General features: G+C 40.8%; 108 protein-coding genes, 2 riboswitches and 1 other annotated feature (1 of these 111 cut by a window edge). Of the genes, 29 read left to right on the top strand and 79 right to left on the bottom strand.

The genetic code is table 11. From position 1 onward, the window contains the following. Window positions 1-622: 622 nt before the first annotated feature. On the bottom strand, window positions 623-763 hold the full coding sequence (locus MKY15_RS07995; RefSeq protein ID WP_342539363.1) for a hypothetical protein: 141 nt from the start codon (window positions 761-763) through the stop codon (window positions 623-625). A gap of 811 nt (window positions 764-1,574) precedes the next feature. Between MKY15_RS07995 and MKY15_RS07990 the strand changes: the two genes are divergently transcribed. Together MKY15_RS07990 and MKY15_RS07985 are read left to right on the top strand one after the other, a co-directional pair. After that, entirely contained in the window at window positions 1,575-1,688 is a 114-nt protein-coding gene (locus MKY15_RS07990) for a hypothetical protein (RefSeq protein WP_342539362.1), read from the top strand. A 47-nt stretch (window positions 1,689-1,735) separates the two neighbouring features. Then, window positions 1,736-2,155 carry a transposase gene (locus MKY15_RS07985; protein ID WP_342539725.1) on the top strand — a complete coding sequence of 140 codons (420 nt, stop codon included), beginning with the start codon at window positions 1,736-1,738 and terminating at the stop codon, window positions 2,153-2,155. Between the two features lie 102 nt (window positions 2,156-2,257). Here MKY15_RS07985 and MKY15_RS07980 read toward each other — a convergent pair whose 3' ends face one another. Further along, the gene (locus MKY15_RS07980; protein WP_067204320.1) at window positions 2,258-2,734 is read right to left on the bottom strand and encodes an acyl-CoA thioesterase; all 477 of its coding nucleotides are present in this window, start codon (window positions 2,732-2,734) and stop codon (window positions 2,258-2,260) included. Between the two features lie 103 nt (window positions 2,735-2,837). Here MKY15_RS07980 and MKY15_RS07975 point away from each other — a divergent pair, with 103 nt between their 5' ends. Then, window positions 2,838-3,230: a hypothetical protein gene (locus MKY15_RS07975; RefSeq protein WP_342539360.1), complete on the top strand. Its 393-nt coding sequence runs from the start codon at window positions 2,838-2,840 to the stop codon at window positions 3,228-3,230. A gap of 47 nt (window positions 3,231-3,277) precedes the next feature. Here the strand turns inward: MKY15_RS07975 and MKY15_RS07970 are convergent, their stop codons facing one another. The 14 genes from MKY15_RS07970 to MKY15_RS07905 all read right to left on the bottom strand — a co-directional run bounded on the left by MKY15_RS07970 (window position 3,278) and on the right by MKY15_RS07905 (window position 17,124). After that, entirely contained in the window at window positions 3,278-4,042 is a 765-nt protein-coding gene (locus tag MKY15_RS07970) for an urease accessory protein UreD (RefSeq protein ID WP_342539358.1), read from the bottom strand. Window positions 4,043-4,076: 34 nt separating this feature from the next. Beyond that, on the bottom strand, window positions 4,077-4,706 hold the full coding sequence (gene ureG / locus MKY15_RS07965) for an urease accessory protein UreG (RefSeq protein WP_067204312.1): 630 nt from the start codon (window positions 4,704-4,706) through the stop codon (window positions 4,077-4,079). Window positions 4,707-4,729: 23 nt separating this feature from the next. Then, a complete protein-coding gene (locus MKY15_RS07960; protein WP_231885750.1) occupies window positions 4,730-5,470 on the bottom strand; it encodes an urease accessory protein UreF in 741 nt (246 codons plus the stop codon). After that, a complete protein-coding gene (locus MKY15_RS07955) occupies window positions 5,412-5,918 on the bottom strand; it encodes an urease accessory protein UreE (RefSeq protein ID WP_338654292.1) in 507 nt (168 codons plus the stop codon). The genes MKY15_RS07960 and MKY15_RS07955 overlap by 59 nt, the downstream gene beginning before the upstream one ends. 101 nt (window positions 5,919-6,019) lie before the next feature. Then, complete coding sequence (ureC, locus tag MKY15_RS07950; protein ID WP_187046337.1) at window positions 6,020-7,735, bottom strand: urease subunit alpha; 1,716 nt, start codon at window positions 7,733-7,735, stop codon at window positions 6,020-6,022. Continuing rightward, window positions 7,732-8,100 (bottom strand): urease subunit beta, encoded by a 369-nt coding sequence (locus MKY15_RS07945; RefSeq protein WP_187046336.1) that lies wholly within the window; start codon window positions 8,098-8,100, stop codon window positions 7,732-7,734. The genes ureC and MKY15_RS07945 overlap by 4 nt, the downstream gene beginning before the upstream one ends. A 15-nt stretch (window positions 8,101-8,115) precedes the next feature. Next, a complete protein-coding gene (ureA, locus tag MKY15_RS07940) occupies window positions 8,116-8,418 on the bottom strand; it encodes an urease subunit gamma (RefSeq protein WP_067204300.1) in 303 nt (100 codons plus the stop codon). 453 nt (window positions 8,419-8,871) lie between these two features. Beyond that, entirely contained in the window at window positions 8,872-9,795 is a 924-nt protein-coding gene (locus MKY15_RS07935) for an LD-carboxypeptidase (protein WP_342539357.1), read from the bottom strand. Window positions 9,796-9,997: 202 nt separating this feature from the next. Next, complete coding sequence (opp4A, locus tag MKY15_RS07930) at window positions 9,998-11,824, bottom strand: oligopeptide ABC transporter substrate-binding protein (RefSeq protein ID WP_342539724.1); 1,827 nt, start codon at window positions 11,822-11,824, stop codon at window positions 9,998-10,000. A gap of 23 nt (window positions 11,825-11,847) precedes the next feature. Continuing rightward, window positions 11,848-12,726, bottom strand: coding sequence for an ABC transporter permease (locus tag MKY15_RS07925; protein ID WP_342539723.1), 879 nt, complete (start codon window positions 12,724-12,726; stop codon window positions 11,848-11,850). A gap of 56 nt (window positions 12,727-12,782) precedes the next feature. Then, window positions 12,783-13,751 carry an oligopeptide ABC transporter permease gene (gene opp4B, locus MKY15_RS07920; RefSeq protein WP_342539356.1) on the bottom strand — a complete coding sequence of 323 codons (969 nt, stop codon included), beginning with the start codon at window positions 13,749-13,751 and terminating at the stop codon, window positions 12,783-12,785. Between the two features lie 16 nt (window positions 13,752-13,767). Then, entirely contained in the window at window positions 13,768-14,694 is a 927-nt protein-coding gene (locus MKY15_RS07915; protein WP_342539355.1) for an ATP-binding cassette domain-containing protein, read from the bottom strand. Continuing rightward, window positions 14,681-15,700, bottom strand: a complete 1,020-nt coding sequence (locus MKY15_RS07910) for an ABC transporter ATP-binding protein (protein WP_342539354.1) — start codon at window positions 15,698-15,700, stop codon at window positions 14,681-14,683. The genes MKY15_RS07915 and MKY15_RS07910 overlap by 14 nt, the downstream gene beginning before the upstream one ends. Window positions 15,701-16,149: 449 nt before the next feature. Then, window positions 16,150-17,124, bottom strand: a complete 975-nt coding sequence (locus MKY15_RS07905) for a DUF4003 family protein (RefSeq protein ID WP_187046330.1) — start codon at window positions 17,122-17,124, stop codon at window positions 16,150-16,152. A gap of 118 nt (window positions 17,125-17,242) precedes the next feature. Here MKY15_RS07905 and MKY15_RS07900 point away from each other — a divergent pair, with 118 nt between their 5' ends. Further along, entirely contained in the window at window positions 17,243-18,073 is an 831-nt protein-coding gene (locus MKY15_RS07900) for an AAC(3) family N-acetyltransferase (RefSeq protein ID WP_067204281.1), read from the top strand. Window positions 18,074-18,180: 107 nt separating this feature from the next. On the opposite strand, the gene trpA is transcribed toward MKY15_RS07900, so the two are convergent. Genes trpA through MKY15_RS07870 form a run of 6 tightly spaced genes read right to left on the bottom strand, consistent with a single transcriptional unit; the run spans window position 18,181 to window position 24,031 of the window. After that, window positions 18,181-18,969 (bottom strand): tryptophan synthase subunit alpha, encoded by a 789-nt coding sequence (gene trpA, locus MKY15_RS07895; RefSeq protein WP_342539353.1) that lies wholly within the window; start codon window positions 18,967-18,969, stop codon window positions 18,181-18,183. Then, window positions 18,962-20,176 (bottom strand): tryptophan synthase subunit beta, encoded by a 1,215-nt coding sequence (gene trpB, locus MKY15_RS07890; RefSeq protein ID WP_067204275.1) that lies wholly within the window; start codon window positions 20,174-20,176, stop codon window positions 18,962-18,964. Before trpB ends, trpA begins: the two co-directional genes overlap by 8 nt. Before the next feature lie 3 nt (window positions 20,177-20,179). Beyond that, window positions 20,180-20,794, bottom strand: a complete 615-nt coding sequence (locus MKY15_RS07885; RefSeq protein WP_342539352.1) for a phosphoribosylanthranilate isomerase — start codon at window positions 20,792-20,794, stop codon at window positions 20,180-20,182. Beyond that, window positions 20,791-21,579, bottom strand: coding sequence for an indole-3-glycerol phosphate synthase TrpC (gene trpC / locus MKY15_RS07880; RefSeq protein WP_187046325.1), 789 nt, complete (start codon window positions 21,577-21,579; stop codon window positions 20,791-20,793). Before trpC ends, MKY15_RS07885 begins: the two co-directional genes overlap by 4 nt. After that, window positions 21,576-22,607, bottom strand: coding sequence for an anthranilate phosphoribosyltransferase (gene trpD, locus MKY15_RS07875; protein WP_342539351.1), 1,032 nt, complete (start codon window positions 22,605-22,607; stop codon window positions 21,576-21,578). The genes trpC and trpD overlap by 4 nt, the downstream gene beginning before the upstream one ends. Window positions 22,608-22,657: 50 nt before the next feature. Further along, window positions 22,658-24,031 carry a chorismate-binding protein gene (locus MKY15_RS07870; RefSeq protein ID WP_342539350.1) on the bottom strand — a complete coding sequence of 458 codons (1,374 nt, stop codon included), beginning with the start codon at window positions 24,029-24,031 and terminating at the stop codon, window positions 22,658-22,660. Window positions 24,032-24,098: 67 nt separating this feature from the next. Continuing rightward, window positions 24,099-24,325 (bottom strand) — a binding site (T-box leader). 346 nt (window positions 24,326-24,671) lie between these two features. Between MKY15_RS07870 and rluF the strand changes: the two genes are divergently transcribed. Continuing rightward, window positions 24,672-25,376: a 23S rRNA pseudouridine(2604) synthase RluF gene (gene rluF, locus MKY15_RS07865; RefSeq protein ID WP_067204263.1), complete on the top strand. Its 705-nt coding sequence runs from the start codon at window positions 24,672-24,674 to the stop codon at window positions 25,374-25,376. A gap of 61 nt (window positions 25,377-25,437) precedes the next feature. Here the strand turns inward: rluF and MKY15_RS07860 are convergent, their stop codons facing one another. From MKY15_RS07860 to dacB, 4 genes are all read right to left on the bottom strand, one after another. Next, window positions 25,438-26,163 carry an amino acid ABC transporter ATP-binding protein gene (locus tag MKY15_RS07860; protein WP_340741164.1) on the bottom strand — a complete coding sequence of 242 codons (726 nt, stop codon included), beginning with the start codon at window positions 26,161-26,163 and terminating at the stop codon, window positions 25,438-25,440. A gap of 12 nt (window positions 26,164-26,175) precedes the next feature. After that, window positions 26,176-26,844 (bottom strand): amino acid ABC transporter permease, encoded by a 669-nt coding sequence (locus tag MKY15_RS07855; RefSeq protein WP_067204259.1) that lies wholly within the window; start codon window positions 26,842-26,844, stop codon window positions 26,176-26,178. A gap of 40 nt (window positions 26,845-26,884) precedes the next feature. Next, window positions 26,885-27,712, bottom strand: a complete 828-nt coding sequence (locus tag MKY15_RS07850; protein ID WP_187046322.1) for a transporter substrate-binding domain-containing protein — start codon at window positions 27,710-27,712, stop codon at window positions 26,885-26,887. Between the two features lie 133 nt (window positions 27,713-27,845). Beyond that, complete coding sequence (dacB, locus tag MKY15_RS07845; RefSeq protein ID WP_342539349.1) at window positions 27,846-29,396, bottom strand: D-alanyl-D-alanine carboxypeptidase/D-alanyl-D-alanine-endopeptidase; 1,551 nt, start codon at window positions 29,394-29,396, stop codon at window positions 27,846-27,848. Between the two features lie 154 nt (window positions 29,397-29,550). Here dacB and mgtE point away from each other — a divergent pair, with 154 nt between their 5' ends. Continuing rightward, window positions 29,551-30,909 (top strand): magnesium transporter, encoded by a 1,359-nt coding sequence (gene mgtE, locus MKY15_RS07840; RefSeq protein WP_156475934.1) that lies wholly within the window; start codon window positions 29,551-29,553, stop codon window positions 30,907-30,909. A gap of 71 nt (window positions 30,910-30,980) precedes the next feature. On the opposite strand, the gene MKY15_RS07835 is transcribed toward mgtE, so the two are convergent. Beyond that, on the bottom strand, window positions 30,981-31,664 hold the full coding sequence (locus tag MKY15_RS07835) for a GNAT family N-acetyltransferase (RefSeq protein ID WP_342539348.1): 684 nt from the start codon (window positions 31,662-31,664) through the stop codon (window positions 30,981-30,983). Window positions 31,665-31,744: 80 nt separating this feature from the next. Between MKY15_RS07835 and MKY15_RS07830 the strand changes: the two genes are divergently transcribed. Continuing rightward, window positions 31,745-32,116 (top strand): VOC family protein, encoded by a 372-nt coding sequence (locus MKY15_RS07830; RefSeq protein ID WP_342539347.1) that lies wholly within the window; start codon window positions 31,745-31,747, stop codon window positions 32,114-32,116. A gap of 168 nt (window positions 32,117-32,284) precedes the next feature. On the opposite strand, the gene MKY15_RS07825 is transcribed toward MKY15_RS07830, so the two are convergent. The 5 genes from MKY15_RS07825 to MKY15_RS07805 form a co-directional block, all read right to left on the bottom strand. Next, window positions 32,285-33,418, bottom strand: a complete 1,134-nt coding sequence (locus MKY15_RS07825; RefSeq protein WP_342539346.1) for a DHHW family protein — start codon at window positions 33,416-33,418, stop codon at window positions 32,285-32,287. Window positions 33,419-33,429: 11 nt separating this feature from the next. Further along, window positions 33,430-34,839, bottom strand: coding sequence for an MBOAT family O-acyltransferase (locus MKY15_RS07820; RefSeq protein ID WP_342539345.1), 1,410 nt, complete (start codon window positions 34,837-34,839; stop codon window positions 33,430-33,432). A 218-nt stretch (window positions 34,840-35,057) separates the two neighbouring features. After that, window positions 35,058-35,618, bottom strand: coding sequence for a DUF4358 domain-containing protein (locus tag MKY15_RS07815; protein ID WP_187046317.1), 561 nt, complete (start codon window positions 35,616-35,618; stop codon window positions 35,058-35,060). Window positions 35,619-35,918: 300 nt separating this feature from the next. Continuing rightward, window positions 35,919-36,536 carry an NAD(P)H-binding protein gene (locus MKY15_RS07810; protein ID WP_187046316.1) on the bottom strand — a complete coding sequence of 206 codons (618 nt, stop codon included), beginning with the start codon at window positions 36,534-36,536 and terminating at the stop codon, window positions 35,919-35,921. Between the two features lie 31 nt (window positions 36,537-36,567). Continuing rightward, window positions 36,568-37,275: a sulfite exporter TauE/SafE family protein gene (locus tag MKY15_RS07805; protein ID WP_187046315.1), complete on the bottom strand. Its 708-nt coding sequence runs from the start codon at window positions 37,273-37,275 to the stop codon at window positions 36,568-36,570. Between the two features lie 165 nt (window positions 37,276-37,440). After that, window positions 37,441-37,552, top strand: a riboswitch (SAM riboswitch). A gap of 178 nt (window positions 37,553-37,730) precedes the next feature. On the opposite strand from MKY15_RS07805, the gene MKY15_RS07800 reads away from it, so the two are divergent. The 4 genes from MKY15_RS07800 to MKY15_RS07785 all read left to right on the top strand — a co-directional run bounded on the left by MKY15_RS07800 (window position 37,731) and on the right by MKY15_RS07785 (window position 41,599). Then, entirely contained in the window at window positions 37,731-38,756 is a 1,026-nt protein-coding gene (locus MKY15_RS07800) for an ATP-binding cassette domain-containing protein (protein ID WP_187046314.1), read from the top strand. Then, complete coding sequence (locus MKY15_RS07795) at window positions 38,746-39,408, top strand: methionine ABC transporter permease (RefSeq protein ID WP_067204226.1); 663 nt, start codon at window positions 38,746-38,748, stop codon at window positions 39,406-39,408. Before MKY15_RS07800 ends, MKY15_RS07795 begins: the two co-directional genes overlap by 11 nt. A 110-nt stretch (window positions 39,409-39,518) precedes the next feature. Next, window positions 39,519-40,379: a MetQ/NlpA family ABC transporter substrate-binding protein gene (locus tag MKY15_RS07790; RefSeq protein ID WP_067204224.1), complete on the top strand. Its 861-nt coding sequence runs from the start codon at window positions 39,519-39,521 to the stop codon at window positions 40,377-40,379. A gap of 20 nt (window positions 40,380-40,399) precedes the next feature. Continuing rightward, window positions 40,400-41,599 (top strand): M20 family metallopeptidase, encoded by a 1,200-nt coding sequence (locus MKY15_RS07785; protein WP_342539343.1) that lies wholly within the window; start codon window positions 40,400-40,402, stop codon window positions 41,597-41,599. A gap of 898 nt (window positions 41,600-42,497) precedes the next feature. Here the strand turns inward: MKY15_RS07785 and MKY15_RS07780 are convergent. Both MKY15_RS07780 and MKY15_RS07775 read right to left on the bottom strand, forming a co-directional pair. After that, on the bottom strand, window positions 42,498-44,012 hold the full coding sequence (locus MKY15_RS07780; RefSeq protein WP_342539342.1) for an acetyl-CoA hydrolase/transferase family protein: 1,515 nt from the start codon (window positions 44,010-44,012) through the stop codon (window positions 42,498-42,500). Between the two features lie 131 nt (window positions 44,013-44,143). Beyond that, window positions 44,144-44,788, bottom strand: a complete 645-nt coding sequence (locus tag MKY15_RS07775; protein ID WP_067204215.1) for a LytTR family DNA-binding domain-containing protein — start codon at window positions 44,786-44,788, stop codon at window positions 44,144-44,146. 502 nt (window positions 44,789-45,290) lie between these two features. On the opposite strand from MKY15_RS07775, the gene MKY15_RS07770 reads away from it, so the two are divergent. Continuing rightward, complete coding sequence (locus MKY15_RS07770; RefSeq protein WP_342539341.1) at window positions 45,291-45,923, top strand: CBS domain-containing protein; 633 nt, start codon at window positions 45,291-45,293, stop codon at window positions 45,921-45,923. A 56-nt stretch (window positions 45,924-45,979) separates the two neighbouring features. Here the strand turns inward: MKY15_RS07770 and MKY15_RS07765 are convergent, their stop codons facing one another. The 3 genes from MKY15_RS07765 to MKY15_RS07755 all read right to left on the bottom strand — a co-directional run bounded on the left by MKY15_RS07765 (window position 45,980) and on the right by MKY15_RS07755 (window position 48,733). Further along, on the bottom strand, window positions 45,980-47,245 hold the full coding sequence (locus MKY15_RS07765) for an MFS transporter (protein WP_187046309.1): 1,266 nt from the start codon (window positions 47,243-47,245) through the stop codon (window positions 45,980-45,982). Between the two features lie 94 nt (window positions 47,246-47,339). Continuing rightward, window positions 47,340-48,176 (bottom strand): class I SAM-dependent methyltransferase, encoded by an 837-nt coding sequence (locus tag MKY15_RS07760; protein WP_342539339.1) that lies wholly within the window; start codon window positions 48,174-48,176, stop codon window positions 47,340-47,342. 122 nt (window positions 48,177-48,298) lie between these two features. After that, the gene (locus tag MKY15_RS07755; RefSeq protein ID WP_231885748.1) at window positions 48,299-48,733 is read right to left on the bottom strand and encodes a hypothetical protein; all 435 of its coding nucleotides are present in this window, start codon (window positions 48,731-48,733) and stop codon (window positions 48,299-48,301) included. A 490-nt stretch (window positions 48,734-49,223) separates the two neighbouring features. Here MKY15_RS07755 and MKY15_RS07750 point away from each other — a divergent pair, with 490 nt between their 5' ends. Continuing rightward, a complete protein-coding gene (locus MKY15_RS07750; RefSeq protein ID WP_342539338.1) occupies window positions 49,224-50,114 on the top strand; it encodes an AraC family transcriptional regulator in 891 nt (296 codons plus the stop codon). Window positions 50,115-50,119: 5 nt separating this feature from the next. Here MKY15_RS07750 and MKY15_RS07745 read toward each other — a convergent pair whose 3' ends face one another. Beyond that, window positions 50,120-51,352 carry an MFS transporter gene (locus MKY15_RS07745; protein WP_342539337.1) on the bottom strand — a complete coding sequence of 411 codons (1,233 nt, stop codon included), beginning with the start codon at window positions 51,350-51,352 and terminating at the stop codon, window positions 50,120-50,122. Window positions 51,353-51,493: 141 nt separating this feature from the next. Next, a riboswitch (cobalamin riboswitch) is annotated at window positions 51,494-51,686 on the top strand. A gap of 264 nt (window positions 51,687-51,950) precedes the next feature. On the opposite strand from MKY15_RS07745, the gene MKY15_RS07740 reads away from it, so the two are divergent. Further along, window positions 51,951-52,178: a hypothetical protein gene (locus tag MKY15_RS07740; protein WP_187046305.1), complete on the top strand. Its 228-nt coding sequence runs from the start codon at window positions 51,951-51,953 to the stop codon at window positions 52,176-52,178. 1,022 nt (window positions 52,179-53,200) lie between these two features. On the opposite strand, the gene MKY15_RS07735 is transcribed toward MKY15_RS07740, so the two are convergent. Then, window positions 53,201-53,377, bottom strand: coding sequence for a hypothetical protein (locus MKY15_RS07735; RefSeq protein WP_187046304.1), 177 nt, complete (start codon window positions 53,375-53,377; stop codon window positions 53,201-53,203). Window positions 53,378-53,497: 120 nt separating this feature from the next. On the opposite strand from MKY15_RS07735, the gene MKY15_RS07730 reads away from it, so the two are divergent. Then, on the top strand, window positions 53,498-55,438 hold the full coding sequence (locus MKY15_RS07730; RefSeq protein WP_187046303.1) for a TetM/TetW/TetO/TetS family tetracycline resistance ribosomal protection protein: 1,941 nt from the start codon (window positions 53,498-53,500) through the stop codon (window positions 55,436-55,438). A 574-nt stretch (window positions 55,439-56,012) separates the two neighbouring features. Beyond that, on the top strand, window positions 56,013-57,170 hold the full coding sequence (locus MKY15_RS07725; protein WP_342539335.1) for an alpha-hydroxy-acid oxidizing protein: 1,158 nt from the start codon (window positions 56,013-56,015) through the stop codon (window positions 57,168-57,170). Window positions 57,171-57,247: 77 nt separating this feature from the next. Here the strand turns inward: MKY15_RS07725 and MKY15_RS07720 are convergent, their stop codons facing one another. The 4 genes from MKY15_RS07720 to MKY15_RS07705 all read right to left on the bottom strand — a co-directional run bounded on the left by MKY15_RS07720 (window position 57,248) and on the right by MKY15_RS07705 (window position 61,873). Next, window positions 57,248-57,856, bottom strand: coding sequence for a class I SAM-dependent methyltransferase (locus tag MKY15_RS07720; RefSeq protein WP_187046301.1), 609 nt, complete (start codon window positions 57,854-57,856; stop codon window positions 57,248-57,250). Window positions 57,857-58,163: 307 nt separating this feature from the next. After that, a complete protein-coding gene (gene dctP / locus MKY15_RS07715) occupies window positions 58,164-59,459 on the bottom strand; it encodes a C4-dicarboxylate transporter DctP (protein WP_067204191.1) in 1,296 nt (431 codons plus the stop codon). Between the two features lie 115 nt (window positions 59,460-59,574). Continuing rightward, window positions 59,575-60,276, bottom strand: a complete 702-nt coding sequence (locus tag MKY15_RS07710) for a response regulator (RefSeq protein ID WP_187046300.1) — start codon at window positions 60,274-60,276, stop codon at window positions 59,575-59,577. Then, entirely contained in the window at window positions 60,266-61,873 is a 1,608-nt protein-coding gene (locus MKY15_RS07705) for a sensor histidine kinase (protein ID WP_340742562.1), read from the bottom strand. The genes MKY15_RS07710 and MKY15_RS07705 overlap by 11 nt, the downstream gene beginning before the upstream one ends. A gap of 80 nt (window positions 61,874-61,953) precedes the next feature. Between MKY15_RS07705 and MKY15_RS07700 the strand changes: the two genes are divergently transcribed. Together MKY15_RS07700 and MKY15_RS07695 are read left to right on the top strand one after the other, a co-directional pair. Next, the gene (locus MKY15_RS07700; protein WP_342539334.1) at window positions 61,954-63,012 is read left to right on the top strand and encodes a DctP family TRAP transporter solute-binding subunit; all 1,059 of its coding nucleotides are present in this window, start codon (window positions 61,954-61,956) and stop codon (window positions 63,010-63,012) included. Continuing rightward, window positions 63,013-64,314 carry a uracil/xanthine transporter gene (locus tag MKY15_RS07695; protein ID WP_340741146.1) on the top strand — a complete coding sequence of 434 codons (1,302 nt, stop codon included), beginning with the start codon at window positions 63,013-63,015 and terminating at the stop codon, window positions 64,312-64,314. Window positions 64,315-64,393: 79 nt separating this feature from the next. Here MKY15_RS07695 and MKY15_RS07690 read toward each other — a convergent pair whose 3' ends face one another. After that, window positions 64,394-65,284: a LysR family transcriptional regulator gene (locus MKY15_RS07690; protein ID WP_067204177.1), complete on the bottom strand. Its 891-nt coding sequence runs from the start codon at window positions 65,282-65,284 to the stop codon at window positions 64,394-64,396. Between the two features lie 123 nt (window positions 65,285-65,407). Here MKY15_RS07690 and MKY15_RS07685 point away from each other — a divergent pair, with 123 nt between their 5' ends. After that, complete coding sequence (locus MKY15_RS07685) at window positions 65,408-66,598, top strand: coenzyme F420-0:L-glutamate ligase (RefSeq protein ID WP_187046297.1); 1,191 nt, start codon at window positions 65,408-65,410, stop codon at window positions 66,596-66,598. A gap of 308 nt (window positions 66,599-66,906) precedes the next feature. Here the strand turns inward: MKY15_RS07685 and MKY15_RS07680 are convergent, their stop codons facing one another. Together MKY15_RS07680 and MKY15_RS07675 are read right to left on the bottom strand one after the other, a co-directional pair. After that, window positions 66,907-67,248 (bottom strand): zinc ribbon domain-containing protein YjdM, encoded by a 342-nt coding sequence (locus MKY15_RS07680; protein ID WP_067204173.1) that lies wholly within the window; start codon window positions 67,246-67,248, stop codon window positions 66,907-66,909. Window positions 67,249-67,406: 158 nt separating this feature from the next. Then, window positions 67,407-68,771 (bottom strand): PLP-dependent aminotransferase family protein, encoded by a 1,365-nt coding sequence (locus MKY15_RS07675; protein ID WP_342539333.1) that lies wholly within the window; start codon window positions 68,769-68,771, stop codon window positions 67,407-67,409. Window positions 68,772-68,865: 94 nt separating this feature from the next. On the opposite strand from MKY15_RS07675, the gene MKY15_RS07670 reads away from it, so the two are divergent. Next, window positions 68,866-69,453: a GNAT family N-acetyltransferase gene (locus tag MKY15_RS07670; protein WP_340741144.1), complete on the top strand. Its 588-nt coding sequence runs from the start codon at window positions 68,866-68,868 to the stop codon at window positions 69,451-69,453. A gap of 140 nt (window positions 69,454-69,593) precedes the next feature. On the opposite strand, the gene MKY15_RS07665 is transcribed toward MKY15_RS07670, so the two are convergent. The 19 genes from MKY15_RS07665 to rpsF form a co-directional block, all read right to left on the bottom strand. Then, window positions 69,594-69,974 carry a VOC family protein gene (locus tag MKY15_RS07665; RefSeq protein WP_338654362.1) on the bottom strand — a complete coding sequence of 127 codons (381 nt, stop codon included), beginning with the start codon at window positions 69,972-69,974 and terminating at the stop codon, window positions 69,594-69,596. A 156-nt stretch (window positions 69,975-70,130) separates the two neighbouring features. Next, window positions 70,131-71,633, bottom strand: a complete 1,503-nt coding sequence (locus MKY15_RS07660; protein ID WP_342539332.1) for a malate:quinone oxidoreductase — start codon at window positions 71,631-71,633, stop codon at window positions 70,131-70,133. Window positions 71,634-72,029: 396 nt separating this feature from the next. Further along, window positions 72,030-74,093 (bottom strand): ATP-binding protein, encoded by a 2,064-nt coding sequence (locus tag MKY15_RS07655; RefSeq protein ID WP_342539331.1) that lies wholly within the window; start codon window positions 74,091-74,093, stop codon window positions 72,030-72,032. Between the two features lie 100 nt (window positions 74,094-74,193). Continuing rightward, window positions 74,194-74,673: a 23S rRNA (pseudouridine(1915)-N(3))-methyltransferase RlmH gene (rlmH, locus tag MKY15_RS07650; protein WP_067204158.1), complete on the bottom strand. Its 480-nt coding sequence runs from the start codon at window positions 74,671-74,673 to the stop codon at window positions 74,194-74,196. 79 nt (window positions 74,674-74,752) lie between these two features. Beyond that, a complete protein-coding gene (locus tag MKY15_RS07645; protein ID WP_082786443.1) occupies window positions 74,753-74,917 on the bottom strand; it encodes a CxxH/CxxC protein in 165 nt (54 codons plus the stop codon). Window positions 74,918-75,085: 168 nt separating this feature from the next. After that, window positions 75,086-76,333, bottom strand: a complete 1,248-nt coding sequence (locus MKY15_RS07640; RefSeq protein ID WP_231885746.1) for a trypsin-like peptidase domain-containing protein — start codon at window positions 76,331-76,333, stop codon at window positions 75,086-75,088. A 130-nt stretch (window positions 76,334-76,463) separates the two neighbouring features. Beyond that, a complete protein-coding gene (locus MKY15_RS07635) occupies window positions 76,464-77,252 on the bottom strand; it encodes an MBL fold metallo-hydrolase (protein WP_067204153.1) in 789 nt (262 codons plus the stop codon). 12 nt (window positions 77,253-77,264) lie between these two features. Continuing rightward, window positions 77,265-78,077, bottom strand: a complete 813-nt coding sequence (gene yycI, locus MKY15_RS07630; RefSeq protein ID WP_067204150.1) for a two-component system regulatory protein YycI — start codon at window positions 78,075-78,077, stop codon at window positions 77,265-77,267. After that, on the bottom strand, window positions 78,064-79,386 hold the full coding sequence (yycH, locus tag MKY15_RS07625) for a two-component system activity regulator YycH (RefSeq protein WP_342539330.1): 1,323 nt from the start codon (window positions 79,384-79,386) through the stop codon (window positions 78,064-78,066). The genes yycI and yycH overlap by 14 nt, the downstream gene beginning before the upstream one ends. Continuing rightward, window positions 79,377-81,203, bottom strand: a complete 1,827-nt coding sequence (walK, locus tag MKY15_RS07620) for a cell wall metabolism sensor histidine kinase WalK (protein WP_338654372.1) — start codon at window positions 81,201-81,203, stop codon at window positions 79,377-79,379. Before walK ends, yycH begins: the two co-directional genes overlap by 10 nt. A gap of 5 nt (window positions 81,204-81,208) precedes the next feature. Continuing rightward, window positions 81,209-81,919 (bottom strand): response regulator YycF, encoded by a 711-nt coding sequence (yycF, locus tag MKY15_RS07615; protein WP_067204140.1) that lies wholly within the window; start codon window positions 81,917-81,919, stop codon window positions 81,209-81,211. 293 nt (window positions 81,920-82,212) lie between these two features. Further along, window positions 82,213-83,685, bottom strand: coding sequence for a M23 family metallopeptidase (locus tag MKY15_RS07610; protein WP_342539329.1), 1,473 nt, complete (start codon window positions 83,683-83,685; stop codon window positions 82,213-82,215). Window positions 83,686-84,096: 411 nt separating this feature from the next. Beyond that, complete coding sequence (dnaB, locus tag MKY15_RS07605) at window positions 84,097-85,452, bottom strand: replicative DNA helicase (RefSeq protein WP_067204134.1); 1,356 nt, start codon at window positions 85,450-85,452, stop codon at window positions 84,097-84,099. A 15-nt stretch (window positions 85,453-85,467) separates the two neighbouring features. Then, on the bottom strand, window positions 85,468-85,917 hold the full coding sequence (gene rplI / locus MKY15_RS07600; protein ID WP_187046287.1) for a 50S ribosomal protein L9: 450 nt from the start codon (window positions 85,915-85,917) through the stop codon (window positions 85,468-85,470). Further along, window positions 85,917-87,893, bottom strand: coding sequence for a DHH family phosphoesterase (locus MKY15_RS07595; RefSeq protein WP_067204127.1), 1,977 nt, complete (start codon window positions 87,891-87,893; stop codon window positions 85,917-85,919). Before MKY15_RS07595 ends, rplI begins: the two co-directional genes overlap by 1 nt. 12 nt (window positions 87,894-87,905) lie before the next feature. Next, on the bottom strand, window positions 87,906-88,961 hold the full coding sequence (locus tag MKY15_RS07590; RefSeq protein WP_340741139.1) for a DUF2232 domain-containing protein: 1,056 nt from the start codon (window positions 88,959-88,961) through the stop codon (window positions 87,906-87,908). A gap of 86 nt (window positions 88,962-89,047) precedes the next feature. Then, window positions 89,048-89,284: a 30S ribosomal protein S18 gene (gene rpsR, locus MKY15_RS07585; protein WP_067204122.1), complete on the bottom strand. Its 237-nt coding sequence runs from the start codon at window positions 89,282-89,284 to the stop codon at window positions 89,048-89,050. A gap of 43 nt (window positions 89,285-89,327) precedes the next feature. Beyond that, entirely contained in the window at window positions 89,328-89,873 is a 546-nt protein-coding gene (gene ssb / locus MKY15_RS07580) for a single-stranded DNA-binding protein (RefSeq protein ID WP_067204120.1), read from the bottom strand. A gap of 59 nt (window positions 89,874-89,932) precedes the next feature. Then, window positions 89,933-90,220 (bottom strand): 30S ribosomal protein S6, encoded by a 288-nt coding sequence (gene rpsF, locus MKY15_RS07575; RefSeq protein ID WP_067204117.1) that lies wholly within the window; start codon window positions 90,218-90,220, stop codon window positions 89,933-89,935. 148 nt (window positions 90,221-90,368) lie between these two features. Here rpsF and MKY15_RS07570 point away from each other — a divergent pair, with 148 nt between their 5' ends. After that, a complete protein-coding gene (locus MKY15_RS07570; RefSeq protein WP_342539326.1) occupies window positions 90,369-90,950 on the top strand; it encodes a DUF3267 domain-containing protein in 582 nt (193 codons plus the stop codon). 719 nt (window positions 90,951-91,669) lie between these two features. Here MKY15_RS07570 and ychF read toward each other — a convergent pair. The 3 genes from ychF to MKY15_RS07555 form a co-directional block, all read right to left on the bottom strand. After that, window positions 91,670-92,770 (bottom strand): redox-regulated ATPase YchF, encoded by a 1,101-nt coding sequence (gene ychF / locus MKY15_RS07565; RefSeq protein ID WP_067204112.1) that lies wholly within the window; start codon window positions 92,768-92,770, stop codon window positions 91,670-91,672. 166 nt (window positions 92,771-92,936) lie between these two features. Beyond that, window positions 92,937-93,134 carry a DUF951 domain-containing protein gene (locus MKY15_RS07560; protein WP_067204109.1) on the bottom strand — a complete coding sequence of 66 codons (198 nt, stop codon included), beginning with the start codon at window positions 93,132-93,134 and terminating at the stop codon, window positions 92,937-92,939. 4 nt (window positions 93,135-93,138) lie between these two features. Further along, window positions 93,139-94,029: a mechanosensitive ion channel family protein gene (locus MKY15_RS07555; protein WP_231885745.1), complete on the bottom strand. Its 891-nt coding sequence runs from the start codon at window positions 94,027-94,029 to the stop codon at window positions 93,139-93,141. Between the two features lie 75 nt (window positions 94,030-94,104). Here MKY15_RS07555 and yyaC point away from each other — a divergent pair, with 75 nt between their 5' ends. Next, window positions 94,105-94,746, top strand: a complete 642-nt coding sequence (yyaC, locus tag MKY15_RS07550) for a spore protease YyaC (RefSeq protein ID WP_187046284.1) — start codon at window positions 94,105-94,107, stop codon at window positions 94,744-94,746. Here the strand turns inward: yyaC and MKY15_RS07545 are convergent. The 11 genes from MKY15_RS07545 to rpmH form a co-directional block, all read right to left on the bottom strand. Continuing rightward, entirely contained in the window at window positions 94,657-95,361 is a 705-nt protein-coding gene (locus tag MKY15_RS07545; RefSeq protein ID WP_187046283.1) for a DUF554 domain-containing protein, read from the bottom strand. The genes yyaC and MKY15_RS07545 overlap by 90 nt on opposite strands. Window positions 95,362-95,555: 194 nt before the next feature. Beyond that, complete coding sequence (locus MKY15_RS07540) at window positions 95,556-96,395, bottom strand: ParB/RepB/Spo0J family partition protein (RefSeq protein WP_338654397.1); 840 nt, start codon at window positions 96,393-96,395, stop codon at window positions 95,556-95,558. After that, window positions 96,388-97,149: an AAA family ATPase gene (locus MKY15_RS07535; RefSeq protein WP_067204101.1), complete on the bottom strand. Its 762-nt coding sequence runs from the start codon at window positions 97,147-97,149 to the stop codon at window positions 96,388-96,390. The genes MKY15_RS07540 and MKY15_RS07535 overlap by 8 nt, the downstream gene beginning before the upstream one ends. A 195-nt stretch (window positions 97,150-97,344) precedes the next feature. Then, window positions 97,345-98,208 carry a nucleoid occlusion protein gene (noc, locus tag MKY15_RS07530; RefSeq protein WP_067204099.1) on the bottom strand — a complete coding sequence of 288 codons (864 nt, stop codon included), beginning with the start codon at window positions 98,206-98,208 and terminating at the stop codon, window positions 97,345-97,347. Between the two features lie 94 nt (window positions 98,209-98,302). Further along, window positions 98,303-99,019, bottom strand: coding sequence for a 16S rRNA (guanine(527)-N(7))-methyltransferase RsmG (gene rsmG, locus MKY15_RS07525; RefSeq protein WP_067204096.1), 717 nt, complete (start codon window positions 99,017-99,019; stop codon window positions 98,303-98,305). A 320-nt stretch (window positions 99,020-99,339) separates the two neighbouring features. Next, window positions 99,340-101,229, bottom strand: coding sequence for a tRNA uridine-5-carboxymethylaminomethyl(34) synthesis enzyme MnmG (gene mnmG / locus MKY15_RS07520; protein ID WP_067204093.1), 1,890 nt, complete (start codon window positions 101,227-101,229; stop codon window positions 99,340-99,342). Between the two features lie 117 nt (window positions 101,230-101,346). After that, window positions 101,347-102,732 (bottom strand): tRNA uridine-5-carboxymethylaminomethyl(34) synthesis GTPase MnmE, encoded by a 1,386-nt coding sequence (gene mnmE, locus MKY15_RS07515; protein WP_067204090.1) that lies wholly within the window; start codon window positions 102,730-102,732, stop codon window positions 101,347-101,349. Window positions 102,733-102,929: 197 nt separating this feature from the next. Beyond that, window positions 102,930-103,685 (bottom strand): RNA-binding cell elongation regulator Jag/EloR, encoded by a 756-nt coding sequence (gene jag, locus MKY15_RS07510; RefSeq protein WP_067204087.1) that lies wholly within the window; start codon window positions 103,683-103,685, stop codon window positions 102,930-102,932. After that, window positions 103,682-104,446, bottom strand: a complete 765-nt coding sequence (gene yidC / locus MKY15_RS07505) for a membrane protein insertase YidC (RefSeq protein WP_067204084.1) — start codon at window positions 104,444-104,446, stop codon at window positions 103,682-103,684. Before yidC ends, jag begins: the two co-directional genes overlap by 4 nt. A gap of 227 nt (window positions 104,447-104,673) precedes the next feature. Further along, window positions 104,674-105,015: a ribonuclease P protein component gene (gene rnpA / locus MKY15_RS07500; protein ID WP_187046280.1), complete on the bottom strand. Its 342-nt coding sequence runs from the start codon at window positions 105,013-105,015 to the stop codon at window positions 104,674-104,676. An 80-nt stretch (window positions 105,016-105,095) separates the two neighbouring features. Next, on the bottom strand, window positions 105,096-105,230 hold the full coding sequence (rpmH, locus tag MKY15_RS07495) for a 50S ribosomal protein L34 (protein ID WP_067204080.1): 135 nt from the start codon (window positions 105,228-105,230) through the stop codon (window positions 105,096-105,098). A gap of 505 nt (window positions 105,231-105,735) precedes the next feature. Between rpmH and dnaA the strand changes: the two genes are divergently transcribed. The 7 genes from dnaA to MKY15_RS07460 all read left to right on the top strand — a co-directional run. After that, window positions 105,736-107,085, top strand: a complete 1,350-nt coding sequence (gene dnaA, locus MKY15_RS07490; protein WP_067204077.1) for a chromosomal replication initiator protein DnaA — start codon at window positions 105,736-105,738, stop codon at window positions 107,083-107,085. A 170-nt stretch (window positions 107,086-107,255) separates the two neighbouring features. Beyond that, window positions 107,256-108,392, top strand: a complete 1,137-nt coding sequence (gene dnaN, locus MKY15_RS07485) for a DNA polymerase III subunit beta (RefSeq protein WP_067204074.1) — start codon at window positions 107,256-107,258, stop codon at window positions 108,390-108,392. Between the two features lie 99 nt (window positions 108,393-108,491). Continuing rightward, the gene (gene yaaA / locus MKY15_RS07480) at window positions 108,492-108,731 is read left to right on the top strand and encodes a S4 domain-containing protein YaaA (protein WP_067204071.1); all 240 of its coding nucleotides are present in this window, start codon (window positions 108,492-108,494) and stop codon (window positions 108,729-108,731) included. Then, entirely contained in the window at window positions 108,721-109,842 is a 1,122-nt protein-coding gene (recF, locus tag MKY15_RS07475) for a DNA replication/repair protein RecF (RefSeq protein WP_067204068.1), read from the top strand. Before yaaA ends, recF begins: the two co-directional genes overlap by 11 nt. A 79-nt stretch (window positions 109,843-109,921) precedes the next feature. Next, on the top strand, window positions 109,922-111,844 hold the full coding sequence (gyrB, locus tag MKY15_RS07470; RefSeq protein WP_067213784.1) for a DNA topoisomerase (ATP-hydrolyzing) subunit B: 1,923 nt from the start codon (window positions 109,922-109,924) through the stop codon (window positions 111,842-111,844). Window positions 111,845-112,063: 219 nt separating this feature from the next. After that, window positions 112,064-114,607 carry a DNA gyrase subunit A gene (gyrA, locus tag MKY15_RS07465; RefSeq protein WP_067204065.1) on the top strand — a complete coding sequence of 848 codons (2,544 nt, stop codon included), beginning with the start codon at window positions 112,064-112,066 and terminating at the stop codon, window positions 114,605-114,607. Window positions 114,608-114,743: 136 nt separating this feature from the next. Next, a protein-coding gene (locus MKY15_RS07460; protein ID WP_338654418.1) for an HD-GYP domain-containing protein crosses the window boundary here: on the top strand, window positions 114,744-115,343 show its 5' portion. Its footprint extends 504 nt past the window's final position; 600 of the gene's 1,104 nt are visible here — the first part of the coding sequence; the start codon lies at window positions 114,744-114,746; its stop codon lies off the right edge, out of view.

Below are 115,343 nucleotides of genomic sequence, written 5' to 3'. Positions count from 1 at the left end.
TTGAATTAAAGAATCCCATTGAATCTGCTGTGGCGCTAATAATGAGAGAGTTTTAATTCGGGGTGTGGATTTTAGATCGCTTGGCTCTTTGGGGATGCCTTTCGCCGTGCCTGCGCTAAGGTGTTCATTATCGAGAGAAATATAATTTTGAGATGTATATGCCAAGATTATTATGTGATTACTAATTATATTCAAGAAAAGCGCAAGGCGCCCTTTAAGACGCGACAGAGATGAGTCGATTCAGCGACGTGGCGATCTTTGACACATAGCTGTATGGTAAATAAAAAGGAGGGAGTGAGTGTACACAAACGATTAATGAATTCTGTAGGGTATAACGATTCCTTGGTTAGACGGGGATTAATAAAAACATTTACCTATACGATACTAAACGACATAAATATCACAAAGGATAAAAATGGCGGATTATTTACAAAATATGTACTCTTCCACGGTGGTTATGAGGGCCTCGTCGCAAATATTTAAACGTTCGTTTGCGCATTTGGTTAGATGAACTGCTTGGTATTTATTTTTTGATGGTAGATATTAATTATAGAAGATTATTAAATTAAGGAACAAAAAAAGAAGAGACTATAAAGCCGCTTCTACTTTGATTTAACGTGAATTAAGCCCAACAAACAATAATTTGAGCACTTTTACTGCTACAACTTGATGCCTCCGCATTAGAGGCTGAACCGAATGTTGCCCCAACTAGTCCAAAAGTTATAACTGATGCAAATATTACTTTTTTAATTTTAATTTTCATTTTATTGAATTAACCTCCTTAAATAGAATTTTTATACAACTAGTATATTACTAGGTTATTTTTTAATTGTCAATCTATTGGCTCAAATGTGATTATTCGTATTTTATTCTAGGTTGATAAAATCTGTAACGAAAAAACTTAAAGATCTCCTATTGAATATCTTTTTATCACGCGTGTTGATTAACCAAGTTATTCCAATAATATATATACAAAAAGAGAGTGCCTCTTGTAAAATGTAAGTTACCACACCAACATTTACGAAAAGAGGCTTCTCTCATGAATAAGAATATCACTCTTCAAACATTAATTTAAAACTTTCTTTCAGAAGATGAACTACAAGCGATTTTAAAAGAATTTGATTACGTGGAAACAGCCCGTAAATGCACGGTTTCCGTGCTCATCTCCTATCTCGTCACTACGGCAGCAAAAGAGTGGAAAAGCTTAAGGTACTCGGCGGATTTGGGTGCCAGTGTCGGCCTAGTGTCCGTCGATCATTCGTCTCTTTCAAAGCATTTGAAGAAGCTTGATTAGCAATCATTAAGCGTGTCTTCGAAGTCATCGTGGGTAAGTTGAACCGCGCTGCGCGTCGTAAGCTAAAGATGTCAAAAACGCTTCTATCCATTGACTCAACGACAGTTACTGTAGGGAAAACATGCTTACCCTGGGCGGTTTTTCACGGTGAACGTGCAGGAATTAAACTACACGTGGGCTTTACGAATGAAACCGTGATGCCTCTTAAAGTCGTTGAAACGATAGGCTAAAAAATGATGGACCAATTGGAAAAGAGCTCGAAGACAAGCGTTTTATTCTCGTGGGTGACCGTGCGTATTTTTCGATTGAAAAGGTCGATTTCTACGTAGGGAATGGCCAAGATTTTGTTTTTCGTTTGAAAGACAATATCCAATTAAATCGAAAAAATCGTTGAAAGGCAGTCGTATCAAGGAGCCCAATGTAATAGCTGATTTTACTTGAATATTAGGGACGCCGCAAAAACAAACAAAAAAACGCCATTTTGTCGTTCAGTTTACAGATTATGAAAATAAAATATTAAGCTTTGTCACAAGCCTTCGGAACGTGACAGCTGAAGAAATTTCCAACATGTACAATTCACGTTGGGCAATCGAAACTTTCTTTCGTTGGATAAAGCAAAACTTGAACGTTCCAGGACTGTTTGGCACGGCAGAAAATGCGGTATTTAATCAGCTGTTTGCAGCACTAATTACATATGTTTTACTCAAATTTCTTCATGTGCACGGAAGTAAAGAAGAGAACTGTAAACGCATGTCATTCGCAGGTTTCCATCGCCTGCTTCTTTGTGATGACTTACCAATCGAATGGCGCATCGGCGTCAAAGGCAGATTTATCAAGTTAGAGCTGTATAATTATGGTTAATCGACACGCCTGGTTCAACATATATAGTATAGGTTTTGAAATGATAAACGACACAATGTAAAAAAACCCACAACTTGCGTGGGCTTTTCCATAACAAATTATTTAATGTTTCATCTCACTCCGCAATTTCCGATGTTCACGGCGTGCGGGGCCTGTTTCAAATAGACTCTTTTCAGCTTCTGTTTCCGGATAAATGCCCGGCACTGGAGTAGGCTTGTTATTTTCATCCATGGCAACCATCGTTAGGAAGGATTCGGTTGTTAGTTTTGTTTCGCCCGTAAGCAGGTTCATTGAATGGACCGATACAAATACTTCCATCGATGTACGGCCAGTTGACGTGACAATTGCCTCAAGTTCAAGTACATCTCCAACACGCGCCGACGATACAAAATCGACTGAATCGATTGAAGCAGTTACAACCGCTGTTTTTGAATGTTTCATTGCCGTGATATCAGCGATTTCATCTATATACGCGAGAACTTTTCCACCGAAAATTGTCTGCAGATGATTGGTATCGGGCGGCAGTACTAGCTTCGTCTGGATTGTTCGTGATTGGCCCATTGGTCTTTTTTCTTGCATACGACAAACTCCTTTGTAGTAGAACATATTCAATTTGTGATAAAAGGAAACTTTTCCATCAATCATTCCGTATATATAGTATACACATACTGGGGGAAGATTAATGCTGAAATTTATTGATAAATACTATGAAAAAATCACCTGGTCGATTATATTACTTGGACTTATTTTATTGTTTGTAGCAAATGACTATCTATCACTCGTTTTGTTTTTATATCTACTTATAAGAGCTTTAAAATCTAGGGATTCCATCCGTAAGACACTTCGGACAACGCCTCTGAGTACTATGGTTATTTATGTGCTCGGTATGATTATACTCATTATAGCACTGGTTTTCATCATGCTTTATTCAGGGGATTTCATAAAGAAGTATAACATTCCAGTTTTCTTGCAATACATTTACATCGCTGTTGTCCTAGTCGGTTCGATGTTTCTCTATACCTGGTTGATGGATTTTTTAATAAAAAAATGGAATAAAAAAAGGGTATCGAAGTGATGTAAAACATCAAACCCAAAGAGGACACCCCTCATTGGAGTGTCCTCTTAAACTATTTCTGCCAACAACGCGTATACACGCTTCATCTCTTCCTGCATCGTCCACTGATCAACGGCAAGCCATCTGCAATGGATTGCATTTCCTTCAAGCCTTGTCATACCAGCTTTTAAACCTTCTTCAACCCGCAATGTTTCTTGTATTGCGCGGACGTCGACATCTGCGGCTTTCGGCGATACGAGCCAGATTGAACCGATATACATTGCAGTTTCCAGTACTCCGATATCACCAAGTGCCGTTTCTTTTGGTGAGAAATGCAGAGAGTCGAAAGCAATTAATTCATCCTCGACAAAAATTTTGAAATTCGTATTGAACGATTGGTAGTCAAATATCTCACCGCGCTTTTCACGTCCTGGGGCAACGATTTCACCCCATAATATGGTTGCATCGCGTGCGATTCGAAGTGTCGTGTCACCTCGGAATTTTGCATCTACAAACGGAATAATTACTTCTGGCATCCATTCAAGGCGTGCCCCTTCTCCGAGTTCGATGTTAATGGTCTGTACACAAGTGTCTCCGGTATGCGATGGATAGATCTTTAAAGCGGACTGCTGAACCAACCTTACGCTACTATCTGGAGCAAGCTTAACTGTAATGTCATTTCGATCCCCGGCGACCATGCCTCCAGAGGACTCCATTATGTAGACAGTCGCTGTCGGGTTTTTCCCTTCGTACAGTTCACGACTCGCCTTCAATGGAGGCTGCTGGAAAACATGGGGCATCCGTGTGTAGCCTCTTCTTGGCTCAAATTCCAAGTCAAGTTTTCCGTGGTGGATGGCGCGAGACGGCTTAAGCATTTGAACCAGCGGATCCCGCACCTTCTAATAGCATATTGTGCTTGATCCAAGCGACAACTTGGTCAACATTTTTCTGTGTTCTTACATCTGTAAAAATGTATGGACGTCCGTTACGCATTTTTTTTGCGTCGCTATCCATTAGTTCAAGATCAACGCCAACGTATGGAGCAAGATCTGTTTTATTGATCAATAAAAGATCAGAACGCGTCAAAGCAGGTCCGCCTTTTCTCGGAATATCCTGACCTTCTGCAACGTCGATAACATAAATATAGCCGTCGACAAGCTCTGGGCTAAATGTAGCGGACAAGTTGTCTCCGCCGCTTTCCACGAAAATAATATCGAGGTCTTCAAAACGACTTTTCAGTTCATCAATTGCTGCGAAGTTCATAGAAGCATCTTCGCGGATAGCCGTATGTGGGCAACCTCCCGTTTCAACACCTAAAATGCGATCCGCTTCAAGTACACCGCTATTTATTAAAAATTGAGCGTCTTCACGCGTGTAAATATCGTTCGTAATGACCGCTACATTATATTCTTTGTGCATCGCACGTGTAAGTTGGTCGACGAGCGATGTTTTGCCCGATCCAACTGGTCCACCTATGCCAATACGTACTGGTTTCATTTATAAAAACTCCTTTCAATCCATCATGAAATAAATAATCTTGAGAACAAATACTCATGCTTCATAGAAGCAAGTTCAATACCTAACGCGTTATTACTAATATCGGCTTCTGTCAACGTAGCAACTAATTTAGCCGCTTCCGTCACATGTCCAATCAATTCATATGTTACTTGGACGCCAGTTGTTTGACCGAATGGCACAGCACGGACCGCATTTTGGACGAGTCCGTTAAGCGATGCAAACAAATACGTCATGACCGCATGATGCGCACTGACGCCTGTCGTAGCACTGTAAATACCATAAAGAATGGCGTAATGACCTTTAATCTCTTTTGCATCAATACGGGCTTTCCAGTCCGCAAGGAAATCATCTGTTCCGAGTGGAGATACCGTTTTAATAAACTGTCTTCCAAGTTTCACACTTGCCTCACGTGATTCCTTCGCAAGTTTGATTGCCCCGCATAATTGCTCCAAATAGAGAAGTCGCTCGATATCCTGTTCCTGAGCCGCAGCATACGCTTCTTGAATTAAAATTGCATCCCCACGCACCAGGTTTTGAAAAAGAAACGACGTACAATAAGCGACCAAATCCTCTTTCGTCCGGATCACATCTTCCTGAATATACGTCTCCATGCCATACGTCTGCGTAAAGGACCCAATCGGAAACGCGGAATCATGAATTTGAATTAATCGTAAAAGGGCAAGATCAGTGAGAGTGTCCTCGGTATTTGAATGGTTGTTTGAATCGTCTTTCAGTTGTTTCATATGCGACACCCACTTCATCTAGCAATTTATTCAACGTATGATCTGCACGCACGATGACTTCGTTTTCCTCGATTAATGCCGGTGTGTGGCGGTTTCCAAGTTCGAAAGCCGTTTTACCCATTTCCGTCATGTTTTTCGGGCTAATCACGATAACCGGCTCCATTTTTGTGCGAACGGCAATACGACGTGAGTCATCCTCGAATAAGATATCGCCATATTGTAATGGCTGGTGTTCATGATGATGATGATGATCGTCGTGGTCATGATGTTCGTGGTCCTCATGGTGCTCTTGTTGTTCAAGTGACAACGCGACATCTGTACCTTGATCTGTTTCTTTGCGTAGAATGCGTTTACTCAATTCTTCCCAGTCAAGTTCAATCCACTCTGTCTGTTTACCAGCAATTTCTTCTTCCGTTCCAATGTTACCAATGACTTTAGTTATAAGCATTTGGCATCCTCCTTTATCGGCATGTTCAATAGGATGAGGTCGAAGTGGCTGTAAAATATCTTTTCAACCATTTCGAGCTTTCCCTTAATAATAATTAGTAATTAAAACAGGAAGTAACGTTGTGCCATCGGGAGAACGCTTACTGGTTCACACGTAGCAAGTACGCCGTCAATTTTCACTTCATATGTTTCTGGATTGACGTCAATTTCTGGTGTTTCACTGTTATGTTTCATGTCTGCTTTACCAATATTACGGCAGTTTTTAACAGTACCAATCATTTTCTTAAGACCCAGTTTTTCAGGTAGGCCTTCTTCTACTGCAATTTTAGGAAGGAACGTCATTGCCGCGTGTTGTGGTGCTTGACCGTGGAAACCAAACATACGGCGTCCCATCATCGGTTGCGGAGTTGGAATAGACGCGTTTGGATCACCAGTCATTGCGTAAACAGCAATTCCGCCTTTAATAACGACTTCTGCTTTCACGCCGAAAAATGCAGGCTCCCAAAGGACAATATCCGCCAGTTTCCCTTCTTCGAGTGAACCGACTTCATGGCTGATTCCGTGTGCAATCGCTGGGTTAATATTTAGTTTTGAAATATAACGTTTTACACGGAAGTTATCATTGTCTTTTCCTTCGTCTTGCGGAAGTGGACCGCGTTGCATTTTCATTTTGTTTGCTGTTTGGAACGTACGCATTGTAACTTCACCTACACGTCCCATCGCTTGTGAATCGGATGACATAATACTAAGAATACCTAGATCTTGCATAATGTCTTCTGCAGCGATTGTTTCAGGACGAATACGTGAATCTGCGAATGCTACATCTTCAGGTACATCGTGTTTCAAATGGTGACATACCATAAGCATATCTAAATGTTCATCGATTGTATTTGTCGTAAATGGTTTTGTCGGATTCGTCGATGCCGGCAAAATATTTGGGTATGCAGCCAATTTCAGTTGGTCTGGCGCGTGTCCGCCGCCTGCTCCTTCTGTATGGAAAATATGGATGACACGCCCGTCAATTGCCTCAATCGTATTTTCAACAAATCCAGCTTCATTGAGCGTATCGGAGTGTAGCGCGACTTGGATATCGAATTCATCTGCAACTATAAGACTCTGATTAAGAGCATCTGGAGTCGCACCCCAGTCTTCATGAATTTTCATACCGATTGCACCTGCACGGACTTGTTCAATAATTGGTTCCGTTGTAGATGCGCTCCCTTTTCCAAGTAACCCAACGTTGATTGGTAAATCTTCAACTGCTTGTAACATTCTATGAAGATGCCACTCGCCCGCCGTCAAACTCGTCGCTTTCGAACCTGCGGCCGGGCCTGTCCCACCACCGATGAATGTAGTCGTACCTGCGTTAAGTGCAGTTTCGACTTGCTGAGGACTAATGAAGTGAATATGCGTGTCGACAGCACCCGCTGTTGCAATCAATCCTTCACCCGCATACACTTCTGTTCCCACGCCGATGATCATATCCTGATCTACACCATCCATCGAAAGCGGATTTCCTGCTTTTCCGACTCCGATGATACGGCCATCTTTAATACCAATATCTGCTTTCACAATACCTGTATGGTCAATAATCATAACGTTGGTAATGACTGTGTCGAGAACACCTTCAGCGCGAACATTTTTACCATTTTGGCCCATCGATACGCGAAGTGATTTTCCTCCACCGAAAACACCTTCATCACCGTATGATGTATAATCTTTTTCAATTTCAATCCAAAGATCCGTGTCAGCAAGACGCACTTTATCGCCTACTGTCGGTCCGAACATTTTCGCATATTGTTCGTGTGTTACTTTCATTTATCCTCGGCTCCTTTAAATCCTGCTTCTGCTGCTCTATCTAAAATTTCGTCCTTATTATGCGTCGAACCTTCCGTCAAATTATTCAGTCCGAACACGTGACGTTTTCCGCCGAACTCAACTAATTCAACTTCCTTCTCTTCGCCGGGTTCAAAACGCACAGCGGTACCAGATGGGATATTTAAATGCATTCCAACTGCCTGTTCACGGTCAAATTCAAGAAATTTATTTACCTCAATGAAATGGAAATGAGATCCGACTTGTATCGGACGATCGCCAGTGTTTGCAACGCGTACCGCTTTCACGGGGCGTCCGGCATTTATTTCAATCAAGCCTTCAGCTGTTCTAATTTCTCCTGGAATCATTGTTAAAGCCTCCTATTATTGAATTGGACGGTGGACCGTCACGAGTTTTGTACCGTCTGGGAATGTACATTCAATCTGCACATCACTAATCATATCGCCGACGCCTTCCATTACATCCTCAACCGTAAGCACTTGTTTCCCTTCGCTCATCAGTTGAGCAACAGTCTTTCCGTCACGCGCGCCTTCCATAATGTAGTGACAAATTAGTGCGATAGCTTCCGGATAATTCAACTTAACTCCGCGTTCCTTACGCTTAATTGCCAGTTCTCCTGCAACATGCAACAGCAATTTTTCCTGTTCGACCGGTGATAATTTCAATTCAAAGCACCTCTTTTTTTAATTAATAAAAAAACCAAATCTTGTACGATTCAGAAAATTAATTGAATTAATGTTCTCTGTTACTTTTTTAAACTTAATTTGCATGAATATGCCATTTTGGACAACCGTCCAGTGGATTGGGGCCCTTCTAAATCGGGTTTTGCGGAATGTGTCGAAGAATGTCGATGACTAAACTATTATAATGGTTTATGGCTTTTTTTTCAACTTAATGACTTAAAAAGGCATAGGAAAATGGAATTGTTTTTTTACAATTCTACTGGAAACTTTACTTTTAACTATCACAAATAAATACTTGTGTTTTCAGCTTCATTACTTGGTTGCGCTCTCCTATATGATACCCAAAAGCATTATTGTCCAAACACAAAGAGCCGCCTCAATTTAGCGGCAAATCTCCATGTGATTGAATTGCGTAAACCGCTTTCCTATCTAGTTTCACTCGACGCCAGGTAATATCGTCAGCGTCTTGTTATCAGCATCGAGCTTTGCACCGACACCAAGTGGTATGGCAAAGTTCGGCTGACAATGGCCAATTTTGAATCCTTTGACAACCGGTATTCCAAGATTAGCCGTGTAATCTGCGAATACTTCATCAAGAGTTAGTGTTTCTTTTCGTTTTTTGGGTTCCGCATCCGAGAAGTCGCCTATGACAATTCCCACTGCATCTTTAAGCTTTCCAGCCATACGCAATTGATTGAGAAGACCATCGACTTTGTATGGCTCTTCTCCGACATCTTCTATAAAGAGAAGCTTACCTTTCGTGTCCACTTCAAACTTAGTGCCGATTCCACTGGCGAGCAACGACAGATTCCCACCAACAAGTTCACCTTGTGCGACGCCCGCTGTAATGGTTTCAAGGGGTGAAATCGCTTCCGTGTAATGAAGTTCCATTGGCTCAAATAACTGCTGGAACATTTTCGCAGACAATTCGTGGAACGTATCTTTCCCAACACATGATGCAAGCATCGGGCCATGGAATGTAACGAGGTTGGAATACAGACCCATCGCTGTATGAAGGAATGTGATATCACTGAATCCCCAAAGGACTTTCGGATTCTCTTTCATAAGCTGCAGATCGATTTTATCCGTATAGCGAGCTGAGCCGTATCCTCCGCCCGCACAGATGATTCCTTTAATAGTAGGATCGGCAAACATGTCGTGCAAATCTTGAAGTCGTTCTTCGTCCGTCCCTGCCAGATATCCGTGGACATTCAAGACATGTTCCCCAAACTTCCATTTCAATCCCAGCTGTTCAAGAAACGCGAGTGAGCGCTCTAAGTTTTCCTGATTAGGCGGACTCGACGGTGCAATAATGCCAATTGTGTCCCCTTTTTGGAGACGCTGTGGTCGTATTTTCATATTGCTAACTTCCTTTCATTCATTCATATAATTATTAGTAATATTGGGATTACGAGCCCAATGTTACTACCACTACTTGTACTAACTTTAACATACTATGATACTAGGCTATACCGGTCTCTTCTTATATTGAAATGAAGTGTCCGTAATATGAAAAAGCCGTCACCCAGAGTCATCCAGGTAACAGCTTTTCAATACTTACTTATTCAGATACTCCCCACATCCATGGGTTATAGTTTGGAGTACCTGCTTCAATCGAGTAGTTAACCATACGCTTGTTAGTAGCTGTTAGAGCATAACGGTATACAGTTGGTGCAACCGGTACATCTTCAACCATAAGCTCTTGCCATTGATTATAGATGTCTTTACGGTAATCAAGATCAAATGCTTTTTCAGACGTTCCAGCTTCTAGGAGCTCGTCGTTCTTTTCGCTTGTGTAATGATTGTAGTTGAACGCAGCTGTTCTTCCATATAGGCCTGATGGGTCCGGATCTGATCCAGTTCCCCATGCGCCTTGGAAGATATCAACTTTCGGATCGCTAGCTTTCAACATGTCGTAAAATGCGTTGAACTCATGTAGACGACCGTCTAAAAGTCGAACTTTGATACCTACGTCAGCCCAGTTTTGTATATAGAACTGCGCAATCGGTTCGGCCGTTTCTCCGCCTGACATAGAAGCAAAGTCAAGTATAAATTCTTCACCTTTGTCATTTTCACGGATGCCATCACCATCTACGTCTAGATATCCAGCTTCATCAAGAAGCGCTTTCGCTTTTTCAGGATCATACGCACGGCCTGGATTGCTTGCATCATGGAAGCTTGCGAATACAGGGATGACCAAAGTTGTAGCCGGGAAACGAAGACCATGGTAAAGTTCTTTACCGATTGTGTCGTTATCCATTGCATGCCACATAGCTTGGCGAACAAGTTTGTTGCTCATTTTTTTACTTGGATCCGTTACGTTTTCTTTCTTAACTGTATCCCATTGACCAAGGTTGAAGCCGATATATGTGTATGCAAGGTCTACTTTTGCAAGAAGCTCTACGTTTTCAACCTTTTCCGCAATTTCGTACTGATCGACTGGAACACTTGCAAAGTCGATTTCACCTTTTTTAAGTGCTTCAAGAGCAGTTGCTGAACTTACTACTTTCAATACAACTGTCTTATTAGCAGGTTTCCCTCTCCAATAATCTTCGCTTCTTTCAAAAAGGACAGACTCGCCTGGTACAATTTTAGCAACTTTATAAGGTCCGAAACCGATTGGATTTACACGAATCTTATCAGATGCAACGATTTCTTCCATTGTCAATTCACCTGCTATTACGTCACCCACATGGTGTCTTGGAGTAGGGTATGTCACAATACCTGATAGAAGAGACGGTGTAGCTTCAGTATATGTGATTGAAATTTCTTTATCGCTAATTACATTGATACCGGAAATTTTATCCGTTTCTCCTTTGTTATATGCAGGCATACCTACTACGTTTTCAATCATAAAGTCATAACGTTCACCGACATAATCCGGATGCCCAAGAAGCTCATACGTGTAAAGGAGATCCGATGCTTTTACAGGCTCCCCGTCATGCCAATTCACATTGTCTTTGATTTTTAGTGTGATTGTTTTATTGTCGTCAGAAATTTCATATGTTGCAGCTCCATCATTTGTGATCAAATAATCACCATCAGTAGCTAGAAGATCTTCAACGAAGAACTGCATGACGTCTGCGTCATATGCTCCAGAATAGAACACAGGGCTCAATGTACCTTCGAATGGAGAATCACTAACAAGTCCAAACGTTAGTTCACCGTCTTCTTTTGCTGTTCCCGTGTTTGTAACTTCAAGCGGGAAATCAAGCGCAGCATCCGGATCCACTGGCTCCTCTTTTACTTCTTCCGCTGCTGGTTTACTATCATCTTCTTTTACCGGATCTTTCGTACCCTCGTCTGCCTTGTCTTTGCCTGTACATGCAGCTAGAAATACGCTGAGAACGAGCATTAGACCAACCAGTAACATAAGTTGCTTCTTCATCAATTGTATTACCTCCCCTTTTTTTATGCTAATCTCTGTCTTGCGTCAGACGCACGTTTAACCGCTTGCCCAACATAATTTATACACAGCATCATTACTAGAATCAGTAATGCTGCGGGTAACCATACCCACCACTTATTCTGTACAATATCTGGGTTTCTCGCATAGCTGATCAGCGTCCCGAGAGAAGATGTTCCCGCCGGCAGACCAAATCCAAGGAATGTAAGACCTGTCTCTAGCCCAATATTTCCTGCAAGCGTAAGTGTCATATTTACTATGACGAGAGAACTTAAGTTTGGAAATAATTCAAAGGACATAATTTTCCAACTCGGCGTTCCTAACGTCTTAGAAGCATTGATGTAGTCAAGCTCCCGTTCTGCAAGTGCCCTTGACCGGATTAGTCTTGCTTTACCAAACCAAGCAAATGCACTCACGATTAAGATGAAGCCAAAGATCGTATATTTTGGAACACTAACCACGAAAATAATGATGATCATCAATGACGGAAGAACCATTAAGAAGTCGATGATACGCATAATGATATTATCGACAATTCCACCATAGAATCCGGCAATCAGACCAACTGTTAAACCAAAAACACCAGCAATTAATGTGACGCTTAACCCGATTGTGAAAGAGTTCCGCGTCCCAAGCAACAACTGACCCAATACGTCACGACCGCCGTCATCTGTCCCCAACCAATTGTCTGCGGAGGGCGGTTTCCAGTTATTAAAGAAGTTCACGCGCGTAAGTGCTGTCTGGTCGACGAATAGTGGAGATAAATAGGCGGCCAACAAAATAAGCATAAGTAAGATAAGTGAAGCCAATGCCATTTTGTCGTTTCTTATTTCACGCCAAATCGTTTTCACAAACGATGGATTATTCTTTTTTTCTTTTGCCATCAGTTCTTTCTCATTGAACACGACCACTGTTTTCCCCTCCTCGCTTTTCATTTTTATCAATCAATACGGATACGTGGATCTACAATGCTGAGGATTATATCCGAAAGCATTGTCCCGACAATTGCAGCTGTGCCTGAAATCATGACAAGAGCTGTAACGACCGTAAAGTCACGTCCCATGATTGACTGGATGAAAAGCTGTCCGAGTCCGGGATAACTGAAAATCATTTCAAGGAAAATTGAACCTGCAATAAGACCTGTAATTTCATAACCGAGAAATGCTGCAATCGGCAATAGAGAGTTACGTAAAATATGACGCGTATACACCTTACTTTCCGGAACCCCTTTGGCACGGGCAGTCTTAACAAAGTCTTTTAGCTTGGTATCTATAATGTCATTACGTAAATATTGAATGGTTCCGAACGTCGCAAGTAATGCGCCCGACATAACAGGTAGAATTAAGTGTTTCACTTTACTTACTATATAATCAAAGGATCCTGTCTCAATCCTTATGTCGACACTTCCGCCAATTGGGGTCCAACCAAGGATGAAGCTGAAGAGAAACAACATTAATAGCGAAAAGACGAATAGCGGCGTTGCAAAAGCAAAATAGTTATAGGTGACGATCATCTTATCCGCCCACGAATCCGTCCACCTACCAGCAATGATTCCAAGCGGTATAGCGATTATATAGGTCACTATCAATACCCCGAATGATAACAGTACCGTGTTCCCAACTCTTCCTGCAAGCAGCGCTGTAACTGGTTGCTTATGTGTAAATGACTGACCAAAATCCCCTTGAACTGCATTCCCAATCCAATGTCCATACTGAACATACCAAGAATCATTTAGGCCTAATTTTTCACGCATTTTCTCCATCTGCTCAGGCGTCACATTAGGGTTACTCATGAATGAACTTGTCACCGCATCGCCAGGCATGGCTTTGGCGAGCAAGAAGATTATTAAGCTGAGAAGTATTAGTTGTGGAATCATGATCAATGTTCTTCTTACTATAAATGTCAGCATTTTTCACAATTCCCCTTTACTGCAATGCAACGGAATGTGTATCAGAAACCTTTTTCAGGTCAAACATCCGTCCATCTTTATCGAAATAACTATCATAGTCTGTCCGGTATGCTTCATTGATGGACTGACGGAGATGCGTTTTCTCAAATCGCTTTTCCGGATTCATTTCTGGAATAGCTGCAATAAGCCTCTTCGTGTATAAGTGTTGTGGATTATTATAGACTTCCGCAGCTGTTCCCTCTTCAACAAATCGACCTTTATACATGATGCCGATACGGTCACACATATGCTGGATAATCCCTAAGTCATGAGAAATGAATAAGTATGTCAGATTAAACTCCTTTTGAATCTCCTGCATGAAATTCAAAACTTGTGCTTGAACAGACACGTCTAGTGCTGAAACAGGCTCATCTGCAATAATCAATTTGGGATTCAATGTGAGCGCACGTGCAATTCCAATACGTTGGCGCTGACCACCGGAAAATTGGTGAGGATATTTATAAACTGATTCGGGATTCAAACCCACTCGATCAATAAGTGTCTGTACCCTTTTCAACTCTTCACCAGGCGACATCCGTTCGAAGTTTCGTAGCGGTTCGGAAATAATATTCAATACATTCTTCCGAACATTCAATGATGAATAAGGATCTTGGAAAATCATTTGAATATCTTTTGTATGTTGTCTTCTGTCTGAACCTCTCAGTTTCGCGAGGTCATTGCCTTCAAAAAGAATTTCTCCCTCTGTCGCCTTATTGAGGCCAATAATTGCACGTCCAGTTGTCGTTTTTCCACAACCTGATTCACCAACAAGACCGTATGTCTCGCCGGGCTCCAGTTCGAAGCTAACGCCGTCAACTGCCCTTACTTGGTCGACCACTCGGCGGAGAAAACCTCCCCGAATCGGGTAATGTACTTTTAACTTATTTACTTTAAGTAACGACATAAGTCTCTGCTCCTACTCTCTCCTCAGGGAAGTGGAAGTTTTTGTAACAATTACAACGGACGAAATGGCCTGGTTCTACTTCATGTAATTGCGGATTCACTTCATGGTCCTCGACTGGAATCCATTTAATCCGCGGCGCAAACCTACAACCTGTCCGATCTAGATTTTGGATGGAGGGAACAATTCCTTCAATAACATGAAGTTTTTCCTTCGCTTCCATATTCGCAGGGATTGAATTTAATAACGAACGGGTATAAGGATGTAAAGGGTTTGCAAAAAGTTCACGAACTTCAGCAATTTCCACTATTTCCCCTGCATACATAACTGCTACGCGATCAGCCATTTCTGCTACGACACCAAGATCATGTGTAATCAAAATAATGCCTGATTTAATTTGATTTTGTAGCTCTTTCATAAGATCCATGATTTGTGCTTGAATTGTTACGTCCAAAGCTGTCGTCGGCTCATCCGCTATTAGAAGAACTGGGTCACATGCAAGTGCGATTGCGATAACAACACGTTGCCTCATGCCACCGGACAGTTCATGTGGGTATTGTCTAAAGACGCGTTGTTCGTTTTTGATACCTACACGTCGAAGTAAATTGAGTACACGTTCTTTCTTATCTGCCCTCGAAAGTTTCATGTGGTAATCCATCGGTTCCTCAATCTGTCTACCGACTGTCGCTAGCGGATTGAGTGCAGTCATAGGATCCTGAAAGATCATCCCGATATCTCTACCGCGAACTTTGTTCAATTTAGATACCGGTAGGTTCAATAGATTCTGTTCTTTAAAATTAACTTGTCCTTCAAGTTTCGTAGATTTCAGATTATGAAGTCCCATTATGGAAAGGGCTAGTGCGCTTTTCCCACAACCCGACTCCCCTACGATTGCGACAACCTCATTCTCATGGATTGTTAAGGAAACGTCATCTACCGCAGCGTAGTAGTTGCCCTTGATACTAAAAGATGTGCGGAGATTTTTAATTTCCAATACCGGGTTTCCCAAGAAAACTTCCTCCCTACATTACTTAAACTCCCAAACTATTAATAGTAAATTTTCTGATATTGAATCACTTGCACCAATATACTATACAAATTTATGGATGACAACACTATTTTTTCAGAATACAAAATACATAAAATACTTCATGTGTGACAATTAGGTTACAAATAGGTTACAAACGTTGACCTGAAAGCATTTCCTGACCCGAAATACTTTTAGCTTTTTAAAAATAAAAATTTGTCATTTTATTTATAAAACGCAAAAAAGATTCCATTTCCGATTTGGAATGAAATCTTTTTTTGTATTCAACAGGACGTGTTCATCATTAAAAACTTTTTAGGTGTTACCAGTTCATCGACGAGGTACACGGAGTTGAAATCGAGTTTTGGAGGTCTACTTTTCCCACGATGGAAAAGCCAATCGAAACTGAATGGGAATTAAGCGAATCACAATCAATTATTTGCTGAATTTGCTGACGTAGACGCAACCATCGCTGCAATCGTCGCAGCCATCACCGCTTGCTGTGCTTGTATAATCAATTCCACAGACGTCGCAAGACTAACACTTTCTGCTTCTGCACTCTCAGTCAATTTATGCATAATGTACCCAATTGCGATAGACAACGCCATTTCCCGATTCCATTTAAAAGGTTTAGATTCCTCCAATGAATGCGTAAGTTCGACAATATTCTGCAGTTCTATATCATCTATTCCAAATACGGTAAGAAATCCAATCATCGGATAATGCACAGGTCTTACTTTCGTATTGCGCTTGAAATGATTTAGTACTTCCACAGCCCTGGTTATGAGACTTGGATCAAACTTGATCTGTATGTAAGTCATCACTTGTGACAGCCATTGTAGTTCATTTCCCGAACGGAATCCCTCGGTTCGCAATGAGTCATAATACGCACGCATCGACTTCGCATGCTCCATTGGATCAGCGCCCCTTTTCCCTAACAATACTGCATATGCGTAATCATCGTCTGACGTCAGGAAAAAATGCCGTTTCTTAATCGCATCATATAGTTTTTTAGCTTGACGCGCCTCGTTTTCATAGAGCTCTGTATCGTTGGTCAACAGGAGCGCAGCCAAATATGAATGGATTGTATTGCGGAAGCCTATACCTTTTAAGACTTGTTGCTTCGCGAATAAACGATTCACCTCTTTGTCGATATCTGTCCCAGGCTTATCTAGAAATGCAGCCATCATCGGAAGTAGATTGCCGCGTAGCGGAGAAAGCCAGCTGGATTTACTTTTTAGTGCATCCATTACTCGACTCAAACTTTCCGCGTCAAACTCCCTTTCAGATGTGACATAGTACGATGTAATTGTCAGCACGACGTTTTTATCCACCGTCCAACCTGCCAACGACTTCACTTTTTCATATGTCGTTTCAACTTCCTGTCTAATCACATTCGCATCCATTGAACACATCTCCTTTTATATATGTACGCTCGTCCGCAAGAAAGGTTTCATAAAACTTGGCAAAACCTTTCTTGCTTGCTATGCTTTTCGAAAATATCTATAGAATTGAGTGATCCACATGACCGAATTTGAAACGATTCTCGATACCCATTCATTCCAATCGAAAGAGACACTAAAAGAGCAGCTTAACTTACTTGGTGTTAAATCGGGTGATCATATTATTGTCCATTCATCCCTTAAATTGATGGGGTGGATTGCAGGTGGTGCACAAGCCGTCGTCGAAGCGCTGATGGAAACAGTGACGTTAAACGGGACAATCATCATGCCCGCGCAGTCTGCCGACAATTCGGAACCATCTTACTGGATGCTTCCCCCTGTCCCAGAAGCGTGGCATGAACCTATACGTCAATCTATTCCCGCTTACGACCCGAACTTAACCCATCTACGTGGAATGGGGAAAATCGCTGACTGCTTCCATCGCCATCCAAAAACAATTCGAAGTTCTCACCCCGCCCATTCGTTCATGGCGTGGGGCCGCCACGCAGATGACTGGATGAGTGAACATCCGCTCGATGATTCATTCGGAACGAGTTCTCCACTCGGAAAAATGTTGAATGTGGATGTGAAGGTCATTATGATTGGAGTCAGTTATGAATCATGCACCGCACTTCATTTAGCTGAATACCTAGCTCCTGAATATACAGTCTCTCCTCAAGGTGCAGCCATCATGCAAGACGGTGAACGAATTTGGGCCACTTTTGATATGGTCGATGTCGATTCGGATATTTTCCCCGAATTGGGTACCGCGTTCGAGGAAATGAACCCCGGCATTGCTATCGACGGCAAGTTAGGACAAGCCCTTTGCAAAGTCGTTCCGATGAAACCGCTTGTTGAGTTTGGGACTGTATGGATAACTGAAAAAAGAATGTCAGAAGTGGTCGTTGACTAAAAATAGAAACTGTACAACCCTATTCTAGCACTATACGACAAAGCAGCATCACTGTATAAGAAACGCCCCTCCTCGTGTGATTTCTCACGCAAGGAAGGGCGTTTTTCTTAACTATATATTTCTTTTTTCGACATTTTTACTAATGCCTCGACTGCTGTTAAGTCATTTCTATGAAAAGCAGCAACAATCGCACTTCCAACAATGACTCCGTCTGCAAGCGCACCAATTGACCGGACTTGTTCAGGTGTTGAAATCCCGAACCCTGCTAGTACAGGGACAGGACTCACCGCTTTCAGCTGCTCCAAATGGGCAGCAAGATCATCGCCAAATCCATCCCGCACCCCTGTAATACCGTTTACCGTCACTGCGTACACAAAGCCTTCAGCTGCCGCTGTTATTTTCTTAATCCGTTCTGGTGGGCTCGTTAGCGAGACTAGTGGAATGAGTGCAATCTCGGATTTTGTAAGAGAATTCTGCAATAGTCCACTTTCTTCGTGTGGCAAGTCAGGCACAATAAGTCCACTGATACCGCTGTTCTGACAATCCTTCGCAAATTGATCAATGCCATAGCTCAAAATCGGATTCAAATAAGTCATGATTACAAGCGGAACAGTGACTTCATCCTTGAATAAAGTGAGTTCTTTCAATACCTTACGAAGTGTTACCCCTTTAGCAAGTGCTCGTTCTCCCGCTTGTTCAATCACTGGGCCATCTGCGACCGGATCCGAAAAAGGAATACCCAGTTCGATTACAGTCACACCTGTTTGTTGGAGAAATAATATGTTTTTCTTAATCGTTTCAAGACCGCCGTCGCCCGCCATTATGTAGGGCACAAATGCTTTATCGCCTCGGGTTACACAATCAGTAATCGCGTTAGTTAAGTCTTGCTTAGTCATTCAAGCCACCTCCTAAAGCATCGCGTACCGTTTGGACATCTTTATCGCCACGTCCTGAAAGGCAAATAACGAGTATTTCTTCCTCCCCCATCGTACCTGCCAATTCGACTGCATAGTGAACCGCATGTGCACTTTCAAGGGCAGGGATGATTCCTTCCACTTTCGCCAATAACTGCAATCCTTCCAATGCACCCGCATCCGTGACAGACGAGTATGTAACGCGCCCGATATCATGTAAATGGCTATGTTCCGGACCAACTGCGGGGTAATCGAGACCCGCTGAAATGGAATGCGCCTCCTGGATAAATCCATCGGCGTCTTGCAATACATACATATATGCTCCGTGTAGAACGCCTTCTTTGCCATCCGCAATTGCAGCTGCGTGAAGTCCTGTTTCAATACCACTTCCCGCCGCCTCAACACCATACAAAGCAACGTCTTCATCATCAATAAAAGGATGGAACATGCCGATTGCATTACTCCCACCGCCGATGCACGCCACAATTGCATCCGGCAAACGCCCTTCTTTCTCCATAATTTGTCCTCTCGTTTCCACACCGATTACACGTTGGAAATCACGAACAATTCTCGGGAATGGATGCGGACCAAGCGCAGATCCTAATATATAATGCGTGTCTTCCACATTTGCCACCCAGTAACGCAGCGCCTCATTGACTGCATCTTTCAGTGTGCCTGATCCTTTATCGACTGAAACGACTTTCGCTCCAAGTAACTCCATACGGAACACATTCAATTCCTGCCTGCGAATATCTTCTTTCCCCATGTAAATAACGCATTCGAGATTAAACAAAGCACATACTGTTGCTGTCGCTACTCCGTGCTGACCCGCCCCGGTTTCCGCAACGATTTTCTTTTTGCCCATGCGCATCGCAAGGAGTGCCTGCCCAACCGTATTATTAATTTTATGTGCGCCGGTATGGTTTAAATCTTCCCGTTTGAGATAAATCTTCGCACCGCCCGCTTCTTTAGTAAGTCTTTCTGCAAAGTACAGCGGCGTCTCCCGTCCGACAAAATCCTTTAAGTAATAATTTACTTTGTCCGTGAAAGCTGGATCGGCAATCGCATCATCATAAGCAGCTTCCAGTTCGATAAGTGCTGTCATTAATGTTTCAGGAACAAACTGCCCACCAAATCGTCCATATCGTCCTGCCTGTGTAGTTTGAGTTGCACCCAATTCTTGTACCATTGCTTATCTCTCCTCATCTTTGACTGCTTTAATGAATGCGCGAATCAACTTGTCATCTTTTCTTCTCATAACTTCTACTCCGCTTGAAACGTCCACCATATATGGTTGTACCGTCCTGATTGCTTGTGCAACATTGTCCGCGTTCAGTCCACCCGCCAGAATAACTTTGTCCGATTGTACACCAGCATCTTTCATTAGTTGCCAATCAAAAGTTTTTCCGCTTCCACCTTTAAAGTCCGTTCCAGGTGTATCAAACAAAAAGTAGTCTGTTTCATAGTGTGCGAATCGCTTTGCATCTTCATCACTGTAAACTGATAACACTTTAATGGAAGGAAGTCCGACTTTTTCGATGAAATCTGAACTTTCATCACCATGAAATTGAACAAAATCTAGCGGTACTTCTCGGAAAGTTTGCTCAATATCATCTTGTGATGCATCAACAAATACCCCTATCTTCAGCACTCCAGGTGGAATATTCTTTGCCATCTCTTGCGCTTTGGCAATTGTCACTTGTCGTCGGCTTGGAGCAAAGACAAAGCCGATTGCATCTACTCCAGCATCGACTGCCGTTTTCACGTGTTGTGATTCCATTAGTCCACAAATTTTCACCTTCGTCATCGGACTACCCTCGGTAATGCGACTTGCAGTGATTGGATAGCTGTAGCGACTTCACCACTTCGCATCAACGATTCGCCGACGAGCACTGCACTTGCACCAGCATCTGCTACAAATAACGCATCTTCTGATTCCCAGATACCACTTTCGCTGATGAGGACACGTTCTTCATCGAACGGAAAAATGGCTGCAATCTCTTCTGTTCTCTTTAAATCCACTTTAAATGTGCGGAGATCGCGATTATTTACACCAATCAATTTTGCGTTGATGGCGATTGCGCGTTTCAGTTCCGCCTCATCATGTACTTCTACCAATACTTCCAAGCCAGATTGCAGCGCGTAGGTATGAAATTCAGCGAGCTCATCTTCAGTAAGTGCAGCAACAATCAACAGGATGACAGAGGCTCCGGCCCTTTTTGCTCGGTCAATCTGTACAGGATGGATGATAAAATCCTTGCATAGCAACGGAATAGGAACATTGTCTGCGACAGCTGCTAGGTCTTCGAATGACCCCTTGAAAAAGTGACTATCCGTCAATACAGAGATGCACGCTGCACCTGCGCGATGGTAAGAAATTGCCTGTGCAACGGGATCAGCGCCTTCCGCGATAAGCCCCTTCGAAGGAGATGCGCGCTTCATTTCCGCGATGACTTGCAAATGCTCTGTTTTATATAGCTTGTTGAATAAAGACGGACGCGCTGGACGTGCTTCTTGTCGTACATCCTGCTCTGCCAACATGTCTTGTACTTCACGCCGTTTCTCGTGTAAAATCTTGTCTAAAATCGTCATCTTGCCACCGCCTTTGCACCGATTTTCTGACTGAATGCTACGACAGCGTCAAGCTTTTGCAATGCTTTGCCAGATAAAATACTTTCAGTCGCCTGTTTTACGCCCTCTTGAATTGTCGCTGCTCGCCCATTTGCAAATAATCCGATGCCTGCATTGAAAACGACTGTATCGAAATGAGGACCGCGTCGTCCATTGAAAATTGCCCGAATGGTTGCTGCATTTTCCTTTGCGTCGCCTCCACGTATAGCTGAAATCGGAGCATATGCAAGCCCCACATCATCTGCGGTTAGCGAAAATGGGATCAAATCGCCTTTATCAAGAAGAACAAATGCATTTTGTCCCGCAAGTGACGCTTCGTCCATTCCTCCCGCTCCCGATACGACAATTGCCCGCTCTCTGCCAAGCATGCGCAATACGGATGCGTATTCCATCGTGAAGTCCGGTCTGTTAATACCCGTGAACTGTGTTTTCAAAGGGATTGGATTTGTCAAAGGACCTACTAGATTAAAGATAGTCGACTTGCCAATTTGCTGCCGGATTGCACCAATTCGTTTCATTTTCGGGTGAACATTTGGCGCATATAAGAAGGTGATTCCTTCCTGTTGAAGAAGTTCGATGGTTTCATCTAAGCTGAAGTCTATATGAATGCCAAGGGCTTCCAATACATCAGAACTTCCCGCGGCACTCGAAACTTTCCGATTACCATGCTTAGCGATGGATGCGCCGGCTCCTGCCAATACGAACGCGGATGCCGTACTAATATTGAACGTATTTGAGCCGTCTCCGCCTGTTCCGCAGTTATCCATAAATGTTTCCCGTGGAACATTTACCCGCAGCGCGAACGATTTCATAACCGAAGCAAGAGCCGCTACTTCATGGGCCGTTTCTTCTTTTCGTGACAACGCCACAAGGAAATCTACTATGTCCTGCGATTCGGTTTGTTCATTAAACATCAGCTTAGAAGCTTCCACCATTTCTTCATACATCAAATGCTCGCCCAACTCTACTCTTCTAACAAAACTTCTCATCTCAATCTCTCCTCTGCTCTGCTCTTTCTCATAATCAATTCATCATCGATTTAGTTAATGACTTCCAACAAGGACTTGGCTTTATTGGCCGTTTCCATAAACTCAGCTGTTGGATCTGACGCTTGCACAATTCCTGCTCCTGCCTGGACGTATGCTTTACCGCCTTTCACAACCATCGTGCGGATCGTCAACGCAAAATCCATATTACCATTGAAACCGATATACCCAATTGCCCCGCCGTAAATACCCCGGTCCATTTTCTCCAATTCATCAATCAATTCCATTGCTCGTTTTTTCGGTGTACCTGTTACTGTACCCGCCGGAAGGCATGCCGTTAACGCGTCCAATGAATGTAGCACTGGCGACAATGTTCCCTCTGCTTCTGATACAATGTGCATAACATGCTCGTAACGGACGACTTCCATATAACTTGTGACTTGCACCGAATCTGGAAGGCATACTTTCTTCAAATCATTACGGCCAAGTTCGACCAACATATCGTGTTCCGCGAGTTCTTTTGGATCCGCCAACAACTCTTTTTCAAGTGCTAAATCTTCTGCTTTATCTACACCACGTCGGCGCGTCCCTGCAATTGGATTCGTCATCACTTTGCCATTTGATACACTTACGATACTTTCCGGGGACGTACCTAAAACGACGTGATCATCGAATTCCATATAATACATATAGGGTGAAGGATTACGCTTTCTTAGCTTTCGGTATAATGAAAATGGATCGCCGTTAAAGTCCGCCACTAAACGTCTAGACAGTACGATTTGCTCAGCCTCTCCTTGCTCGATATACCCTTTTGCTTCGCGTACCAAATTTTCAAATTGTTGTTGTGTGACAGAACAGCTATAATCCGAGAGCGCAAAAGCCAACTCTTCTTTTTCCGGTCCGGATAACATACTTTCTGCCAGTGCGTCCAAATCAGGAGCACTTTGTTCCGGATTAATTTCCGTATGCAGCAATGTCACTTCATTCAACACATGGTCGAAAATAATAATGGTTTCGTAAATATTAAAATTAACATCCGGAAATCCCATATCGTCATGGGAACGCGTCACACTGTCGGAACCCGCTCCGTAACCAACGTAGCCGACCGCTCCGCCTGTGAAAGGAAAATCGATATCATCCGTAATTCGCGGCATCAATCGTTTCAACAGCACAAACAAATCGCCCTCGTGTACATATTTCTTGCCAGTAGCATAAACATGTTCTTCAAGTTTTCCGTCGCGTCCGCTATAAGACTTCAGTGGATCCATCCCAAGGAAGGAGTAGCGCCCTGATCCCTCATGTTTCGAAGAACTTTCTAATAAAAACTTTCGCTGCCCCTGCATTCTTCTGAAAATCAATATGGGTGTTAATGAATCCCCATTTAACTTCTTCATTGTCGTCCGTAAACTCGTCTGTTCTCTACTCATCTCAGCTCAACTCTCCTCTTTTTAGGTATAAAAAAAGTCCTCTGCAAAAGGACAGATTAGTCCGATTGCAGAGGACGGAATAGACCGCGTTGCCACCTCTAATTGAAGCATTGCTGCTTCCACTTAGCGTGCCCATAAGACACATCCCGTAACGTGGGATCTCACGTCCTACTTGAAAAACGATTCAAGTAGACTCTCATAAGTCCATTCACACCGGCCGCGAATCAGTTTTCACCACCCACTGACTCTCTACAATCGCGCTCCTGTGCTACTCTTCTTATTCATCAATTTCTCAGCTATGCTCTTCTCAACTCGTCTATCGTGGGCGACACCGCTCTCGGTACCTTCTGCCCGTCTTTGGTAAAATGTTATTCCCATCGTATTACAAGGCGAGTTAGTTGTCAATCTTTTCTGTTTCATTCGTATCTGATTTAAAATCGGGGCATCTTCTTTTGCGCCGATTGCAAATTCCGAATTCTAATTGCAACTTTTTGGTTTTAATTGCAACTTCGAACTTCTAATGTCAACTTCTTGATTCTAATAGCAACTCTGCACTTCTAATACCAACTCCACGGTTTTGAACATTTTCCGTAGACGCGCTACAATAGAAGAAAGAACTTTCTTAGATAGGATGACATACATGAGAATTAATAAGTATTTAAGCGAAGCCGGGATTGTTTCCCGTCGTGGCGCGGATAAATGGATAGAAGATGGACGCATTACGATTAACGGGCAACTTGCCGAGCTCGGCAGTAAAGTCGAAGATGGCGACGAAGTCCATGCTGATGGAAAACTAGTGAAGACGGAAGAGCAACTCGTTTATCTTGCGCTCAATAAACCCGTTGGCATTACTAGCACGACGGAACGCCATATTAAAGGTAATGTCGTCGACTTCGTCAATCATCCGCTACGTGTTTTCCATATCGGTCGACTCGACAAAGACTCAGATGGACTTCTTCTTCTGACAAATGACGGCGATATCGTCAATGAAATCTTGCGCGAAGAAAATGGCCATGAAAAAGAATATATCGTCACTGTCGACCAACCAATCACGAAGGAATTCATCAGACAGATGGAGTCAGGCGTCCCGATTTTAGATACGGTAACAAAACCATGTAAAGTAAAACAACTAGGACCACGTAAATTCAACATGACATTGACGCAAGGCTTAAACCGCCAAATCCGCCGCATGTGTTCCGCACTTGGTTATAATGTTCGAAAATTACAACGTACGCGCATTATGAACATCCATCTTGGTGACTTGCCGAATGGTCAGTGGCGTGACTTGACCGACGAGGAACTGTCGGAAATGTTCAAGATGTTGAATTATGAACCGAAACGCTAATATAAAAAAGATATCCCGCACCTACTAACACCGGTGTTGGATATCTTTTTTATTCACTGCCTTATACGTCAACCATCTCTAAAAATTGGCGTGTCCGTTCGTTGGTCGAATGGTTGAAAAATGTATGCGGATCTGTATTTTCAATGATACAGCCTTCGTCCAGCATAACAATTCGGTCGGCAACTTCTTTTGCAAACTTCATTTCATGGGTGACAACGACCATCGTCATACCCTCATTGGCGAGATCCTGCATTACTTGAAGTACTTCCCCGACAAGTTCTGGGTCAAGCGCTGATGTCGGTTCGTCGAACAAGAGCGCTTTGGGTTCCATTGCGAGTGCCCGAGCAATAGCAACACGCTGTTTTTGCCCGCCTGATAGTTTACCTGGATAGACGTCTGCTTTATCAGATAAGCCGACTTTTTCCAAGATAATACGCGCCTCTTTCTCTGCGCGTTCCTTCTTCATCTTTTTGACAATGATTGGTGCCTCCGTGATGTTTTCAAGCACTGTCTTATGTGGGAAAAGATTAAAATGCTGGAACACCATTCCTACTTCGGCACGCACATTCGACAAGTCATCTTTCTTCAGATCGACTTGTCGTCCATCAATTATAATTTCACCTTCATTCGGCATTTCAAGGAAGTTCAAACAGCGAAGCAACGTACTTTTACCCGATCCGCTGACTCCGATAAGCACAACAACTTCTCCGGTCTCCACATCTAGATCGATTCCTTTCAGCACGTCAAGATCGCCGAATGACTTGTGGAGGTTTTTTGTTTTAATCATTTAATTTCCTCCTCATATACTGTCAACATCCAGCTTTTTCTCATACCATTTCAGCAGTGCCGAGAAGATTAGTACAAGTACGAGATAATAAACCCCGACGACTAGGAATGTTTCGAATGGTTGGAATGATGCTGCCGCTTCCCTGTTTGCCAGTCCGAACATTTCCGAAACACCAATAACGTACACAAGTGATGAATCTTTCATGGTAATTATGAACTGGTTTCCAAGTGGCGGAATCGCACGGCGAAGCGCTTGCGGAAAAATAATTCTCCGCATTGCTTGCCGACGGTTCATACCAACCGCAAGACTTGCTTCTTCTTGCCCGCGATCGATTCCCTGTATGGCGCCCCGGAAAATTTCCGCAATATAAGCACCATTATGAATACCTAGCGCGATTGCACCGGCCCAGAAATTCGAAAGGACGACGATATTCGTAATTCCGTAATAGAGAAACATGATTTGGACAATCAGCGGAGTCCCCCGGATTAAAGTAATATACAGGTTTGCGATTGTCTGTAAAATTTTTGATTTGGATATCTTCATTAATGCAAAAACTATACCTAGTGCAGTACCTAACACGAGTGCAATTGCTGTAATTTCCAACGTGATAAGTGCAGCTTTTAAAAATCCTGGGTACGTTCGTATGAATACCTCATAAAGTGTTATAAATATCTCTGGCACTAGTTATACCCTCTTTCTGTAGTCAAGTCTGTGGAGTCATTCATTCTAAAAGCTCCACACCTTCCAGATCAAGGTCTAGTAGATTTCGATCAAACCATTTCTTTGAAATTTCATCATACGTACCATCTTCAATTATTTCTTTCAGCGCTTTGTCAATGTCTTCCCTTAATGCATCATTGTCAGGTCGTACAGCGATGGATGGCTGCTCTACCCATAGCGGCTTTCCGACTTCCTTAATTTTAAAATCATTATCAATCGCTTCATAGCCTACGATATCGGCTGTGATAACTGCATCGAGACGGCCTTCTATAGTCAAATCTTTTAGTGCAACTACATCACTGCTATAATACTGGATATTGTCCGAAAGGGTTTGTGCGGGTTTTTCATATGTAGATTGGGCCACGACACCGATTTTTTTACCTTTCAAATCATCCTCAGACTTAATATCCTTATTATCTTCGGATACAAAAATCATTCCGCCCGAGTAATAGTAAGGTTCAGTAAAGTTCACCTGCTTTGCACGCTCTTTCGTATAAGCCATTGATCCAATGATTGCATCGAACTTCTTACCGATTAGCCCCTGCATAATTGTTTCAAAGGGATTTGTCACTGGGTTTGCCTCTAGCCCCATCTTGTCAGCAATTGCCTCACCAATCTCTATATCAAAACCAGTTAATTTCCCTTTTTCTTCAAAATTAAATGGCTTATAAACACCACTCGCGGCAAAAGTCAGACTCCCTTTTTTCATAAGTTCATAGCTTCCATCGCCGTCACTTTTTTCTGCTCCGGCATCCTTCTTTGTCCCGCATGCCGATAACACCAACACCGAAACAGTTAACAATAGAAATAGTACTTTCAACTTCCCCATAGTAAAAGTTCTCCCCTTTTTATCATCCCGGATGTTTTTCCGGTTTTTACCTTACTCTCTATCTCGTTCCCTATTCTTTTTCTGCTAAACATAAATATGCACGAAATATGCATTTTATTGCATATCAAATTGCTCACTTTGACTGATAGTTCGCAAGTGTAATAGCGATTTTGTCTAGTATTTCAGGCGTCGTGTCATTCAAATAGTTATTAATCATAATAGAAAAAGTAAGTATTTCTCCATCTTTCGTTGTAACGTAGCCAGACAACGCGGTGACCCCGTTCAATGCGCCCGTTTTCGCTTGGACGTTGCCTGCTGCCGTTGTCCCTGTCATACGATTGCGCAATGTTCCTCCAACAAACCGTTCTCCATTCCCTGCTACAGGAAGCGCATTCAAAAATGCTGGATACCATGGTTTTGTCTGTGCTGTGTAAAGCAGTTTTGTCACTTCATTCGCCGTGACAAGGTTTTTATGGGACATACCTGATCCATCGCGAAGCAGCATATTTTTTGTATCAAGTCCTAGAGTAGAGAGAGTTGTCTCTATAATCGAAAGCCCCTTATCCCAACTGCCCTCACCACCTATAGTACGCCCCATCTCTTTAACTAGTACTTCAGCATGTCCGTTATTACTTAATTTCATGAAGGGAATGAACAATTCATGTAGTGGCATTGAATTTTTTGACGTCAGTAAAGTAGCCCCTTTAGTCACTTTTTTGCGCTCGACTTTCGGAGCTGTCGAAAACGTAATGCCTAGTTCTTCAATTGTTTTTTTGAAGATGCTAATCGTGTAGTTTGTCGGTTCCCAGACAGATGCCCAAGTGCGTGTTTTTATTGAGCCTTCTGGAATCGTCCCGGATACGATAAACGTATTTGTACCGTGTTGCCTTTCAACCGTAATACTTTTCTTGCCTTTTTTAGCTACCGTTTGAGTCTTGTTGACGACTGTCAGGTAGTTATTTGCTGGTACCATGGCGACTTGTCCCGCCTGTCCAGATTTCTTTGCAGGATTCACTTCGACAATGACCGTACCTGCGTCATAGTCGTCATTTGGAGATAACGTCAGTGCGGACACCTGGGAACCTGTATAGTAGGGTTCATCAGACCAGTTTAGGTCTTGGGAAAGTCTAATGTCATCGTACCAAGTATCATCCCCGTAGACGTTTCCTGCGATGGAGCTGATTCCCTTCGCTTTTAATTCGGATACGAATGCCTTCAGGTCGTTCTTCGTCAGTGTCGGATCGCCTCTTCCTCTTAAATAGAGATTGCCGTGCAGCACGCCGCTCTCTATTCGCCCATCCATATACAACTCAGTCTTGAACGTATGTCCTTCTCCAAGTGTTTCAAATGCCGCAGCGCCTGTCAGTAATTTCATTACGGATGCGGGGTGGACTCGCGTATCTCCTAGATGGGAATAGACAACTTCGCCGGTTGCTGCCTCACGAATACTTACCACAGTCGTCGCACCTTGTAATCTCGGGTCTTTCAAAATTTCGTCAATGTCATGAAATGCATACGTTTTTTGCGGTTTATCGACTGGTTCATCAACTTTAGCAACGGATACTGTCGTATTGTCCGGAGCGGTGGTATGGTTATCCTTACCTTTAAATCCGTTTATCAGCAAGACAATCGTTACAATCACTAGTAGTACGCTTATCAATTTCATTTGCTGGCTCTTTTTCAATCGATCTTCGCCTCCCACCCAGTTAAGTAAATTATTCCTTTTAATAAACAATCAAAATGGTTTTCCGATGAATGAAATAGGGGATAAAGCTATAGAGAGAGAAACGGCAGCACACTGATCCATCTCTCACCATTTTTTAAGAGAGGTGTATATTTTGGTTCATAAAGACCCTGAGAATGGAATCGCAACTGCGCTAATCCATATATTAAAAGAAGGAAAAAGAGAGACATTCCATGAAATCATGAAGGAATTGAAACCTTTCGATATTGCAAACCAATATGAAAATTTACCAGTGAAACATCGGCCGTTATTTTTAGAATTCCTTACGTTAGATGAATTAACCGGGTTATTACGTCATTTATCACAGGATGATCAGCTCCGTGCTTTGCGAACAATCGGTCCTGCCCGTTCTACGGATATATTGGATCTTATGAAAAATGATGACCTTGCTTTCCTGTTATCGGGACTTCCCCAAAAAGAAGCCGATGCATTAATTGCCGAAATGAAACAAGAAGAAATGGACATCATCCGGCAGATCATGAATTATCCGCCAAAAACGGCCGGAAGAGCGATGACGAACCGCTTCGTATGGATTCATAAATCATATTCTGTCGAGCGGGCAGTAAAGAAACTAAAGAGTTACGCTGCACTTGCGGAGTATCTAAACTATCTGTACGTTCTAGATGATGACAAAAAAGTTATCGGTGTCGCATCGTACAGAGACCTGTTGCTCGCAGAACCCGAAGCTCAAATAGAAGACATCATGTCACGGAATATCGTCAAGGTAGGTGTGATGACCAAACAAGAAGAAGTTGCTAAGATTATTGGCCGTTACGATTTCGTTTCAATGCCTGTCACTGATGACGAAGGTGTTCTGCTCGGTATCATCACGGTGGATGACGTCCTTGATATTGTCGTCCGGGAAGCGAATGAAGATATTGAAATGCTACTGGCCTCTGGAAAAGCGATTGACTTTAGAACGAAGCCGTTAGTTGCCGCCAGAAGACGTTTGCCATGGCTAATTTTACTGCTGTTCATTGGACTTGTTTCTGGAAGTATCATATCCCGTTTCGAAGCGACTCTTGAAGCCGTTGTCGCGCTCGCCTTCTTCATGCCTATGATTGCCGGAATGACCGGGAATACTGGAACACAATCACTCGCCGTCGTTGTCCGCGGTCTTGTATCCGAGGATCTTGATACGAAAAAAATGCTGAAACTTATTTTTCGAGAGCTGTTAGTCGGGATTATTATCGGTATTGTCTGTTCCATCGTCATTTCAATTATTGCTTATATTTGGCAAGGTAGTTTTGTACTCGGACTTGTCGTTGGCGTCTCTTTACTTATCACACTTATTATCGGAACGCTGGCGGGTACAATCATCCCGCTCGTCTTGCACAAATTCAATGTGGATCCTGCAGTTGCATCGGGTCCGCTTATTACTACCATCAATGATATATTGTCGCTTTTGATTTATTTCGGAATCGCGACAATGTTCATTTCAAAATTGATGTGAATCAAAGAGGATGCGGCTTTACTCATTTGGGTGAAGTCGCTCCTTTTCTACTTGTCATGAAAGTCGATAAACTATTTACAATACCGTACAAGCCAGCCATCCGTACTTCCTGAAATCCCAGTCCCTCGCCATCCTTCTTCAAGCAGTTTTTGCTGAGCTTTTGTATCTTGCATCGGAATGAATTGCTCCACTTCCCATTCGTCCCCCTCTTTATGAAGATGTTTCACAAAAACGTAACGCAACACCCCGTTATATTTCTTTTTCAGCGCGGCAATTTCCATCTGCTGTGAAAACTTGTCCTTGAGACTTGCGATGTTAAACGGAGCAACCGTTGCGCAAACGTACTTATAGTCTGCCACTTTCAACTGCTCCATTAAGACGTCTGCCATAATCTTTTGCAGACGGTAGCCACGATAGCGTGGCGAAACAGTCGATATCTCCTGATAAATAACAGACTCAAATTCCGCCGAATCAAGCCCAACGTCGGAACCGAGATGCTCTTCATCTGCTCCAGGGACAAGTAATGCACGGAATGCGACGAGCCGTTCATCTGCAAACACCCCTACCATCTTACCGCCGTCAGCCAAAATATATTCGTACTCTTTTTGGGATAGTGAAGATAACGAACTTGGATTATCAAGTACATAAACCACCTCATTCTGTACATGTATAATTTCATGAAGGTCTTTCAGGTGCAGTCGTCGAATATAAAACGGATGATTATCTTTTAACAAACCACTATAAAGAATATCCATCTTCTTGTCCCTCCGCTTCGTTGGATAAAACTGGGGTGCTATGCTAAATGAAAATATTACTGAATAGGGGGAATACTTTTGTGACAAATTTAAAAAGTATCGGCCAAATTGGGATTCCTGCAAAAGATATTAATCGAGCTATTTTATTTTATAAAGATTTACTTGAACTACCGCTTTTATTCAACACAGACACAATGGCTTTCTTCGACTGCGACGGCATCCGCCTTATGCTTAGTCTTCCCGAAAAGGAACAATTCACAAACGCAAGTTCCGTCCTTTATTTCCAAGTAGATGAAATCATAGCAAGCTATAGTCAGATGAAAGAAAAAGGAGTTTCATTTATCGATAAACCGCATGTCGTCGCAAAAATGGATTCCACAGAAACGTGGATGGTGTTTTTCAATGATACCGAGGGGAATACGCATGCGCTGATGAGTGAAGTAGCCGTATAACTATTTAATGAAATATACTACTCACTTATTCATGTAAAAAAAAGAGTTGCTTCACTCATTATGAGTAAAGCAACTCCTTTTCTTATCATCAAGCGTAATCCACTAATAAAGCATCGCTCGTTCTACGGCATCTTCGCATTAACCAACGATCCCATTCGTACTAAAATTTTATTTCAATGTACTTTGCGACAACCAAATCATATTTGGGTCCTTTGTAAAATTAGCAACATTGTATAAAAATAATACTTCAGAGATGTTTTGATCATTCAAATACATAAGGACATCCGAATGATAATATCGAAGATCTAGTACATGTATTTCCTCAAAGTGATTCGCTAAAAAGGGGATAAATGCATGAGCATAGGAATCTTTAACAATCGCCAACTTACGGCCATTTCCGACCCCTGTTTTAATTTTTACAAGTGTATGATTACCATCCAAGAATAGCGAATACTTATCCTTTTTCTCAAGATAATCCCATTCGTATAATGATTCAGATTGTCGTCCGTCTTCATAGGTCACTGTTTGAGTAGTTTCAAACTTTGGCAAATAAACTTCAATCTTGTCCGGCTCAACACCGATCGCATTCGTCTTGGAATGGAGTGTTCCGAAAAAATTTTCAGCTACCGTTTTAATACGAAAGTCGTCTTCTTCATATGGCTTTATCCCCAACGCTCTTGCTGAATCTCTGTAAGCTAGATATGCCCCCCGCATCGTCCAATGGTGATCTGTTTTAAAATAGATTTGATCGTTACTTTGCGATTTGAGCGCATCGTATACATCAATTACCTCCATTATGGAATCCAACTTTTCTTTCGCGGTTTCAAATGCTTCTCTTTCGCTGGAAGTTTGAGCAAAAAGGGGCAGTTTATCCTCATATAGCGCTATCGAAGTTGGTGCAAGTAATACATACGACTGAATACCTTCTGCATTTGCAGCAAACCTTTTCACATACTCAATGTTTTTATCAAACTGTTCGCCAGGTTTTTCAAATGGTTCAATAAGGAATCCATCTTTGCCAAAGAAAACCCCGTTATTTTCTTTTTTCAATGAAGCCCTTTCCGACATCGCCTTCAGCCTCACCCAACCATCTTTCCAAATAAACTGATCAGACATATACGTTTCAAAACGCGCCGTTAACTTTCCAGAATAAAAATTTGGCAATGTCCATTCAGGCATTTGAGCTAATGGACGGTTTTCTCTCTCAGAGAAAGCACGGTCGCTAGCTACCACATTGAATAACCCTATTCCAAAAATGAATACCAAAAATACACCTACAAAACACTTTTTATGAATAGACAATGTGTCACCTCCTAGAAGCGAAAATAAAGAAATGGGTTGTATGAATCATCCGCTAAGTAAGCGGTCGACAAGACGAGAATAAGTAAACAAAATACAGGAATTAAAATTTCGTCAATCACTTTATGCCAACGTGTCATTTTATTCCTCAACGTTTTCAAAATTGGAACCGAGCCAATAAAAGCTAACAGAAAGAGAATAGCATTTGTATACGCATCATACATGAATCGCTCATTTACCAATGCTTGTCCCGAAAACCCAAACATAATTTCCAAATAGGTAAAACTCATGGAGAGGTCTTCAAAAACGAATAGTACCCAACTAATCATGATGATAACAAACGCGTAAATGTGTTGGAAAATCGGGTGCATTTTTTCGCGTAGCACCAGTAACCCTGCCTTTTCAATCGCAATCAATACACCAAAGTAAAGACCCCAAGCCACGAAATTCCATGCAGCCCCATGCCATAATCCGGTCAGACCCCAAACGATGAATAAATTTAGATAGAGCCTGTATTTACCTTTTCTACTCCCGCCTAGTGGTATATACACATAGTCCCGGAACCAACCGCCAAGCGTCATATGCCACCTTCGCCAAAAATCAGAGATACTGCGGGAAACAAACGGATAATTGAAGTTTTGTGGAAAATTAAAACCGAACATTTTCCCGAGGCCAATGGCCATATCAGAATAACCGCTAAAATCGAAATACAGTTGCAAACCAAATGCTGCAATCCCCATCCAAGCCGATAATACTGACAATTCAGCAGGACTTTGCTGCTGAATTTCACTCCATAAAAATCCTATGTTATTGGCGAGCAACACCTTCTTACCAAGCCCGATAAGAAAAATCTTCACACCTTCTGAAAATTGATTAAGCGTAACACGTCTGTCTTTAAGTTCATGTTCAATAATTTCGTATCGTACGATAGGTCCTGCAATAAGCTGTGGAAACAAACAAACATATAGCGCAAGCGTCAACGGATTTTGTTGTGCTTTCACCCGTCCACGATACACGTCGATTGCATACGACATCGTTTGAAATGTGTAAAAAGATAAGCCAATCGGTAATGGAAGGTCTAAGGCATTTACATTCATGCCGAATAAATTATTGATGTTTTCAATTAGGAAGTCTGCATACTTGAAAAAAGACAATAAACTTAGATTAATAACAATAGATGAAAGTAATCCGAGCTTCGCTTTAAGCGGCGCAGTTAACCTGTATTTTTGAATAAATAACCCGTGAAAATAATCTGTAATAGCCGAAAAAATCATTAAAAATATATAAACAGGTTCTCCCCATGCATAAAAGATAAGACTAACGATAAGGAGAATGCCATTTTTCATCTTTCTAGAACCGCAAAAATAAAGGAGTAATGTAGTTGGTAAAAAGAAAAATAGAAATAATAAGCTACTGAATACCACACAATCACTCTCCTAGCTTTTGCTATGTAGAAAGGCGCTTATTCAGCGCCCTTCAAATACGCCTCGGCCTGTGTTTTAGTCCGAATCTTGAATTGAGCATGTGCCTGCAGGATACAGGCATGCAAACATTGACGCAGGACGCGGCAAACTTAGATTCCTTCAAAATCCGTGACATCCGCTAGAGGCTTCTAAAGTCGCGAAATAAGCACCTTTAGAATTCACTTTACTTTTTCATCAAAAATCTGCTCTACTGCATCTACATTGCCATACGTAACGTATAGAACAAAATCACCTGTCGTTTTTAACACATTGTTTTTCACTTTTTCATATTGATCAGGAAGATATTGTTCCCATGTTTGTATTTGTGCATCTAATTCTTTTTGCATCGAGGCTTTCAATGATTCTGCGTCCTCCTCATTCTTCGCTTTCAAGACAATTATTTCATCCGAATTGATATTAAACATAGAGTTGAACATCAAACCTTCTGCTAGTAACTCTTTATCAAGTTCTGTTCGCTCCATAAATATTTGTGTCATTGAATCGTCTGTTTTAGCATTTACTAAATTCGTCTCCACATAATTTTGAAGAATTTCCTCATCAGTTTGTCCATCGTCGAATCCTGCATCTTTTATATCTTGTACAACTTGCCCCTTAACACTTTCCATTATGTCTTTGACGGAAACTTCGTCCTTTATACCGTCATTTAATCCTGATCCCGAACAACCCACCATCGTAAAGATAACCATTGCACATATAAGCATTCCAAACTTTTTTTTCATAAAAAATTCCTCCCCAACCTTTCAACTAGCAGTTACTTTGGCTGCTAACTGATTTGACGGATGATCTTTATTTTCGTTTCAGGCATTTTTTGGAACTTATTTATAAAGTGAAACTTCAATCGGGATGGGGGTTCTGCCCGTTACTATGGGGTTAACAACGCAGTGTTTCACATGAAACATTGTTACTATGGTGGCCAGCAAAGTAACTTTTTATTTTCCAAATAAAAAGCATCACTCCATAAAAGAGTGATGCTTTTCCGTACAAAAATAGCACTGTCAACGACAGTACTACTCTGTTTACTAATATGAAATTCCTACACGAAACCCGATATTATCGCCTTGCAGTAGTTCGCCGTAAGCAAAAGCAGCTGTGTCACCAACGGATATTTGTTTACCTTCCTCTGGCAACAAATCGCGCTCAGTTCTGTAGTCACCCACCGCAACACCATCCGGCAAATAAGTAGGACAGACAATTGTCCATTCAAGCCTCGATTGACGCAGCCTGTCATACACTTTATGGTGCTCCTCCGCTGCAAAAGTTAGTCGACGATTTGTATCTCCAGCTTCATAACGCAGTTTTTCGGGATCAATCTTACTTTGCAAGATGCCTGCTGTCCCAATTGTGACTAGCCGATTAATTCCCGTATCCTCCATCGCTCTTATCATATGAGGAACTGCCTCAGTCAACGTTGTTGTCTGGTCTGTACCTAGCGAACTGAATACAACGTCCATTCCAGCAACGGCATCCGAAACTGCTACAACATCACGGACATCACCTTGGATAATCGTCAACCTATCATGTGGCGCCAATTTCTCAGGTGAACGGACAAGTACCGTCACTTCATGCCCTTCTGCTAATGCTAATTTTAGGACTTCCCCACCCACACGCCCTGTTGCCCCAAACAATGCGATTTTCATAAGAAACATCTCCATTCTATAAATTACTTTCTCATTTTATTAATAAATAAACGCCCGTAAATAGTAAAATACCATATGTGAAGATCCGAAAGGTCTTTTGACTGATATGACGGAATAGTAGTTGTCCTAGATACAATCCAACAAATACTAGCGGCAGTGCCATTCCGATTGAGGTCCAGATACCTTTATTTGTACCAACAAAAAGCACTTGAATGAGTAGACTAACGGAATAGATGAATAAATAAAACGCGAGTGTCGTTGCACGTAATGTTTCTTTTTGCATAGCTGTTCCTGCAAAGTAGAGCAAAAGCGGCGGACCTGGCATGCCAATTCCTGTCGTCAATGTACCGGATAATCCGCCAACAACAAAGTCCCCACGTTTAGTTCTCTTAATTCGAAGGTTCAGGACAAGCAGCAGTGTTAGCAAAAGAAGAACAATGCCTATGCCCGTTTTCAATTTGTTGATATCCGCCGAAATGAACAAAATGATACCAATTGGCAGTCCAGATAAGCTCCCGATTATCAACTTTTTTAATAGGTCTGTATCCACATCTTTACGTATTTTAGCAATAAGTGCGCTCGAAATAACAAGCGACAAAACTAGGTTTATCTGAATGGCCTCCATCGGATTGAAAATCATGAGTAGAAAAGGTGTCGCCATGATCGAAAAACCAAATCCTGTACTTGTCTGTAAAATGGACGCAAAAAGTATAATGCTAATAAATATAAAAATTGTCATTCTCACACCGCTTTCTCTATCACTTTAAGTGTATCAGAATTCTGAAATTGTTTACGACTATTAGTAATCTGAATTATTTTACTTTAGTAAATTCATTGACTTTACCTAATTTGCACACTAGAGTTAGATTCAATTCTTGCAACAATCGAATAGCACTACATCACTTTCTTATCCAGAGAGATCGAGGGACAGGCCCTATGACATCTCGGCAACAGGTTCATGACCAATGAACACTGTGCCAACTCCTACAGACGCGTATGCGTTTGGAAGATGAGAACGAGATGGCTTCTTTTATTAGAATCCTTCTTTTTCTTATCTATTTTAAGAAAAAGAGGGATTTTTTTCGTTCTTACAACTATCTAGCTTCAGCGGCCAGATGCTCGGGGTCACAAGTCATTTTGCTAGTTGCATCCGTTGTCCGCACAGAATTAACGAAGTACTTAGGGGGTCAATACATGATTGAATTTAAAAATGCATCCAAGACGTTCGCCCTTGGGAAGCGTGAGGTACATGCGGTAAAAGATGTTTCTCTTTTCGTTGAAAAAGGTGAAATTTTCGGCATCATCGGTTTTAGCGGCGCTGGAAAAAGCACATTGCTACGGTTAGTAAATATGCTTGAACGCCCGACTTCAGGCTCTGTTTTCATTCGAGACATCGACGTCAGTACATTATCCTCAAAAGATTTACGGACGCAACGTCGCAACATCGGCATGATTTTTCAGAACTTCAACTTGCTGAACTCACGGACAGTTGCAGGAAACATCGCGTATCCTTTGAAACTTGGCGGAATGCAAAAAAAAGCAATTGCGGAACGCGTCGAGGAATTATTGGACTTCGTTGGCCTGGCCGATAAAGCTAAAGATTATCCGGACCAACTATCAGGAGGGCAAAAGCAACGCGTAGGTATAGCCAGAGCACTCGCCACTTCACCAGACATCCTAATCTGTGATGAAGCCACATCTGCACTAGATCCTGATACGACCGCCGATATACTGCGGTTGTTGAAAAAGGTGAATAAGGATTTGGGTATTACAATCCTCCTTATCACACATGAAATGCATGTTATTCAAACAATTTGCGACAAAGTAGCGGTCATGGAAAATGGAGAAGTAATCGAAACAGGTGATGTTTTTGAAACATTTACTGATCCTCAACATTCGACAACACAACGATTCATCCAATCCGTGCAGCAGGATCTACCTTCAGAAAAATTGATTAATGAGTGGCAATCAAAAGGTGGTACCAAGTTATATCGAGTTATTTTCAAAGGAGATATTGCAAGTGATCCTGTTCTTTCAAAAGTTACACGTAAACATGATGTTGATTTCAACATCGTTTACGGTTCAGTTCGAGAATTACAGGAACGATTTTTTGGCAATCTACTTGTTTCATTTGAAGGAGAAACGGATGCTGTAAGCCATGTATTAAAAGAACTTGAATTAATTGTAGACATAGAGGAGGTCCTACAAGATGAACGTTGATTGGCTTACATTTTGGCCCCGGATTGTAGAAGCAACCGGTGAAACACTGATCATGGTAATCGCCACTCTCGTTTTTGGTTCCATTTTTGGAATTGCAATTGGCCTGCTATTATTTGTCACTAGGCAAAATAATATTTTGGAAAACAAACTTGTTTCTCAAATATTAAATATAGTCATTAACATCGTTCGGCCTGTTCCGTTCATCATCTTCTTAGTAGCCATTTCACAACTGACAAGATTAGTTGTCGGGACAACAATCGGAACCGCAGCAGCCATTTTTCCGATGACAATTGTTGCAACATTCGTCATTGCCCGAGTTGTTGAAAATAACTTGGTCAGCATTGATCCTGGCGTTATTGAAGCAGCACAGGCAATGGGTGCAAGCCCTCTTCGGATTATCTTCACGGTTTTGATACCAGAAGCATTGGGTCCACTTATTTTAGGACTTACCTTCGTTTCCGTCAGTCTGATCGATTTCTCGGCAGTTGCCGGAACAGTTGGCGGCGGAGGTCTTGGACATGTCGCGATGACATACGGTTATCAACGGTTCGACGGTAGTGTCATGCTCGTTACGGTCGTCATTTTAATCATCATGGTGCAATTAGCACAATGGCTTGGCAATACACTTTCTAAAAAAATCATGCGTCGGTAATCTGGGAAAAGTGCAAGATGCCTGGAGCTAGACACTGTTCCAGGTCAAAGAATCTTATACTTAATAATCTTTAAAAAATACAATCATTCAACTAAAAGGAGACGAATTAAATGAGGAAATTATGGTTAGTAAGTTTAGCAGTATTAACTGCTATTGTACTCGCTGCTTGCGGCGGGAAAGAAAGCGGAAATAGTGATACAGTCAAAGTGAAAATTGGTGTCAACGGTGCAGATGGTGTCCAATGGCCATTGCTGAAAGAAAAAGCGGCAAAAGAAGGAATTGAAATCGAACTTGTCGAATTCGCAGATTACACATTGCCAAATAATGCACTTGCACAAGGCGATATCGACTTAAATGCATTCCAACATTTCTCGTTCCTATCCCAATATGTAAAAGAAAGTAAAAATGAACTTGTTCCAATTGGCTCGACGATGTTTGCACCACTTGGCGTTTACTCTGAAAAAATTAAGGATATTTCTGAAATCAAAGAAGGCGACAAAATTGCGATTCCAGATGACCCTTCAAACCAAGCACGTGCGCTACGCCTACTAGAAAGTGCTGATTTAATTTCACTTTCAGATGACTTTGGATTGTTTGGTGACCCGACAAAAATCACTGAAAATCCATTGAACCTAGAAATCATTCCTATGGTTGCTCAACAAACACCTCGTATATTGCCAGATGTGACTGCCGCGATTATTAACAACGGAATTGCTGGACAAGCAGGATTTTCACCAGGAGAGGATCCACTCTTTAGAGAATCAAGTGACGATGAGAGTATTTACCCATATGTGAATTTAATCGTAGCAAGCGGGAAAGAAAAAAACAATAAAACATTCAAACGGATCGTTGAGTTATATCAAGAAGAAGATATTGAAAAAGCTATCGAAGAAGATACAAAAGGCGGATCATATCTTATTAAGTTAACACCGGAAGAGATTGATACCGTCTTTGAAGACCTTAAAAAATAATTGAACTGGGGGCATTCATAATGAGCATTGTAAATGAAAAGACGAACATATTATTCCATTCAATTGAACAGAACCATGACTTATATATTCAAACGAGTCAGGAAATTCATGCAAACCCGGAAATCGGAAACGAAGAAGTGTATGCAAGTGCTAAACATGTTGCGCTGTTGGAAGATGCAGGGTTTGAAGTAAAAACAGCGGTTGCTGGTCATGAAACATCGTTTTATGCTGTGAAAGACAGTGGAAAAGAAGGTCCGACAATCGCTTACCTTGCTGAATATGATGCACTTCCTGGGTTAGGACATGCATGCGGACATAATATTATTGGAACAACAAGTGTTGCAGCGGGGATTGCACTTGCCGAAGCGCTTCCTGACACGGGCGGCCGCGTTGTCGTTTTAGGCACACCAGCTGAAGAAGGCGGTCCGAATGGCAGCGCAAAAGGCAGCTTCGTTAGACACGGTTATTTAAAGGACGTAGATGTTGCGCTCATGATCCATCCATCTGGAAAGACAGCTACAACAGGTGAATCACTCGCTGTGGACCCACTCGATTTTCATTTTTACGGAAAACCAGCTCACGCATCAGGTTCTCCTGAACAAGGTATCAATGCGCTGGACGCTGTCATCCAACTGTTCAACGGCATTAACGCCCTGCGTCAGCAGCTGCCTTCTGAGGTCCGCATCCACGGTATTATTACACACGGCGGCGATGCACCCAATATTATTCCCGAATACGCATCTGCACGTTTTTACATCCGTGCGGAATCTTGGCAGAAAACAGTCGAGACTTCTGACAAAGTCCGGAATATTGCTGAAGGCGCCGCCCTTGCAACGGGTGCAACCGTTAAAATTGAACGTTTCCAAAACGAAGTGAAAGACCTCGTTCTGAACTCCGTATTGGATGAAACGTTACACGTGGAACTTGAAACACTTGGTGAAGTCGTCCATACCGAAAAACGGAAAGGCAAAGGTTCGACGGATGCGGGCAACATTAGCTATGTAGTTCCGACTGCACATCCATACATTAAAATCGGGCCAGATGACTTGATTGCCCATACGGTTGAATTCAGGGAAGCTGCAAAATCGGAGCTTGGCAACCAAGCATTGATTACAGGAGCGAAAGCACTTGCGTCTACGGGGTATAGGCTGCTAACGGATGCCGAACTTCTTCATCGCGTGAAAGAGGAATTTGAAAGAGCACTTGCAGCAAAAGCATAACAGCAGTGTGATGTATTGATCCGTTCGCGGAGGGGATATGGTTCGGTCGCACATGCTATTATGATTGGTCAGCTAGTTTATTTGCTCGGGTCGCATGATACATGATTGGTTAGCAAGCTTATATGCTCGGGTCGCACGCTATATGATCGGATGGCAAGCCTATATGCTCGGTCTCTCACTCTATATGATCGGGTAGCTAGCTTATTTGCTCGGGTCGTACGATATTTGATCGGGTGCAAGCTTATATGCTCGGTCTCTCAAGCTATATTATTGGGTGGCAAGCCTATATGCTCGGTCTCTCACTCTATATGATTGGGTAGCTAGCTTATTTGCTCGGGTCGTACGATATTTGATCGGGTGCAAGCTTATATGCTCGGTCTCTCAAGCTATATGATCGGGTGGCAAGCCTATATGCTCGGTCTCTCACTCTATATGATTGGGTAGCTAGCTTATTTGCTCGGGTCGTACGATATTTGATCGGGTGCAAGCTTATATGCTCGGTCTCTCAAGCTATATGATTGGGTGGCAAGCCTATATGCTCGGTCTCTCACTCTATATGATTGGGTAGCTAGCTTATATGCTCGGGTCGCACGATATTTGATTGGTTGGCAAGCTTATATGCTCGGGTCGCATGCTATTTGATCGGGTAGTAACTTATATGCTCGGGTCGCACGATATTTGATTGGTTAGCAAGCCTATATGCTCGGGTCGCATGCTATTTGATCGGATAGCTAGCCTATATGCTCGGGTCGCATGCTATTTGATCGGATAGCTAGACTTTATGCTCGGGTCGCACGCTATTTGATCGGGTGGCAAGCTTCATGCTATCAAATAACCCCCCACCATAAAAACAGAAAAAGGGTTACCTCAATCAGGTAACCCTTTTTCTATTTGTTTATTATACCAACTCTTCAACATGCTCTCGCATTGTTCCGTTCTTCGCCAAATTCGCATGCCATGAGAATGCTTTTTCCAAGACATGTGGCGTATGACCGCCTCTTTCAAGCGCCTCTTCGTAATAAGCGCGAAGTTGCTCGCGGTACATCGGGTGTGCGCAACGTTCGATTATGAGCTCCACACGTTCCCTTGGGGCAAGTCCGCGTAAATCTGCATAGCCTTGCTCTGTAACAATAATGTCGACATCATGCTCTGTGTGGTCCACATGTGAAACGAACGGGACGATACTTGAAATGTTACCGCCTTTTGCCGTTGACTTCGTAACGAAAATAGCAAGGCGTGCATTGCGGGCAAAATCACCTGATCCGCCGATACCGTTCATCATCTTCGTCCCTGAAACATGCGTCGAATTGACGTTGCCGTAGATATCGAGTTCAAGTGCTGTATTTATGGATATTAAGCCGAGACGACGGATAATTTCCGGATGGTTCGAAATTTCCTGCGGACGCATGATAAGCTTGTCTCGATACTTTTCAAAGTTATTAAAGACCTGATCCATCTTCTCTTCAGATAATGTAATTGAAGCACAAGATGCGAAACGTACTTTTCCTGCATCAATCAAATCAAACACAGAATCCTGCAGTACTTCTGAATATACTTCTAAATCCTTGAATTCTGAGTTGATCATTCCGTGAAGAACTGCATTCGCTACCGATCCAATTCCTGACTGTAATGGTGCTAGACGTTCAGTTAACCGACCTGCTTGAATCTCAGTACGAAGGAACGTTAATAAATGCTCTGCCATAATTTCTGTTTCTTGATCAGGCGCTACAATCGTAGAAGGAGAATCCAGTTGGTCTGTGAAGACGATTCCTTTTACCTTTTTCATGTCAATAGGAATGCCAATCGTACCAATCCGGTCATCTACTTTCATTAACTGAATCGGCGACCTTTCACCCTGTTTACCCGGATCGTATAAATCATGCAGCCCTTCCAATTGTGTAGACTGCGCCATATTAATTTCTATAATAATTGCTTTTGCATGTTGCGCGAACGTCAATGAGTTACCAACCGAGGTCGTTGGAATAATCATTCCGTCTTCCGTTATTGAAACCGCTTCCAAAATTGCAAAGTCAATTGGCTCGACAACTTCAGCACGAATAAGTTCTGCGGTATGCGACAAATGATGATCCACAAACAGAAGATCGCCGTTATTAATCTTTTTCCGCATCGTTGGATCTGCTTGGAATGGTAATCTTTTATGTATAATATCAGCTTCAGCAAACAGTCGATCGATATCAGACCCTAACGATGCGCCCGTAAACACATTCACTTTGAACGTTTCGGTTTCCGCACGTTTCACCAATGCCAGTGGAACCGCTTTTGCGTCACCCGCACGTGTAAATCCACTTAACCCTAGCATCATACCGTCTTCAATCCAAGACGCCGCCTCTGTCGGTGAGACAACAACGTCTCTCAATTGAACATTTTTAATTCGATCCATATGATTTTCCATCCATAGACGCCTCAATTCATAACTTTTAGTTAATTTTAACTTAAGCACTTACATGAATGAGGAATTAGGTGTTGGACAAGGAATTATCCGGTGAAGCACTAAAATACATGATTAAAGCAGCACGAATCAAGTTAAAACCCTAAAAGTTTACGAAAGTAACTGGAATAGGATTGGCTAACTGGAATTCTTGTTCCATTATCCATTTCCAAGACAAAAGTCGAGTGCGTATCAGGGTAAATTCCCTTGATGTGATGAACATTAACGATAAAGGAGCGATGGCATCGTACAAATGACTCTCGCGGCAATAAATATTCAAACTCTTGTAACGTATTTTTATGAGTTCCTGAAAAACCCTCCGCCATCACATATGTTTTCCGGTCTTTCACCTCAACATATTTTACGCTTGCGAAAGGAACAGGAATCCATCCATCATGTGTCTTTACGGTAACGACAGATTTCCCATCCGTATACACGGGGTAAATCGCAGTTACACACCCCTCTAGTTCCCCGTCATGATAAAACGGAACCGCCATCCCATGATAAGGGACACCAAACACATCACGGTTGATGAACTCCGACACTTTTTGTTTCTGGGAAATAGCCTTCTGTGCGATCGTGCCTTCCTTCACGGGATCCCCCGGCCTAATTTTTAAATCAACCCGCTTGCTGGGCAGATAATAGAGGTACTCCTCCGTATTCGACACCACTATAGAGATTTCATCTGAAAACACTTCCCCAATGACATCTAACAGCGCACTGAGACTTAAATTCTCCATTTTTAATACCCCTTTTACTCATTTCACGATTTATTCTTTTGCGTTCTTTCTATTATACTAGAAGTTCGTGCAATTGATTGGCAAAAAATATGGAACCCCTTTGGAAGCCACTGAAAAAGTTTTTTTATATAGTAAGAACTAGTTGATTATAGTGAAGAGCGGCGACTCCAGCGGGAACAGCGCGAGCTGAAGACCCCGCAGGAACGCGAGGGAATGATGCCTTAATTTCTGCCAAGAACGCAGAAATACGGCAAATCGAACCCTTTGCTGTTCGATTGGCTGAAGCCGTGCCCGCGGAAAGCGTCCGCTCGGAACGGAAATCAACGAGATTGAAAGATATCGTACTTTTTCAGTGCCCCCCTTTGGAGTCTATGTATACTGGGATTAACAAGATTTGTTGTATAATTAATTGTACAACTTCCTATATCTTGATTATAATAAATACTATCATAGACTAAAAATTGTGATAATAACAAAAATGAAATAACGAGGAGGAACAAGCATGCATGTAAGAGACCTACTTTTAGAGCGACTTGACGTTGCCACAGTGAAGATCGATCAAACCGTGAGAGAAGTGCTGGATCAAATCAATGCGAGTGGATATAGATGTATTCCCGTTGTTGACAGCGAAGACTTCTATAAAGGTATGATTTATAAAGTTCACTTGATAGAATATCTGTACGAAGACAATGGGGATGAGAATTCAAAAATCGACCATTTGTTGAAGCATCAACATACATTCATAACAGAACGTTCCTCTTTTTTAAGTGCACTCATCAAAATTAAGTCACTACCTTTTTTAAGCGTTGTAGAAAACGAGAAACTCGTTGGGATATTAACGCATAATAGTGTTGAAAGTGTGTTGGAAGATGCATTCGGATTAAAAACGGGGGGCATCAATCTTACGCTATCTTCGACTGAAGCTAAAGGTATGATTGAAAAACTGACGAAAACGTTACGCGGTGAAAACATTGAAGGCATGTTCACGCTGGATAATGGTTCCGTTCTTGCTCGAAGAGTAGTTATCACACTTGAAAGCGGAAAGACTGATGCAGAAATCGATAAACTAACCGAAAAACTTGAAAAAGGCGGTTTCAGAATTCTGCAAGTTGATAAAATCGATAAAGTTGATTGAGAGACAAATCGAAAAGCGTTGCACACATCCTACAATGTGTGCAACGCTTTTCAATTTTAATATGTCGTTGTTATCTTTACATCTGGTTCAGGAACACGTGAGAGAATAATGATTCCGATAATGAACAGGATTATCAGGCTGAATACCCCGTATGCAGAGCTTCCAGTCATCTGGGCAGTCACTGCTACCAGTAAAGGCCCCATGACGGACGCAAATTTGCCGAAAATATTATAGAAGCCGAAAAACTCATTCGACTTTTCTTTTGGTACAAGCCTTGCAAAATATGAACGACTCAATGCTTGAATGCCGCCTTGTGACGTTGCAACAAGCATCGCCAAGATCCAGAAGTCCATCGTTGTTTTCATGAAAAATGCATAAATACACACAATGATATAAACACAGATTCCCACGTATAACATCTTTTTCCCGGTAAACTTCTGCGCCAATTTGCCGTAAAGAATTGCGAATGGCGCCGCCACAACCTGCGTGACAAACAAGATAATAAGAAGGTTTTCTGCGCTAATCCCTAAATCCGATCCGTAAGCCGTGGACATTGAAATAATTGTTCCAACTCCGTCTATATAAAAGAAATAAGCCAATAAAAATAAAAAAACTGTCCGGTATTTGCGGATTTCTTTAAATGTACCGCCAAGACGTCTGAAACTACTTGCCAATAAATTTGGTTCACGCTTAATACCATGGATCTGATGAACATTTTTGACCATCGGAATTGTGAACACAAACCACCAAATCGCTGTAATGACAAAGGCTATCCTACTTGCGGTTGACGTCGTAAGTGGAATAATCTCTTTACCTGCTAAAAGAATAATAGCAATACTGATAATGAACGGAATTGTGCTCCCGATATAGCCCAACCCGAAGCCCCTTGCCGATATCTTGTTCATTCGCTCCTCTGGTGTAACGTCCACTAAAAATGCATCGTAAAATATATTTGCCCCATGAAAACCAACGGCTGTAATGGTGTAGATGATCAATAACCATAACCAGTTACCGCCCGGTACGAATGCCAATGAAAGTGTCGCGGCAGTCCCCATCAGGAAAAAGAATAGAAAGAACTTCTTCTTTAATCCTTCATAATCGGCAATCGTTCCTAAAAGAGGTCCAATCATCGCCAGTATGAATGTTGCAATAGCAACTGTATACCCCAAATAAGCAGTTGAATTCGACATACTCACGCCTGCATCTGTCGCCACCGCCTTATAATAAAGCGGAAACACCGCAGTCGTGATAATAATCGAATATGCCGAGTTTGCCCAGTCATAGAAAATCCAACTGTTCTCCTCTTTACTGTACTTCTTCACGCCCTCATTCCCCCTCTCACTCCCTACTTACAGTGTACAATAAGGGGTGTTGAAAAATAATGAAAAATCAAAACTTTACAATCGTACAACTTCACTATTCTGCGATAAATACGTAGGTTGACATCGGTTTAATCGCATGATTCTTTTGCGCTTCTTCTAACAAAATCACTTCAGATTGAATTAGTGATTTTAGTTTTTCAGGCAGATCAACAAGGTTATTAATCTCCTCTTTGTAATCAGCTACGGCCATCGCAATTTCCCATTCCGCATCTTGTAGCTTAGGAGAATGAACGGATTGCTCATTTACAATTGTCCAGCCTGCATTTTCGACAACACGCTTTATATCCATTGGTGTAAATAAGGTACGTACATTTGAAAGACTGCTTTCTTTGAAGCACTCATACTGGGATTGAATAAGCACGGCCAAGAAATGAGGGTATTGCTCAATCATTTGAATTCTTGAATCCCATTCAGCAAAACATAAGGTCTTGCCCCATTTTCTAACCTTCTTTAAAATCCCCTCGAGTTCCTCATATGATTTTAAGTACCAGGAACAATGTGAGAAAACAATATAGTCAAAACTTTTTTCAGGAAAATCTACCTCTGCTGATAAAACATCAACGTTAAATTCCATTTTAAGCTGCTTTCCTAACTTAGACTGCTGTAAATAACGAGCAGAATCACCTACAGTTATCGGGGCTCCATAATCTGGAGATGCAATATCTATCCCGTGAACAAATCCTTGTTCTCCAACGATATAAGCTAACGCAGCCGTCGTATCCCCCTGCCCACAACCGATTTCTAAAACACTACTTCCTTCTTTTATTCCCCAGGACTCAACGAGCTTAAGACGATGCTCTGTCTGAATTCGTTGAACCTCTTCACTGGAAGCCATACATTCTACAATGTTTGTAATCACGTGATCTTTCATATACACACCTCATTTTATGTACGTATTTGAGTCCACACTCCCCACCCAAATACCTTTCTAAAACTTCTTTTCGCCAAAGCCTCCTATTTCCCCTTTTTTATGCAAGTAGCAAGTACCCAAGGTTACTTACTTTTATTATGCAATTCAAATGACTCTTCAAGGTCACCCCATTTTACATTTACTTGTATAACTTCATCTTCGTTTATTTTTGTTCCACCTTCTGAAGCCCCGCTAGCTGTAAATAATAGCTCTTCAGGGGGTCCATCAAATTCTTTCGTCGTTTCCCCGTCACTAGAATTCGTTTTATGAGCGTATTCAAGTTTCCTTATTGAAGACAACTCTTCTAAAGATCCTTTGTATTTCAATAAAAATTGATAGCTATCTTCGTTGGAGTACGTTCTATCGCCGTTATCTTTCTTCCACACTTCCGTTCCCCTATAAACATATTCGGCTTCCCAGTGTTCACTTTCTCCTTTAAATTTATAATCATTGCTAACCCTTTTTGCACAAGCTGTTAAAACCAGTATTACTATTAATAACATGATTATTTTCTTCAAAGTAACTTCCTCCCTCAAAGTTATTGAATTAAACTTTTCCACTTTCATCGTTTAAATCCTTTTAAGATGCCCTCGCTTTCTTTATGCAGGTATACATTTGTTCAACATATAGAGTGCATAAAAGATCGAGTAAGTTTATTTCTTATGTTTTCAACCAATTTACAATTACCCAAATTTTAACACTAAACGTAACTGTTGGTTAGTTTTTAACTTAACCAAATTCACCATTAACAAGAAATGAAAGATGCATCATGTGCCTGTTGTACTTTCATTCAAATCTTGGATCATAGTAAAATAACTTCTCAAACTTTGATTATCCTATTTTTATAACGTATTCCCAAAATAAAAAAGAGTCCCTAAAGCCCAAAAATTGTATTCACATTCCCCTTCTAAATGATAGAGTTGCTATAGGACAGTTCCCTCTGTTAGGGATGATTAGCTTTTTTATAGAGCAAAGAGGCAGGCGATTGATATCCAACAGTTAATTTTATTGCAGCATGTAATCGATTATGTGGAGGACCATATTAAAGAGGACATTAAACCTGAGGAACTAGCTAAACTGGTTGGTTATTCTCCTTATCATTTTTATAGGATTTTTAATAACCATGTTGGTTATACAATTATGGACTATGTTTTAAAAAGAAAACTGCAATACGCGTTATATGAATTAGTAAAAGGCGAAAAAATAATTCAAATTGCATTAGATTATGGATTTGAGACGCATTCTGGCTTTACAAAGGCTTTCAAGAAATATTTTGGCAGTCCACCAAGCTTATATAGGCTCCACTGTCCGCTATCATTGCCTCAAAAAATTGACCTTTTGAGCCTTAGGCAAAAAAAAGTAGGTGGCATTGTTATGCAACCGAAAATTGTTCAGAAACCAGCTTTTACTATTGCCGGTAAAACATTTGAGAGTGGTATCGAAAATGTCTTTTACACAAGAGATGCACCTGCCTTTTGGGACCAAAGAATTTCCCCGGATGAATCAATCGAAAGCACTCTGTACGAAGCATTGTCTCCAAAAAAACATGGAGAATATTGTATCAATCTTAGTAGCGTCGAATTAGAAGATAGATTTACTTATTTATTCGCGGTAAATTATGATCGAGATGTTCAACTACCTGCTGGACTGACAAAACTGCAAATTCCAGATGCTACTTATGCGGTTTTTAGGACTCCACTTGTTGAAGTCGAACAGTTTGTCTCTTCCATCAAGGGAACTTGGCTCTATATTTTAGAAGATTGGCTACCTCAATCTCTTTATGAAGTCGATGAAACATGTTATGACTTTGAATATTACGATGAACACTGTCATGACTGGGATTATGAAAAAATATATATGGAAATTTACCTGCCGATCAAAGAAAGAAATAGAGAGTGATCAATTCACTCTCTAGACTTGTTTAAGACAACTTTATATAAAAGTAATACAGGAGTTAACAAAATTGCACTAACAATGATGGCGATTTTTATCGTAAAGCTCGATGCTACACCCCCAATTACCGGACCACCTCCAATTTGACCAATAGCGTCCACTTGTCCCTTTACCGAAAAGAATGTTGCACGTACAGAGGAATCAGGAATAATTTTATTAAGCCAAATATCCTCTAATGGATACATGACTTGCCTTGTCACTTGAATGATTACATAAAAAATCAGCAAGCTGATCATATACGTTGAGAACGCAAAGCCAATTAATGAAATGACGATGAAGAAGCTGGCCACAAAAAGAACAACATAAATCTGCCTTAGATTTTGGTGGATAGCACTTCGATTCATAAAATGGAGTGCTGCAAAGGAAATAAGCACGAAAATGAACTGAATTCCCCCCATTATCACAACTAACTTCTCATTCGTTAACGAAGATATATTTGAGACCTCCAAAAAATGTGCTATCCATAATCGGTCAAAACCTTCACTATAAAACCCAACAAATAAAGCAATTAGAAATAGCATCCTTATGATGAAGCTCGCTTTGGAATGCGAAATAATATTGCCCACATTCTCCTTCATACTTCCCAGCGTAGATATTCTTCCTTCTTTATCTAACGGTTTGAAGTTTTCTTCTTTCATAAAAATCATTAAATAGACGGCTAATCCAATCATACATAGCCCGCCGATAATGATTGGTAGGTTAATCATAAAATAGCCCATTAAAATACTGAGCGGAATAGCTATAATTTGGCCAAGATTACCGGCCTTTGCCCCTTTTATAAATGCCAGTGAAGCACGTTCCTCCCCTATTTCATCTGCAATCCAGGCTTGCTGAGAGCCGCTAGTAAAGGTATAGCCAATCCCCCATGCAATTTGAGCCACTAGCACTGTTACAAAATAGGGAAATACCCCTTCAATTAAAAAACCGATTCCTATTAATATATACCCAATTATTAAAGATAACTTCCGACTTTTCAAATCCGAAACAACCCCAGTTGGAATCTCAAAAAGAAAAACGGAAAGCTCCAAAACGGTCCCAATTAACACAAGTTGAAGCGGATCAAGCTTTACAGTTTGCACATGGTACAACAAGTTCACCGTAAATATAAATGTGAAAAATAATTGTGATAAGAAGCATGTAGAAATGTAAACTCGATATGGATCTGTTGTTTTTATTTTATTCATTTTCTATCCCCCCAGCTTGATTATAGTAAGAGGGATAGACATTTTCTTGTCCAAATTTGCGGTAATGGGCCATTAATGAACCCCTTGTTTAGCAATCGTGTTAAGTCAGACAATATGTATGTTATAGTAAAAGCACAACTGAATAACGTGTAGAAATTAGGTGCTTTTTTACGTTTGTATAAAAGCTTAAAAGGGAAGTTCGGTGAAAAACCGACGCTGTCCCGCAACTGTAAATGGGAGTACTCTTTTCAAATCCACTGTTCGTTACGAATGGGAAGGGAAAAGAAAGCGATGATCATGAGCCAGGAGACCTGCCTATTTCAGTACACACCAATTCCCTACGCGGATAGGAGGTGTTAAGTGCGGCTATGATCGAGCAATTTCTTGTAAAAGCCGCCGTACGAAAGAACGTAATACAAAAGAAACATAAGAGGACTCAATACCTCTTATTTCACTGTGCAGTCAATAGTGTACTTCTGTTTACGAACCATTCGTTACGGCAACAAGCGACCATACAAATTTACGCATACTAGCATCTTCCTTACGTTTAACTAGGAAGATGCTTTTTTATTTCCATAAAAGAAAGGGATTTTAGCCAATGAAACTTGGAACAAAAGAATATTATCTGGACGCATTCAAACATGTCTTAATGACAAACCTCATCATAAGCGAATCACAATCACTGTCTTCAACCTATTCTTATTACGAAGAACAGATTGGAAAAACAACAACTATAAACGAAGAGGAAAAAAACCTTTATTCACGTAACCTCCAAAAAGCATTCGATGAAATCAAACACGAAGTAATCGGTTCACCAGAAGATTAAGCTGAAAAAACAACCAGTAAATAACTGAATCCAACACTATATATGTTGAACAAATGAATACGGCGTTTACACTACAAGGGCTTTTGGGAGGCCACTGAAAAAGCCCTAATAATTAGAGCAAATTAGAATTCCCGCCAATACCGCTTCGACGCTTTGTGGATGCCTCCCGCGATAAGCCAGAAAGGAGACCGCTTTCAGTCTTATCGCTCCGGCTACCACGAAGACGCGCCTGCGCTGGGTGGTCTATGTGAGATAACGCATTTCATTATCTGGGATGAAATCTGCAACCTGGATTGTGGATTTCTTGACTATAATTATATATGTTGAATCCGGTATATATACTGAGCGAAGGCGCCTTAACAGGGGTCGCCAACCGAACAACGAAGAGTTCGGTTTGTATAATTTCTGCGTTCTTTGCAGAAATTATACAGTTAATGCCAAGAGGTTATTCCAGATAGGTTAAAGAATACCTCATCTGGCTTATGGCGGGAGGCATCTCCTAGCGCCGTAGCGGTTCAATGGAATTCTTTATTTCAATTTATATAATATCAACTAGTAATCACCTTACAATCTCGCCATATACATCTCAAAATTACATTTCTCTCGAAAATATACAACCTAGCGAAGGCGCGGCAAAGGGGTCGCCGAAGCCGTAAGACTGGATGCGAAGCGCTAATCCAGGCTTACGGTGAAAGGCATCCCCAAAGCGCCAAGCGATCTACAATCCACAACCCGAATAACAGCTCTCTCATTATTGAGCACCACAACTGATTCAATAGGATTCTTTAATTCAACATATATAGCCGCTTCTTGTACAATTACTTTGAATTGCTTTGAATTGAACGACCTCTATATGATTACCGAGATGTCTTGATGTGTAGGGATGCGACAGGCAACTATTCGCAACAGGATTAACTAGGAGCAATGAAAAGTTCGCCGAAAGCGGACTGAAAATGATCCGGTGAAAAAGGCATCAAAAAAAGCGTGGCAGTCATAATAGACTTTCCACGCTTTTAATGTACTTACAGTTCCTGATAATTTCTCTGATGCGTACCACCGTCTTTTACATCCGCATGATACAACGCTTTCAAAGCAAAACTCTTCTCTAAGTCAAGCTCTGCCATTATCTGTTTCAGACGTTTTGACAGCTCTTTATCATTCTTTACAAGCTGTTCCATTTTCGTTCTTGAATATTTCAAAATCTGATTCCTCCTTCACATTCAGTTTGTCTTTACAGTATAACACCTATTTAAGGTCATTCGCCCAATTCAGATTTGCTATACTACTGGTAGTAGCAAGAATCGGACAGGAGTGACATCATGTATAAAACAATTGGCATACTTGCACATGTAGATGCAGGAAAAACAACTTTTTCTGAACAACTGCTTTATCATACAAAAAGCATTAAACAAAGAGGGCGCGTGGACCATAAAGACGCTTTCCTCGATAGCCATACAATCGAGAAAGAAAGAGGTATTACGGTTTTTGCAGACCAGGCATCCATTTCCTATAACGGATCTACCTACTACATTATCGACACACCTGGACACGTCGATTTTTCTCCTGAAATGGAACGCGCTATTCAAGTAATGGATTATGCCATTATTATCATTAGCGCAAGCGATGGCGTGGAAGGTCATACGGAAACCGTGTGGCAACTGCTCCGCAAACATCAGGTACCCACATTCTTTTTCATCAATAAAACGGACCGTGAAGGAACCGACATTGCAAGTGTACTCCATGAAATTCGCACCAATCTATCGGAAGACATCTGTGACCTTACATCCTCTTTCAATGAAGGAATTATGGAAGATGAACTCATTGAATTTATCGCAGAACGTGATGAAGCACTTCTTGAGACCTATTTGGAATCAGGTTACGACAACGATTTGTGGCTTGCAACATTAAAGAAAATGATTAGCGACAATAAAATCTTCGCCCTCTCCAGCGGTTCTGCACTCAAGGACATTGGTGTCATGGCGTTTTTCGAGAAGCTCGATTTATTGACAACAACTTCTTACGATGATGATAGTGATTTCGCTGCACAGGTCTATAAAATCCGCCATGATGACAGTGGTAACAGGGTCACTTTCCTTAAATCACTAAGCGGTACGCTAAGCGTCAGGGATGGAGTGAATTATGGAGATTACACGGAGAAAGTGACACAGATACGCGTTTATAACGGTAATAAGTTCAAAGCAATCGATCATGTTCATGCCGGTGAACTGTTCGCCGTTACTGGATTAACGCAAGCGGCCATTGGTGATGGCGTTGGAGCACTAGAAGAAAAAGCGACCTTTGACATGATGCCTACCCTTAAGTCAAAAGTTATTTTCGACGCTGCCATCCATGTGAAAGAAGTACTTCGATGTTTTAACCTACTCGATGCGGAGGATCCTTCTTTGCGCGTCTTCTGGGATGAACATTTTCAAGAAATTCATGTTCACGTTATGGGCGTCATCCAGCTCGAAGTACTCCAACAAATTGTTAACGAGCGTTTTTCGATTCAAGTCTCCTTCGGTGAACCTAAAATCCTGTATAAGGAAACCATTGAAACATCCGTAACGGGTTATGGTCATTTTGAACCTTTAAGGCATTACGCGGAAGTACATCTTTTAATTGAACCAACCGAAAGGAATAGTGGCATACAGTTCGACAACGTCTGCCATGCAAACGATTTACTTATTGGTCACCAAAACGTAGTACGCAGCCATTTATTCGAACGAGAGCATCATGGTTTATTAACCGGCTCAGCTCTCACAGATGTCAAAGTAACGTTACTGACAGGACGAAGTCATAACGAGTACACATCTGGAGGTGACTTTAGAGAGGCTACTTTCCGGGCTCTGCGACAAGGTTTAGAACAAGTACCCAATACGTTGCTCGAACCCTACTACGATTTCAAAATAAAAGTGGACTTGGATAATATGGGAAGAGTGCTGTCAGACATTCAACAAGCACATGGCAGCTTTGACGCACCAGAAACAATTGGCGAAAAAGTTATTGTAAAAGGGCGTGTGCCAGTTGCTACTTTTATGAATTACAGCACCGTCTTTGCTTCATTCACCCACGGTAAAGGAACGCTTAGCCTGTTATTCGGGGGCTATGACCGCTGTCATAACCAGGAACAAGTCATTGAAGAAATCGGTTATAACAAAGAAGCGGATCCCGAATACTCATCCACTTCCATTTTCTTGACCAAAGGAAAAGGCTATTCCGTCCCGTGGGATGAAGCCGAGAAGGCAATGCATTGTTTATAAATAAAACCCATTGTCATGTCTGTTGATTAACCAAAGTAACCAGTGAGTAACGTGACCACCTACTGGGCGCTATGTGTATAGTTGACTTTGGACTGCTTTGGATAGAGTGACTTCTATACGATTACCGGGACGTCTAGATATGTAGGAATGCGACACGCAACTATTCGCAACAGGATTACTGAAAAAAGTGTGGCTAGAAGTGACGGAGTCACTTCTAGCCACACTTGCCTCACGGTAAATGTGTCGTGATTAATTCGCCGAAAGCGAACCGGAAATGATCCAGTGAAAAAGGATTATTTTAAGCCCTGCTCACCAGTATTTTATTCGAATAAATGGTTAATCAACAGACGTGACCCATTGTTGTTTTATTCATGCAGCATAGACCGCCTGTACTTTTAGACTATTTTAAATAAATTGCGATTGACTTTAATTTCAAATGAATATACGATTACTACTATTATTAATTCTATGAAAAACTTCTTAGAAGAGCGGCCAGCTAGTAAAACTTATTTCAAAGATTCAAGTGTTTTTTATTAAAAGAAAACCAATTTCCTTATGAAGGGTATGAATCGATTTGACTTTAACTAGAAACAACGACTTACTATTACAAAACATCACACCTGATGAATCATTTCCGGTTTCATTCAAAGAATTGGAAGCGGCTGCTAAAGAAAAGATGCCCGCTGGTGCATTCGGCTATATCCAATCTGGGGCGGGTGGTGAAGAGACGTTGCGAAAAAACGTCTCCTCTTTTTCAAAATATTCCATTGTCCCCCGATTTCTAAATGATGTTTCTACATTGGACACGTCTGTAAAATTATTCGGCCATACATATCCTTCTCCTCTATTAATTGCACCTGTGGGCATGCAAAAAATCGCACATGAAGAGGGCGAGATTGCTACCGCTAAAGCAGCAGCCACGCTTGGCATTCCATTCATTCAAAGTACAGTATCTGGCTTTTCAATTGAGGAGGTTGCAGAAGCTACTGGCGACAGTCCAAAATGGTTTCAGCTCTACTGGTCAAGCACTAACGATGAAATTGGTTATAGCATGGTCAAGAGAGCCGAGGAAGCTGGTTTTGAGGCCATTGTCTTAACAGTTGACACAGTGATGATGGGATGGCGTGAAGAGGACGTACGCAATCAATATTCCCCTTTGAAACTAGGATTCGGCAAAGCGAACTATGAAACAGATCCGGTATTTTTGTCCTCCATTCCAACTAACGATTTTGACTCCATCATTCAAGGGATACTGGATAATGTTTACCACCCTACACTAAGTTGGGCCAAAGTCATGGAGTTAAAGAAAAGAACGTCCTTGCCAATCCTCTTAAAAGGGATTTTACATCCGGAAGATGCAAAGCTCGCTATCGAAAACGGCATTGATGGCATTATCGTTTCAAACCACGGCGGGCGTCAGCTTGACGGGGTTATTACTAGTATTGATGCTCTACCAGCAATCGTAGAAGCGGTAGGAGGTGAAATTCCTGTACTATTAGATAGCGGAGTTCGTCGAGGCACAGATGTTGTCAAAGCACTTGCACTGGGGGCTGATGCAGTTTTAATCGGCAGGCCATTCGTGTACGGATTAGCGGTAGATGGACAAAAAGGCGTTGAAAAAGTATTGGAGAATATCCTTCAAGAAATGAAAGTTTCCATTTCATTATCGGGCGTTTCTGCTTTAAAAGATCTTCGCAACTTACTAACAACGAATACTCCTAAAGCTTTTTAAAAATAACGAAATACTTCATCTATAAGAGAAAAGTAAAGCCACGTTCCGCCTGGAACGTGGCTTTACTTTTTGTCCGATTAATCTCCAAGTCGAAACACCAAAAAAAGTTCGTTGGGGTCTTTTTCATGCATGCTGGACACCTTTACTCCCTTTATCAGCTCAAAAGGAGTGCTCGTTTCAAGGAACTCAATATAATCACTTGTTGGATAGTAAAGGATAATATCTACAGATCGCTTGTGCTGGTCGACTGACCGTAGAACGTTAGCAATAACCGTCATGAAAATCTGGATTGAAAAAGGATTGAAGAAATAAAACCGGTTATCCTCCGCCTCCACTTCATATTCCTCTGCCAGACAGCATTCAAAGCTGATGAACGTGTTTGACCGTTTGACTTTTTGCATATAACTTGCTTGGTTTTCAAGTGCTTCCTGATACAGTTGCCCACTCATTTCAATGCCTGTAACCGAAACACCACATCGATTATGTATATAAAATGGCAGCCTGCCTTTGCCACACCCAAAATCCACTAATCTGTCGGTTTTCTTTAATTCATAGACCTCAAAAAAATCATCCAATGCCTTATAGGGTGTCGCTTCGTAGCGGTTATAATGAGAGGACTGATGCAGCCATTCACGCACTCCAACAGTATTAATGCGCAGTAACCGATCGCATTCTTTATCATACATAGCCATTTCTCCCAACTTGTTTATACCCATTGTATCAAAACACCCGAAAAAAACTTGGACATTTTGAAAACATGCCCAAGTTTTTTATTCTAGATAAGTTGAAATAAAGATTCCCTTTAAATCCGCTACAGCGCTCGGGGATGCCTCCCGCCCTAAGCCAAGTAGCTTCGCCGCCAGTCCTAGGGCATCGGCTACTCCTTATAAGGCGCCTTCGCTCAGTTTATTTAGGTATCCAATTGTTCAACATATATACTCTTTGCTATTGTGGTTAATTTAGCGTTATATGCCTTACTATCATTCTCCATCCTTACTTAAGCGTCGAGTTCAATACAGCTACTTGCCCAGCCTTCTTGGTGGCTTTCATTTCGGAAATAGCTTCCAGATGTTTCGTTGTATCAAATTCATTAACACTTTTCGCCACTACCATTGTAGCGATTCCGTTTCCGATTAAATTCACAATCGCACGTCCTTCACTCATAAAACGATCCACACCAAGAAGCAATGCTAACCCTTCAAGAGGAATGATTTGTAATGCCGCTAAAGTTGAAGCTAAAACGATGAATCCGCTGCCTGTAACGCCCGCAGCTCCCTTAGAGGTTAACATTAATATTAATATTACTGTAATTTGTTGTCCTAGTGTTAAGTCGACACCAAACACTTGCGCCAAAAAGACGACCGCCATTGAAAGATAAATAGATGTACCATCAAGATTAAAGGAATAACCTGTCGGGATTACGAGGCCAACAACAGATTTTGATGCTCCGTAACGCTCCATCTTATCCATCATTCTTGGCAGAACAGATTCTGAAGAACTTGTACCTAAGACGATTAGTATTTCTTCCTTGATGAATTTCAGGTAATTCCATAAGCTAAATCCATTCATCTTACAAATGATATTTAATATGACAAAGATGAATAAAAACATTGTAATATAGACTGACATCATTAATTTACCCAGTGGTACCAGTGAAGTCAGCCCGTAATGACCAATTGTATATGCCATCGCTGCAAATGCGCCAATCGGGGCTGCTCTCATGATATAACCTATAATTTTAAAGAAGACGAGCGAGAGTTTATCCATGAACTCTATAACCAATTTGCCCTTCTCGCCAAGAGCGGCAAGGCCTACACCAAATAAAATGGAGAAGAATAACACTTGTAGAATATCGCCTTTTGCAAACGCATCGACCATATTAGAAGGAACAATCTGAGTGACAAACTCAATCCAGTTAATACTTTGTCCACCTTCAGCAGTATATTTTGATACATCGCCTTTTTCAAGTTCATTGTAGTTGAGTCCTGCTCCTGGTTTTACAAGATTAACAACGATTAACCCAATAACAAGCGCTAATGTTGTAACAACCTCGAAGTAAATAAGAGCCTTACCACCAACTTTACCAACCTTTTTCATATCTCCCATTTTCGCGATCCCAAGTACAATCGTTAAGAATATAATAGGGGCTATGACCATTTTCACAGCATTTATAAAAGTATCTCCTAGTGGCTTCATTTCTTTTCCGACGTTTGGCCACACGAGCCCCACTACTACCCCAATCACAATTGCGATTACTACTTGAACGGTTAAATTCTTAAATATTCTCACCTTTAATCCCCCTTTAAACTGAATACTTCATCATTACTAATTAATACAAATGATAGCGCTTTCAGTAGGGTGTGAGAAGTTTATGGTCATAACGGCTATTTTGGTCTTTTTGGTCTTACTTTTTTTGCTGATTGGATACATAACGATTTATAGGTCTTCCAACCCCTCCGTATTGGACATCGAGGGTAATGCCACCGCTTTTTTCCAGGTAATCTAAATAGCGGCGAGCAGTCACTCTAGCTATTCCGATTGCACCTGCCACCTCTTCGGCGGAGCGCGGACCGTCTTGGTTCTGAACATACATCGTAATTTCATTTAAGGTGAATTCATTCAAACCTTTTGGTAAATTGTTGCCTGTGATTTTCTTTGAATGCTCGGAGTAAATCAGTAAATCAAGCTGTTCTTGTGAGATCACTTCAGATGCATTCAAGCTTGTCCTGTATTTCCGATATTTCTCCAATGCCTGCTGAATTCGCTGAATTTTAAATGGCTTAATAATATAATCCATCGCACCATTTTGAAGCATAAGCTTAATTGTTTCGCTGTCTTTAGCGGCAGATACGACAATCACATCTGCCTCCAATTTTTGTTTTCTGAACTCTTGTAATGTCTTGATCCCGTCTTTTTTTGGCATATAAATATCTAATACTACAAGATCTGGACTTAATTCTTTCAAAAGTCTAATTCCCTCTTCGCCATTACTAGCGACGGCCACTACTCGGAATCCTTTTATACTTTCAATAAACTCTCTATTTACTTCTTGAACCATTGGATCGTCTTCAATCAGTAGTACCTTTATTTCTTCTTTACACGTCATACAACTCATCCTCCACTTCCATTGGGAAGGTAATAATGATTGAAGTTCCTTCACCCTGTTGGGATGAAAGGTCAATTTTGCCTCTCCCTTTATCAACGATCTGTTTTATCAAAAAAAGCCCGTAACCGGTACCTTCAGATTTGTTCATCGTAAATCCTTTTTCATAAAGTCTTGGTAGGTATTCTTCGCTCATGCCAGATCCATTATCCTCAACCAATACGGCACACACGTAAGCTGACTGTTCAAAACTAATATCAATTCTTTTATCCTCAGTCTCAATTTGATCGAACGCCCCAAAAGCATTTTCTAGTAGATTACCTAATAACACAACAAAGTCATGTTGGTCTAGTTGATTGGGAAAGGCGGCAAAATAACTATTTTGATCAACCTCAACAGTAATCCCTAATTCTTTTCCCCTTCTTACTTTGCTTAAAAGGAGACCTGCAACTGCGTCATTTTTAATTTTTTCATTCAGAAAACTTGTTACATTTTCTTGCTCTTCCGATGTATTAAAAGCAAGTTGCAACGCTTTTTCAGGTTTCCCGAGCTGAATCAAACCAGCTATCGTATGAAGTTTGTTCATATGTTCATGGCTTTGAACCCGCAATGCTTCTACAAAGTTTTTGACACCTGTTAATTCTTCGGCGAGCTTAGTCACTTCTGTACGATCCTGAAAGATTGCTACAGCACCAATTAATTCGTTATCCTTTTTAATCGGTATACGATTACTTACGATCACTTTTCCGCTTACCTTTATCTCCTCATTATATACCGCCTTATTTCTTTCAACAATTTCAGGAAGCCTTGTGTCCTTCAGTACATCGCGAATTGGTTGACCTATAAAATTTCCTTTTACATTAAATATCATCTTTGCTTTCTCATTAAATATCGTAATAATTTCTTTATTGTCGATTGCAATAACGCCTTCATTCATTGAATGAAAAGTAGCTGTTCTTTCTTCATGCATTCTCTTAATTTCATATGGCTCCAACTGGAACATTTGTTTTTTAATATGATTAGCAAGCATTGCTGAACCTATCAAGCCAAATAATAATGTTAATACAACAATTATAAGAATGTCTGTTGTTAAATCGCCCATAATTTCAATAAAACTCGGGATTTTATTGCCAACGACGACAACACCGATTTGGTTTAAGTCTGAATCCTTAATCGGTACAAATGCCCGAATAACGGTACCAATCTCTCCTTCTGCCTTCGAAAAATAGATATGCTCCGCAAAAGCCGGCTTTTCATCCTCACCTGTCGAGGGTTTTCCTAGCATTTCCTTTACAGGATGAGAATACCGAATTCCATCCATATTCATGACAACAACATAATCCGTATTATTAATGAGTCTTATTTCATCGACAACGGGGTTCACTATTTTCCACCCTATTGGTTCTTGGACTGCTTTTCTTATATCTGATAGTTCAGCTACAGTTCGTGCCGTGTTCATAGATCTGATTCTTAATTCTTTTTCCTCTTTTTGTTGAATGTTAGCAATGATGACAATTCCGCCGATCAACAATGAAAAGATAACTACTGCATAAGATAAAGTCATAATTTTCCAACGTATAGGCAATTGTCTCATTTTCAGTTCCCCTTTCCTACTATTCATCTTTACGAATCGCAATTTTCTGAGTATGCTTACACTAACGAAGTAATAGGAGGCTTACGGTGAAAAACATATTTGTTTATATGCTCCTTTTAGGCACTGGTATTGCTATTGTTTTAGGATACTATTATCTATTTCCTCAGAAAGAACTGGTTTATGACGATGATCAGGAAGGACTCAGTGATCAAATCATTTTTAAATTTAGCCATGTCGTTGCCGAGAATACGCCGAAAGGACGTGCGGCAGACAAGTTTGCTGAGCTCGTTAATGAGAAATCAAATGGTCATATAAAGATCGTCGTCTTCCCAAACGGAAGTTTGTTTTCTGATATAGATGATATTAATGCCTTAAAAGAAGGGCAAGTACATATAATAGCTACCTCCACCTCAAAACTTGGAGTACTTTCTCCTGAATGGGGTGTTCTCGATCTACCATTCGCCTTCCCTAATCATGAAGCTATTCACAAAGGAATACATGGGCCTATCGGTGAACACCTGCTAAACTCATTACAAAAAAATGGCATTATTGGACTCGCCCATTGGTCCAATGGTTTTAAACAAATCACATCAAACAAAGGCCCTATTGTTACACCACAAGATCTAAAAGGGCAAAAAATCAGGATTATGAAAAGTGATGTCATTCAAGCCCAATATGATCTATTAGGCGCTAAGGCGCAACAAGAATCATTTAATTCCACCTATAACTTAATCGAAGCCGGACATGTTGATGGCGAAGAGAATACGATTTCAAATATCCATTCTAAAAAGTTCTATAACGTTCAAAAACATTTGACGATCAGTAATCATGGATACCTAGGTTACGTCGTGATGATGGATCAAAAAGTCTGGGATCAGCAAACAAAAAACACTCAGCAAATCCTACTTGAAGCTATGGATGAGACAACTGCCTGGAACGACCGGCATTCTATACTAATGAACGAAGAGCAACTTGAACTTATCAAACGTAACTCATCTATTCAGATTCATGAACTAAGTGATTTTGAAAAACAGGAATGGATAAAGGAACTGTACCCTGTATACGATATTCTTTCAACTACAATTGGCAGTAAATTGGTTGAAGATATAAAAGAATTAAGAGCTACTTATAGAGGAGCGGATTGAATGAAAACTAAGTCAGTAGGGGCGTCTATCACTTTACTAGCGGGATTTCAGTGGCTGTTCTTTATGTTTGCCAATACAGTCGTTATTCCTATTTCTGTCGGCAGTGCTTTTCAGTTGGAATCCATTGAAATTGTATCCGCCATTCAACGCTCCTTCATCTTCACAGGAGTGGCCTGTATGCTGCAAGGGCTTATCGGGCATCGTTTAGCATTAATGGAGGGTCAATCTGGACTGTGGTGGGGCGTCATCCTAAGCTTGGCTGCTACGGCCAGTACGATGAATCTCGAACTAACTACGATTGGTGGCAGCATTGCAGTTGGGGTTATAATTTCGGGCATTATTGTCGCAGTTTTCGGTATTTTGGGTATGGGAGAAGTGTTAAAGAAATGGTTTACACCAATCGTAATGTTTGTTTTTCTCCTATTACTAGCTAATCAGCTCATCACTATTTTTCTAAAAGGAATGATTGGCCTCAATATAGGTGATTCTATAGATGTAAAAGTCGCCTGTTTTTCATTTACTCTCGCCGCACTGACGATCCTTATCCATGTAAAAGGAAAAGGAATTATTAGCAGCTTGAATTTGCTCATCGGAATGACAGTCGGATGGATTGCTGCCGCCCTGCTGTTTCCTGCGGAAGTAACAGAGACAATTAAAACGACCCCTTTCCTTACCTGGTTTCCTTGGGGGCAACCCGCTTTTGAGTGGGGCATCGTCATTACGGTGGTCATTACTGGATTATTAAACACTACGAATACGATTGCCACATTGAAAGGGGCAGAAGATGTTTTTGAACAGGAGACAACTCCCAAGCAGTACCGTGCCTCCTTCTTCCTAACAGGGATGTTGTCGACAGCTTCAGGCGTGCTTGGACTCGTCCCCTATGCACCCTACGCTTCATCATTAGGATTTTTGCAGTCAACTGGAATTCGCGAAAGAGCACCGTTTTTTGTAGGATCCATGTTATTCATCCTCTTGGGATCGGTTCCACAGTTAAGTGCCTTTTTCTCAACAATTCCGCATAGCGTTGGTAACACAGTACTGTTTGTTGCTTATTTACAGCTGTTCCGCTCAGCAATTCGCAACATAGAAGGCCTGAGATTCGAACCCACTACAGTCTATCGCATCGCTTTACCGGTGTTATTAGGACTATCGATTATGACATTACCGGCAACGGCCTTTACAACGATTCCACAGCTTATACGCCCAATCCTTTCGAACGGCATGCTAATGGGGATTTTGGCTGCACTTTTTATGGAGCTTTTGCATTATCTCGGTCAACAGAAGCGAGTGATGTCGTGATTAGGACTATTTCCGTTATATCAGAAGTTCCAATCTAACCGTTAATAAATGTGGGTACCGGGTATTGGTGAAAAGTAATTTACAGCTGTTTGCCTTCTACAATCTCAACGAATTTTGTTGAGGCTCGTGATAATGGTACACTTTTTAAAAAGCATACGCCTATACTTCTCGTCGGTATCTTTTCATTTAGTTGTACTTCATATAACAATCCTTTATTTAAATACTCTTGAGAAAACTCTTTTGTTACACACGCTATCCCTAAATTTATTTTAGCAAACTCTAATAATAAGTCATGTGAACCTAATTCAAATTCCGGTGAAATCTTTATACCTTTAGAAATCATATAATCCTCTACATACTTTCTCGAGTTTGATTTCGATTCAAGAAAAATTAATGGAAGCTTTACTAATTCATGTAGGCTTAAGGGTTTAGCCAATATTTTCTTAAACCTTTCCCCGTAAACAAATGTATCCTGGATATCAATACATGGCTTCAGTTCTAATGTAGGATCGTCAATCGGGAAGTTACAAACAGCAACATCTACTCCACCTGATTTTAAAATCGAACAGAGTTCCAATGTCGTACCATTTACAATCGTAAATTTTATATTTGGATATCTAATGTGAAAAGCCTCCAAATAGGGAAGTAGAAAATACCTTGAAATTGTATCTCCTACACCTATCTTTAATTCACCTGTCGTTAAGTTTTTAAATTCTAAAATCTTTTCTTCTCCGACATGAATTAAATTAATAGCCGAATTGGCGTATTCAAATAGCAGACTACCTTCATTTGTCAGAGATACGCCTTTTGGACTTCTATAAAAAAGACGTGTATCTAATTCCCTTTCTAACTGCATGATTGCCTGACTAACTGCTGGTTGCGTCATATAAAGATCTTTTGCAGCCTTGGAAAAACTCTCGCTTTTTCCTACTTGACAAAATATTTTATATAAATCTAATTTACTAACCATATAAGCACCCCTTATACCGACCATTTGTTATATTAATTTTACTTATACCACTAATGCGTTGTATAGTACAGATAGAAAGTTAGTTAATATAAATATACTTTGTAATATTAAGGAGCGATTCCATTGGAAAGAATAGTTGGAACAGTTGCAAGAGGCCTCCGTTGCCCAATAATAAATCGTGGAGATAATATTGAGGATATAGTAGTAGAAAGTGTGTTAAAAGCTTCCGAAGTTGAAGGCTTTACATTTAATGATAAAGATATTGTTTCTATAACAGAATCCATTGTTGCTCGAGCTCAAGGGAATTATGCAACGATTGATCATATTGCTAAAGACGTTAGTTCAAAGTTCGGAGAAGAAACTGTTGGAGTAATATTCCCTATTTTAAGTCGTAATCGTTTTGCAATCTGCCTTCGAGGTATTGCAAAAGGCGTTAAAAAAGTTGTTTTAATGCTTAGCTATCCTTCTGATGAAGTTGGGAATCACCTTGTGGATCTGGACATGCTTGATGAAAAAGGAATTAACCCTTGGACAGACGTTTTAACGGAAGAACAGTTCCGCGGCCATTTTGGTTATAATAAACATGCTTTTACTGGTATTGATTATATTGATTACTATAAATCATTAGTTGAAGAATACGGTATTGAATGTGAAGTTATATTCTCAAACAGTCCAAAAACGATTTTAGATTACACAAAACATGTTCTTACTTGTGATATACACACGAGATTTAGAACTAAAAAAATATTAAAAGCAAATGGTGGCATTAGCGTTTATAGCCTCGATGACATATTAGCCGAGTCTATGGATGGTAGCGGTTATAACGAAGATTATGGGCTGCTTGGGTCAAATAAATCAACTGAAGATGATGTAAAACTGTTCCCACGTAATTGCCAACCTGTCGTTGATAACATACAGCATATACTCAAAGAAAAGACTGGCAAAGATATTGAAGTCATGATTTACGGAGATGGAGCGTTTAAAGATCCAGTCGGTAAGATATGGGAACTTGCGGATCCAGTCGTATCACCAGCTTACACACCAGGGCTTGACGGTACACCTAATGAAATAAAATTAAAATATCTTGCCGACAATAACTTTGCCGATTTAAGAGGCGATGACCTTAAACAAGCTATATCACAATTCATTACCGATAAAGACGATGATCTTGTAGGAGCAATGGAAGCACAAGGTACTACACCAAGAAAACTTACCGACCTTATTGGCTCTCTATCTGATTTAACATCAGGAAGCGGAGATAAAGGTACACCTATCGTCTTTATACAAGGCTATTTCGATAACTTCACAAAATAAAAATTACTTAAACACTAAGCGTCCTGAGTACAGTTGCTTTTAGATCTCTTTGGATTGAACGACTCCTATACCAGTACCGAGATATCTTGCTCAATAGGGATGCGACTTCGTCGTACCCCTATTGAGCTTTTTCAGTAATCGTATGGTGGTCGTTCATCAGTCGCTCCCCAAAGGATATGGCTACCTTACCAGTATCTTGTGCAAGAAAATAGGCAATCAACAGATGTGATAAATGATAAAAAAAAGCTAGGCAATGAAAGCCTAGCTTTTTCTATGTGTACAGCCAAGTATTTTGAAGTGAAAGTAGCTTATAGCTTTTTAACAAATTCCGTTTTTAATTTCATAGCTCCAATACCATCAATTTTACAATCAATGTCATGGTCCTCGTCAATTAACCGTATTCCTTTTACTTTTGTACCTTTTTTAACGACTAATGAACTTCCTTTTACTTTAAGGTCTTTGATGACTGTTACAGAATCACCATCGTTCAAGACATTTCCATTTGAATCTTTATAAACCTTTGTTTCCTCACTATTTTCAGCTTCTGCTCCTAAAGACCATTCGTGGGCACATTCTGGGCAAACAAAAAGATTACCATCTTCGTATGTATATTCAGAATTACATTTTGGACAATTTGGTAAATTAGGCATAATTTCATTTCCTCCATTCGTTATATGCTTATATCCTCTCACAGTCTTCCCGTATTGACAAACCTTCCTTAAAGCTCTTTATTTAAACCTGTCCTATCTAGAATGCTTGGTAAACATTTTGCTCACAGTTGCGAATGCACGACAAGAATAGCCCCTTACTATCTTTCCTGCCAAACCTTTGCAAGTAATTGAATTCCACGAGTAATGTCCTCATTAGAAAGCCCACCATATCCGAGTAAAACTAAATTAGTTAATTTTACATTGACGTAAGAATTTGAAACTGGATAAATACGAATATGAATTACTTTCGCTAATTCAATTGCATCTTCTTCCGTTAAATCAGCAGGTAACTTTAAAACGATATGCAGACCAGAGCTCTCCCCGATAACTTCATATTCAGGCGATAAATAGTGATGAATTGCCTTTAAAATCGTCCTCTGTTTTTGTCGATAAATCGTCCGCATTTTATCGAGATGTCGTCTCCAATAATCTTCCCTCATAAAGTCAGCAAGGGTAAGTTGGTCCATTCGAGAAACCGTTGACTTTTGAAGTGCAAACTTCTGCTCAAATGGCTCTACAAGCTTGATAGGCAAAACAAAGTAACTCATACGAAGAGATGGAATAAGTGTCTTTGAAAATGTACCAAAATAAATGACTCTCTTCATTTCATCAAGCTCAGCAAGGGAGGGTATAGGCTTTCCTTTATAGCGAAATTCGCCGTCATAATCATCCTCAATGATGTAAGCATTGTTTTGATGGGCCCAATTAATTAACTCAATTCTTCGTTGTATCGGTAAAATCATCCCCAGTGGAAATTGATGTGCTGGCGTTGTGTAGAGAAACTGATGTGGTTTAATCGGAACAGTCACTCCTAATTCATCTACAGGAATCGCCTCATAATGTATTCGCTGTTGTTCAAAAACCGCTTTAGCACGAATAAATCCCGGGTCTTCAATAGCAACAGACGCTGCTTCATAGAAAAACTGACAAATCATATGCAATTGGGTCTGTGTACCACTACTAACGAAGACTTGATTCGGCGCGCATGATACACCACGGGATTGTTGAACATAGGCAGCAATTTCTTGGCGTAGGCGCCATTCACCTTGCCAAGGACTCATGGTAAATGAGGCATCTCCTATATGTCGATTCAATAGCTTTTTCCAAGTCTTAAAAGGAAAAACATCCTTCGCTACATTGCCTGAGTGAAAGTCGATGTCAATTTCAATTTCAACAATTTCGGAGGTTGCACTATATAGTTGCTGTTGTTTCGAAACAAGGCGCTCATAATCATAAGCAGCAACAAAGTAACCAGACCGCTCTTTACTTTCGATATAACCTTCAGCTATTAATTGAGCATATGCTTCCTGAATTGTATGCACACTAACACCTAAATCCCTTGCAAGTTGCCGTTTTGAAGGTAACTTCGTATGTAGGAGAAGATGATGCTGTATGATTTTTTCTCGAATTTGCCTATATATTTGAAGATAATACGGGGCATCTCCATTGAATGACAACTCCATAAAAATCACTCCTCTGGTATGGTTGCTTTTATGCTATTTGGTACTTCTAATCATATCAAAGTTAAGGTGTAATGAAATAAAGGAGTGATGGTTCATGGAAACTATTCAATTATACGGAGATGCTGTTGTTTTAAGACCAATGATCAAAAATGATGTAGATGGCATATATGCACATTGCCAAGACGAGCGTATTTGGACGCATATGTTGGATACATTAAAAACGAAAGAAGACGTACAGACCTATATTGAACAGGCATTAGTTAATCGGGAAACAGGAACGGAATACCCTTTTGTCATTGTGCTTCGAGCAACAAATGAAATAATTGGCTCTACGCGATTTTTCGATATTTCCACTGCACATAAACGGTTAGAAATCGGTCATACTTGGCTGCATCCGTCATTTTGGCGCACAAACATCAATACAGAGTGTAAATACTTGCTACTATCTTACTGCTTTAATCAACTACAGTTTCAACGAGTACAACTTAAAACAGGTCATGAAAATAGCCAATCTCAAAAAGCTATTGAACGGATTGGTGCTAAAAAAGAAGGGGTTTTACGTAATCATATGATTAGACCTAATGGAACGGTGCGACATACGGTTATGTATAGCGTAATAGAAGAGGATTGGCCTGAAGTAAAACAGCGTATAGAAGGCTTAATGGAGAGTTATCAAAAATAAACCCGTACTTTATCGAGTAGGAGACACCACATAATTCTCTCAAGGGTTAAATAAATATAAAAGGAAGTATTCCAATACAAAAACGACTAAGAAGTATGTTCTTAGTCGTTTTTGCACTTATTTTTTCATTAGTCAGAAGCTCACTTTCTTTCCAAAACCGCAAAGTAATTTCCTTCATTATCCGCAAAATTAAATACTCTGCCAGAAGGCATCGTTACCATGTCTCCAACTGTGATCTGTTTATCCTTAAAGTCTCTGTATAATTCATCAAGATTCTCTGAGAAAAGCAGTAATGAAGGTGTTTGAAGATTTAATTCCGGCTGCATTTTAGCAATGAGTTCCTTATTGTGAAGTATGATAGTTGTTTCCGCATCCTTTGTTGGAGCGATTTCAATCCACCTCATTCCTTGGCCATTATCTTCTTCTGAAATGACGCTAAATCCTGCTTTTTCCGTCCAAAACTTCACTGTCTCATCTTGGTTATTGACATATAACATAATTTGACCGATTTTTGTAATCATATTGTTCACTCCCTATGAGTAGTTTGTTTTGTGTACTTACGACAAAGGTCTCCGTGACCATCTAGCTAAAGGGTCTTGAAAAAAGAACCTTCAATCCAAAGACAGATCAAAGGTTCTATATTATAGTTCATCTCGATTGTTTCTATATCCAAAGAATTAGCTTTGGTCCGACAAGTTTTCGCTTAGACCAAGCGCCTGCGCTGTTGAAGTATGCATTTCGTGCAAAAGCTCTGGATTTTCCATTAGCGACATGCCATACGAGGGAACCATTTCTTTCAATTTTGGTTCCCATTCTTCGATATATTGCGGGAAGCATTTTTTAATGACATCAAACATAACGTGTACGGCAGTAGAAGCACCCGGAGAAGCGCCTAGCAATGCTGCAATCGATCCATCTGCAGCAGTGATAACTTCCGTACCAAATTGAAGTGTTCCTTTACCGCCCGCCTCAGTATCTTTGATAACTTGTACACGTTGGCCCGCTACTACAAAATCCCATTCTTCAATTTTGGCATTCGGGATAAACTCTTGTAACTCTTTCATACGCTGTTCTTTCGATAACATAAGTTGCTGGATGAGGTACTTTGTCAATGACATTTCTTTTGCGCCTGCGGCTAACATCGTCAACACATTATTTGGTTTGACAGAAGTTATTAAATCTAACATTGAACCCGTCTTTAAGAACTTTGGTGAAAAGCCGGCAAATGGTCCAAATAGCAATGACTTTTTATTGTCGATAAATCTTGTGTCCAGATGTGGAACAGACATTGGTGGAGCGCCAACCTGCGCTTTTCCATATACTTTTGCGTGATGCTGCGCCACAACATCCGGATTATTACATACCATGAAGATTCCGCTTACTGGGAATCCACCAATATGTTTTCCTTCAGGAATACCGGTTTTTTGTAGTAGATGCAGACTTCCTCCGCCGCCTCCGATAAAGACAAATTTTGCAGTATGGCGTTCGATGCTACCGCTATCGACATTCTTCACTTTCAATTCCCATGCGCCATCATTTGTTCGCTTAATAGCATCAACACTATGTTTGTAATTGATATCGACATTTTTATTCTGTAAATGGTCAAACAACATGCGCGTTAAAGCACCGAAGTTGACGTCCGTTCCAGTGTCGATTTTTGTTGCTGCTATGGCATCATTTGATGGGCGGCCTTGCATAATTAGCGGAATCCATTCCATCAATTTTTCTGGGTCAGCGGAAAATTCCATCCCTTTGAACAACGGGTTATTTGACATCGCTTCAAAACGTTTCTTTAAAAATGCTACATTTTGTTCCCCTTGTACCATGCTCATATGAGGCAATGACATGATAAAGTCCTGCGGATTGTTGATCAGCTTATTGTTTACAAGATATGACCAAAACTGCATTGAAAGCTGAAACTGTTCATTGATTTTTATAGCTTTGCTAATATCTACAGATCCGTCTGGTTTTTCACTGGTGTAGTTAAGCTCACACAGTGCCGCATGGCCAGTTCCTGCATTATTCCATTCGTTAGAGCTTTCCTCCCCCGCATTTGCGAGCTTCTCAAACACTTTAATATTCCATTCTGGTACTAATTCTTTTAGCATTGTCCCCAAAGTCGCACTCATAACTCCGGCACCAATTAAGATAACGTCTGTTTTAGTTTTTTGGTTACTCATTTTTACCATCCTTTATACCCTAGTATTCGCAGAAAGGATGTAGGCGCTCCTGCTTAGGCGTTATAGCAAGCTAAGGAGTGACCTAGACACATATCTTTTCTGTCTCAATTTTTACAATTATTCATGGATCGGAATAACTTCTATTATATAGTAGTTATAGTCGATTTAAAAGATAGTAAAGCCGAACGTCTATAGGAACACTCAAAAATCCACGGCTTTACCCTAGCTTCTTGCAAAGGGTAAAGCTCTTGTTTGCCGTTACCATTGGATCGACACTTCAAATTTTACTTCCACGACAAATCTAAAGTAGTTTTTTATGATTAACTTTAATTTAATCTTGAACAAATGAATACCTCTATAATCTGAGTGAAGGCATCTCCTAACACCATAGCGAATTCAACGGAGTCCTATGTAGGTGTCAAATTTAACAAAAAAAGTAGTTCCTTCAGATCCTGTTTGAATTTCAATTTTTGCGTTATGACGGGCAACAATGGCATAACATATACCTAAACCCAATCCAGTACCATTATCCTTAGTTGTGTAGAATGGAGTACCCAATTTCTCTACTGTCTGAGGACTGATACCTTCTCCTTGATCCCGTATTGCAAGAACTACACAATTTCCATCTTCCTTGTAGGTGCTGATGGATAGAACTTTCCCTGTGCTCATTGCTTCAAGGCCATTACGATATAGGTTTATTATTAATTGTCGGATCTCATTAGGATTTAAAAGTAGTTCTGGGATGTCTTTCATATCGAATTGAATAAGTTTATTTTGATTACATGTATCGATTTTTATCAAAGGAGTAATATCACGAATAATTGAATTTAAATCTAACATCTCTAAATCAGATGTCCTTGTATTACCTATTGAAAGAAATTCAGTAATAATAGAATTTGCCCGGTCAAGTTCTTCAATCATTAAATTAAAGTAACCATTATGTTTTTCAAATTCGCCTTCTTTTTTTAATAACTGCAAAAACCCTCGTACTGTTGTCATTGGATTTCTAATCTCATGACTAATACCTGCCGCCATTTGCCCTATTAAGTCTAAATTTGATAACCTTTTCAATTCTTGCTCATATTTCTTTTTTTCCGTTATATTTTTTAAAAGACAGCAGATCCCCTCGTCATACGGATAAGCGACTACTTCGTACCAATAATCATCAGAGGTTGAGAGATATTCGAAATGTACTGATACTCGCTCTGACATTGCACGATGAAATTCTTTATACATGACTGTATCCACACTCTTCGGGAAAACCTCCCAAATATTCTTACCTAATACATCTTCTGCTGTTTTCTTTTGTGGTATATATTGATGTTTATTTAAGTAGATAAATTCCCATTCTTTATTCAATGCAAAGAATCCATCTGTAATACTTTCAATAACACTCGTGACTTTTTCATTAGCAGTAGCTAATTCGCTTGTTCGCTCTTCCACCATGTTTTCAAGTTGGTCCATATATAACAAGTTTGAAAACGTAGGGGCTGTGGCGTCAACTATAGATTTTGCTAGTTGAATTTGAGATTTATCGTAATTATTAGCTTTCCCTTCTACATTAACAACTGCTATTACCCCTAATACTTCTCCCATTGAAACCAACGGAATCATAAGTAGATACTTACTTTCTTCATTCGGGCCGGAAATTACACTTTTTGTTTTAATAACCTTTTGCATCAGGGTTTCAAAGCTTTGATCCATTCTTATGCTTTTAAGGTTCTCAATCCAATCTGCCTGTGTCCACTCACAGTCTTTACTTAACTTCGTTAATCTAATTGCTGTATTTTCTAACGGATCTAGAAGATATGCAGCAATACTTTTGCTATCTAAAACTTTTCCTAAGTAATAAAAACATTTATCGAGACATTCTTCTACAGAAGAACACATCGATAAATCACGTGTAACATTAAGTAATAATTGCTTTTCAGCAATAAGGCTTTCCTTTTGTTTTAAATTATTTGCGTTTTGAATTGCGACTGCAGCCATATTCACATAAGCTTCAACACTTTGAATTTCTGACTCTGTTAAGTTCATTGGTGTTCCATAATCAAATAAAAAAACCAGACCAAACAACTCGTGCCCAAATGCAATAGGCAGAGCTAATAAGGATTTAATTTGGAAGGCTTCAACTGATCTCGGATCCGGTCGATTATCCTTTGAGGTATCAGGGATGTAGATGGTTTTTTGAGTTTCAATAACTTCTTTGGCTAGTAAGTCTATTTCAACATCTATTACCTGCGTATCAAGCGTTATACCATTTATAACTTCTGGTTTTCCTGCAAACCCTCTGAATGTTCCATCCTTCTGGGGTAAATAAATACCAACAGAGTTACATTGAACAACCTCTTCGGATATTGCCATTGTTACCCGCTGTAATACTTCGCGTAGTTCTAACTTTGTATTTATTATTTTGGTTATGTTCGCAAGCCTAGAATATCTCGTCTGTTCACTTAACATTCACACGGTCCCCAATCATAGGCATTATAAATTTCAGTTAAAAATCAGGATCTATACGTTACGTTATTTTTCATCTCTCATTTCATATAAAAAATCTCTTTTACTTATGATACGGTTCATTCTTCATTATCCTGAAAGCCCTATATACCTGCTCCAACAATATCAGCTTCATCATCTGATGTGGAAACGTCATTTTCGAAAAGGACAGTAATTCATCCGCGCGTTTTATCACACTGTCATGCAGTCCTAGTGATCCACCAATAACAAATGCCACCTTACTACGTCCGTACGTCATCAACGACTCTAAATCCGCCGCTAGCTCTTCTGACGTCTTCATCTTACCTTCAATCGCAAGTGCAATCACATACGTATCCGACCCAAATTTCGCCAGAATTCGCTCCGCTTCTTTTTTCTTCACAATTTCCATATCGGCGTCGCTTAATGATTCAGGTGCTTTCTCATCCGCTACTTCGACTATATTAACTTTTGCATACGCGCCTAATCGTTTTGAGAATTCCTCAATGCCCATTTTTAAATACTTCTCTTTTAATTTACCTACTGTCACAATCGTTATATTCACAAGTTATCCACCCTTTTTTATTTATTACAAACAAAACTTATGCACATATCCACAACACTTATCTACATCTTGTGTCCGACTATTTGTTCGCCACAACATATATCGAAGGCTCTTCACAGTAGTTGCACTTTGTGGATAACTTTTCTTCCTCCGATACAACTTCCATGATTGGAAACTTTCCTTGCTCCGCTACAAAAACGTCTAAAGCATGGTTTATATGAGTTTCACAGCTATAAGTATTCATTTCTATCCCAACTTTCAGCTTTTTTATTTCACACAAAGTTATTCACAAATATTTAGATTTATCCACAAACAGCGAATACAATAAAAAAACGGGTATAATAGCTAGCTGTTAGCTATTATACCCGTTGTGGATAAGTTTTTCATGGTAATCTGTGTATAATTTTTATTACTAGAATGAGTTACCGTCTTTTAACACCATTTCAATTTCAAGCAATTGACCATCGCGATACACTTTCATTTGCATTGTGTCGCCTACTTCTTTCGAATTATACAGATGTTTACGCAAGGTGACCATGTCCTCAATTTTTTCGCCATCCATTTCAACGATGACATCATACTGCTTTACACCAGCAAGTTGGGCAGGAGAATTGCTCATTACTTCATTGATGACAACCCCGTCTGTTACATCCACCGGTAACTTTAGCATTTCCCGTTGTTGTTGAGCTGGTATACTTCGAAGATCGAGTAATGTAACCCCCATTGTCGGACGGTTTACTTCACCATGTTCTTCAAGTTGATCGATAATCGGCATTGCAAGATTGATGGGGATCGCAAGTCCGATTCCTTCAACCGTTGCCTCCGATACTTTCATGGAATTGATGCCAATAAGCTGGCCAGCAAGGTTAATTAACGCGCCTCCCGAGTTACCAGGATTAATGGCGGCATCGGTTTGTAAGGCATCTGCAAACCAATCTACTGTGCCATTTTCATCAAAATCAATTGGAATCGAACGATCTTTTCCGGATACAACGCCAACGGTTACCGAACCTGAAAAACCGAGACCGAGCGGATTACCAATTGCAATGACCGTTTCACCGCGTTTCAAAGCATCTGAATCCCCAAAATCAATAACTGTTTTAACAAGTTTAGCGTCAATTTCAATGACAGCTAAGTCAGTCCACATATCGCTACCAACGATTTTTCCGTCTGTCTTCGAACCATCATCGAAAGTAATTTCAAGTTCTTGTGCACCTTCTATAACGTGATGATTCGTTACGATATATGCTTTGTCCCCTTGTTTTTTATAAATGACACCCGAACCTGAACCTGTTTCCCTTGTCGTTTCTACAGGCGACCAAGGATCACTAATTGTCTTCAAATTCGTTACGCCAACGACTGAATCCGCCACTTTCTCGACAATATCAGTAACGTCGTTATTTACATCAAGAGATATGCGTTCTGTTTGCATAGCATCGACCTTCTGCTCCGAGCCATTAACCAGCGACTGTTCCTTTGTACTACTTTCGCCTTGCATGATGAACCATACAAGTAATGCACCGATTACAACTCCAATGAAGCCGGATATGAATCCGCCTCTTCTTTTTGGCGGCTTTTGACTATGTCGCGCTGTACTTTCCGGCATAGGAGCAGAAGGTTGCGGCTCTCCATTCGCCTGATTCTGATTTAGTTCGTCCATACGCCTCTCCCTCTCTAATGATGATGTCATTGTAGTTAACATTACCCTATTTCAACCGTTTCAAAATAAAAAACCTTACCTTAGCAAGGTTTTTATACAATCCCCTGAAGGTAAGGCTAGAGACATTACTCTATACTGTGACAAGTTCAGTCGGCTGATCTGCATCTGTATCATAGAGATGAACAAATTCACCTGTCCTGATACCGCATGTTTCCAGCGTCTGTGTAACACTCATCCTTGCAAGATCTTTCATATTATTATCTTTACTTAAATGTGATAGATAGATTCTCGTATCTTTTTGATCGACAACTTCACTCATTGCAACCGCAGCATCTTCGTTAGATACATGTCCAACATCACTCAGAATTCGTCGTTTGACGGACCAAGGATAGCGTCCTACCTGCAGCATACTAACATCATGATTGCTTTCAAAGACAAAAGCATCTGCACCGCGGATGAACCCTTTCATCCTATCACTCACATAACCTGTATCTGTAATGACCGCCAATTTTCGGCCATTCTCATGGAAAACATAAAACATCGGATCAGCTGCATCATGCGAGACAGCAAATGACTGAACATCGAGTGAACCAAATGATTTTACCGTTTCCATATCAAATTGAAAGCGCTGCTCGAGCGGAATATTGCCAACAAGACCGTCCATCGCCTGCCATGTTTTTTCATTCGCATAAATTGGTGTGCCATATTTCCGTGCGACAACACCAATCCCTTTTATATGGTCACTATGCTCGTGCGTTACAAAGATACCGTCAACTTTTTTCATAGAACGATCAATGCCAGCCATTAAACTGTCCATCTTCTTCGCACTAAATCCCGCATCCACGAGAAAGGTATGTTCATCACTCTCTATAAATACCGCATTGCCGCTACTGCCGCTTGCGAGGACACTAAAACGCATTGCAAAAACCCCTTATTCATTCTCTTCTTCCAACGGTTCTTGCTGGAATTCTATAATCATACCTTCAATTGCATTGATGAAGTAATCTTCTTTTACCCCATCCTTCAATTCTACACGTACATGCCATGTCGGAGCAAACACTTGGGTTTCCGATACTTGAACATGTGTCGAATAACCGAGCTTCATAGACTTTACCTTGGAATCTTGTTTCAAGTGCCCGTTTGAATACAAATTACCGATTGCCTCTATAGGGGAAAGAAGATCTTTTTTACGATTAAAGGTACCGAATTCATGCAGCATACTTTGCTCATAGTTTGTAACCTCCCCCTTGTCATTCCAATGCAATACCAGCTTCGCATTACTACTGAAATAAATGGGATTGTCCTTCACTTTCTGAAAAAGCAATGCTTCCTGCGCCTCTTCATCTACGTCCCAAAGTTCGTACTCAGCACCGTTTAATACATACTTAGCGAGAATCTCCGTAAAATCAAAATCGCCTTTCGTATTCATCACACTGACAGGATCGTCCAATTTTGATTGAAGAAATGTTTCGTCTGAGATTTCGACTTTTTGATTTTCAAGTTTGTTTATCTGTTCATCTATAAATATCATAGACTTTGCGGACACATAAGACGGATCGTTTTTATAGGGCGGTAGTTGATCATACGTAACGTTGTCCATCTTCAGCAATTCCTCGATTGGTGTTTTCCCCATCACCTGAACATTTTGGGCATCTGTAACCTTGTCCACATAAAGTAAGTAAAGAAAAACGTTCACGATTGAAAATACGATAATAAATATCGTTTTCGACTTATTCCAATCCAATCAGTTCACCTCCTAAAATTTCAGGTGAAAAGCGGTTCCAATTACCATTAATCAAGTAAAACCAGGCCGGCTCCATGATGAAAAGTCCTGGCTTATATTTCATAAAGTAACCCGGAGTAATTTCCTCGACAGCACCAATATCCAACTTATCCGATTCTCTAAGACTTTCGGCAATATCAATGCCTGGTGGAAGAAGTTCAATTTCTGATTTTGCTGGATTTGAAGAATTGAGTCTATAGTACGGTCTTGCATAACTATATATCCGATTTTTTCCCCACTTCGGCAGAATTTCAGCAGAAGAACTGGAATCTGTATAGACAGGTAATCCGTGCAGATATAACCGGAATCTTACTGTTCGGGTCTCGGCATCCATGTACGTAAATCTAAATTCGTCTGTCCATCCGCCGTGTTCATTAACAAAGTTGACTGTATTTATCAGTAACTCTGAGGGTATTGCAAGTTCTTGACTTTCTGCACTTGGTGAAACATAGTTCAGTGTTTTCTTCTCCGTATAAACATTCATCATTGCATGATCGTCAGCAAGTTCTTCAACATGAATTCCCACTTGGCTGTTCCGTACTGCATTTACATCACTGAACAATGCATCACGGAATTTATTAATGGAGACTTCATCCTCCAGAAAAGTGTACTTAATCGTTTCCACGGGCTCTACTGAGACTACGAGATAGGAAGAACTATCAGGGTTTACTTCTCTGTATTCTTGAAGTTCTCGCCCGACTGTTAATATTGAATTATCGAGACTTTGATAATCCTCTGCCTTCACTTTTGCGCTATAAAGCTTCTTGTTTTCTTTGCTCACGAAGTAGACAGTCATCGCAGTATTGTCCGGCTTCCATTCAACCACAATCTGGTTAAATGAAATCTCGGGCGTCGGTGCTTCAATTTTCAAAACGCTGTCATAGACAGACAAAGGAATTTCACTTTGAAAGAACACTGTAAACCGGTTAGGCTTCCGTAGCAAAGTACTTATATCCTCTGAAGTAAAGTTTTCTTCCACTGTGGTGATTTCTGTTATTTTCCAGTCCGTTATCTCTTCCATAATACGATCGATTTTATCTGAATCAGTTGTTCCTTTCAAAGCATCGTCAAAATTAAAGACCATTTTATATGGTTTTATAATTTCATCAATTCTCTTTTTATCGCCTATAGAAATATCTACGGGCGGGAACTGCTCAATGGTTTCATAACGCGGTGAGTACGTCCAAATAGAAAATGTTAGTATGATACTGAGAGCGACAAGTAGGATAAGTACAATCGATTTGACAGTTTCAACATATTTCAACCCCACTCACCGTCCTCCTGAAGTTCAAACGGCAACGTAAAGAATATTGTCGTTCCTTTTCCTTCTTCGCTTTCTGCCCATATTTCTCCTCCGTGCGCCAAAATCATTTCACGGGCAATTGCAAGACCTAGTCCTGTACCGCCCATCGCACGGGATCTTGCTCGATCTGCTCGATAGAATCTGTCAAAAATACGTTTAACGTTTGCCTGTGGTATTCCCATACCATCATCCGAAATCATTACTTTAATAAAGTCTCCGGACATTGTAATGCCAAAACGGATATCTCCGCCGTCTGGTGAGTATTTTAACGCATTTGAAATTATATTATCGAGCACCTGGGTCATCTTATCCGTATCGATTTCAACAAACAGTTCGGAGGAAGAGAGAAGGCGTATAAACTGGACTTCTTGAGACTTCGAAAATTCAAAGCGACCAATGATTGATTTGAAAAAATAATTGAATTCAACCCATTCTTTATTCAAGTCATAGTCCCTGCTGTCCATGCGTGATAGCTTCAACAAATCGTTAACAAGCCGAATCATCCGCTCAGTTTCAGTCTGTGTTACGTGAAGGAAGGATGGTGCAATCTCCTCATTCTTCCACGCCCCGTCAGCAAGCGCCTCCAAATAACTGCGCATTGTTGTAAGTGGCGTACGCAATTCATGCGATACATTTGAAACAAACTCACGTCTTTCCATATCGATTTTCTCTTGTTCTGTATTATCGTGTAAGACAACAATAAGACCATTCACAAAACCAGTTTCTCTTTGTGTAACGGAAAAATTCGCTCGTAAAATATAAGGCTGATCTTCCGTACTGAAATCCAGTGCAATGGATTCCTTTACTTGGATTAAATCCTCAAATGCATACTCCTGCTCAAATCCAAGGATGCTAGATATCGGTCGGTTCAAGACCAAATCCCGTGTTAGTCTTAGCATAAGAAGTGCGGAGTCATTAATAAGGCTGACGCGACCTTTTCGATCAGTTGCAATGACGCCATCAGTCATATTCTCTAATACGGAAGCCAGTTTCCGCCGTTCACTTTCAGTCGATGACTGAGACTCTTGTAATTGGTTCGTTAAATGATTGAAGGCTATTGCAAGTTGGCCCATTTCGTCATTTCCATATACGCGAACTTTTCGCGAGAAATTCCCTTTCGCCATCGCTTGAGCCTGGCGCCTCATATCAGATATTGGTCTTGTCATCGTCTGTGCGATTAAAATACCAAGAATGATTGTAATAGACAACGAAACAGCTACCCCGCCGGCTAAAATACGATTTACTTCATCGATTTGTTTAAACACCTTTTCAATGTTTGCCTCAAGATAAAGTATGCCTTTCACTTCATCTCCAACAACAATAGGCGTTGCACGAACCAAAATTCGATTGCCTGTTTTCCGGTCAAGATTAATAATGTCATATGGAGTTTTCGACGCATTTGACTTCCTCACAATGTCGTCCGCCGAACGCTGTCCAACCATAGATATATTATTTAAGGCTGATGTTGCAAGAATAATATTCCCCGCATTAATAACTCGTACTTCATTGATATCTTCCGATTTAAAACTCGAAAGGACGGCCTGAAGACTCTTCTCAAGTGTCATCGGGTCGTCCGCAGCTCGTTTTTTCATCATTTCTTCACGCACACTGAATTCGACCAAACTCATCCTATCATCAATCGATGTTGTGAAGTTAGATTTCATGTTCTGTTCGAGCTCGCGTGCAAAGTACAGCCCGATTATTTCCATTGCAATTAAAATCAGCATCACATAGATTAAGACAAATTTAACGTGGATAGATCGGAAAAAACCAACTTTTTGCATGATAGTTACTCCTGTTCTGGGTCACGTAAGTAATAGCCAACGCCACGTCTTGTCACAATCCACGTTGGATTACTTGGTGCATCTTCAATCTTTTCGCGCAAACGACGGATTGTTACATCTACAGTTCTCACATCTCCAAAGTAATCATAACCCCATACTGTTTGTAAGAGGTGCTCACGCGTCATAACTTGTCCAATATGCTTCGAAAGATAGTGAAGAAGTTCAAACTCCCTATGTGTCAGTTCAATTTTTTCATCTCTTTTTAGAACAAGGTAAGCATCTGGCTGAATAATCAGGTTGCCGACTGTAATGTCATTTGTAGCCCCTTCTTGCTCTTCCTCAACAGATTTCATATGTCTGCGTAGATTTGCTTTCACACGAGCAATGAGCTCACGTGTTCCAAATGGTTTGGTGACGTAATCATCTGCTCCAAGTTCCAAACCAAGTACTTTATCAATTTCCGAGTCTTTCGCTGTTAACATAATAATCGGGAAGTCATATTTTTTTCGGATTTCTCGGCATACTTCCATACCATCCCGCTTCGGTAGCATAATATCAAGAAGTACTAGATCAGGCTTAACTTCTTCTACCTTTTCAAGCGCCTCATCTCCATCGTATGCACAAAAAACAGTGAAACCTTCTTTTTTTAGATTAAATTCAAGTATATCAGCAATTGGTTTTTCATCATCAACAATTAAAATTACTTTGTTTTGCATTTTATCTTCCCCCATCTCGCCCTGTTGGCGCCTCTATCAGTGTCCTTTTACTCTATCATTCTTCGCGACGCTTCGCACGTTTCTACTGTCGCATCAAAGTCGCCATCTTCTCCTTGCATTCTCACTATTTCCCGGGCAATATACCCCGAATATTGTCGAATGGAACATTCAAAAAAAGTAAGCGCCTTGGTAGACCCGACGAGTAGGAGGAATATAGTTCTATCCCTCGAGTCGCCGGAGTCTAAACGTTAAAAAAAGACGATACAACATGTGTATCGTCTTTGGTTATCTAATTATCTTAACACGCTCATGGGGTTAATATTGGAACCGTTCTTGAATACTTCAAAATGAAGATGGACACCCGTTGAACGACCCGTCGACCCCATTACACCAATTTTTGTTCCCTGTGATACAGTTTGTCCCTCACTAACCTCAATTGAAGAGAGATGGGCATACAAGGTTTCATAGCCATTGTTATGTGTGATGACAACCCGGTTTCCATATGTGCTGTGCGATCCTGTAGTTGTAACAACTCCATTATCTGCTGCTACAATTCCATACGAGGATGGACGTGCGATATCAATACCTTGATGCGTCCTACCCCAGCGAGTACCCATTTGACTAGAAACATATCCTCCAGATGCAGGCCAAATGAATGTACCTGATCCTCTTGAAGGAATCACTTTCGTTCCGACAACCGTCACTTTGTCTACTGCTTCAGCAATAATATTTTCCTCAGAAACAGACCTGCCTATCGTTTGACCATTTCGTTTACGAATAAGTTCTGTAACAATTTTTTCCCCGTCAGAACCTTTCTTTGTTACTTTCTTTTCGCCTTTAAATAAGGAACTGTCTTCTTCAGTTAAAGTTGCATATTTAATAGCTTCTTTTGTTTTCGTTTCATAATGAACTTCCACTTCTACGTACGGTTCAATAGCCGTAACATTGAGCTCGTCGCCTAATCTAAGAACCTTATCTACTGTAAATCCTGGATTTATTTCTACCAATTTAGCCGTTGCCATATTGTGAGCGGCAGCAATTGATCCAAGGACATCACCTGAACTTACTACATACTTCTTCTCCTCAAGTGTCCCCTTATTAAGGAGAACCATGGCTTCTTCTGTACTTCTTACCTCTTTTGGAGATACATTCCCCGGTACCGCCTGCATCTCACCGCTAATTAAGATGTTTACGATACGCGTTTCATCTTCTTTCAAAGGGGGTATTGGTTCAGAAGAAGCTTTGCGGGCTTCGAATTCATTAAGCTTCTTCTCAGAAACAGATTGTAATTTCAACTCGCGAATCACCTCATTATACGTGGCCATATCATTAACGTAGAATGCCAGTTCTTCGTCAATTAAAACGCCGATTGCTTCCGCTTCCACGGACAGCATTCCATGAAGTTTTTCTAGGACAATGTCATCGTCTGTTTCTGCTGTAAATACCCGCTCTGGAATCACCGATAAATCTGTTCCTATTGTAAGCGGAAGATTCTTAAATTCAGAGGCTGCTTTTTTCAGCTCTTCTTCTTTCAATTCTTCCAGCTTTTCTTGATCAGCTATAACACCCACATATTCCCCTTTTGAATAGATATGGAATATGGTCGAGAGGTCCTTACTCTCCTCTTCATTCGCAAAACCTGAATTTACCCCAAGTCCCGCTAAGATCATTGTCATAACGAGGATCTTTTGAGTCTTTTTGAAAGGACGAATAAATTTTGGTAATGCCTTTTTTGTTTCGTCCTGTTTATTACTTTTGAAAAACATATATGAAACTCCCTCCATATTTCAATCAGAAGACTGATATAGATCATTTACAGTATGCAAATTTTCACGCCTCTCTAATTTAACATATCCGGTACCATTCTTGTAGTATTATAGGACTTTGTAATGAGAATGTAGAATAGCATCCATTTATTAACTATTAATTTTGTAATGATAGAGGGTTCTCTCAACTTTCTTTTCTATCACATTACTCGACTATTACCTTGCTATTTATACATTTAGCGTTCTATTCGACAATTTATTTTTCATTGTTTCGACTTTGCTACGTCACTTTCAGGTATTTTTCGATAAAAAAGAAAGACGTCTTGTCTACCGGGAAACCTCGGTATCACAAGACGTCTTTCTCTATTTGATGGTGTTATTTCCAAAGACCCGAAATAATGTTTGTGTTTATCAATAATCCGGAGATTCGTGCTGACTCCAGTCAATATTGACAAATTTGTTGTATTCCTTTGCAAAAGCAAGGGTTACTGTACCTGTTGGACCATTCCGTTGTTTGGCTATGATAATTTCAATCATATTCTGATTTTCTGTTTCTTTATCATAATAGTCCTCACGGTATAGGAATGAAACGATATCCGCATCTTGCTCAATACTCCCTGATTCCCGGAGATCGGACATCATCGGGCGCTTATCCACGCGTTGCTCAACACCACGTGACAGCTGAGACAGTGCAATAACCGGTACTTTCAATTCCCTCGCAAGTGATTTCAACGAACGGGAGATTTCTGAAACTTCCTGCTGCCGGTTTTCACCGGGCTTAGTGCCGCTTCCTGCAATCAGTTGCATATAGTCAATCATTATCATGCCCAAGCCGTGCTCCTGTTGCAAGCGACGGCATTTAGAACGAATGTCATTGACACGGATACCCGGCGAATCATCGATGAAAATACCGGCATTTGAAAGGCTACCCATTGCCATCGTAAGTTTACGCCAGTCTTCCGCTTCAAGAGCACCTGTACGAAGCACTTGTGCATCAATATTACCTTCCGCACAAAGCATCCGCATAACGAGCTGCTCCGCACCCATCTCCAAACTAAAGATTGCGACGTTTTCATCGGTTTTAGTCGCAACATTTTGCGCCACGTTCAATGCGAATGCGGTCTTACCAACAGACGGACGCGCGGCAACAATGATTAAGTCATTGCGCTGAAAACCGGCTGTGATTTTATCTAAATCCCGGAAACCTGTTGGAATACCTGTAACATCACCTTTTTGCGTATGAAGAAGTTCGATACTGTCATACGTTTCAACGAGGACGTCTTTAATATGACGAAAATCCCCAGCATTTTTCCGGTTGGATACTTCCATCATTTTCTTTTCCGCTTCAGCTAAAAGTGCCTCTACTTCGTCCTCCCGCGCGTAACCGTCTTCAACGATTGAAGTAGCCACACGGATAAGCCGCCGTAAAAGTGCTTTCTCTTCAACGATACGGGCATAATGCACAATGTTAGCTGCTGTTGGTACGGAGTTGGCGATCTCCATCAAATACGAAATACCGCCGACATCTTCCAGTTCTTTTTTAGCAGATAGTTCTTCCGTGACCGTGACAACGTCAATTGCCTGACCTTTGTCACTTAGAATAATCATCGTTTGGAAGATTTTCTCATGCGCCATCCTATAGAAATCTTCTGGCATAAGAAGTTCTGCCGCTGTAATGAGCGCTTGTGGTTCAAGGAAAATTGCCCCGATAACCGACTGCTCCGCTTCATTATTATGTGGTGGGACGCGATCAATCATCTGATTCATCTACCCAATCTCTCCTTATCCTTCTTCCACTACATGTACTTTAAGTGTTGCCGTCACGTCTGGATGAATTCTGATTGGAACATTCGTGAAGCCAAGTGCACGGATTGCATCCGGTAATTCCATTTTACGACGGTCCACTTTTATACCTTCAGTTTTATTTAATGCTTCAGCAATTTGTTTTGTTGTAATTGAACCAAATAGCCTTCCACCTTCACCAGATTTAGCTTTCATTTCTACCGTAATTTTATCAATTTGCTCTTTTAGCTCTTTTGCTTCTGCTAATTCTTCTGCTGCATCTTTAGCGACCCGATTTTTTTGACCTTCAAGTCTGCTAATATTCCCTGGCGTTGCTTCAACCGCCAATTTATTTTTCAGTAGGAAGTTTTGTGCGTACCCCACAGATACCTCTTTCACATCACCTTTTGCTCCAATACTTTTTACGTCTTTCAATAAGATTACTTTCATTATGAATTTCCCCTTTCCATCTTTGTATTCAGTACAGCCGTTAACATTTCTTTTGCTGCTTCCACAGACTCAACATCGAGCTGGCATGCTGCGTTCGTCAAATGGCCGCCGCCTCCAAGTTCTTCCATGATGAGTTGAACATTCAATTCACCGAGAGAACGAGCGCTTATTCCTATTTTACCATCTGCACGGGATGCAATGACGAATGAAGCTGCGACGCCTTGCATTGTAAGAAGAATATCAGCCGTTTGAGCTATCAAAACAGAACCATAAACGACTTGGTTCTCTCCTTTTGCAATGGCAATCCCCGCGTCGGACAATTCAACAGTTTCAATCAGTTTAGACCTCAGGACATAAGTAGCGATATCCTCTTTTAACAGGCGCTGAACGAGTATTGTATCTGCTCCATTGGTTCGCAGATACGATGCTGCTTCGAACGTCCTTGCCCCTGTGCGGAGTGTGAAGCTTTTCGTATCGACGATAATACCCGCTAGAAGGGCTGTCGATTCAAGCATCGTAAGTTTTTCTTGTTTAGGCTGGTATTCAATTAATTCGGTTACGAGCTCCGCAGTGGATGACGCATATGGTTCCATGTAGACAAGCATCGTGTTCTTGATAAACTCTTCTCCACGTCGATGGTGATCAATGACGACAACCTTCTCTGCTTTATCGATAACTCGTTCATCAATGACCATACTCGGTTTATGCGTATCAACAACAATGATCAATGATTTCTCTGTAATCATCGAAAGCGCCTCATCGGGCGTGATGAATTGATTGAACAGATCCGTATCACGTCTAATTTCGTCCATAAGCCGTGTGACGCTTCCATCAAGTTCATTGAAATTGACGACTACATATCCCTCAATATTATTCTTGCGGGCCATTTTTCGAACACCAATTGCTGCACCGATTGCGTCCATGTCAGGCATTTTGTGACCCATGATAAATACTTTATCACTGCCTTGAATAAGATCTCGCAACGCATGTGAGATGACTCTTGCACGAACACGGGTCCTTTTTTCAACGGGATTTGTTTTACCGCCATAAAATTTCAACTTCCCGTCAGAACGTTTGATGGCCACTTGGTCACCGCCGCGTCCCAGTACAAGATCTAAACTCGACTGTGCCAGTTCGCCCAATTCGATTAATGAAGTAGATCCCACACCCACACCTATACTTAGTGTCAGTGCCGTACTCTGCTTAGCAGTTGTTTCACGAATGTCATCTAAAATCGAGAATTTTGTTTTTTCCAAATCAGCCAATGTTGCCTCGTTAAAGACAGCCAAGAAACGATCAGTCGCAATTCGTTTTACAAATATCCCATTTGTTGTTCCCCAGCTATTTACAAGTGAGGTTACCAATGAATTAAGCTGACTTCTTGTCTGATCGTCCATTGCCTGTGATACTTCATCATAATTATCGACAAGAATAATACCGAGAACTGTACGGTCTGCATAATAAAGAGTCTCCATCACTAGTTGCTCCGTAATATCAAATAAATAAATAAGTTTTTCTTCTGCTTTATAAAAAACCTTATACGATTGTTCTCCAATCGTCAAAACATTATTTTCTATCTTTTCATTTTTTAAGATCGCATGAAACTGTCCAGATAGATCGAACAAGTCATCTCCGATAAGGGTTTCCTGATGTGCAAATACTTTTGCTGCGTACGGGTTAGCCCACTCAACAATATTTTTTTCATTAATAAGGATAATTCCAATCGGCAATTCAAGAAGTGCTTCTTCTCCGACTTTCTTCATCCTGTACGATAATGTTTCGATATGTTTCTCTGTTTCGATATAAGTCTGTTCTTCCATTTTCCATGTAAATCCCATTGTAACTATAAATAAGACGGAGAAAAGAAGTCCAGGCCAAAACTGGAATAAGAGCAGGAGCACTGCCGCCATCACGCCCAGAATCGACAATACCGTCAACGGATAGCGTATTGCTCTTTTTCTAAAAAATGACGTCATTGTCCCATCCCCTTATTTTGACTTGTCTTTTCTAAGCCAGGCACGTAGATTCACTCCCGTATCAAGTATCCCGAGCATCGTCGTTATCGGAGCCAGCATTAGTGCAAAAATCGTGGCCACAACTGTCGCTACTTTCGGTAACTTCATTTCATTTACATAGTAATGGATAAGTGAAACACCTTGCAGTAGAAACAAGAATCTCAAAACAGTAGTTGCGTTGACGGTAATCAGATATAGATTAGTGCCCGGCTTCACACCTGCAAAGAGCGTAATAAGAAGAATTGCCCCGTACAAAATCACCGCAATCATTGGTAGTTTCATTTCACGGAATGGTGGAAACTTGGGTACTTCAAATCCCAGTCGCTTGGCAACTCCAAGGTTTAGCGTGAGAAGAATGAAAGCTAACATGAAAATACTTATGATGAAGATAGATGGAATTGTGTACTCGTACATCTGAAACGTTGATGTAACGATTTCATCATAGCCATCCGGTACGCCGCCATAGTTAGCCATGAACGACTTCATCTGCTCTTTAGTTTCCTCCATAACCGTCATTAATGCATCAATCATATTGAATCCGAAGAAAAGGACAGCCCCAACATAAACGCCCATCCCCGTGATAAGTAGAGTGAGTCCAGAAGCCATGAAGATATATAACTTTGATTTGCCCCTCACAATGGTTTCTCCGATAATGAATCCAAGAATTCCATGGACGAAAGCGATTGGAACGAGTAGAATACCTCCGATTAATAATGACAACACGATACCGGCCGCCAATGTAAGAAGGGACGAATTCCTGTCGTATTTCAATCTGTACAAAATAATCGGTAACGCAATAAAGAACATAGTGACATTTCCGAGAAATGGCGTATATAACGATACCGCAAGCAAGATTGCAAATAGCGCAATCATCATTGCTCCGTACGTAATTTTCCTTGCATTGTCTTGCATAATATAGATTCCTCCGGTCTTTCGTTGGACGACTAATTCTATCCATACTTCTAACTTCCAATTACTATGGATAGTTGCTTCAATTGTATCATGATTATTGTTTTTAAACCAAACCAAGAACATATGTACTTCTTTTACCCGAATAAAAAGACCGCCCCCATACCGGTTGTGTCGGTCTGACGAGGCGGTCTATCTAAATAAAATTATCTTTCTTCCGAACTGAATGGAAGAAGTGCCATGATACGTGAGCGTTTGATTGCAAGTGTCAGTTTACGCTGATACTTCGCGCTTGTACCAGTTACCCGGCGAGGCAAGATTTTTCCACGCTCAGAAATAAATTTCTTAAGCATATCTGTATCTTTATAATCGATTTTAGTAATGTTGTTTGATGTGAAATAACAAACTTTACGGCGTCTCTTTCCTCCACGACGTGGTGCCATAGTTGTTCCCCTCCTTACTTAATTCATAATGACGGGTAGATTCTTAGAACGGCAGGTCGTCGTCCGATACTTCTATCGGACCTCCGCCTGTCGAGAATGGATCATCGTCAGTACGTGTGTAATTTTGCTGATTAGGCTGTTGAGATTGCTGGTTAGATTGTTTGTATTGTTGGTTTGACTGCTGATTCTGATAGCTCGGTTGTTCGCTTTGTTGAGAACCTTGGTAAGGTGCCCCACCGCCAGCTCCCGATCTATTTTCGCCAGATGCATTGCGCGGTTCGAGAAATTGCGTGCTGTCTGCTACAACTTCTGTAGTATAAACACGCTTTCCATCTTGTCCTTCAAAGCTGCCCGTCTGAATACGGCCATCTACTCCGACAAGACTTCCCTTTTTCAAGAAGTTTGCAACGTTTTCAGCCTGTTTTCTCCAAGCAACACAACTGATGAAATCAGCTTCTCTTTCGCCTGAAGCGCTTTGAAAAGCTCGGTTTACTGCTAACGTAAAACGTGTAACAGCAATACCGGTTTGTGTATACTTGAGTTCAGGATCTTTTGTCAATCGCCCTACTAAAACAACTCGGTTAATCATTAGAATTCAACCTCCCTCATCATTTTGTAAGTTTCACCTGTTCATTATTCATATATGGATTAATCTTCAATGCGGACAGTCATATGACGAAGAATATCTTCGTTGATGTTCGCAAGACGTGTAAATTCATCGATTGCTTTAGTTTCTGCATTCAACTTAATTAGTTGATAGAAACCTTCACGTAGATCGTCGATTTCGTAAGCAAGACGGCGCTTGCCCCACTCTTTCGACTCGATGTTTTCTGCACCATTAGAAAGAAGAACTTCGTCAAAACGTTCAATCAACGCTTTTTTCGCTTCATCTTCTACTGTTGGGCGGATAATGTACATAATTTCGTACTTTCTCATCTGTAGTCACCTCCTTATGGACTTGGGCCCTGCTGATTTCAGCGGGCAAGGAGTAAGTAATTATATTACTCACATCAGTACATATTAGCACAGTTCCATTCATCTTTCAACTATTTTCTTGTATACTTTTGAATAGAGGTGATTTTCATTGAATGAATTTCCTGTACCCGACAAAATAATTGAGATTGATTTACCAAAAGTGGCTAAGAGCAGCCTAGTTTTAACCGCAAGTGCTTTCCTTTTATTATGGTTTCTTAAAATTGTTATTGAAAGAGATTTTTCGTTTTCACTTAGCTTATGGACAATTGTTTTTTTCATTATAGGCTATATCCTGCTGATCATTCTGCATGAACTATTTCACCTGCTTGGCTTCCGTGTATTTGGTGATGTCCCATGGAAAAAGATGATTGTTGGAGTTAATCTAAAAATGGGCATCGCGTATGCGACAACCGATCAACTTATGACAAACCGTGCTATACGAAAAGCGCTACTGCTCCCTTTTTGGACGACAGGTATTCTTCCAGCCGTTATCGGTCTTTATATTGGAAGTGGTTTGCTAGTCAGCCTGTCTGCTTTATTGATAGGCGGGGCAGCTGGCGACTTCGCTATGTATAAGGAGTTGAAAGAACTGCCCAACGATTGGGTTGTGAAAGACGATCCTGAATTACCGAAACTTTATGTCTATTCGCCTGACAAGGGAATTGAATTGGAGAACTACATTGAAAAATAAAAATGCCCCTCTGGAATGTTAGGTCTGTTGATTAACCATTTATTTACATGAAATGCTGGTGAGAAGGGCTTGATATCCTCTATTTTCGGCTCGCTTTCGGGGAACTATTCATGTCAGATTTACTGAGGTGTCCTAGTGTGGCTAGTTGCCTGTCGCGTACCTACAATGTTCAAGTGTAAAATGCAGTTGTTTTGGAAGAAAAGAGTAGATGACATTCTATGGCGAGTGTAAGTGCCCGAAGATGCAATTTCGGGCACTCTTGCACGTTGTATAATGTGCTTCTTGCTTACTTTTAACAAAAAGTATACATCTAATCATGTGATACATACTTGAGAGTGACACTTCTTTAATAAAAAATGAAAAAACTATATAGAAAGCATCAGCCGCCAAAATTGCATCTTTGGCGGCTTTTCTCCTGGTAAGAAGCCAGCTATTCTTTCGTCCCAAAAAGCTTCAGAACTACGTATACTTATTAATTTGGAGCGCGACGGAAGAAGGACCACCATGCGATTACCGAAAAAAAATGTGTAGGGATGCGACCAAGTCGCATCCCTACACATCCAGACATCTCGATAATGATAGAGTAGTCGTTCAAACCAAAGCAATCCAAGTACAACGTTGCACGTAGCACCCAGTGTGATCAAGTTATTTTCTGGTTACTTTTGGCTAAGCAACAGACGTACTGGAATGTAACATTCCAAAGTAGTATTTATTGGTACTTAAACGTTAAAACGGAACAGCATAACGTCGCCGTCTTTAACAATGTATTCTTTTCCTTCAAGACGAACTTTTCCTGCCTCTTTTGCAGCAGCCATTGAACCTGTTGCAACTAGGTCATCATATGCTACTGTTTCAGCACGGATGAAGCCGCGTTCGAAGTCAGTGTGAATGATTCCAGCACATTGCGGTGCTTTCATCCCTTTACGGAATGTCCACGCACGAACTTCTTGTACGCCCGCTGTGAAGTATGTTGCAAAGCCAAGAAGCTTATAAGATGCTTTGATAAGTTGATCGAGGCCCGATTCCTTGATGCCCAACTCTTCAAGGAACATCGCTTTTTCATCATCTTCAAGTTCAGCCATTTCTTCTTCGATTTTTGCACAAACAACAATTACTTGTGCACTATCTTTTTCCGCAAATGCGCGGACAGCTTTAACATTCTCATTATTGTCTGCATCTGCAACTTCATCTTCCGCAACGTTTGCTACATAGAGCATCGGTTTAATCGTCAAAAGGTTCATCCCTTTTGCAAGGATAAGTTCCTCGTCAGTAAACTCAACAGAACGAGCAGGTTTTTCATTTTCAAATGCTTCTCTTAATCTAATCAAGATTGGCTCTTCTGCCATTGCCACTTTATCTTTCTGTTTCACCATTTTGGTAACACGTGCCAATCGTTTTTCAACGGCTTCCATATCTGCAAGAATCAATTCAAGATTGATGATTTCGATATCATCGATTGGATCAACTTTACCAGCTACATGTGTTATATTTTCGTCTACGAAGCAACGGACAACCTGACAGATTGCATCCACTTCACGGATGTGCATAAGGAATTTATTCCCTAGCCCTTCACCTTTGCTTGCTCCTTCAACAATTCCTGCGATGTCTGTAAACTCAAATGCAGTCGGTACTGTTTTTTTCGGTGTTACTAATTCTGTAAGTTTATCTAGTCTTTCATCAGGTACTTCAACGATTCCAACGTTCGGATCAATTGTACAGAACGGATAGTTTGCCGCCTCTGCCCCCGCTTTTGTAATCGCATTGAATAGTGTAGATTTACCTACGTTTGGTAGACCGACGATTCCAGCTGTTAATGCCATTCGTTCCACAACCTTTCATTTAGCTTTTTAAGCGGTACTTTCGCTTAAAGAAGCCTCCATTATATGTTAATTCTTTTACTCATACATTCCATATGCAACTCTTCCATTATAAGGACAGCAGGCCTAGTTGTCCATCTGCTAGCGGAACGCCTGGAATCTGAACAGCTTAAGATTCAGCCTTTACAAGCAGCTTTTTCATCTTCTTCGCAAATTCATTACGTGGAATCATTACGCTGTGACCACATCCCTCGCACTTAATGCGGATATCCGCCCCCATCCGGATGATTTTCCATGCGTTCGTTCCGCATGGATGCTGCTTTTTCATTTCAACAATGTCATTTAACCCAAAGATTTTTTCCACCATCTATTTACACCTCATTTTTCGGTTGATACATAACCATTTTCGGGTACGGTATTTCAATACCGTTCTGATCCAGGAATATTTTCAAATCCTTGCGTAATTTCCTCGCAATTTCGTATTGCATAACAGGCTGGGTTTCTGCTGTGATTCTCATAATAATTTCAGATGCTCCCAAATCTTGTACGCCTACGATAGTTGGCTGTGATATCAGCGCTTCATATCCAACAGATAAATTTGCAAGATACTCTTCCAACAGTTTTTCCGTTTTCGCGATGTCTGTTTCATATCCAAGTCTAATATCCACTATAGCCAGTGAATTATTAATTGAGTAGTTCACGACCTCTGAAATATTTCCGTTCGGGATGATATGTACTTCCCCGCCATACGCACTAATTTTTGTCGTACGTAAACCAATTTCTTCAACCGTTCCAACTGTTAAACCAATTTGTACATAATCACCCACAGAAAATTGATCTTCAAAAATGATGAAGAAACCGCTGATAATATCCTTCACAAGACTTTGGGCACCAAAACCGACTGCCAGACCTAACACTCCAGCCCCTGCAAGAATTCCTGTAACATTGATTGTAAATGCAGAAAGGATTGCTAGAATTGCTGCGAAATAGACGACATATGACAATGTATTTTGAAGCAGCTTAACCAATGTTGTTTCACGGCGCTCTGTATGACGTAAAGCGCCTTTCAGTCTCACCTTGAATGCGCGGCGAATAACGCTTTTACCTATTTTCACTACAATAATGGATAGCAAGATAATGAAGATTACTTTAAGTCCTAGCATGCCAAGATCAAACCAAGTTTTCGAACTAAATAGTATGTTACCTACTTCTTCAGCATCTTCTTTCAACTTTTCAAAGTCTTCATTTATAGTTACTGCCACAATCCTCTTCCTTTCGTATAATAAATCACTTGCAAGCGTAGACTGAGTTATAAAAAAAAGAAATGGAGTTTTTTCATGCGATCTACTCTTTCTACACCATATGATTATCGCATTCACCATAAGGAGACAGGTGCCGTTTGGAAACTCAGTTCATTATTCCTCCAGCACATTCCATTCGAAACCCAAGATCTCACTTTTTTCTGCATCGGAACCGATCGATCTACCGGTGACTCGCTAGGGCCACTTACTGGTTCTTTCCTATCCGAGTCTCCCCTGTTCCCATTCACTGTAATCGGGACATTGGAAAGTCCATTACATGCCTTAAATCTACAACAGCATATTGATGAAACCAGACTCACTAATCCCACTGCTTTCATCGTAGCAATTGATGCATGCCTAGGACAAGTAAGTTCTATCGGACAATTACTTTTCAATAGTGGACCTATACACCCTGGCAAGGCAGTCGGTAAGGAGCTACCCCCAGTTGGGGACGTATCCATTAAAGGCATAGTCAATATCGCCGGGTTCATGGAACATGCCGTTTTGCAAAGTACTCGCCTCTACCTTCCATACGAGATGAGCCGCACTATTGCTCGGGCATTGCAACTTGCACACGGGCGTCTTAAATCAAAAGAAGTGTACGATAGTAACAGCAACTCCAACAACAAGGATACCTGGAATCAGGTTGGCAACTCTCACTTTAGTCAAACCAATTAAATTCAAACCGATAGCCAAAATCATTAATCCACCTGTCGCTGTCATTTCAGAGATGAAGAAGTTCAGTAAATCATCCGGAACGAAGCGACTTATTTGAGTAGAAAATAACGTGATAATTCCTTGATAAAAAAATACAGGAATTGCAGCAAACGCGACACCAATACCTAGCGTTGAGCTTAAAATGATAGCAGTGAAACCATCAATAATCCCTTTCATGACGAGGACATCATGATCATTTCTCAGACCGCTATCGATAGCACCGATAATGGCCATCGATCCAACAACAAAAATCAACGTAGCTGTAACAAACCCTTGCGCAATGCCCGGACCTTTATCACTTGCCGGTATCTTGCTCTCCATCCAGTGTCCCAGATCATTCACTTTCTTATCGAGATCCATCCACTCACCAATTACTGCACCAACGACAATACTGATAATAACAATCAGTATTTGCGTACTTTCAAAAGTCATTTGTATGCCAATAACAGCAACCGCAAGCCCAATTCCATACATGACAGTCTCTTTCATCCGCTCGGGTATATTATGTAGAAATCTTCCTATGAACGCACCTGCAACTATTAAAAGAACATTCACAACTGTTCCAAATAAAATCACTTTTTCACTTCCTCTCAATCAAATACGTCGAGGCGTATTTGCGTCCAGATTTTTAATTGAGCTTGCTCAATTAACTCCCTTCAAAATCTGTGACATCCGCCGGAGGCTTTAACTTCATTCAGCGGGGTTGGATTCCCGCTGAGTAAAGTTAAAAATAAAACCTATTTTGCACAGTCGGCAAAATAGGTGCATCCTTATTCGTTCAATAATTCAAGAATACGTTCGAGATCATCTTCAGAGAAGAATTCGATTTCAATTTTACCTTTATTCTTTGTTTTCTTTATTGATACGTTTGTCCCAAAATAATCACGCAGATTTGACTCCCGCTCGGCAAGGAATAAGTCTTTACGCTTTTCTGGTTTAGTTTCACGTGGAACATCCTCATTCATTTTTTGAACCAGCTTTTCTAATTGGCGGACGTTAAGTCCTTCTCTTAGTAGCCGTTCTGCCACTAGAGCGATTTGTTCTTTCTTACGTAGACCAAGTAATGTTCGACCATGCCCCATAGAAATTTTACCTGCAGTAATATAATTTCTTACTTTTTCAGGCAATGAAAGTAAACGGACATGGTTTGCGATGTGAGGTCTACTTTTACCGAGTCTAAATGCTAGTTGTTCTTGTGTAAGACCTAGATTTTCCATGAGGCTTTGATAAGCTTCAGCCTCTTCTATTGGCGTTAGGTCTTCCCGCTGTAAGTTTTCAAGAATCGCAAACTCCATTGTTTCTTCGTCCGTCAAGATACGGACAACCGCTGGAACTTCAGTTAAGCCTGCCATTTGTGCTGCACGGAATCGTCTCTCACCTACAACAATTTCGTAGGCCGTTCCCATTTTCCGAAGAATAATTGGTTGAAGAATACCATGTTCTTTAATGGAAGCACTCAACTCTTGAATAGCATTTTCATCAAATACTTTCCTTGGTTGGTACGGATTGGCCTTAATACTTTTCACATGAATGTGTTCGACAGACTCTACTTTCGCTAGTGACTCTCCAGGAAATAAAGCATTTAATCCTTTTCCAAGACCTTTAGCCATTGCGAACCACTTCCTTTGCCAGATCTAAGTATACTTCTGCACCACGTGATCTTGAATCATAAATGATAATCGGTTCTCCATGACTCGGTGCCTCACTCAATCGTACATTTCTTGGAATAATCGTTTTGTATACTTTATCTTGAAAATACTTTTTCACTTCATCTATAACTTGAATCCCTAAATTTGTTCTTGCATCGAACATCGTAAGTAAGACGCCATCAATCATTAAGTCTTCATTTAAATGTTTTTGAACAAGCCGGATCGTACTTAGTAGTTGACTTAAACCTTCAAGCGCATAGTACTCACACTGGACTGGGATGATAATTGAATCAGCCGCGGTCAGTGCATTTATTGTTAGTAAACCAAGTGACGGTGGACAGTCGATAATGATGTAGTCATACAGATCTTTCGCTTCCTGAATAGCATGTTTCATCCGTACTTCTCTGGATATAGTTGAAACTAGCTCAATTTCTGCGCCTGCTAGGGATATAGTTGCCGGCACGATATCAAGGTTTTCTACTTTAGTCGAACGAATAACATCTTTTATATTAACATCATCTATTAGAATATCATAAATGCATTGTTGGACTTCCCCCTTGTTAACGCCTACCCCGCTCGTTGCATTCCCTTGCGGATCGGTATCAATCAAAAGAACTTTTTTGCCTATATGAGCAAGGCAAGCACTTAGATTTACGGATGTTGTCGTTTTTCCGACGCCTCCCTTTTGATTGGCTATCGCTATAATTCTGCCCACACCTGCACCTGCTTTCCTGCACTTTTATTATTCTTTTATTCTTTCAATTTTGTAACTTCTTCTAGTTTAACAAAAAAAACATTTTTTGTAGAGAAATATGTAGAAAAAAGACTCTTGCCATGTGAAGCAAGAGTCTTTTGTTAAAAAATAAGAAAGTATAAGTTTTTCAGGTCTATCAAGGCACTTGGACTTTTCTTATTTCTTTTTCGGTATTTTAACAGTGATTATATAAAAATCATCTGAATCTTCTTCTTCTGTTTTTACATCTATCCCACTTTTAGTAACGAGAACTAGTGATTGTCTAATAGTATTAAGAGCAATTCGTACATCTTTACTTACCGATTTTCTCCGAGGTGCTGTCTTTTTATCTTTTACATTCTCTGGAGGGTGTAAAACCTGAAAGATTCTGGCTTCTAGTTGTTTGACATTCAACTGCTGTTCAATTACTTCCTTAAAAAGTTGTGACTGTAATTCGCTGTCCTTAATTGGAATAAGTGCTCTTGCATGTCGCTCCGATATTTCTTTTGTTAATATTCCATTCTTGATTTCATCGGGTAATTTCAGTAAACGCAATTTATTAGCAACAGTTGACTGACCTTTTCCTAGTCTTTGCGCTAACGCTTCCTGTGTTAAGGAATGAAGTTCAAGAAGTTTTTCATAGGCATATGCTTCTTCAATTGCAGTCAATTCTTCACGCTGTAAGTTTTCAATAAGTGCAATGGATGCAGTTTCTTTATCATCAAGGTTTCGAATGATCGCCGGTACTTCCGACCATCCCAATTTTTTCATTGCTCGATATCTACGCTCTCCAGCGATGATTTCATAATTTTCTTCGCCCATTTTCCGAATGACGATTGGTTGAATGACACCATGCGTATGGATTGTCCTCGCAAGTTCTTCAATCTTATCTTCAGAAAATATTGTACGCGGTTGAAATTTATTTGGATTTATTAACTCGATTTTCACCTGTTCAATTACTTCGTGATGAACCTCTTCCACTACTAGTGGATCTAATTCTTTATCTCCACTCCCAAAAAATCGTGAAAACGGACTTTTCATTCCCGGCACCACCTTTTCAATACTGCTCCCTAATTCTACTAATTCGGCATGGCGATAGTATATCCTCTTTACTCATTGTTCCACGTGAAACAGTTCACTGAATTGGCATTTTATTCGGAATGCCTGGTTTACGAGGATATTTTTTAGGAGTGATTTTCTCTTTATCAAAAACAAAGATATTTCGTTCACTATTTTCAATTGGCAAAATAAATGAGTATTGTTTTTTAATGGTAGCCCCGAGAACAGAAAGTGCTTTTTTTGCATCTAAAAGTTCGTCTTCTGCGGCTGCTCCCTTCATCGCAATGAAGATTCCACCTTTTTTAGCTAGTGGTATACATAATTCAGCTAAGACAGACAGACGTGCAACCGCACGAGCAGTGACGATATCGAACTTTTCACGATACTTGGAGTCTTGTCCGAAGTCCTCAGCTCTTGCATGAACGAAATGCACATTTTCTAGCTGAAGTTCTTCAGCTAATACTTTCAGAAAACCAATTCTTTTATTTAATGAATCCACAATAGTCACGTCTAAGTTTGGAAAACAAATTTTCAAAGGAATACTTGGAAATCCAGCTCCCGCGCCTACGTCACAAATTGTTTTTGGTTCATTCAAATTAATATAAAAAGCCGCGGATATAGAATCATAGAAGTGTTTTAAATAAACTGAGGGCGCATCTGTAATCGCTGTCAAGTTCATCTTTTCATTCCACTCTACCAAGAGTTTAAAATACTGGTTAAACTGAGCTATTTGCGTTTCACTCAATTCAATACCTTGTTCTTTTAAAGCTTGTATAAATTGTGCAACATTCATCAATATTCCCCCTTAAGAAAAGCGTAAGGCGTCGTTCAGCCCCGACAGGCACAAGACTGTTTACGTAGGAGGCGTACTACAGCCGCCGTAGTAAAAAGACTTGTGCCCCCGAGGAGCTGACGCCTGGAGCCTAGACAATAAGAAAAGCGTAAGCGGCCCGCCTAGATGCGACAGGCATAAGACGAAATGACGGCACGGCGTCCTTTGCCGTATAGTCAGATCGACTTATGACCCGAGCATCTGGCCGCTGGAGTCTAGACAATAAGAAAAGCGTAAGCGGCTTGTATTAACTAACATAACACAAGACCGCATTAGCTAATTTAACCCGAAATTTTGGCTATTCTTCCTTGTTCGATATAGACAAGAAGAATTGAAATATCGGCTGGATTAACGCCGGATATACGAGATGCTTGTGCAATGGATAATGGTCTTACTTCGCTTAGTACACTTTTAGCTTCCGTCGCGATTCCGGATATTGCATTATAGTCGATATTATCGGGTATTTTTTTGTTTTCTAGTTTTTTCATTTTATCTACTTGTTGCAATGATTTCTCAATATAACCTTCATACTTAATGAAGATTTCAACTTGCTCTTCTACTTCTTTTGATTTCTTTTCTTCTGGTGGAACCATTCTTTCTATCTGGCTATATTTTATTTCAGGACGTTTTAGAAGGTCTGCTGCTTTCATCGGCTCTCTAAGTTCTGAGCCGCCTGTTTCACGTATGATGTCTTGAACATCACTATTAGGCTTAATCGTCACTTTTCGCAGTCTGGCAATTTCTTCTTCAATCTGTTGCTTTTTAATAATATGCGCATCATGTCGTTCTTCACTAATCATCCCTATTTGGTACCCAATTTCAGTCAGGCGCATATCCGCATTATCATGACGCAACAACAGTCGGTATTCGGCACGTGATGTCAGAAGTCTATATGGCTCGCTTGTCCCTTTTGTAACAAGATCATCAATAAGAACACCTATATATGCGTCAGCACGTCCGAGGACACGTTCTTCTTTCCCGAGTGCACGGGAAGCTGCATTTATACCCGCCATGATTCCTTGACCTGCTGCCTCTTCATAGCCAGATGTACCGTTAAGCTGACCAGCTGTATATAAATTACGAATTCTTTTTGTTTCAAGTGTAGGCCATAGTTGCGTAGGGACAATTGCATCATACTCAATTGCATAACCTGCACGCATCATTTCCGCATTTTCAAGTCCTGGTACGCTTGCAATCAATTGTTTTTGAACGTGTTCCGGCAAACTCGTCGATAATCCTTGGACATACACTTCTTGCGTATTACGGCCTTCGGGCTCAAGGAAAATCTGATGACGTGATTTATCAGCAAATCGTACAATTTTATCTTCAATTGATGGGCAATAGCGGGGCCCTTTCCCTTTAATCATCCCGGAATACATCGGTGACAAGTGAAGGTTTTCATTAATAAGTTCATGTGTTCTTGGTGATGTATATGTCAGCCAACATGGTAGTTGATCAGTGATAAATTCAGTCGTTTCATAACTGAATGCCCACGCTGTATCATCTCCTGGTTGGATTTCAGTTTTGCTATAATCAATTGTTCTGCTATTCACACGAGGCGGTGTCCCTGTTTTGAATCGCACCATGTCAAAGCCAAGTTCGCGAATATTGTCTGCAAGTTTAATTGAAGGCATTTGGTTATTCGGTCCGCTTGAATATTTTAGGTTACCAATAATAACTTCACCGCGCAGGAATGTCCCCGTTGTAATGATGACTGTCTTCGCACGGTAAATTGCACCGACTTGCGTAAGTACACCTTTTATTTCATCGTCTTCCACGATTAGTTCTTCTACAACACCTTGGTGAAGTAGTAGATTTTCCTGTTCTTCCAGGAGACGTTTCATTTCCGACTGGTAAAGGACTTTATCAGCTTGCGCACGAAGCGCTCGTACTGCTGGTCCTTTGCCTGTATTCAACATCCGCATTTGAATGTGTGTTTTATCAATTACTTTCCCCATTGCACCGCCCAGTGCATCAATTTCACGGACGACAATCCCTTTAGCGGGACCACCGAGTGACGGATTACATGGCATAAAGGCGATCATGTCGAGGTTCATTGTAAGTACGAGCGTTGTTGCACCCATTTTGGCAGCGGAAAGTGCCGCCTCAACTCCCGCATGGCCAGCTCCAATAACAATAACATCGAACGTGCCTGCTTCAAATTTGGGCATGTTCTTTTCCTTCTTTCTATTAAAGTCATTCAAAAAGCTCGATGAAAAGTAGAAGCGGGCTACTGCGCTAGGCAGGCCCCCTCTTTCCATTCACTCTTGTTGAACACTTATCTTATTTTATTTTCCGAGGCAGAATTGAGAAAATAGTTCATTGAGTAGACCGTCTTGGACCGTGTCTCCGATAATTTCACCAAGAATTTCCCACGTCCGTGTAACGTCAATTTGAATCATATCGACTGGAACACCTGCTTCAGCAGCCGCGAGTGCGTCTTCAATCGTGGCACGCGCATTGTGTAATAGTGCGATATGTCGTGCATTCGATACATATGTGAAATCGCCTGATTCAAGATTTCCTTCGAAAAAGAGTCCGGCAATTGCTTCTTCCAGTTCATCTACCCCTTCGTCTTTCACGAGAGAGGTCGTGACAACTTTGCCCGTTCCGGCATGTTCCATCACTTTTTGCATGTCAATTTTTTGTGGAAGATCGGTTTTATTGATAACAAAGATTGTATCCATTCCCGATACCACTTCAAATAGTCGTTCGTCTTCTATCGATAACTCTTCAGAACTGTTAAGGACGAGTAGAATTAAATCCGCTTCCTTCAACACTTTCCTCGATTTTTCGACGCCGATTCGTTCCACAATATCTTCTGTTTCTCTGATTCCAGCTGTATCGACAAGACGAAGTGGAACACCTCGCACATTAACGTACTCTTCAATAATATCACGCGTCGTCCCCGCAATGTCGGTTACGATTGCTTTATTTTCTTGAATGATGCTATTTAGTAAGGAAGACTTCCCTACATTGGGTCTACCAATAATAACAGTAGATAGACCTTCTCGCAGAATTTTCCCTTGAGATGAAGTTTTCAACAACTTATCAATTTCATTTCTCACCCACATACTTTTTTCAATCATTAGCGGGATTGTCATTTCTTCGACGTCGTCGTACTCCGGATAATCGATATTTACTTCAACTTGCGCCAACGTTTCAATAAGCGCTTGTCGCAATCCCCCGATTAACCGAGAAAGTTTTCCTTCCATCTGATTGAGTGCAACATTCATGGCACGGTCTGTCTTCGCACGAATAAGATCCATGACCGCTTCGGCTTGAGACAAATCAATTCGTCCATTAAGGAATGCACGTTTTGTGAATTCACCGGGTTCTGCAAGACGCGCCCCTTGCTTGAGCACTAATTGAAGAACACGGGTGACCGCAACAATTCCTCCATGACAGTTCACTTCTACGACGTCTTCACGTGTAAATGTTTTTGGTGCTTTCATGAGAGAAACCATTACTTCTTCGACAGTTTCCTCAGTTGATGGATCTATTAAATGACCATAATGGATTGTATGTGATTGTTCTTCATTTAGCCTCTTACCAGACGGTGAACGGAAAATACGATCCGCTATTTGGACAGCTTCGTCCCCACTTAACCTGACGATGGCAATTGCACCTTCCCCCATTGGAGTAGAGATGGCAGCTATTGTATCAAAATGCACGTTTTTCACCTTCCTGACTTGGTTACTCACATGTGGATAACCTATTTCCGACACGACTATCTAACATAATATATTATCACAAATCCATCCATCCTCCTAGTGTCGCAATTTAAATAATGTGGATAAGTTAAGATATCTTTACAATATAATACAAAAAAGTCCCGCAGAGACAGCGTTCGTCTTTGCGGGACTTTTTTTCACCTAACAGATTCAATGACTAAATACCTGAATGGATCAGAGCCCTCTGAATATGTTTCAATATCCATGCGCCGTGATAAAGCATTATGGATGACTTTCCTTTCATAGGAAGCCATCGGTTCTAACTGGATTCTTTTCCCTGTACGAACTGCTTTATCAGCCATTCGTTCTGCTAATTGTTCCAAAGATTGTTCGCGACGCTCCCGATAATCACCGATATCTACCCGGACGACCTTGAATTGACTCGCCAATTTGTTTGTTACAAGTTGCGATAATTGCTGGAGTGCATTTAACGTTTGTCCTCGTTTTCCAATCAGTAATGCAGCTTTTGCACTTTCCATTTGGAAAGTAACATATTTACCTTTGATTTCATGGCTGATTTGAATGTCATCGACACCCATTCCAATTGCAATCATTTTTAAATAGTTTTCTGTTTCTTCTATCGCAGTTTCATCAGACAATCCTTCAATTTGGACTTCCTCTTTCTCCACAGGAGGTTTAACAGATTCACTAATAACTTCAATCTCAGTTGGCTGTATCTCCATTAGAGGTTTTGCTTCTTCAAGGACGGAAGGTTCTTCAAAGTTCATAATAGTTACGGTTACTTCAGCTTCTTTTGCACCGAAACCTAGAAATCCTTTTCTCCCTTGATTGATCACTTCGACTTTTACTTCATCACGCGTAACGCCAAGTACTGTCAATGCTGATGAAATCGCTAATTCAACCGTGGTTCCCCTTCGCGTCGTCCTTGTCATTTCCGTTTCCCTCCCACTTTTACAAGTTCCACTTCCTTTTTCTTAAATGGTTTGTAAATGAAGATGTTTTGGATAATTGAAATGATATTACCGATTACCCAGTAAAGTGAAAGTGCTGCTGGTAAGAATGAACCGAAGATCATAATCATAAACGGCATGATATACATCATTACTTTCATCTGTGGGTTGTCCATTGCAGGACCTGTACGTAAAACGATAAACTGCATAGCTCCTGCTAAAACTGCAAGTGTAATACTTGGCGCTGCAAGTTCAAACCATAAGAAGTTTCCAATATCGTATGTGACATTCATTCGGCTGATCGCATGATAGAAACCGAATAGAATTGGCATTTGGATTAAGACTGGTAAACAGCCTGCCGCCGGATTGATTTTTCGTTCCGACATAATTTTTTGCATTTCTTCACGGTACTTTTGTTGTGTAACTGCGTCTTTTGATTTGTATTTCTCTTTGAGTGCTTTCAGTTCAGGTTGGATTTCCTGCATCCGTTTTGAACTTTTTGTCTGTTTGATCATTAATGGAAGCAAGACAAGTCGAATGATGATTGTAACTGCAACAATACCGTACCCGTATGTACCGAGTATGTCTTTAAATGTCGTTATTAGGGAAACTAACGGCCAGACGACAAATTTGTTCCAAAATCCTTCACTGTCCTCGTAAATCGGTTGTTGGAATTCCGAACATCCCGCAAGAAATACCGACAATGCCGTCAGTATAAGGATTAATGCTAACTTCTTTTTCAAATCAGTTCCCCCAAATCTTATCTTATTCAATTAATTCTCTTCAAAATCTGTGACATCCGCTGGAGGCTTTTGGCCAAAAGGATGTTGGTTACTCAGGCGTTGCCGCAGTACGCGGCGATTTTAGCCAGAGTTCCTTAATTTTCAGTAGGGGTTTCGACCCCTGCCGAGTGAAGTTAAAAGGCCCTATCGACCGATACTAACAGTTTATCACGTTCATATACTTCCTTCTACTTCTTTAAGACACGAGAAATACGCAGGACGTGCTGCAAACTTTTTTTTGTTTCATGAAAATCTAATGTGGCCGCCTGATGTCTGGCGATGATGACATAATCCATATCGTTGCGCAGTTCGTCTTTCAATTCCAGGAAGGACTGTCGTAAATACCGTTTGATCCTATTCCGCACGACTGCATTACCTACTTTTTTGCTGACGGACAGACCAATCCTGAATTCTGGCTGGTCTTCCTTCCTATAGGAATACACAACAAATTGCCGATTAGCAAACGACTTCCCTTTTTTGAATACTTCTTGGAATTCCTCATTCGTCTTTATCCGTTGACGTCTGTTCATCTCATGCACCTGCTCCGTCATCTATGATTATAGTTCTTCATTAATAAACAAGAAAAAAGACCACTGAAATGTCAGTGGCCTTATGCTGATAGGACTTTTCTTCCTTTACGACGACGAGCTGCTAGAATTCTGCGTCCGCTTTTCGTGCTCATTCTTTCACGGAAGCCGTGAACTTTACTACGCTTACGTTTATTTGGTTGGTAAGTACGTTTCATCTTTTAAGACACCTCCTGCATTGATTGTCTATTTATTACTGTGACAGTCTTGAATAGTATATCGGATTTCCAAGGTAAAAGTCAACCCTTTCCTGTTCGACAGTAATTTAGGCCATTTAGTTTCTCTGATTTCGTCCCAATAAGTTATCCACGGTTTCTTCCGCTAATTCCAGATAGTGATGTGGATAGTATTTTCTCAAGTTTTTTTATGCACACTGCTTATCGACATCTTCCTCACATACCAAGGCCTGTGGATAAAGATTTCATCCACAACCACTTGCGCTGTGGATAAGGTTCAGGACTCCTTGTAATCCACAACATATCCTGTTACAATGAGATGAATTTGTTATGCACATAATTTTATAGCATTTTTGTTATCCACAGTTGTTAATACATTGTGGATAATTTTTTCAACACTTTTGCGTAATTGTTATCCACACGACGGAAAACTGTGTATAATACATATCCTCGGGTTTTTTATTTTCATTGTAAAGGAGGCACACGTTTGGACCACTTAGAAGAATTATGGATCGAAGTTTTGTCGAAGGTTGAGCAGAAAATTTCAAGACCTAGTTTTGAAACTTGGCTAAAGTCGACAAAACTGATGTCTTATGGCGAAGAAAATGTCACAATCGCCGCACCGAATTCATTTGCAAAAGATTGGCTTGAAAACCACTATGTACATCTTATTACTGGTATTCTATCCGAATTGACCGGCGAAGACCGAATCATTCAGTTCGTTGTTCCTAAAAACATGGAAGAAAATGATTTCATGCTACCTAAACCGACCGTTAAACCTATAGAAAAAGTTCCATTAACGTCGGCACCTGGCATGCTTAATCTAAAATATACGTTTGACACATTCGTCATTGGTTCAGGAAATCGTTTTGCCCATGCAGCGTCACTTGCCGTTGCTGAAGCACCAGCGAAAGCCTATAATCCGCTGTTTATCTATGGGGGTGTTGGGCTTGGAAAGACACACTTAATGCACGCAATTGGACATTATGTACTCGAACAGAACCCCTCAGCAAAAGTCATGTATCTTTCATCTGAGAAGTTTACAAATGAATTCATTAACTCTATTCGTGATAATAAAGCTGTCGAGTTCCGTAATCGTTATCGGAATGTAGACGTGCTCTTAATAGATGATATTCAATTCCTTGCGGGAAAAGAACAAACACAAGAAGAATTTTTCCATACATTCAACACACTCCATGAGGAGTCAAAACAGATTGTTATTTCAAGTGACCGACCTCCAAAAGAAATTCCAACACTTGAGGACAGACTTAGATCTCGCTTTGAATGGGGTCTTATCACAGACATAGCACCTCCAGACCTGGAAACACGCATCGCAATTTTGCGCAAAAAGGCAAAGGCTGATGGGCTTGTTGATATTCCAAATGAAGTCATGCTGTACATTGCCAACCAAATTGACTCAAACATACGTGAGCTTGAGGGGGCTCTTATACGCGTTGTCGCCTACTCATCACTCGTCAATTCGGATATCAATACGGATCTTGCTGCGGAAGCCTTGAAAGATATTATTCCTAATTCAAGACCGCGTACTGTAACGATTCTTGATATCCAAAAAGCAGTTGGAGAGCACTTTGACATACGTCTAGAGGATTTTACTGCGAAGAAAAGAACGAGGGCGATTGCATTTCCCCGACAGATTGCCATGTTTTTATCCAGAGAACTTACGGATTTCTCCCTACCTAAGATTGGATCTGAATTCGGAGGACGAGATCATTCAACTGTCATTCACGCACACGAGAAGATTAGGCAAATGTTAAAGGATGATCAAGCTTTGCAACAAGACGTTCAAGATATTCGTAATGTTCTTGGTAGAGGATGACCTGTGCATAACATATAATAAGTAGTGCACACCTACAAACAGGTTATACACATGTGGAAAACGTTCAGGCTCAAAGGGAAAATAGACTTACCAACATATCCACAGCCCCTACTACTATTACTATTACTTTATTAATAACTAATACTATATATATTAAGCGAGGGTATAGAATGAAATTTGAAATTATGAGAGATAAGTTGCTTGATGGATTAAGCGATGTTATGAAAGCCATCAGTCAAAAAGTTGCGATTCCAATTTTGACAGGAATAAAGATTGAAGTGGACGAAAAAGGAATGACATTAACAGGAAGTGATTCCGATATTACGATCTGTACATTCATACCTGCAGAAGATAACGGAGAACAAATTATTCAAGTTGTAGAAAAAGGAAGCATCGTGCTACAAGCTAAAGTATTTAGCGAAATCGTACGAAAACTACCTACGAATGAAGTAACAATAGAAGTTGCAAATGGACTTCAAACACATATTCAATCCGGTAAGTCTGAATTCCATCTAATTGGACTAGATCCAGAAGATTACCCGGTTCTACCAGAAGTAAAAGATGACTATCTATTTTCATTGCCAGCGGATCTGATGAAATCAATCATTCGAGAAACGGTCTTTGCCGTGTCTCAACAAGAAACTAGACCAGTATTAACAGGTGTCCTTTGGGAAGTAAAAGATGGGGGACTTGCTTGTATCGCTACTGATAGCCATAGATTGGCAAGAAGACTGACGATACCTGAAGATATGCCAGAAGTTCCATTCAGTGTCGTTATTCCTGGTAAAAGTCTTCAGGAACTAAATAAGATTTTGCCTGATAACGGTGAACTTGTGGATATTGTCATTGCAGATCAACAAGTGTTATTCAAAACACGTGGTGTGTTATTTTACTCACGCCTATTGGAAGGCAATTACCCAGATACATCACGTCTTATCCCGTTAGAATATAAAACATCAGTAACGGTAAATGGCCGACTTCTTCTTCAGGCAATTGATAGAGCATCCCTTCTAGCACGTGAAGAACGGAACAACATTGTTCGCTTCTCTGCCAATGAAGGTAAAGTTATTGAAATCTCTTCAAATTCACCTGAAGTAGGTAAGGTTGAAGAATTGGTTGAAGCTATTGGCGTAACAGGAGAAGAATTGAATATTTCTTTCAGTGCTAAATATATGATGGACGCATTGAAAGCAATCGATGGACAAGACATAACGATTCAATTTACGGGAGCTATGCGACCGTTCATCTTGAAATCAGTTGATGACGATTCAATCTTGCAACTTATTCTCCCTGTACGAACATACTGAATCTTGAAGGATAGTCACTTATTTGACTATCCTTTTTACTTACTGCCGAAAGTCGGCTAAAATAGAAAGACAGACTAACTTGCGAAAGGTTGAGACTCTATGGAAAATCTTACAATCGATACAGAGTTCATAACTCTAGGGCAACTATTAAAAATGACGAATACAATTAGTTCAGGTGGTATGGCTAAATGGTTTCTGGATGAATACATTGTCTACGTCAATGGCGAGGAGGAACAGCGACGAGGTAAAAAACTTCGTGATGGAGATATCGTTAAAATTCCCAATGTCGGCACATATAAAGTAACTGAACTAACAGACGGTCAAACGGATGTATATTGAACGACTTGCATTAATCGATTACCGGAATTATGAATCACTTGACCTTTCATTCTCCCCACAAATCAATGTGTTAATTGGGGAAAATGCCCAGGGGAAAACAAACATCATGGAAGCAATCTATGTACTTTCTATGGCGAAATCGCATAGAACTTCAAATGATCGTGAATTAATACGCTGGGACCAAGAATATGGTAAAATAGAAGGGGACATACAACGTAAATATGGACGGCTGCCATTAGAATTGGTCATTTCGAAAAAAGGCAAAAAAGCGCGTGTCAATCATCTTGAACAAAAACGCCTTAGCTTGTACATTGGCCAATTAAATGTCGTCATGTTTGCTCCTGAAGATTTAAATCTTGTAAAGGGCAGTCCCCAGGTAAGAAGACGGTTTCTAGATATGGAAATCGGTCAAATTTCACCAACCTATTTACATGATCTTTTAACATTTCAAAAAATACTCAAACAGCGCAATGCAATTTTAAAAGACAATCGGGGAAAACAAAGCCTTAACGATGTCATGTTTGATATTTATACAGAGCAGTATATTCAAGTAGCCGTCCAAATTATTCGTAAAAGGTTTTATTTCATGGAACTTTTACAAAAATGGGCAGAACCGATTCATAAAGGAATCTCTCGTGGTATTGAATCCCTTCAAGTTTCTTATGGAACACTAAAAGAACTTGATTCGGGACAGACTGTGGAACAGATGCAGTCGATACTCGGTCAGCGATTGCTTGAGGCAAGACGCCGTGAACTAGATCGCGGTATGACCTTGATTGGGCCACATAGAGACGATCTTCACTTTTTCGTAAACGGCTATGACATCCAAACGTATGGATCGCAGGGACAGCAGCGAACAACAGCGCTGTCCCTTAAACTTGCGGAAATAGAACTTGTAAAGCAAGAAGTCGGAGAAGCACCTGTTCTTCTTTTGGACGATGTCCTGTCTGAACTTGATGATTACCGACAATCCCATCTCTTGAACACAATTCAAGGAGAAGTGCAGACAATTGTCACGACGACGAACGTAGCGGGGATTGACCATGAAACAATTCGTCAGGCAGACATATTCGAAGTTACAGCGGGCGAAGTCGCTAAAAGAGAGGAATGACGATTGAGTCATCCCTTTAAATAAAAAAGCAGCAATACAAATGTTAGACGTTCGGAAAGGGAAGGTGAACAGTTTGGCAATGGAAGAGAAAGATATGCAGATGGCTTATGATGAAAATCAAATCCAAGTCTTAGAAGGATTAGAAGCTGTCCGCAAACGTCCAGGTATGTATATCGGGACAACAAGTTCTAGAGGACTTCACCATCTTGTATGGGAAATTGTTGATAATAGTATCGATGAGGCACTTGCAGGTCACTGTGACCATATCGAAGTGACGATGGAAAAAGGCGATTGGATCCGAGTCGATGATAATGGCCGCGGTATTCCAGTAGGTACTCAGGAATCTACAGGTCGACCTGCAGTCGAAGTTATTATGACTGTACTTCATGCCGGTGGTAAATTTGGCGGTGGAGGTTATAAGGTTTCCGGTGGTTTGCACGGAGTTGGTGCATCTGTCGTGAACGCGCTGTCCGAAACGACAGAAGTGTATGTAAGACGTGACGGGGAAGTCCATTTCATCGAATTTGAACGTGGTGCTGTGTCAAAAGAGCTTAGTGTAATCGGTACTACTGATGAAACTGGAACAAGAATCCGCTTCAAAGCAGACCCAGAAATTTTCACGGAAACAACAGTATATGAGTATGATATTCTGGCCAACCGACTTCGTGAGCTTGCATATCTAAACCGTGGTCTGCGAATCACGATTACCGATGAGCGTGGTGAAGAAGAACGAAGCGACATTTATTACTACGAAGGCGGCATCAAGTCGTACGTTGAACACTTGAATAAAAACAAAGAGCCTATTCATGATGAACCTATATACATTGAAGGCGAAAAAGATGGAATTTCAATCGAAATCGCCATGCAATACAATAGTGGCTATGCAGAAAATCTGTTTTCATTTGCCAATAATATCAATACTTATGAGGGTGGTACGCACGAATCAGGCTTTAAAACAGCACTGACACGCGTTATTAACGACTATTCCCGGAAAAATGGTGTGCTGAAAGAAGCTGATCCAAACTTGTCTGGTGATGATGTACGTGAAGGACTAACGGCCATCATCTCGATTAAACACCCGGATCCGCAATTTGAGGGACAGACGAAAACAAAACTGGGTAACTCAGAAGTTAGTACGATCACTAACTCATTATTTTCAGAAGGTTTCCAACGATTCCTGCTTGAAAATCCGACAACATCACGTCAAATCATCGATAAAAGTCTTATGGCAGCACGAGCACGTCTTGCTGCAAAAAATGCGCGTGAATTTACACGCCGGAAATCGGCACTTGAAGTGTCGAGTCTTCCAGGTAAACTGGCAGACTGTTCTTCACGTGACCCAGCTATAAGTGAATTGTATATCGTTGAAGGTGACTCGGCGGGTGGTTCAGCTAAAATGGGACGCGACCGTCACTTCCAAGCAATTCTTCCGCTTCGAGGAAAAATCTTGAACGTCGAAAAGGCACGTCTTGACCGTATTTTAGGTAACTTAGAAATCCGTGCGATGATTACAGCACTTGGTACTGGCATCGGAGAAGAATTCGATCTTTCCAAGGCACGCTATCATAAACTTGTAATTATGACTGATGCAGATGTCGATGGGGCGCATATTCGTACGCTTCTTTTAACCTTCTTCTTCCGCTTTATGCGACCGCTTATCGAAGCAGGGTATGTTTATATTGCTCAGCCGCCACTTTATCGTGTGAAACAAGGGAAGGTTCAGGAGTATTGCTATACTGAAGAAGAACTCCAAGAGATTATTGGACGACTTCCTCCCATGCCGAAACCCGTTATTACCCGGTATAAAGGTCTGGGGGAAATGGATGCAACGCAATTATGGGATACAACAATGGACCCTGATCAGCGTACACTGCTCCAAGTTCACCTTGAAGATGCGTTTGATGCGGATTCAACATTCCAACAGCTTATGGGAGATGAAGTCGAACCACGACGCAAATTCATCGAAGAGAATGCAATGTACGTGAAAAATATAGATACCTGATTGGCTAGTTGAAATGAAAAAAACTATATGTATTGAACAAAGGATTGTCCATAATAACTGAGCGAAAGAGCCGAAGCCCTGAGAACGGTGAGGCTGCTTCGCTTAAGGTGTGAGGCATCCCCTAGCGAGTTCAATGGAATATTTTAGATCAGCATATCTAGTCAAGTAGTCGAACTATCTTTTCCTAAGGATTTTTGAGTTGAAAGGAGTCTAACAATAATGGCAGATATGCCGCAACGTGGTGTTAAGGGAATTAACATTAGTACAGAAATGAAGACATCTTTTCTTGATTATGCAATGAGTGTCATCGTTTCACGTGCGCTCCCTGATGTGAGGGATGGTTTAAAGCCGGTCCATCGCCGTATTCTGTATGCAATGCAGGATCTCGGAAATACCGCAGATAAACCGCATAAGAAATCCGCACGTATTGTCGGAGACGTCATCGGTAAGTATCATCCGCATGGCGATAGTGCTGTGTATGACACGATGGTACGGATGGCCCAAGATTTCAACTACCGTTATATGCTCGTTGATGGTCATGGTAACTTTGGTTCTGTCGATGGAGATGGTGCAGCTGCGATGCGGTATACGGAATCTCGTATGTCGCGTATTGCAATGGAACTTCTTCGAGATATTAATAAAGATACTGTTGATTACCAAGATAACTATGATGGACAAGAAAGAGAGCCGATTGTTCTTCCAAGCCGATATCCGAACTTACTCGTTAACGGGACAACCGGTATTGCGGTCGGAATGGCAACTAATATTCCTCCGCATCATCTTGGAGAAACAATTGATGCTGTCCTTGCACTTGCTGACAATCCTGCAATTACAACAGAAGAATTGTTGGAAATTATTCCAGGTCCAGACTTTCCAACTGGTGGGATCATTCTTGGTCGTAGCGGAATCAGAAGAGCTTATGAAACTGGGCGGGGTTCGGTTATCATTCGAGGCAGAGTCGAAATTGAACAGCAGTCGAACGGCAGGGAAACAATCCTTGTACATGAGCTGCCTTTCCAGGTAAACAAGGCACGTCTGATTGAAAAAATTGCTGAGTTGGTACGTGATAAGAAAATCGATGGCATTACTGACCTACGCGATGAATCGGATCGTACCGGAATGCGAATAGTGATGGAAGTACGTCGTGACGCAAATGCCAACGTACTGTTAAATAATCTGTACAAACAAACCGCATTGCAATCTAGTTTTGGTGTCAATATGCTGGCACTCGTTGATGGTCAACCAAAAATCCTTGCATTAAAGGAGATTTTGTTCCATTATCTTGAACACCAAAAAGTTGTAATCCGTAGACGTACTCAGTACGATCTGAAAAAAGCGGAAGATCGCGCACACATTTTAGAAGGACTACGCATAGCACTTGATAATATCGATAGAATCATCACCCTTATCCGTGCATCTAAAACAACAGATGAAGCAAAAACAGGGTTGATGGATCAATTTAATTTATCTGATCGTCAAGCGCAGGCTATCCTTGATATGCGTCTTCAACGTTTGACAGGACTTGAGCGGGACAAAATTGAAAGTGAATACGAAGCGTTGCAACTCCTTATGTCTGAACTCCGTGCAATTCTTGCAGACGAATCAAAATTGCTTGAGATTATTCGTGAGGAATTGCTCGAAGTGAAAATTCGCTTTGAAGATAAACGTAGAACGGAAATTACACTGGGCGGCGCTGAAATGATTGAGGACGAAGATCTTATCCCAGTCGAAAACTCAGTACTGACACTCACACATAATGGTTACATTAAACGTTTGCCTGCTAATACGTACCGTAGCCAGCGTCGTGGAGGTCGCGGTATACAAGGGATGGGTACGAATAACGACGACTTCGTTGAACATTTATTGAATACGTCGACGCACGATACCATCTTGTTCTTCACAAGCAGAGGACGGGTATTCCGTACGAAAGGCTATCAAGTGCCTGAATTTAGCCGGACTGCAAAAGGTTTACCTATCATTAACTTGTTAGGTGTCGATAAAGATGAGAAAGTAACAGCCATGATTCCTGTAGATGCATTCGAGGATGACAAATACTTATTCTTCTCGACTCGTAACGGGGTTGTTAAACGTACACCTGTTTCCGAATTTGCTAATATCCGTTCAAATGGATTGATAGCACTTACCCTTCGAGGCGATGATGAACTTATCGGCGTCAAAATGACTAAAGGCGATGAAAACATTTCCATTGGTACGAAGGATGGCATGTTAATCAAATTCAATGAGACAGATATTCGTTCTATGGGTCGGATAGCAGGTGGAGTCCGTGGTATCCGTCTTCGCGAAGGCGACATTGTAATTGGTATGGATACAGTGAATGAAGGCGATGAAATTCTAGTTGTCACAGAAAAAGGATTCGGAAAACGTACGCCAGAAGATGAATACCGTATTCAAACTCGTGGCGGTTACGGTCTGAAGACATTGAATGTGACAGAACGTAATGGTCTTCTTGTTGCGATGAAGACAGTAGATGGTACTGAAGATCTAATGCTGATTACGATACATGGCATTTTGATCCGTATGGACATTGACGATATTTCTGTTATTGGACGCAGTACGCAGGGAGTACGTTTAATCCGCCTAGGAGAAGATGAACTTGTCGCGACTGTTGCAAAAGTTGTGAAAGAAGAAGAGGAAGAAGAACTCGACGACAATATTGTTGAAGAGAATGAAGTCTCTTCTGAAAATAATGAAGACATCGGGTTATCTACTATTGAGATAGACGATGAAGATACGGAATCTTAAGTAAAAAGGTTATTGAAATGGTCGATATGGCCATTTCAATAACCTTTTTTTTACGCCTATTTATACAATCCCGTCGTTTAATTGAAATATTTAGAGTATGATAGAAAGAACTATAAGGTGAAGGTAGGTAATATTGATGGCTGAAAACTATGTAAAAACAAGTGACCTGCGCCCGGGCATAATTACAAGTGAAGATATATATATAAATACAATCTACCCGATCCTTAGAAAAGATACTGAACTCTCACCGGAGCATATAAAGGTTTTAAATGCATTCAGTGTAAAAAAAGTTAAAGTTCAAGAACGACTCGTTGTAAAAAGAGAAGATGTATATGATGACAACGAGGGTCCAGTGAATCCGGATGATGTGCTTGCAAAAATACCCATGAAACAGGGAGACCTGCAAACACGATATAGCGATGCAGTTCATAACTATAAAAAGGAGTTTCACGGATGGCGTGCAGGTGTGCGTCCGGATATTGCTAAAGTCCGTTCAATAGTGATACCTCTATTAGATGCGTTTATTGAACAGAAAAAGATGGTAACGTTATTAAATGAGTTTTCAAATGTCAAAGACTACATATACCATCATTCAATTGGTGTGGGAATATTGGCTTCTGCTATCAGTAGACAACTTGGATTTCCAAAAGGGCAGACTTTACAACTTGGACTTGCGGGTGTACTCGCCGATTGTGGAATGGCTAAAATTGATACGGCGATTACGGAGAAAGCAGCA

It is taken from the genome of Sporosarcina sp. FSL K6-1540 (assembly GCF_038620285.1).
Taxonomy (GTDB): domain Bacteria; phylum Bacillota; class Bacilli; order Bacillales_A; family Planococcaceae; genus Sporosarcina; species Sporosarcina psychrophila.
Note: the sequence above shows the minus strand (reverse complement) of the source record. Positions and strands in the feature narration are given on the sequence as shown.

Coding starts and splice junctions, on each gene's coding strand:
- MKY15_RS07690 (WP_067204177.1), bottom strand. CDS start 65,284: ATGGTTAGTAAATTAGATTTATATAAAATATTTTGTCAAGTAGGAAAA.
- MKY15_RS07785 (WP_342539343.1), top strand. CDS start 40,400: ATGAGCATTGTAAATGAAAAGACGAACATATTATTCCATTCAATTGAA.
- MKY15_RS07955 (WP_338654292.1), bottom strand. CDS start 5,918: ATGCTTATAACTAAAGTCATTGGTAACATTGGAACGGAAGAAGAAATT.
- trpD (WP_342539351.1), bottom strand. CDS start 22,607: ATGAGAAGTTTTGTTAGAAGAGTAGAGTTGGGCGAGCATTTGATGTAT.
- yyaC (WP_187046284.1), top strand. CDS start 94,105: ATGCGATCTACTCTTTCTACACCATATGATTATCGCATTCACCATAAG.
- MKY15_RS07780 (WP_342539342.1), bottom strand. CDS start 44,012: ATGGAAAATCATATGGATCGAATTAAAAATGTTCAATTGAGAGACGTT.
- opp4A (WP_342539724.1), bottom strand. CDS start 11,824: ATGAAGAAGCAACTTATGTTACTGGTTGGTCTAATGCTCGTTCTCAGC.
- MKY15_RS07915 (WP_342539355.1), bottom strand. CDS start 14,694: ATGTCGTTACTTAAAGTAAATAAGTTAAAAGTACATTACCCGATTCGG.
- rpsR (WP_067204122.1), bottom strand. CDS start 89,284: ATGGCACCACGTCGTGGAGGAAAGAGACGCCGTAAAGTTTGTTATTTC.
- MKY15_RS07850 (WP_187046322.1), bottom strand. CDS start 27,712: ATGGGGAAGTTGAAAGTACTATTTCTATTGTTAACTGTTTCGGTGTTG.
- dnaN (WP_067204074.1), top strand. CDS start 107,256: ATGAAATTTGAAATTATGAGAGATAAGTTGCTTGATGGATTAAGCGAT.
- MKY15_RS07675 (WP_342539333.1), bottom strand. CDS start 68,771: ATGGAGTTGTCATTCAATGGAGATGCCCCGTATTATCTTCAAATATAT.
- MKY15_RS07645 (WP_082786443.1), bottom strand. CDS start 74,917: ATGAATACTTATAGCTGTGAAACTCATATAAACCATGCTTTAGACGTT.
- ychF (WP_067204112.1), bottom strand. CDS start 92,770: ATGGCATTAACAGCTGGAATCGTCGGTCTACCAAACGTAGGTAAATCT.
- MKY15_RS07995 (WP_342539363.1), bottom strand. CDS start 763: ATGAAAATTAAAATTAAAAAAGTAATATTTGCATCAGTTATAACTTTT.
- MKY15_RS07680 (WP_067204173.1), bottom strand. CDS start 67,248: ATGCCTAATTTACCAAATTGTCCAAAATGTAATTCTGAATATACATAC.
- MKY15_RS07720 (WP_187046301.1), bottom strand. CDS start 57,856: ATGTATGATAAAGAATGCGATCGGTTACTGCGCATTAATACTGTTGGA.
- ureG (WP_067204312.1), bottom strand. CDS start 4,706: ATGAAACCAGTACGTATTGGCATAGGTGGACCAGTTGGATCGGGCAAA.
- MKY15_RS07640 (WP_231885746.1), bottom strand. CDS start 76,333: ATGGACGAACTAAATCAGAATCAGGCGAATGGAGAGCCGCAACCTTCT.
- MKY15_RS07775 (WP_067204215.1), bottom strand. CDS start 44,788: ATGGAGAATTTAAGTCTCAGTGCGCTGTTAGATGTCATTGGGGAAGTG.
- MKY15_RS07595 (WP_067204127.1), bottom strand. CDS start 87,893: ATGACGTCATTTTTTAGAAAAAGAGCAATACGCTATCCGTTGACGGTA.
- MKY15_RS07835 (WP_342539348.1), bottom strand. CDS start 31,664: ATGGATATTCTTTATAGTGGTTTGTTAAAAGATAATCATCCGTTTTAT.
- MKY15_RS07655 (WP_342539331.1), bottom strand. CDS start 74,093: ATGTTAAGTGAACAGACGAGATATTCTAGGCTTGCGAACATAACCAAA.
- MKY15_RS07760 (WP_342539339.1), bottom strand. CDS start 48,176: ATGAAAGATCACGTGATTACAAACATTGTAGAATGTATGGCTTCCAGT.
- MKY15_RS07790 (WP_067204224.1), top strand. CDS start 39,519: ATGAGGAAATTATGGTTAGTAAGTTTAGCAGTATTAACTGCTATTGTA.
- MKY15_RS07745 (WP_342539337.1), bottom strand. CDS start 51,352: ATGAATAAAATAAAAACAACAGATCCATATCGAGTTTACATTTCTACA.
- MKY15_RS07805 (WP_187046315.1), bottom strand. CDS start 37,275: ATGACAATTTTTATATTTATTAGCATTATACTTTTTGCGTCCATTTTA.
- MKY15_RS07670 (WP_340741144.1), top strand. CDS start 68,866: ATGGAAACTATTCAATTATACGGAGATGCTGTTGTTTTAAGACCAATG.
- trpA (WP_342539353.1), bottom strand. CDS start 18,969: ATGACTAAGCAAGACTTAACTAACGCGATTACTGATTGTGTAACCCGA.
- rnpA (WP_187046280.1), bottom strand. CDS start 105,015: ATGAACAGACGTCAACGGATAAAGACGAATGAGGAATTCCAAGAAGTA.
- ssb (WP_067204120.1), bottom strand. CDS start 89,873: ATGATTAACCGAGTTGTTTTAGTAGGGCGATTGACAAAAGATCCTGAA.
- MKY15_RS07870 (WP_342539350.1), bottom strand. CDS start 24,031: ATGAGTAGAGAACAGACGAGTTTACGGACGACAATGAAGAAGTTAAAT.
- MKY15_RS07900 (WP_067204281.1), top strand. CDS start 17,243: ATGACCGAATTTGAAACGATTCTCGATACCCATTCATTCCAATCGAAA.
- rplI (WP_187046287.1), bottom strand. CDS start 85,917: ATGAAAGTAATCTTATTGAAAGACGTAAAAAGTATTGGAGCAAAAGGT.
- yycF (WP_067204140.1), bottom strand. CDS start 81,919: ATGCAAAACAAAGTAATTTTAATTGTTGATGATGAAAAACCAATTGCT.
- rluF (WP_067204263.1), top strand. CDS start 24,672: ATGAGAATTAATAAGTATTTAAGCGAAGCCGGGATTGTTTCCCGTCGT.
- MKY15_RS07695 (WP_340741146.1), top strand. CDS start 63,013: ATGAAAACTAAGTCAGTAGGGGCGTCTATCACTTTACTAGCGGGATTT.
- noc (WP_067204099.1), bottom strand. CDS start 98,208: ATGAAAAGTCCGTTTTCACGATTTTTTGGGAGTGGAGATAAAGAATTA.
- walK (WP_338654372.1), bottom strand. CDS start 81,203: ATGCAAAAAGTTGGTTTTTTCCGATCTATCCACGTTAAATTTGTCTTA.
- MKY15_RS07945 (WP_187046336.1), bottom strand. CDS start 8,100: ATGATTCCAGGAGAAATTAGAACAGCTGAAGGCTTGATTGAAATAAAT.
- gyrB (WP_067213784.1), top strand. CDS start 109,922: ATGGAAGAGAAAGATATGCAGATGGCTTATGATGAAAATCAAATCCAA.
- opp4B (WP_342539356.1), bottom strand. CDS start 13,751: ATGCTGACATTTATAGTAAGAAGAACATTGATCATGATTCCACAACTA.
- yaaA (WP_067204071.1), top strand. CDS start 108,492: ATGGAAAATCTTACAATCGATACAGAGTTCATAACTCTAGGGCAACTA.
- MKY15_RS07635 (WP_067204153.1), bottom strand. CDS start 77,252: ATGCGTTTTAGTGTCCTCGCAAGCGGCAGTAGCGGCAATGCGGTATTT.
- MKY15_RS07540 (WP_338654397.1), bottom strand. CDS start 96,395: ATGGCTAAAGGTCTTGGAAAAGGATTAAATGCTTTATTTCCTGGAGAG.
- MKY15_RS07980 (WP_067204320.1), bottom strand. CDS start 2,734: ATGCAAGAAAAAAGACCAATGGGCCAATCACGAACAATCCAGACGAAG.
- jag (WP_067204087.1), bottom strand. CDS start 103,685: ATGACAAGGACGACGCGAAGGGGAACCACGGTTGAATTAGCGATTTCA.
- MKY15_RS07960 (WP_231885750.1), bottom strand. CDS start 5,470: ATGAAACAACTGAAAGACGATTCAAACAACCATTCAAATACCGAGGAC.
- mnmG (WP_067204093.1), bottom strand. CDS start 101,229: ATGCCCAAATTTGAAGCAGGCACGTTCGATGTTATTGTTATTGGAGCT.
- MKY15_RS07610 (WP_342539329.1), bottom strand. CDS start 83,685: ATGTTTTTCAAAAGTAATAAACAGGACGAAACAAAAAAGGCATTACCA.
- MKY15_RS07935 (WP_342539357.1), bottom strand. CDS start 9,795: ATGAAAATACGACCACAGCGTCTCCAAAAAGGGGACACAATTGGCATT.
- MKY15_RS07795 (WP_067204226.1), top strand. CDS start 38,746: ATGAACGTTGATTGGCTTACATTTTGGCCCCGGATTGTAGAAGCAACC.
- MKY15_RS07770 (WP_342539341.1), top strand. CDS start 45,291: ATGCATGTAAGAGACCTACTTTTAGAGCGACTTGACGTTGCCACAGTG.
- MKY15_RS07800 (WP_187046314.1), top strand. CDS start 37,731: ATGATTGAATTTAAAAATGCATCCAAGACGTTCGCCCTTGGGAAGCGT.
- trpB (WP_067204275.1), bottom strand. CDS start 20,176: ATGGTACAAGAATTGGGTGCAACTCAAACTACACAGGCAGGACGATAT.
- rpsF (WP_067204117.1), bottom strand. CDS start 90,220: ATGAGAAAGTACGAAATTATGTACATTATCCGCCCAACAGTAGAAGAT.
- MKY15_RS07730 (WP_187046303.1), top strand. CDS start 53,498: ATGTATAAAACAATTGGCATACTTGCACATGTAGATGCAGGAAAAACA.
- ureC (WP_187046337.1), bottom strand. CDS start 7,735: ATGAAAGTAACACACGAACAATATGCGAAAATGTTCGGACCGACAGTA.
- MKY15_RS07885 (WP_342539352.1), bottom strand. CDS start 20,794: ATGACGAAGGTGAAAATTTGTGGACTAATGGAATCACAACACGTGAAA.
- recF (WP_067204068.1), top strand. CDS start 108,721: ATGTATATTGAACGACTTGCATTAATCGATTACCGGAATTATGAATCA.
- MKY15_RS07975 (WP_342539360.1), top strand. CDS start 2,838: ATGCTGAAATTTATTGATAAATACTATGAAAAAATCACCTGGTCGATT.
- MKY15_RS07815 (WP_187046317.1), bottom strand. CDS start 35,618: ATGAAAAAAAAGTTTGGAATGCTTATATGTGCAATGGTTATCTTTACG.
- MKY15_RS07810 (WP_187046316.1), bottom strand. CDS start 36,536: ATGAAAATCGCATTGTTTGGGGCAACAGGGCGTGTGGGTGGGGAAGTC.
- MKY15_RS07905 (WP_187046330.1), bottom strand. CDS start 17,124: ATGGATGCGAATGTGATTAGACAGGAAGTTGAAACGACATATGAAAAA.
- rpmH (WP_067204080.1), bottom strand. CDS start 105,230: ATGAAACGTACTTACCAACCAAATAAACGTAAGCGTAGTAAAGTTCAC.
- MKY15_RS07860 (WP_340741164.1), bottom strand. CDS start 26,163: ATGATTAAAACAAAAAACCTCCACAAGTCATTCGGCGATCTTGACGTG.
- gyrA (WP_067204065.1), top strand. CDS start 112,064: ATGGCAGATATGCCGCAACGTGGTGTTAAGGGAATTAACATTAGTACA.
- MKY15_RS07560 (WP_067204109.1), bottom strand. CDS start 93,134: ATGGTGGAAAAAATCTTTGGGTTAAATGACATTGTTGAAATGAAAAAG.
- MKY15_RS07740 (WP_187046305.1), top strand. CDS start 51,951: ATGAAACTTGGAACAAAAGAATATTATCTGGACGCATTCAAACATGTC.
- trpC (WP_187046325.1), bottom strand. CDS start 21,579: ATGACGATTTTAGACAAGATTTTACACGAGAAACGGCGTGAAGTACAA.
- dnaB (WP_067204134.1), bottom strand. CDS start 85,452: ATGAATCAGATGATTGATCGCGTCCCACCACATAATAATGAAGCGGAG.
- MKY15_RS07925 (WP_342539723.1), bottom strand. CDS start 12,726: ATGGCAAAAGAAAAAAAGAATAATCCATCGTTTGTGAAAACGATTTGG.
- rsmG (WP_067204096.1), bottom strand. CDS start 99,019: ATGAATGTTGCACAATTTATACAAGCTTTAAAAGAACAAGGTATTGAA.
- MKY15_RS07710 (WP_187046300.1), bottom strand. CDS start 60,276: ATGACGTGTAAAGAAGAAATAAAGGTACTACTGATTGAAGACGATCCA.
- MKY15_RS07660 (WP_342539332.1), bottom strand. CDS start 71,633: ATGAGTAACCAAAAAACTAAAACAGACGTTATCTTAATTGGTGCCGGA.
- MKY15_RS07665 (WP_338654362.1), bottom strand. CDS start 69,974: ATGATTACAAAAATCGGTCAAATTATGTTATATGTCAATAACCAAGAT.